Source organism: Micromonospora sp. RTBAU3-60, from assembly GCF_054963695.1.
Genome location: NZ_JBUEGB010000012.1, coordinates 1 through 114,977, shown reverse-complemented (window position 1 = coordinate 114,977; position 114,977 = coordinate 1). Strand labels below are relative to the sequence as shown.

101 protein-coding genes and 1 tRNA gene (1 of these 102 running past the window's edge) are annotated in these 114,977 nt (G+C 72.9%); 44 read left to right on the top strand and 58 right to left on the bottom strand.

What is annotated here, in order from left to right; translation table 11 throughout:
• Positions 1-1,302 carry the 3' portion of a GuaB1 family IMP dehydrogenase-related protein gene (locus ACY34I_RS14605; protein WP_462755580.1) on the top strand. Its footprint begins 138 nt before the window's first position, so the window shows 1,302 of its 1,440 coding nt (coding positions 139-1,440); the start codon falls outside the window, past its left edge; its stop codon occupies positions 1,300-1,302.
• Between the two features lie 58 nt (positions 1,303-1,360).
• Here the strand turns inward: ACY34I_RS14605 and ACY34I_RS14600 are convergent, their stop codons facing one another.
• On the bottom strand, positions 1,361-1,915 hold the full coding sequence (locus tag ACY34I_RS14600; RefSeq protein ID WP_462755579.1) for a TetR/AcrR family transcriptional regulator: 555 nt from the start codon (positions 1,913-1,915) through the stop codon (positions 1,361-1,363).
• A gap of 92 nt (positions 1,916-2,007) precedes the next feature.
• Here ACY34I_RS14600 and ACY34I_RS14595 point away from each other — a divergent pair, with 92 nt between their 5' ends.
• The 3 genes from ACY34I_RS14595 (at position 2,008) to ACY34I_RS14585 (ending at position 6,483) form a co-directional block, all read left to right on the top strand.
• Positions 2,008-2,529: a MarR family winged helix-turn-helix transcriptional regulator gene (locus tag ACY34I_RS14595; RefSeq protein ID WP_462755649.1), complete on the top strand. Its 522-nt coding sequence runs from the start codon at positions 2,008-2,010 to the stop codon at positions 2,527-2,529.
• On the top strand, positions 2,523-4,256 hold the full coding sequence (locus ACY34I_RS14590) for an ABC transporter ATP-binding protein (protein ID WP_462755578.1): 1,734 nt from the start codon (positions 2,523-2,525) through the stop codon (positions 4,254-4,256). Before ACY34I_RS14595 ends, ACY34I_RS14590 begins: the two co-directional genes overlap by 7 nt.
• A gap of 301 nt (positions 4,257-4,557) precedes the next feature.
• A complete protein-coding gene (locus tag ACY34I_RS14585; RefSeq protein WP_462755648.1) occupies positions 4,558-6,483 on the top strand; it encodes an ABC transporter ATP-binding protein in 1,926 nt (641 codons plus the stop codon).
• A gap of 65 nt (positions 6,484-6,548) precedes the next feature.
• On the opposite strand, the gene thrS is transcribed toward ACY34I_RS14585, so the two are convergent.
• On the bottom strand, positions 6,549-7,781 hold the full coding sequence (gene thrS, locus ACY34I_RS14580) for a threonine--tRNA ligase (RefSeq protein ID WP_462755647.1): 1,233 nt from the start codon (positions 7,779-7,781) through the stop codon (positions 6,549-6,551).
• 562 nt (positions 7,782-8,343) lie between these two features.
• Here thrS and ACY34I_RS14575 point away from each other — a divergent pair.
• Both ACY34I_RS14575 and ACY34I_RS14570 read left to right on the top strand, forming a co-directional pair.
• Complete coding sequence (locus ACY34I_RS14575; protein ID WP_264998433.1) at positions 8,344-8,982, top strand: DedA family protein; 639 nt, start codon at positions 8,344-8,346, stop codon at positions 8,980-8,982.
• A gap of 143 nt (positions 8,983-9,125) precedes the next feature.
• A complete protein-coding gene (locus tag ACY34I_RS14570) occupies positions 9,126-9,881 on the top strand; it encodes a DUF998 domain-containing protein (RefSeq protein WP_462755577.1) in 756 nt (251 codons plus the stop codon).
• Positions 9,882-9,912: 31 nt separating this feature from the next.
• On the opposite strand, the gene ACY34I_RS14565 is transcribed toward ACY34I_RS14570, so the two are convergent.
• Entirely contained in the window at positions 9,913-11,316 is a 1,404-nt protein-coding gene (locus ACY34I_RS14565) for an NAD(P)H-quinone dehydrogenase (RefSeq protein WP_462755576.1), read from the bottom strand.
• A gap of 106 nt (positions 11,317-11,422) precedes the next feature.
• Here ACY34I_RS14565 and ACY34I_RS14560 point away from each other — a divergent pair, with 106 nt between their 5' ends.
• On the top strand, positions 11,423-11,878 hold the full coding sequence (locus tag ACY34I_RS14560; RefSeq protein ID WP_148798639.1) for a gamma-glutamylcyclotransferase: 456 nt from the start codon (positions 11,423-11,425) through the stop codon (positions 11,876-11,878).
• Positions 11,879-11,952: 74 nt separating this feature from the next.
• Here ACY34I_RS14560 and ACY34I_RS14555 read toward each other — a convergent pair whose 3' ends face one another.
• Genes ACY34I_RS14555 through ACY34I_RS14540 form a run of 4 tightly spaced genes read right to left on the bottom strand, consistent with a single transcriptional unit; the run spans position 11,953 to position 15,317 of the window.
• A complete protein-coding gene (locus tag ACY34I_RS14555; RefSeq protein WP_462755575.1) occupies positions 11,953-12,915 on the bottom strand; it encodes a GNAT family N-acetyltransferase in 963 nt (320 codons plus the stop codon).
• A 41-nt stretch (positions 12,916-12,956) separates the two neighbouring features.
• On the bottom strand, positions 12,957-13,697 hold the full coding sequence (locus ACY34I_RS14550) for an SCO6745 family protein (RefSeq protein WP_462755574.1): 741 nt from the start codon (positions 13,695-13,697) through the stop codon (positions 12,957-12,959).
• A 43-nt stretch (positions 13,698-13,740) separates the two neighbouring features.
• Positions 13,741-14,682: a hypothetical protein gene (locus ACY34I_RS14545; protein WP_462755573.1), complete on the bottom strand. Its 942-nt coding sequence runs from the start codon at positions 14,680-14,682 to the stop codon at positions 13,741-13,743.
• A 5-nt stretch (positions 14,683-14,687) separates the two neighbouring features.
• Entirely contained in the window at positions 14,688-15,317 is a 630-nt protein-coding gene (locus tag ACY34I_RS14540; RefSeq protein WP_148798647.1) for an MBL fold metallo-hydrolase, read from the bottom strand.
• A 200-nt stretch (positions 15,318-15,517) separates the two neighbouring features.
• Here ACY34I_RS14540 and ACY34I_RS14535 point away from each other — a divergent pair, with 200 nt between their 5' ends.
• Entirely contained in the window at positions 15,518-16,516 is a 999-nt protein-coding gene (locus tag ACY34I_RS14535) for a DUF4349 domain-containing protein (protein WP_462755572.1), read from the top strand.
• Here ACY34I_RS14535 and ACY34I_RS14530 read toward each other — a convergent pair.
• Together ACY34I_RS14530 and ACY34I_RS14525 are read right to left on the bottom strand one after the other, a co-directional pair.
• Entirely contained in the window at positions 16,473-17,732 is a 1,260-nt protein-coding gene (locus ACY34I_RS14530) for an amidohydrolase (RefSeq protein WP_462755571.1), read from the bottom strand. The two genes, ACY34I_RS14535 and ACY34I_RS14530, sit on opposite strands and share 44 nt — an antisense overlap.
• A gap of 743 nt (positions 17,733-18,475) precedes the next feature.
• A complete protein-coding gene (locus tag ACY34I_RS14525) occupies positions 18,476-20,059 on the bottom strand; it encodes an acyl-CoA mutase large subunit family protein (RefSeq protein ID WP_148798650.1) in 1,584 nt (527 codons plus the stop codon).
• A 204-nt stretch (positions 20,060-20,263) separates the two neighbouring features.
• Between ACY34I_RS14525 and ACY34I_RS14520 the strand changes: the two genes are divergently transcribed.
• Together ACY34I_RS14520 and ACY34I_RS14515 are read left to right on the top strand one after the other, a co-directional pair.
• Positions 20,264-22,285, top strand: coding sequence for a serine/threonine-protein kinase (locus ACY34I_RS14520; protein WP_462755570.1), 2,022 nt, complete (start codon positions 20,264-20,266; stop codon positions 22,283-22,285).
• A gap of 49 nt (positions 22,286-22,334) precedes the next feature.
• Positions 22,335-24,002, top strand: coding sequence for a phospho-sugar mutase (locus ACY34I_RS14515; protein WP_462755569.1), 1,668 nt, complete (start codon positions 22,335-22,337; stop codon positions 24,000-24,002).
• A gap of 126 nt (positions 24,003-24,128) precedes the next feature.
• Here the strand turns inward: ACY34I_RS14515 and ACY34I_RS14510 are convergent, their stop codons facing one another.
• Together ACY34I_RS14510 and upp are read right to left on the bottom strand one after the other, a co-directional pair.
• Positions 24,129-24,806 (bottom strand): GOLPH3/VPS74 family protein, encoded by a 678-nt coding sequence (locus ACY34I_RS14510; RefSeq protein WP_462755568.1) that lies wholly within the window; start codon positions 24,804-24,806, stop codon positions 24,129-24,131.
• Between the two features lie 157 nt (positions 24,807-24,963).
• Entirely contained in the window at positions 24,964-25,596 is a 633-nt protein-coding gene (upp, locus tag ACY34I_RS14505; RefSeq protein ID WP_148798658.1) for a uracil phosphoribosyltransferase, read from the bottom strand.
• 136 nt (positions 25,597-25,732) lie between these two features.
• On the opposite strand from upp, the gene deoC reads away from it, so the two are divergent.
• The 10 genes from deoC to ACY34I_RS14455 all read left to right on the top strand — a co-directional run bounded on the left by deoC (position 25,733) and on the right by ACY34I_RS14455 (position 37,408).
• Positions 25,733-26,692, top strand: coding sequence for a deoxyribose-phosphate aldolase (deoC, locus tag ACY34I_RS14500; RefSeq protein ID WP_462755567.1), 960 nt, complete (start codon positions 25,733-25,735; stop codon positions 26,690-26,692).
• A gap of 5 nt (positions 26,693-26,697) precedes the next feature.
• Positions 26,698-28,128 (top strand): aldehyde dehydrogenase family protein, encoded by a 1,431-nt coding sequence (locus tag ACY34I_RS14495; protein ID WP_462755566.1) that lies wholly within the window; start codon positions 26,698-26,700, stop codon positions 28,126-28,128.
• Positions 28,121-28,945, top strand: a complete 825-nt coding sequence (locus ACY34I_RS14490; protein WP_462755565.1) for an aldehyde dehydrogenase family protein — start codon at positions 28,121-28,123, stop codon at positions 28,943-28,945. Before ACY34I_RS14495 ends, ACY34I_RS14490 begins: the two co-directional genes overlap by 8 nt.
• 286 nt (positions 28,946-29,231) lie before the next feature.
• On the top strand, positions 29,232-29,663 hold the full coding sequence (locus ACY34I_RS14485) for a BlaI/MecI/CopY family transcriptional regulator (RefSeq protein WP_462755564.1): 432 nt from the start codon (positions 29,232-29,234) through the stop codon (positions 29,661-29,663).
• Between the two features lie 10 nt (positions 29,664-29,673).
• Positions 29,674-30,579, top strand: a complete 906-nt coding sequence (locus tag ACY34I_RS14480) for a M56 family metallopeptidase (RefSeq protein ID WP_462755563.1) — start codon at positions 29,674-29,676, stop codon at positions 30,577-30,579.
• Between the two features lie 100 nt (positions 30,580-30,679).
• Positions 30,680-31,927, top strand: coding sequence for a cytochrome ubiquinol oxidase subunit I (locus ACY34I_RS14475; RefSeq protein ID WP_462755562.1), 1,248 nt, complete (start codon positions 30,680-30,682; stop codon positions 31,925-31,927).
• 11 nt (positions 31,928-31,938) lie between these two features.
• Positions 31,939-32,946: a cytochrome d ubiquinol oxidase subunit II gene (locus ACY34I_RS14470; protein WP_462755561.1), complete on the top strand. Its 1,008-nt coding sequence runs from the start codon at positions 31,939-31,941 to the stop codon at positions 32,944-32,946.
• Positions 32,943-34,619 (top strand): thiol reductant ABC exporter subunit CydD, encoded by a 1,677-nt coding sequence (cydD, locus tag ACY34I_RS14465; RefSeq protein ID WP_462755560.1) that lies wholly within the window; start codon positions 32,943-32,945, stop codon positions 34,617-34,619. Before ACY34I_RS14470 ends, cydD begins: the two co-directional genes overlap by 4 nt.
• Complete coding sequence (gene cydC / locus ACY34I_RS14460; RefSeq protein ID WP_462755559.1) at positions 34,619-36,676, top strand: thiol reductant ABC exporter subunit CydC; 2,058 nt, start codon at positions 34,619-34,621, stop codon at positions 36,674-36,676. Before cydD ends, cydC begins: the two co-directional genes overlap by 1 nt.
• 60 nt (positions 36,677-36,736) lie before the next feature.
• Positions 36,737-37,408, top strand: a complete 672-nt coding sequence (locus tag ACY34I_RS14455; protein WP_462755558.1) for a permease prefix domain 1-containing protein — start codon at positions 36,737-36,739, stop codon at positions 37,406-37,408.
• A 63-nt stretch (positions 37,409-37,471) separates the two neighbouring features.
• Here the strand turns inward: ACY34I_RS14455 and ACY34I_RS14450 are convergent, their stop codons facing one another.
• Complete coding sequence (locus tag ACY34I_RS14450; RefSeq protein WP_148798677.1) at positions 37,472-37,813, bottom strand: PadR family transcriptional regulator; 342 nt, start codon at positions 37,811-37,813, stop codon at positions 37,472-37,474.
• Between the two features lie 149 nt (positions 37,814-37,962).
• Between ACY34I_RS14450 and ACY34I_RS14445 the strand changes: the two genes are divergently transcribed.
• On the top strand, positions 37,963-38,919 hold the full coding sequence (locus ACY34I_RS14445) for a DNA primase (RefSeq protein WP_462755557.1): 957 nt from the start codon (positions 37,963-37,965) through the stop codon (positions 38,917-38,919).
• Between the two features lie 40 nt (positions 38,920-38,959).
• Positions 38,960-41,305 carry a transposase gene (locus ACY34I_RS14440; protein WP_462755556.1) on the top strand — a complete coding sequence of 782 codons (2,346 nt, stop codon included), beginning with the start codon at positions 38,960-38,962 and terminating at the stop codon, positions 41,303-41,305.
• Positions 41,306-41,650: 345 nt separating this feature from the next.
• On the opposite strand, the gene ACY34I_RS14435 is transcribed toward ACY34I_RS14440, so the two are convergent.
• The 4 genes from ACY34I_RS14435 to ACY34I_RS14420 all read right to left on the bottom strand — a co-directional run bounded on the left by ACY34I_RS14435 (position 41,651) and on the right by ACY34I_RS14420 (position 46,637).
• Positions 41,651-42,244, bottom strand: coding sequence for a GTP-binding protein (locus ACY34I_RS14435; RefSeq protein WP_148798684.1), 594 nt, complete (start codon positions 42,242-42,244; stop codon positions 41,651-41,653).
• 1 nt (position 42,245) lies between these two features.
• Positions 42,246-42,623: a DUF742 domain-containing protein gene (locus ACY34I_RS14430; RefSeq protein WP_462755646.1), complete on the bottom strand. Its 378-nt coding sequence runs from the start codon at positions 42,621-42,623 to the stop codon at positions 42,246-42,248.
• A gap of 100 nt (positions 42,624-42,723) precedes the next feature.
• Positions 42,724-43,128: a roadblock/LC7 domain-containing protein gene (locus ACY34I_RS14425; RefSeq protein ID WP_013731521.1), complete on the bottom strand. Its 405-nt coding sequence runs from the start codon at positions 43,126-43,128 to the stop codon at positions 42,724-42,726.
• Entirely contained in the window at positions 43,125-46,637 is a 3,513-nt protein-coding gene (locus ACY34I_RS14420) for a sensor histidine kinase (RefSeq protein WP_462755555.1), read from the bottom strand. The genes ACY34I_RS14425 and ACY34I_RS14420 overlap by 4 nt, the downstream gene beginning before the upstream one ends.
• Before the next feature lie 277 nt (positions 46,638-46,914).
• On the opposite strand from ACY34I_RS14420, the gene ACY34I_RS14415 reads away from it, so the two are divergent.
• Positions 46,915-47,439, top strand: coding sequence for an ATP-binding protein (locus ACY34I_RS14415; RefSeq protein ID WP_462755554.1), 525 nt, complete (start codon positions 46,915-46,917; stop codon positions 47,437-47,439).
• On the opposite strand, the gene ACY34I_RS14410 is transcribed toward ACY34I_RS14415, so the two are convergent.
• Both ACY34I_RS14410 and ACY34I_RS14405 read right to left on the bottom strand, forming a co-directional pair.
• Complete coding sequence (locus ACY34I_RS14410; RefSeq protein ID WP_148798692.1) at positions 47,440-48,516, bottom strand: adenosine deaminase; 1,077 nt, start codon at positions 48,514-48,516, stop codon at positions 47,440-47,442.
• Between the two features lie 51 nt (positions 48,517-48,567).
• Positions 48,568-48,981, bottom strand: coding sequence for a PPOX class F420-dependent oxidoreductase (locus ACY34I_RS14405; RefSeq protein WP_462755553.1), 414 nt, complete (start codon positions 48,979-48,981; stop codon positions 48,568-48,570).
• A gap of 57 nt (positions 48,982-49,038) precedes the next feature.
• Between ACY34I_RS14405 and ACY34I_RS14400 the strand changes: the two genes are divergently transcribed.
• Both ACY34I_RS14400 and ACY34I_RS14395 read left to right on the top strand, forming a co-directional pair.
• On the top strand, positions 49,039-49,515 hold the full coding sequence (locus ACY34I_RS14400) for a MarR family winged helix-turn-helix transcriptional regulator (RefSeq protein ID WP_462755552.1): 477 nt from the start codon (positions 49,039-49,041) through the stop codon (positions 49,513-49,515).
• A gap of 1 nt (position 49,516) precedes the next feature.
• Positions 49,517-50,434, top strand: a complete 918-nt coding sequence (locus ACY34I_RS14395) for a putative RNA methyltransferase (protein WP_462755551.1) — start codon at positions 49,517-49,519, stop codon at positions 50,432-50,434.
• Here ACY34I_RS14395 and ACY34I_RS14390 read toward each other — a convergent pair.
• The 9 genes from ACY34I_RS14390 to ACY34I_RS14350 form a co-directional block, all read right to left on the bottom strand.
• Positions 50,431-51,111 (bottom strand): DUF4272 domain-containing protein, encoded by a 681-nt coding sequence (locus ACY34I_RS14390; protein WP_462755550.1) that lies wholly within the window; start codon positions 51,109-51,111, stop codon positions 50,431-50,433. The two genes, ACY34I_RS14395 and ACY34I_RS14390, sit on opposite strands and share 4 nt — an antisense overlap.
• A gap of 110 nt (positions 51,112-51,221) precedes the next feature.
• Complete coding sequence (locus ACY34I_RS14385; protein ID WP_462755549.1) at positions 51,222-52,502, bottom strand: thymidine phosphorylase; 1,281 nt, start codon at positions 52,500-52,502, stop codon at positions 51,222-51,224.
• 213 nt (positions 52,503-52,715) lie between these two features.
• Positions 52,716-53,423, bottom strand: a complete 708-nt coding sequence (locus tag ACY34I_RS14380) for a cytidine deaminase (protein ID WP_462755548.1) — start codon at positions 53,421-53,423, stop codon at positions 52,716-52,718.
• A gap of 12 nt (positions 53,424-53,435) precedes the next feature.
• On the bottom strand, positions 53,436-54,716 hold the full coding sequence (locus ACY34I_RS14375; RefSeq protein ID WP_462755547.1) for an ABC transporter permease: 1,281 nt from the start codon (positions 54,714-54,716) through the stop codon (positions 53,436-53,438).
• A gap of 2 nt (positions 54,717-54,718) precedes the next feature.
• Positions 54,719-56,077: an ABC transporter permease gene (locus ACY34I_RS14370; RefSeq protein WP_462755546.1), complete on the bottom strand. Its 1,359-nt coding sequence runs from the start codon at positions 56,075-56,077 to the stop codon at positions 54,719-54,721.
• Positions 56,074-57,597 (bottom strand): ABC transporter ATP-binding protein, encoded by a 1,524-nt coding sequence (locus tag ACY34I_RS14365; RefSeq protein WP_462755645.1) that lies wholly within the window; start codon positions 57,595-57,597, stop codon positions 56,074-56,076. Before ACY34I_RS14365 ends, ACY34I_RS14370 begins: the two co-directional genes overlap by 4 nt.
• 261 nt (positions 57,598-57,858) lie before the next feature.
• Positions 57,859-58,929, bottom strand: a complete 1,071-nt coding sequence (locus ACY34I_RS14360; protein ID WP_148798760.1) for a BMP family lipoprotein — start codon at positions 58,927-58,929, stop codon at positions 57,859-57,861.
• 277 nt (positions 58,930-59,206) lie between these two features.
• Positions 59,207-59,548, bottom strand: a complete 342-nt coding sequence (locus ACY34I_RS14355; RefSeq protein ID WP_148798712.1) for a hypothetical protein — start codon at positions 59,546-59,548, stop codon at positions 59,207-59,209.
• A 57-nt stretch (positions 59,549-59,605) separates the two neighbouring features.
• Positions 59,606-60,613, bottom strand: a complete 1,008-nt coding sequence (locus ACY34I_RS14350) for a hypothetical protein (protein ID WP_462755545.1) — start codon at positions 60,611-60,613, stop codon at positions 59,606-59,608.
• A 96-nt stretch (positions 60,614-60,709) separates the two neighbouring features.
• Here ACY34I_RS14350 and ACY34I_RS14345 point away from each other — a divergent pair, with 96 nt between their 5' ends.
• Positions 60,710-61,309 carry a TetR/AcrR family transcriptional regulator gene (locus tag ACY34I_RS14345; protein WP_462755544.1) on the top strand — a complete coding sequence of 200 codons (600 nt, stop codon included), beginning with the start codon at positions 60,710-60,712 and terminating at the stop codon, positions 61,307-61,309.
• A 104-nt stretch (positions 61,310-61,413) separates the two neighbouring features.
• On the opposite strand, the gene ACY34I_RS14340 is transcribed toward ACY34I_RS14345, so the two are convergent.
• The 4 genes from ACY34I_RS14340 to ACY34I_RS14325 all read right to left on the bottom strand — a co-directional run bounded on the left by ACY34I_RS14340 (position 61,414) and on the right by ACY34I_RS14325 (position 67,155).
• The gene (locus ACY34I_RS14340) at positions 61,414-63,225 is read right to left on the bottom strand and encodes a glycoside hydrolase family 13 protein (RefSeq protein WP_462755543.1); all 1,812 of its coding nucleotides are present in this window, start codon (positions 63,223-63,225) and stop codon (positions 61,414-61,416) included.
• A gap of 140 nt (positions 63,226-63,365) precedes the next feature.
• Positions 63,366-64,265 carry a sugar ABC transporter permease gene (locus tag ACY34I_RS14335; protein ID WP_462755542.1) on the bottom strand — a complete coding sequence of 300 codons (900 nt, stop codon included), beginning with the start codon at positions 64,263-64,265 and terminating at the stop codon, positions 63,366-63,368.
• Complete coding sequence (locus tag ACY34I_RS14330) at positions 64,262-65,905, bottom strand: ABC transporter permease subunit (RefSeq protein WP_462755541.1); 1,644 nt, start codon at positions 65,903-65,905, stop codon at positions 64,262-64,264. Before ACY34I_RS14330 ends, ACY34I_RS14335 begins: the two co-directional genes overlap by 4 nt.
• A complete protein-coding gene (locus ACY34I_RS14325) occupies positions 65,905-67,155 on the bottom strand; it encodes a sugar ABC transporter substrate-binding protein (protein WP_462755540.1) in 1,251 nt (416 codons plus the stop codon). The genes ACY34I_RS14330 and ACY34I_RS14325 overlap by 1 nt, the downstream gene beginning before the upstream one ends.
• Before the next feature lie 197 nt (positions 67,156-67,352).
• On the opposite strand from ACY34I_RS14325, the gene ACY34I_RS14320 reads away from it, so the two are divergent.
• The 3 genes from ACY34I_RS14320 (at position 67,353) to ACY34I_RS14310 (ending at position 70,815) form a co-directional block, all read left to right on the top strand.
• Positions 67,353-68,438 carry a LacI family DNA-binding transcriptional regulator gene (locus ACY34I_RS14320; protein WP_462755539.1) on the top strand — a complete coding sequence of 362 codons (1,086 nt, stop codon included), beginning with the start codon at positions 67,353-67,355 and terminating at the stop codon, positions 68,436-68,438.
• Positions 68,439-68,654: 216 nt separating this feature from the next.
• Positions 68,655-70,286 (top strand): glycoside hydrolase family 13 protein, encoded by a 1,632-nt coding sequence (locus ACY34I_RS14315; protein ID WP_462755538.1) that lies wholly within the window; start codon positions 68,655-68,657, stop codon positions 70,284-70,286.
• A 163-nt stretch (positions 70,287-70,449) separates the two neighbouring features.
• On the top strand, positions 70,450-70,815 hold the full coding sequence (locus ACY34I_RS14310; RefSeq protein ID WP_462755537.1) for a VOC family protein: 366 nt from the start codon (positions 70,450-70,452) through the stop codon (positions 70,813-70,815).
• A gap of 6 nt (positions 70,816-70,821) precedes the next feature.
• Here ACY34I_RS14310 and ACY34I_RS14305 read toward each other — a convergent pair whose 3' ends face one another.
• From ACY34I_RS14305 to ACY34I_RS14280, 6 genes are all read right to left on the bottom strand, one after another.
• Positions 70,822-71,265: a hypothetical protein gene (locus tag ACY34I_RS14305; protein ID WP_462755536.1), complete on the bottom strand. Its 444-nt coding sequence runs from the start codon at positions 71,263-71,265 to the stop codon at positions 70,822-70,824.
• Between the two features lie 140 nt (positions 71,266-71,405).
• Entirely contained in the window at positions 71,406-71,774 is a 369-nt protein-coding gene (locus ACY34I_RS14300) for a GntR family transcriptional regulator (RefSeq protein WP_462755535.1), read from the bottom strand.
• Between the two features lies 1 nt (position 71,775).
• On the bottom strand, positions 71,776-72,711 hold the full coding sequence (locus ACY34I_RS14295; RefSeq protein ID WP_462755534.1) for a YhjD/YihY/BrkB family envelope integrity protein: 936 nt from the start codon (positions 72,709-72,711) through the stop codon (positions 71,776-71,778).
• A gap of 53 nt (positions 72,712-72,764) precedes the next feature.
• Entirely contained in the window at positions 72,765-73,310 is a 546-nt protein-coding gene (locus ACY34I_RS14290) for a 2'-5' RNA ligase family protein (RefSeq protein WP_187413599.1), read from the bottom strand.
• A gap of 62 nt (positions 73,311-73,372) precedes the next feature.
• Positions 73,373-74,398 (bottom strand): tryptophan--tRNA ligase, encoded by a 1,026-nt coding sequence (gene trpS, locus ACY34I_RS14285; protein ID WP_462755533.1) that lies wholly within the window; start codon positions 74,396-74,398, stop codon positions 73,373-73,375.
• Between the two features lie 33 nt (positions 74,399-74,431).
• Positions 74,432-75,457, bottom strand: a complete 1,026-nt coding sequence (locus tag ACY34I_RS14280) for a hemolysin family protein (RefSeq protein ID WP_462755532.1) — start codon at positions 75,455-75,457, stop codon at positions 74,432-74,434.
• A 227-nt stretch (positions 75,458-75,684) separates the two neighbouring features.
• Between ACY34I_RS14280 and galE the strand changes: the two genes are divergently transcribed.
• From galE to ACY34I_RS14265, 3 genes are all read left to right on the top strand, one after another.
• Positions 75,685-76,614 carry a UDP-glucose 4-epimerase GalE gene (galE, locus tag ACY34I_RS14275; protein WP_462755644.1) on the top strand — a complete coding sequence of 310 codons (930 nt, stop codon included), beginning with the start codon at positions 75,685-75,687 and terminating at the stop codon, positions 76,612-76,614.
• A complete protein-coding gene (galK, locus tag ACY34I_RS14270) occupies positions 76,611-77,792 on the top strand; it encodes a galactokinase (RefSeq protein WP_462755531.1) in 1,182 nt (393 codons plus the stop codon). Before galE ends, galK begins: the two co-directional genes overlap by 4 nt.
• Before the next feature lie 179 nt (positions 77,793-77,971).
• Complete coding sequence (locus ACY34I_RS14265) at positions 77,972-79,090, top strand: tetratricopeptide repeat protein (protein WP_462755530.1); 1,119 nt, start codon at positions 77,972-77,974, stop codon at positions 79,088-79,090.
• Between the two features lie 215 nt (positions 79,091-79,305).
• Here ACY34I_RS14265 and cysN read toward each other — a convergent pair whose 3' ends face one another.
• From cysN to ACY34I_RS14215, 10 genes are all read right to left on the bottom strand, one after another.
• Positions 79,306-80,634 (bottom strand): sulfate adenylyltransferase subunit CysN, encoded by a 1,329-nt coding sequence (gene cysN, locus ACY34I_RS14260; RefSeq protein WP_462755529.1) that lies wholly within the window; start codon positions 80,632-80,634, stop codon positions 79,306-79,308.
• Entirely contained in the window at positions 80,634-81,545 is a 912-nt protein-coding gene (gene cysD, locus ACY34I_RS14255) for a sulfate adenylyltransferase subunit CysD (RefSeq protein ID WP_462755528.1), read from the bottom strand. Before cysD ends, cysN begins: the two co-directional genes overlap by 1 nt.
• 80 nt (positions 81,546-81,625) lie before the next feature.
• Entirely contained in the window at positions 81,626-82,459 is an 834-nt protein-coding gene (locus ACY34I_RS14250) for an inositol monophosphatase family protein (RefSeq protein WP_462755527.1), read from the bottom strand.
• A 92-nt stretch (positions 82,460-82,551) separates the two neighbouring features.
• On the bottom strand, positions 82,552-83,142 hold the full coding sequence (pth, locus tag ACY34I_RS14245; protein WP_148798749.1) for an aminoacyl-tRNA hydrolase: 591 nt from the start codon (positions 83,140-83,142) through the stop codon (positions 82,552-82,554).
• A 157-nt stretch (positions 83,143-83,299) separates the two neighbouring features.
• A complete protein-coding gene (locus tag ACY34I_RS14240) occupies positions 83,300-83,989 on the bottom strand; it encodes a 50S ribosomal protein L25/general stress protein Ctc (protein WP_462755526.1) in 690 nt (229 codons plus the stop codon).
• A 297-nt stretch (positions 83,990-84,286) separates the two neighbouring features.
• Positions 84,287-85,267: a ribose-phosphate diphosphokinase gene (locus tag ACY34I_RS14235; RefSeq protein ID WP_148798753.1), complete on the bottom strand. Its 981-nt coding sequence runs from the start codon at positions 85,265-85,267 to the stop codon at positions 84,287-84,289.
• 53 nt (positions 85,268-85,320) lie between these two features.
• Positions 85,321-86,847 (bottom strand): bifunctional UDP-N-acetylglucosamine diphosphorylase/glucosamine-1-phosphate N-acetyltransferase GlmU, encoded by a 1,527-nt coding sequence (gene glmU / locus ACY34I_RS14230; RefSeq protein WP_462755525.1) that lies wholly within the window; start codon positions 86,845-86,847, stop codon positions 85,321-85,323.
• Positions 86,848-86,950: 103 nt separating this feature from the next.
• Positions 86,951-87,022, bottom strand: a tRNA-Gln gene (locus ACY34I_RS14225).
• A gap of 8 nt (positions 87,023-87,030) precedes the next feature.
• On the bottom strand, positions 87,031-87,903 hold the full coding sequence (locus ACY34I_RS14220) for a helix-turn-helix domain-containing protein (RefSeq protein ID WP_462755524.1): 873 nt from the start codon (positions 87,901-87,903) through the stop codon (positions 87,031-87,033).
• A 59-nt stretch (positions 87,904-87,962) separates the two neighbouring features.
• Complete coding sequence (locus ACY34I_RS14215; protein WP_462755523.1) at positions 87,963-88,820, bottom strand: helix-turn-helix domain-containing protein; 858 nt, start codon at positions 88,818-88,820, stop codon at positions 87,963-87,965.
• A gap of 121 nt (positions 88,821-88,941) precedes the next feature.
• Between ACY34I_RS14215 and ACY34I_RS14210 the strand changes: the two genes are divergently transcribed.
• Positions 88,942-89,922: an acyl-CoA desaturase gene (locus ACY34I_RS14210; protein WP_462755522.1), complete on the top strand. Its 981-nt coding sequence runs from the start codon at positions 88,942-88,944 to the stop codon at positions 89,920-89,922.
• 189 nt (positions 89,923-90,111) lie between these two features.
• Positions 90,112-90,795: a TetR/AcrR family transcriptional regulator gene (locus ACY34I_RS14205; protein WP_148803815.1), complete on the top strand. Its 684-nt coding sequence runs from the start codon at positions 90,112-90,114 to the stop codon at positions 90,793-90,795.
• 21 nt (positions 90,796-90,816) lie between these two features.
• On the opposite strand, the gene ACY34I_RS14200 is transcribed toward ACY34I_RS14205, so the two are convergent.
• The 6 genes from ACY34I_RS14200 to ACY34I_RS14175 all read right to left on the bottom strand — a co-directional run bounded on the left by ACY34I_RS14200 (position 90,817) and on the right by ACY34I_RS14175 (position 97,049).
• A complete protein-coding gene (locus ACY34I_RS14200) occupies positions 90,817-91,278 on the bottom strand; it encodes a DUF4383 domain-containing protein (protein ID WP_462755521.1) in 462 nt (153 codons plus the stop codon).
• 236 nt (positions 91,279-91,514) lie between these two features.
• The gene (locus tag ACY34I_RS14195) at positions 91,515-91,970 is read right to left on the bottom strand and encodes a DUF4383 domain-containing protein (protein ID WP_462755520.1); all 456 of its coding nucleotides are present in this window, start codon (positions 91,968-91,970) and stop codon (positions 91,515-91,517) included.
• A 94-nt stretch (positions 91,971-92,064) separates the two neighbouring features.
• The gene (locus ACY34I_RS14190) at positions 92,065-93,864 is read right to left on the bottom strand and encodes an ABC-F family ATP-binding cassette domain-containing protein (protein ID WP_462755519.1); all 1,800 of its coding nucleotides are present in this window, start codon (positions 93,862-93,864) and stop codon (positions 92,065-92,067) included.
• A 306-nt stretch (positions 93,865-94,170) separates the two neighbouring features.
• A complete protein-coding gene (locus tag ACY34I_RS14185) occupies positions 94,171-95,124 on the bottom strand; it encodes a 4-(cytidine 5'-diphospho)-2-C-methyl-D-erythritol kinase (protein WP_462755518.1) in 954 nt (317 codons plus the stop codon).
• A gap of 85 nt (positions 95,125-95,209) precedes the next feature.
• Positions 95,210-96,079: a 16S rRNA (adenine(1518)-N(6)/adenine(1519)-N(6))-dimethyltransferase RsmA gene (rsmA, locus tag ACY34I_RS14180; protein ID WP_462755517.1), complete on the bottom strand. Its 870-nt coding sequence runs from the start codon at positions 96,077-96,079 to the stop codon at positions 95,210-95,212.
• 64 nt (positions 96,080-96,143) lie between these two features.
• Positions 96,144-97,049: a TatD family hydrolase gene (locus ACY34I_RS14175; RefSeq protein ID WP_462755516.1), complete on the bottom strand. Its 906-nt coding sequence runs from the start codon at positions 97,047-97,049 to the stop codon at positions 96,144-96,146.
• Positions 97,050-97,208: 159 nt separating this feature from the next.
• Between ACY34I_RS14175 and ACY34I_RS14170 the strand changes: the two genes are divergently transcribed.
• Complete coding sequence (locus tag ACY34I_RS14170; protein WP_462755514.1) at positions 97,209-98,447, top strand: hypothetical protein; 1,239 nt, start codon at positions 97,209-97,211, stop codon at positions 98,445-98,447.
• A 60-nt stretch (positions 98,448-98,507) separates the two neighbouring features.
• A complete protein-coding gene (locus tag ACY34I_RS14165) occupies positions 98,508-99,359 on the top strand; it encodes an alpha/beta fold hydrolase (protein WP_264998479.1) in 852 nt (283 codons plus the stop codon).
• 60 nt (positions 99,360-99,419) lie between these two features.
• Here ACY34I_RS14165 and metG read toward each other — a convergent pair whose 3' ends face one another.
• On the bottom strand, positions 99,420-101,222 hold the full coding sequence (metG, locus tag ACY34I_RS14160; protein ID WP_462755511.1) for a methionine--tRNA ligase: 1,803 nt from the start codon (positions 101,220-101,222) through the stop codon (positions 99,420-99,422).
• A gap of 138 nt (positions 101,223-101,360) precedes the next feature.
• Here metG and ACY34I_RS14155 point away from each other — a divergent pair, with 138 nt between their 5' ends.
• The gene (locus ACY34I_RS14155) at positions 101,361-102,209 is read left to right on the top strand and encodes a hypothetical protein (protein WP_462755509.1); all 849 of its coding nucleotides are present in this window, start codon (positions 101,361-101,363) and stop codon (positions 102,207-102,209) included.
• Positions 102,210-102,266: 57 nt separating this feature from the next.
• Here ACY34I_RS14155 and rsmI read toward each other — a convergent pair whose 3' ends face one another.
• Positions 102,267-103,106 (bottom strand): 16S rRNA (cytidine(1402)-2'-O)-methyltransferase, encoded by an 840-nt coding sequence (rsmI, locus tag ACY34I_RS14150; protein ID WP_462755643.1) that lies wholly within the window; start codon positions 103,104-103,106, stop codon positions 102,267-102,269.
• 92 nt (positions 103,107-103,198) lie between these two features.
• Between rsmI and ACY34I_RS14145 the strand changes: the two genes are divergently transcribed.
• From ACY34I_RS14145 to ACY34I_RS14135, 3 genes are all read left to right on the top strand, one after another.
• A complete protein-coding gene (locus tag ACY34I_RS14145) occupies positions 103,199-104,896 on the top strand; it encodes a dolichyl-phosphate-mannose--protein mannosyltransferase (RefSeq protein WP_462755507.1) in 1,698 nt (565 codons plus the stop codon).
• A gap of 566 nt (positions 104,897-105,462) precedes the next feature.
• The gene (locus tag ACY34I_RS14140) at positions 105,463-106,740 is read left to right on the top strand and encodes a VWA domain-containing protein (RefSeq protein WP_462755505.1); all 1,278 of its coding nucleotides are present in this window, start codon (positions 105,463-105,465) and stop codon (positions 106,738-106,740) included.
• Positions 106,741-106,742: 2 nt separating this feature from the next.
• Complete coding sequence (locus ACY34I_RS14135; protein ID WP_462755503.1) at positions 106,743-107,537, top strand: peptidase; 795 nt, start codon at positions 106,743-106,745, stop codon at positions 107,535-107,537.
• A 54-nt stretch (positions 107,538-107,591) separates the two neighbouring features.
• Here ACY34I_RS14135 and ACY34I_RS14130 read toward each other — a convergent pair whose 3' ends face one another.
• On the bottom strand, positions 107,592-107,861 hold the full coding sequence (locus tag ACY34I_RS14130) for a hypothetical protein (protein WP_462755501.1): 270 nt from the start codon (positions 107,859-107,861) through the stop codon (positions 107,592-107,594).
• Positions 107,862-108,046: 185 nt separating this feature from the next.
• Between ACY34I_RS14130 and ACY34I_RS14125 the strand changes: the two genes are divergently transcribed.
• The 4 genes from ACY34I_RS14125 (at position 108,047) to ACY34I_RS14110 (ending at position 111,943) form a co-directional block, all read left to right on the top strand.
• Entirely contained in the window at positions 108,047-108,703 is a 657-nt protein-coding gene (locus ACY34I_RS14125) for a 4'-phosphopantetheinyl transferase family protein (protein WP_462755499.1), read from the top strand.
• A gap of 78 nt (positions 108,704-108,781) precedes the next feature.
• A complete protein-coding gene (locus ACY34I_RS14120) occupies positions 108,782-109,912 on the top strand; it encodes a DUF4352 domain-containing protein (RefSeq protein WP_462755497.1) in 1,131 nt (376 codons plus the stop codon).
• A 131-nt stretch (positions 109,913-110,043) separates the two neighbouring features.
• The gene (locus ACY34I_RS14115; RefSeq protein WP_462755495.1) at positions 110,044-110,547 is read left to right on the top strand and encodes an RNA polymerase sigma factor; all 504 of its coding nucleotides are present in this window, start codon (positions 110,044-110,046) and stop codon (positions 110,545-110,547) included.
• A complete protein-coding gene (locus ACY34I_RS14110; protein WP_462755493.1) occupies positions 110,540-111,943 on the top strand; it encodes a WD40/YVTN/BNR-like repeat-containing protein in 1,404 nt (467 codons plus the stop codon). Before ACY34I_RS14115 ends, ACY34I_RS14110 begins: the two co-directional genes overlap by 8 nt.
• 126 nt (positions 111,944-112,069) lie before the next feature.
• Here ACY34I_RS14110 and ACY34I_RS14105 read toward each other — a convergent pair whose 3' ends face one another.
• Entirely contained in the window at positions 112,070-113,089 is a 1,020-nt protein-coding gene (locus ACY34I_RS14105) for a PH domain-containing protein (protein ID WP_462755491.1), read from the bottom strand.
• A gap of 66 nt (positions 113,090-113,155) precedes the next feature.
• Positions 113,156-114,977: zinc ribbon domain-containing protein (locus ACY34I_RS14100; protein ID WP_462755489.1), on the bottom strand; the 1,822-nt coding region annotated here is incomplete at its 5' end.

Genomic DNA, 114,977 nt, shown 5'->3' with positions numbered 1-114,977 from the left:
CTGGTGGTGGCGAACATGACGGCGGTCTCCGGCCGGCGGATGGCCGAGACGGTGGCCCGGCGCGGCGCCATCGCGGTGATCCCCCAGGACATCCCGATCGAGGTGGTGGCCAACGTCGTCGCCTGGGTCAAGCAGCGGCACCTGGTGCACGACACGGCGATCACTCTCGGCCCGACCGACACCGTCGGCGACGCGATCCACCTGCTGCCGAAGCGCGCCCACGGCGCGGTGATCGTGGTCGACGAGGCCGGCCGCCCGGTCGGTGTGGTCACCGAGGCGGACACCGTGGGCGTGGACCGGTTCGCCCAGCTCCGGCACGTGATGTCGACCGAGCTGCACACCGTGCCGGCGGACGCGGACCCGCGCACCGGCTTCGACCGGCTCTCTGCGGGCCGGCGCCGGCTGGCCCCGGTGGTGGACGCGGAAGGGCGGCTGGTCGGCGTGCTGACCCGGCCGGGCGCGCTGCGCGCCACGCTCTACAAGCCGGCGGTGGACGACCGGGGGCGGCTGCGGATCGCGGCGGCGGTGGGGATCAACGGCGACGTGACCGGCAAGGCCGCCGCGCTGCTGGAGGCCGGGGTGGACACCCTGGTGGTGGACACCGCGCACGGCCACCAGGAGCGGATGATCTCCGCGCTGCGGGCGGTCCGCAAGCTCGACCCGGCGGTCCCGGTGGCGGCCGGCAACGTGGTCACCGCCGAGGGCGTACGGGACCTGGTCGAGGCGGGCGCCGACATCGTGAAGGTCGGCGTCGGGCCGGGCGCGATGTGCACCACCCGGATGATGACCGGGGTCGGCCGGCCGCAGTTCTCGGCGGTGCTCGACTGCGCTGCGGCGGCCCGCGCCCTGGGCCGGCACGTCTGGGCCGACGGCGGCGTACGGCACCCGCGGGACGTGGCGCTGGCCCTCGCGGCGGGCGCCTCGAACGTGATGGTCGGTTCCTGGTTCGCCGGCACCTACGAGTCCCCCGGCGACCTCTACACGGAAGCGGACGGCCGGCGTTACAAGGAGAGCTTCGGCATGGCGTCGGCCCGCGCGGTCAGCGCCCGGACGGCCGAGGACAGCGCGTACGACCGGGCCCGGAAGGCGATCTTCGAGGAGGGCATCTCCTCGGCCCGGATGTACCTCGACCCGATCAGACCCGGAGTGGAGGACCTGATCGACGAGATCATCTCCGGGGTACGCAGCTCCTTCACCTACGCGGGCGCCCGCAACCTGGAGGAGTTCCACGAGCGGGCCCTGGTCGGCGTGCAGAGCGCCGCCGGCTACACCGAGGGCATGCCGCTGCCGACGAGCTGGTGACCGGTTGGGAGGGGCCCCTTTTTACGCGCAGCGCTAGAAAGGCGCCCCTCCTCGCACCTCACCAGAAGAGGCGGCGGATCACCGACCGGGCGGCCGCCTCCGGGTCCGGGCCAACGCTCGCCGGGAGTGCACCGGCCAGCCAGAGGGTGGCGAAGCCGTGCACGATCGACCAGGCGGCGAGCGCGTCCCGCTCCGGCTCGGCGGACGGCGTGGCCACCGTGGCGACGCCACCGCGCAGCGCCTCCCCGGCCCGGGTACGCGCGGCCACCAGCGCCGGGTCGTCGACGCGGTGGAGATCCGGCGCGAACATCACCTCGAAGTGGGCCCGGTGCGCCACGGCGAAGCGCACGTACGCGACGCCCGCCTCCAGCAGGTCGTCGCCGGCCCGGTCGAGCTCGTCGGCGAGCAGCGCGAAGCCCTCGGCGGCGAGGGCGGTGAGCAGGCCGGTCTTGTCGCCGAAATGGTGGGCGGGCGCGGCGTGCGAGACGCCGGCCCGGCGGGCCAGGTCGCGGAGGCTGAGCGCGGCCGGGCCGGCCTCACCGATCGCCTGGACCGCCGCGTCCAGCAGGGCCCGCCGCAGGTCGCCGTGGTGGTAGGCGCGGGTCGTGGTCACGGTCGGAAGCATATCTTGCCACTGCCAAGATGACGGGTTTCCGAAAATAGTTTGGAGCCTTACGGTCCGGGGGCTAACGTGGCGCCGTGAGCATGGAACCACTCATCCGCTTCCCCGACGCGCTACGCCAGGCGCCGCTCGGTCGGCTGATCTCGATCGCTGGCCGCCTCGCCGAACAGCGGTGGGGGCGCTACCTTGCCGAGCACCACGGGCTCAGCTCGGCGGGGATGCGGGTGCTGTTCATCCTGTCCCGCGCCGGCGACAGCACCCATCGGGAGGTCGCCGAGCGCTGCTTCGTCCGCCCCGCGACGCTCACCGGCATCGTCGACACGCTCGAACGTGACGGCTTCGTCGAGCGCCGCCGGGACGCCGCCGACCGGCGCACGGTACGACTCGCCCTAACCGACAAGGGGCAGGAGCACACCCGAAGGTTGATCGACCTGATCCACAGTGACCGGCCGCTCACTTCGGTCGACGCCGACCCCGCGAAGCGGGAGATAATCCGCGATTTCCTCACTGAACTCATCACCACCATGTCCGAGGGGGACATCGGCCGGTTGAACCCAGGCGAGGAAGAGACCGACGAGACGAGACGAGGACTCCGTCCGTGCTGATCCGCCTGCTCCGTACCCATCTGCGCCCGTACCGGCGGTTGCTGGCCGCGGTGGTGGCGCTCCAGTTCGTCGGCACGATGGCCTCGCTGTACCTGCCGAGCCTCAACGCCGACATCATCGACCGCGGCGTCGCCCTCGGCGACACCGACCAGATCATGCGTACGGGCGGCTGGATGCTGCTCGTCAGCCTGCTCCAGATCGCCTGCTCGATCGCCGCCGTCTACCTCGGCGCGAAGACCGCCATGGGGTTCGGCCGGGACGTCCGGGCCGGCATCTTCCGCCACGTCAACCGCTTCTCCGCCCGCGAGGTGGCCCGGTTCGGGGCGCCCTCGCTGATCACCCGCAACACCAACGACGTGCAGCAGGTGCAGATGCTCGTGCTGCTGAGCTGCACCATGCTGGTCGCCGCGCCGATCATGAGCGTCGGCGGCGTGGTGATGGCGCTCCGCGAGGACGTCGGGCTCTCCTGGTTGATGCTGGTCTGCGTGCCCGTCCTGGCGGTCGCGCTGGGCCTGATCATCCGGCGGATGGTCCCCGGCTTCCGGGAGATGCAGACCCGGATCGACACGGTCAACCGGGTGCTGCGCGAGCAGATCACCGGCATCCGGGTGATCCGGGCCTTCGTCCGCGAGCCCTACGAGACGAAGCGGTTCGGCACCGCGAATGCCGACCTCACCGCGACCGCCCTGCGCGTCGGCCGGCTCCAGGCGCTGATCTTCCCGGTGGTCATGCTGGTGCTCAACGTCTCCAGCGTCGCGGTGCTCTGGTTCGGCGCGGAGCGGGTCGACGCCGGACAGATCCAGGTCGGCGCGCTGACCGCGTTCCTGCAGTACCTGATGCAGATCCTGATGTCGGTCATGATGGCCACCTTCATGCTGATGATGGTGCCGCGCGCGGCGGTGTGCGCCGAGCGGATCGTCGAGGTGCTGGACACCGAGTCGTCGGTGGTGCCGCCGGTCGAGCCGATGCTCGTGGCGACCAGGAGCGCCGAGCTGGAACTCCGCCGCGTCTCCTTCCAGTACCCCGGCGCGAGCGCGCCGGTGCTGCACGACATCTCGTTCCGGGCCAGCCCGGGCCGGACCACGGCCATCATCGGGTCCACCGGCGCCGGCAAGACCACCCTGCTCACGCTGATCCCCCGGCTGGTCGACCCGACCGCCGGCGCGGTGCTGGTCGACGGGGTGGACGTGCGGCTGCTGGAACCGGACGAGGTGTGGCGCCGGATCGGGCTGGTGCCGCAGCGGCCATACCTGTTCACCGGCACGGTCGCCAGCAACCTCCGGTACGGCAACCCGGACGCCACCGACGCCGACCTCTGGGCGGCACTGGAGATCGCCCAGGCCCGGGACTTCGTCGCAGAGATGCCTGGCGGCCTGGACGCAACGATCGCGCAGGGCGGCACGAACGTCTCCGGCGGCCAGCGGCAACGCCTGGCGATCGCCCGGGCGCTGGTCCGCAAGCCGGAGATCTACCTGTTCGACGACTCGTTCTCGGCGCTCGACCTCGGCACCGACGCCCGGCTGCGGGCCGCGCTGAAGCCGGTCACCGCGGACGCGGCGGTCCTGATCGTGGCCCAGCGGGTCTCCACGATCGTCGACGCCGATCAGATCATCGTGCTCGAGGACGGGGGCGTCGTGGGCATGGGACGACACGAGGAACTCCTCCGCACCTGCCCGACCTACGCCGAGATCGTGGCATCCCAGCAGACGGCGGAGGTGACCGCATGAGCGAGCACAGCGAGCGAACAGCGCAACTCAGTCGCCGCGGGGGTCATGGCGGTGCCGAGCGCAGTGAGGTGAAGCCATGAGCGCCGTACCGGGGCAGAAGCCGACCCCTGGCGGGCAGAGCCCCAACGGACAGGGCCCGGCCGGGGCCGCCCCCGGCGGAAAGGGCCCCGGCGCGGGTGCCCCCGCCGGGGCGGGCTTCGGCGGCGGTCCCCCCGGCGGAAAGGGGCCCGGCGGGAAGGGGCCCGGCGGAGCGCCGAACCGGCTGCCGGCGGCCGGGCGACGCGGCGGGGGACCGCCGTGGATGGGCGCTGCCATGCCGGCGGAGAAGTCACTGAACTTCGGTCCGTCCGCCCGGCGGCTGCTGGGCCGCCTCCGGCCGCACCGGCTGCAACTGGCCGCGATCGTCACCCTGGCGGTGGCGAGCGCCGGAGCGAGCGTCATCGGTCCGAAGATCCTCGGCCACGCCACGGACATCATCTTCGGCGGGGTGATCGGGCGGCAGATCCCCGCCAGCCTCACCAAGGAGCAGGCGGTGGCCGCGGCCCGGGCGGCCGGCCACGACACCTACGCCGACATGCTGGCCCGGATGGACCTGGTCCCCGGGATGGGCATCGACTTCACCGCGCTGGGCCGCACACTGGCCCTGGCGCTCGCCCTCTATCTGGGCGCCAGCCTGCTCATGTGGTGGCAGGGCTGGCTGCTCAACGGAGTGGTGCAGCGGACCGTGCTGCGGCTGCGCGCCGAGGTGGAGGAGAAGCTCAACCGGCTGCCGCTGCCCTACTTCGACCGGCAGCCCCGCGGTGAGCTGCTCAGCCGGGTCACCAACGACATCGACAACATCTCGCAGACCCTCTCGCAGACGCTCAGCCAACTGCTCAGCGCGCTGCTGACCGTGGTCGGCGTACTGGCCATGATGTTCTGGATCTCGCCGCTGCTGGCGCTGGTCGCCCTGGTGGCGGTGCCGCTGTCGGTGGTCGTCACCCAGCAGATCGCCAAGCGGTCGCAGCGCCGGTTCATCGCGCAGTGGACGCACACCGGTGAGCTCAACGGCCTGATCGAGGAGGCGTACACCGGCCACGAGCTGGTCAAGGTCTTCGGCCGGCAGCGCGAGGTGCAGGCCGCCTTCGAGGCCAAGAACGAGGAGCTGTTCCAGGCCAGCTTCGGGGCCCAGTTCATCTCCGGGATCATCATGCCGGCGATGATGTTCGTCGGGAACCTCAGCTACGTCGCCATCGCGGTGGTCGGCGGGCTGCGGGTGGCCTCCGGGTCGATGAGCCTCGGCGACGTGCAGGCGTTCATCCAGTACTCGCGGCAGTTCACCCAGCCGCTCACCCAGGTCGCCTCGATGGCCAACCTGCTCCAGTCCGGGGTGGCCTCGGCCGAGCGGGTCTTCGAGGTGCTCGACGCGGAGGAGCAGGTTCCGGACCGCGTCGGACCGCCCCGGGTCACCGGCCGGGTCGAGTTCGAGCACGTCTCCTTCCGGTACGACCCGGACAAGCCGCTGATCGACGACCTGTCGCTGGTCGCCGAGCCCGGACACACGGTCGCCATCGTCGGCCCTACCGGCGCCGGCAAGACCACCCTGGTCAACCTGATCATGCGGTTCTACGAGCTGGACGCCGGCCGGATCACCCTGGACGGGGTGGACATCAGCACGATGCCCCGGAGGGACCTGCGCGGCCGGATCGGCATGGTGCTGCAGGACACCTGGCTCTTCGGCGGCACCATCCGCGACAACATCGCGTACGGGCGGCCGGACGCCACCGAGGAGGAGATCCTGGCGGCGGCCCGGGCCACCTTCGTGGACCGCTTCGTCCGCAGCCTTCCCGACGGGTACGACACCGTCATCGACGAGGAGGGCAGCAATGTCAGCGCCGGCGAGAAGCAGCTCATCACCATCGCCCGGGCGTTCCTCGCCGAGCCGTCGCTGCTGATCCTGGACGAGGCGACCAGCTCGGTGGACACCCGGACCGAGGTGCTGCTCCAGCGCGCCATGGCGGCGCTGCGCTCGGACCGGACCAGCTTCGTCATCGCGCACCGGCTCTCCACCATCCGCGACGCGGACCTGATCCTGATGATGGAGAACGGCCGGATCGTCGAGCAGGGCAGCCACGACCAGCTCCTCGCCGCCGACGGGGCGTACGCCCGGCTGTACCGGTCGCAGTTCAGCGGTGCCGCGGTCGATGACGAGGGGCCGGTCCCGGCCGGCGCGCCGGCCCGGAGCTGACGGTGGACCGGTCAGCCGGCCCGGCTTCGGCCCCCGCCGCGAGGCGGGGGCCGGCCGGGCGGGCGTCAGGCCCCGGGCAGCAGGTCGGCCGAGCGGGCGGCGACCACCCGTCCGACCAGCCCCAGCGCGTCGGCGACCGGCATCGGGTCGAGCCCGCGGCCGTCGCGCAGCCGCAGGGACACCGACCCGCCGGCCGCGTCCCGGGGGCCGATCACCCCGAGGTACGGGACCTTCCGGCGGGCCGCGTCGCGGATCCGGGCGCCCAGCGAGCCGGCATGGTCGACCTCGGCCCGCAGTCCGACCGCCTCCGCCCGGCAGGCCAGGTCGACGGCGGCGTCGGCCTGGCCGTCGTCCACCGGGAGCAGCACCAGCTGGACCGGGGCGTACCAGGCCGGGAAGGCGCCGGCGTGCACCTCGATCAGGTACGCGAAGAGCCGCTCCATGCTGCCGACCAGGCTCCGGTGCACCATCACCGGCCGTTTCCGGCTGCCGTCCGCGTCGGTGTACGACAGGTCGAACCGCTCGGGCTTGTCGAAGTCGAGCTGGATGGTGGAGATGGTCGACTCCCGGCCGGCCGCGTCGACGATCTGGATGTCGATCTTCGGGCCGTAGAAGGCCGCCTCGCCGGGGCCCTCGCTGAACTCCACCCCGTCGAGCGCGGCGCGGAGCAGCTCCTCGGCCCGCGCCCACTGGGCGTCGTCGCCGACGTACTTCTCCCCGGGCCCGCGCAGCGACAGCCGGAACCCGGCCGGCCGGACGCCGAGCGCGGCGTGCGCCTCGCGGATCAGCCGCAGGATCTCGCGTACCTCCTCCCCGACCTGGTCCAGCGCGCAGAAGTTGTGCGCGTCGTTGAGCGAGATGGCGCGGACCCGGGAGAGCCCGCCGAGCACCCCGGAGCGCTCCGCCCGGTACATGCCGCCCAGCTCGGCGACGCGCAGCGGCAGCTCCCGGTAGGAGCGGCCGCGGGCCCGGAAGACCAGCGCGTGGTGCGGGCAGAGCGCCGGCCGGAGCACGAACTCGTCGTCGGCGGACAGCCGCATCGGCGGGAACATGTCGTCGGCGAAGTAGCCGAGATGCCCGGACAGCTCGAACAGCTCCCGTTTGCCCAGCGGCGGCGAGTAGACGTGCCGGTAGCCGGCCCGGCGCTCCAACTCCCGCACGTACTCCTCGACGGCGTGCCGGGCGGCGGCGCCGGCCGGCAGCCAGATGGGCAGCCCGGCACCCGCGAGTGGATCGGAGACGAACAGCTCCAGCTCCCGGCCGAGCCTGCGGTGGTCGATCATGTCGCTCTCCTTGATCGGGTACGACCCGGAGGCGAGCTGGCCCAGAACGCCGCGAGGCCCCGGGGCGGTTCGCCCCGGGGCCTCGTCGACGGATACGTCAGTGCGGCGCGCCGGGGATTCCCGGCGTCGTGGTCACCACCGCGCTGCGCATACGGCGACCGTACGCGCAGCGGGTCGGGTCGCGCACCTGGATTTGGCGCCCGCGCGCAATGGGCGGTGGAGGCGAGGTGCGGCACAGCCCGGCCGACCCATTCCACGCGGGTGCCGCGGGAAGCGGGGGCGGGTCGCCGGCACGGGACCTGCCGGCGACCCGCGACGGCCCGGACGTCGGGAACGGGGGATCCGACGTCGACGCGGCCGCGTCCCGACAACGGTACGCCGGAGACCGGCGATCCGCCGCCCGTGTCCGTGGCGGCCGCCACGCCCGGGAAGCGTCACATTCGGCGGCCCCGGATCGTTGTCCACTGGTGGCCCTGTCGTGTCAGCGGTCACGGCCGGGCCGGCCACCCCACGGTGACGGGGGACACGCCGTCAGGCTCAGTGCGATCGAACGGGGGAATCCGACGAGGTGGCGGTCGTGCCCGAACTCATCTCTGACGTCGCATCGCCGACCTGGGCGTACGCCGTGCTGCTGGGGTTGCTGATCGCCGACGCGTTCGTGCCGATCGTGCCGACCCAGGTCGTCATGATCACCAGCGGCGCGCTGACCGTCTACGGCGGGCTCAGCCTGCCGCTCACCATCACCGTCGGCGCGCTCGGCGTCTTCGCCGGCGACCTCGCCTGCTACCTGCTCGGCCGGACCGCACCGGACCGCCGGGCGCCGCGGCACGCGATGCCCGGCCGGGCTCGCCGGGCCGTCGCCCGGGTCACCCGCGGGCTGCGCGAGCCGGGGCCGCTGGTGATCCTCCTCTGCCGCTTCGTGCCGGGCGGCCGGATGGCGGCCTGCTTCTCGGCCGGGCGCAGCCGCTACCCGTACCGCCTCTTCGTGCTCTACGAGGCCACGGCGGCGACGGGTTGGGCCGCGTACGGCAGTCTGGTCGGGCATCTCGGGGGCCGGGCGCTGACCGAGTCGGCGTGGCGGCTGCTGGTGATCGGCGGGGTGGCGGCGGCGGGGTTCGCGGCGGCCGGCTGGGCGATGAGCGCGATCAGCGCCCGCCACACCCGCACCGAGGTCGAGGCCAAAGTTCGGGTCGGGGCCGAGGTTTCGGCCGACTGATCGGCCCATCGGCGATCTGGCGGTGTCCTGGACACGGGATAGCGCAAAGTCGCCGATGTGCGGGCCTCTAGGGGACGACCCGGGGACGGAAGTGGGTGGCCGTCCCGGATCCATTTGGGACCGGTCCGGCGACAGGCTGAGGCATGCCCGGAAACCGGAGAAGTGCCCTGTTGGCCCTCGGCGGGATCGCCCTGGCGGCGGTGCTCGCCGTACTCGGCCATCTTGAGGTGAACGACGATCTGAGCCCCTGGTCGCTGACCGTCAGCGACTTCGCCGTCTCGAACCGGGGCGGCGTCATCGACATGGCCATGGCGGTGCTCGCCGCCGCGACGGCGGTGCTGATCCCGGTCGTCTGGCGTACCGGATCGGGGTCGGACGCCGCCGGGTCGCGGCCCGGCGGGAAGCGGCGGGCGCCGACCGGCGGCGAGGCGCCCGGCCGAAGGGGGCGGCGGCCGCGGGTGGCCGGGGTGTTGCTGGCCGCCTGGACCGCCGGCCTGGTCACCTCGGCCGTGGTACCCACCAACGAGCCCGGCCTGCCCATGGACACGGCGGCCTACCTGCACCGGTACGCCTCGGTGGTCGCCTTCCTCGCCCTGCCGGTCGCCGGCTGGCTGCTCGCCGGGCACCTGGGCAGCCGGGCCGCCGGCTGGCTGCGCGCGCTCACCCTGGCCAGCCTGCTGCTGGCCGGGGCGATGATCTGGTCCGCCTACCCGGGCGACCGGATGCTGATCGGGCTCGCCGAACGCCTGCTCATCGTCACCGAGGTCGCCCTGCTCAGCGTGGTCGCGGTGGCACTGACCCGCCGACCGGCCGGCCGCGTCGCCGAAACCGCCCCGGAGGCGGCGATGGCACCGACGCCTTCGGCCGCAAGGGAGCTTCAGCTCCTGGCGTCCGAGTGACGGGGCGACGGCGGCCGGTCGGCGCGGCGGGTCACTCCAGTTCGTGCAACATGAGCTGGCGGGCCGCCTCGGTGATCGAGCCCGACAGCGAGGGGTAGATGGTGATGGTCTGGGCCAGCTCGTTGACGGTGAGGTTGTTCTCCACCGCCATGGTGATCGGCAGGATCAGCTCGCTGGCCTTCGGCGCCACCACCACGCCGCCGATCACCTGGCCGCTGGCCGGGCGGCAGAAGAGCTTGACGAAACCGTCGGCGAGGTCGTCCATCTTCGCCCGGGCGTTGCCGGAGAGCGGCAGCATGACCTGGCGCGCCGGGACCTTGCCGGCGTCCACCTCGTTCTGCGAGACGCCGACGGTGGCCAGCTCCGGATCGGTGAAGACGTTCGCGGCGACGGTACGCAGCCGCAGCGGGCGGACCGCCTCGCCGAGCGCGTGCCACATGGCGATCCGGCCCTGCATGGCGGCGACGCTGGCCAGCGGCAGCACCCCGGTGCAGTCGCCGGCGGCGTAGATGCCGGGGACGTTGGTCCGGGAGACCCGGTCGACGGTCACGTAGCCGCCCCGGGCCAGCTCGACGCCGTACTCGGCGAGGCCCAGGTTCGCGGTGTTGGGGACCGAGCCGACCGCGATCAGCGCGTGGGTGCCGGACACCTTACGGCCGTCGGTGAGCTCGACCTCCACGCCGTCGGCGGTCCGGCGGACCGCCTCCGCGCGCGACTTGTTGAGGATGCTCATGCCCCGGTTGCGGAACACCCGCTCGATCGCCAGCGCCGCGTCGGCGTCCTCGTGCGGCATGACCCGGTCCCGGCTGGAGACCAGCGTGACCTCGACGCCCATCGCCAGGTACGCGCTGGCGAACTCGGCGCCGGTCACGCCGGAGCCGACCACGATCAGATGCTCGGGCAGCTCCGGCAGGTCGTAGACCTGGCGCCAGGTCAGGATGCGCTCGCCGTCGGGAACGGCGGTGGGGAGCTGGCGCGGCGTGGCGCCGGTGGCGATCAGGACGGTGGACGCGGCGATCGAGTATTCCTCCGCACCGCCGGCCGGGGTGACGATCACCCGGTGGGTGTGACCGAGCGTGTCCTCGCCCAGCCGGGCGGTGCCGGCGACGAACTCCACCCCCGCCTTGACCAGCTTGGTGTGGATGTCGGCGGACTGGGCCAGGGCGAGCCGCTTCACCCGGTCGTGCACCGCCCGGGCGTCGACGATGACCGCCTCCAGGCCGTCCGAGTGCACCCCGAACTCCTCGGTGTCCCGGTAGCCGGTGACCACCTCGGAGCTGGCGATGAAGGTCTTCGACGGGACGCAGTCGGAGAGCACGCAGGCGCCGCCGGCCCCCTCCGCCTCGACCACGGTGACATCAGCGTCCAGCTGGGCGGCGACCAGCGCCGCCTCGTACCCGGCCGGTCCCCCGCCGATGATCACGATCTGGCTCACAGTGCTCGCCCCTCGTCCGTGCTCACAGTGACTTTCTTCTCCCCATCGCGCTCGACACGCACCGTCGTATTCTCCCCCACCCGCCGACCGGGCTATCGTCATCGCCGTGCGTCTGTACGCCGCTTATGGCTCAAACCTGGACCCCGCCCGCATGCGCGCCTACTGCCCGCATTCGCCGATGGTGGGCACCGGCTGGCTGGAGGGGTGGCGGCTCACCTTCGCGGGCGAGGGCGTCATCGGCTGGGAGGGCTCGGTCAGCACCGTGGTCGAGTCCCCGGGTGATCGGGTCTTCGTGGCGCTCTACGACATCCACCCGTACGACGCCGCGCAGCTCGACGAGATCGAGGGCGTGACCGCCGAGACGTACCGGAAGCTCACCGTCCGCGTCTCCACGCTCGACGGGGACGTGACCGCGTGGGTCTACGTGTTCGACGGCTACGAGGGCGGCCTGCCGACGTCGTGGTACCTGTCGGAGATCGCGAACGCGGCGGAGAAGGCGGGCGCGCCGGACGACTACGTCACCGAGCTGCGGTCCCGCCCCACCGGCACCGCGTCGGCCTAGAGGCTCTCCCACGCGTCCAGTCTCCCCCGGCCGGTCCCCCGGTCAGCCGGCGACCCCGGAGCGCGGGTCGCGTGTCACACACCCGGGGCGGTGACCGTCCGCTCGTACATGTCGGTCCAGCGCACCTCGCTCAGCCCCACCGAACGGTAAAGGGTCACCGGGGTGGTCGGGTTGGCCAGGTCGACACCGAGCCCGGCGGACGCCCGACCCTTCGCGGCGTAGGTGGCGAAGGCCCGGCGCAGCAGCGCCGCGCCCACCCCGCGCCGCCGGTACGCCGGCAGCACCGACAGCGTGCGTACCCAGCCCATGTCGTGCTCCAGCGCCTGGTCGGAGGACTGGAGGGCACCGGCCGGAGCCCCGTCGACCTCGGCGACGAACCACTCGTCCCAGACCTTGCCGTACGACGGCAGCTGCTCCCGCCACGTCTCGAAGCCGAGCGGTTCGTAGTCCGGGGTGTCCCGGAACGCGGTGTCGAAGATCCGGTGGAACAGCCGCAGGTCGGCCTCGTCGCCGGCACGCAGCGGGCGGACGGTCACCCCCGCCGGCGGGGCCGGCTCGGCGGGCAGGTCGGCGAGGGAGCGGGTCATCCGGATGTACCGCTTGACCCGGGTGAAGCCGGCCTCGACCAGCTCGGCCGCCCAGCGGGTCTCCGGGGCGAAGACCGCGCAGCGGACGGTCAACGCGGACAGCCCACGCTCGGCCGCCCGCTCGGCGACCCGGTCGAGCTGCCGGGCCAGCAGCGGGGCCCGCAGGTCCGCGCCACGGTCGGGGTCGACGAGAACTTCGACGAACTCCCGGCCGACCCCGGTCGGGTTGTCCAGGATCGCCCAGGCGACCGCGGTGCCGTCCGGGTCGGTGACCAGCCAGGAGTCCCGGGCCGGGTCGACGAAGGGGGCGGTCAGCGCGGACTCGACGTCCTCGGCGTCGAAGTCCGGGTGACCGATGGCGAAGGTGTCGGCGGCGTGCACCACCTTCAGGATCGCGGGCACGTCGTCGAGCGCGGGGCGGCGGGCGGTCCAACCGGCGGGGAGGCTCACGCCGCCGATCCTGGCAGCCACCCGCCCCGCGCGCCTCTCATTTATCCCCTGCGGAGGTGCAGCCGGGCGGCGGTGAGCAGGTTGAGCAGCTCCGCTCCCTCGCCGGGGGCGAGCGCCCGGAACGCGGTGGCGGCCAGCCGGTCGGTCACGACCTCGGCCCAGAGCCGCCGCCGCACCAGCGGCCCGACCGGCGGGTACGGGGGCGACCAGCCACAGGCGGCGGCCCCCGCCTCCCCCTCCGGCCCGGCCAGCACCGCCTCCAGCGGGGTCATCCCGGCGGCCCGGACCGACAGCAGGTACGCCCCGGCGAAGTGCTCGCGGAGCCGCAGCAGCGCGACGGCCGCCCGGGCGCCGGGCGAGCGATCCGGCACCGGCATGGCCCGCCAGGCTGCGAACAGCGGCATCCCGCTGCCGTCCGCCGCGTCGACCGCGCGTTCCAGCAGGCCGGCCAGGCGGGGCGACTCGGGCGCGTCGCTCAGGTGTTCGACGCCCCACCGGCAGCACTCGGCCAGGTTCGCCTCGGCCACCGCCAGCGGGCGGACCGTACGGGCTGCGGCGTCCCAGCCGTCGGCGACCGCGTCGGGGGCGATGAAGCCGAGCGCGGCGGCGACCGTCTCGGCGCGGACGTCCCCGAGGGCACCGGCCCGGCCGGTGATGTAGAACGCCCAGCCGGAGATGCCGAGCAGCCGGGCGCGACGCAGCGTCGCCGGGCAGCGGGAGAACGCCTCCCCGAGCTCCAGCACCAGCGGCTTGCTGGCGGCGGCGACCTGCTCGGGAGTCATCGGCGGACCACCGCCGTTCGTCCACCGTGGTCACTCATCCCGGTCAGTCTGCCCGCTGGTCGCCCTCGTCGGCATCCCCCTCTTCGGCGTCCAGCGCCTCCATCGCGGCCTCCACCTCCCCGGTACGCCGCCGGGCCGCGGTGAGCGACCGCTCGGCACCCCGCCGGGCCAGCTTGGCCCGGCTCAGCTCCTGCTCGGCGACGGCCCGGCGGCGTTCCAACTCGGCCAGCTCGGTCTCGATCCGGTCCAGGGTCGCGGCGCCGTCGCGTTCGGACCGGGCGGCCTCGGCCAGTTCCGTCTCGGCCCGGTCCTGTTCGCCACGGGCCTTCGACAGCTCGCGTTCCAGCGCGCGGCGGCGTCTGGCCCGTTCGGCCCGGGCCGCCCGTTCGGCGGCCCGTTCGTCGCGCTCCCGGCGGGCCGCGGCCCGCCCGGCCGCCGGCTCCTCCGGTACGGCCGGCTCCTCCACGCCGCCGGTGACCAACCGCAGCTGCGGGCGGGGCACCTCGCCGAAGCCGGCGTAGTGGGTGGCCCGGAGCAGCCGACCGGTCCGGACCTGCTCGGCCACCTCGGTGTCGGAGAGCGCGGCGTTGAGGGTCGCCTCCACCTCGGCCAGCGGGAGTTTCCCGGCCGACGGGGCGCCCGGCTCGGCGGCGGCCAGCTTGCGGGCCTCGTCGACGAGCGCGCCAACCACCGCCCGCCGCTGCGCGGACAGCTCGCGCAGCTTGGCGCCGCGCAGGTCGCGCTGGGCGGTACGGAGGGAATCGGCGAGCTGCGCCAGGTCGGCGACCAGCTCGGGGCGGCGGATGGCGAGCAGGTTGACCAGCCAGGCGGCCACGGTGGGCCGGCGCAGCTTGCCGATCTCCCGGGCGGCCTTCGGGTCGCCCGCCTGGCGTGCCTCGGCCGCCGCGGCGTCCCGCGCCGCGACGAACCGGTCGGGTGGGGTCGCGTAGAGCCGCTGGACCAGCTCGGGGGTGGGTCCGGCCACGGCGTTCAGGCGTCGATCCGGGTGCCCGGTTCGAGACGGCGGTAGTCGGTGTTCGACAGCGCGGCGTACTGCCGGTCGTAGATGTTGAAGCCGGTGTCGTTGAGCAGGCCGTCGTGCAGCGCGTACGCCCGGCGCGGGGCGACCGCCCGGATGAAGTCGACCACCTCGGAGAACTTGTTCCACGGCGCGTGGATCGGGGCGAAGAGGGTGTCCACCTGGACGTCGTCGGGGACCACCAGCGAGTCCCCGGGGTGGTAGACCACGTCGTTGATCAGGAAGCCGAGGTTCTCGATGACCGGGATGTCGGGGTGGATGACGGCGTGCTGGCCGCCGTAGGCACGGATCGCCACACCGGCGGCGGTGAACGACTCGCCCGGCGCGACCACGGTCAGCGCCTCGGCCGCGTCGCCGAGGACCTCGGCGATCGAGGCCGGGCCGTGGATCGGGAACGGACGCCGCTCCAGCGCCCGGGTCACCACCTCGACGTTCACGTGGTCGGGGTGCTGGTGGGTGATCAGCACCGCGTCCGCCCCGTCCAGCGCCTCCGGTTCGCTGTAGACACCGGGGTCGACGACGAGCACACCCCCGTCGTGCTCCACGCGAAGGCAGGAGTGGGCGTACTTGGTGACCTGCATCGTGACTCCTCGATTATCGAATCGTGACGTCCTCAGCGCAGTCTGCCGGAACCGGCGCGATGGTGCGTCGCGTCCGACGTATCGACCCCGTGACGGGGTCGTCGAGATCGGAGCGGGGACATGAGCGAGCGTCAGCGAGCGAATCATCAGCACAGTGCCGTAGTGCCTCATGGCGGCGCCGAGCGCAATGAGGTGACGGCATGAGGCGACGTGAAGGACTCCGCCGGGCCGTACCGCTGGCGGCGGTGGGGCTGGCGGTGATGTTCGCCGTGGGGGCCTGCGGCGCGGACAGTGGGCAGCACGACAGTACGGCGGCGCAGGCGCCGGCCGTCGGCGCGGACCAGGACAGGGCGGGTGCGGGGGCGGGCCGGAACGAGGCGGCACCTGCCCCGGGCGGCTCCGGCGCGACCCAGCCGGACCTGCGGGTCGACCAGCGGTCGATCATCTACACCGGCACGTTGCAGGTCCGGGTGGAGGACGTGGAGAAGGCGGCCCGCGCGGCGACCGACGCGGCGACCGCGGCGGGCGGGTTCGTCGGCGGGGACCAGCGGCACAGCGAGGCGGCGGACGCCCGGGCCGAGCTGACCCTGCGAGTGCCGGCGGACCGGTTCACCGCGGTCATCGACGCGCTGGCCCGGCTCGGCCGGCCGGAGCAGCGCCAGGTACGCACCGAGGACGTCACCGAGGAGACCGTCGACCTGGACGCCCGGATCGCCACCCAGCGGGCCCGGGTGGACAGCGCCCGAAAGCTGCTCGCCCGGGCGACGTCGATCAACGAACTGGTCACCCTGGAGAACGAGGTGGGCCGACGGGAGGCCGACCTGGCGTCGTTGGAGGCGAAGAAGCGCCGGCTCGCCGACCTGACCGCGCTCTCCACCATCACGGTCACCTTCGTCGGGACCGACGCGACGACCGCCGAGGAGGGGCCGGAACTCGGCTTCCTGGTCGGGCTGCGGGGTGGCTGGGACGTCTTCGTCACCACGATGTTCGTACTGCTCACCGTGCTGGGCGCGGTGCTGCCGTTCGCGGTGGTGATCGGCGTACCGGTGGTGCTGCTGGTCCGGGCCGCGCGCCGGCGTCGGGCGCGCCGGGCGCCGCCGGCCGGTCCGGCCCCGACGGTGCCGGGACCGGCCGGTCCGGTGGGTGGTCCGGCGCCTAGCGCGCCGCCGCCAGTGCCCGCAGCGCGGTCTGGACCATGAGGCGTACGCCGACCGGGATGGCGCGCTCGTCCACGTCGAACGAGGCCCGGTGCAGGTCCACGTTGGGCCCGTTCCGGCCGACGCCGAGGCGGGCGAGCGCGCCCGGCACGTGCTCGAGATACCAGGAGAAGTCCTCGCCACCCATGCTCTGCGGGGTCTCCGCGATCCCCTCGGGTCCGAGGGCGGCCGCGGTGGCGGCGGTGAGTACGCCGATGGCGCGGGCGTCGTTGGTGACCGGCGGGCGGCCCCGCAGGTATTCCAGGTCGACCGTGGCGCCGGTGGGGGCGATGACGTCCCGGACGACCTGAGCCACGATCTTCGGGGCCTGATCCCAGGTGTCGCGGTCCATCACCCGCAGCGTGCCGGCGGCGCAGGCCTCGGAGGGGATGACGTTGTAACGGGTGCCGGCCGAGGCGTGGCCGAACACCAGCAGCAGCCCGCTGTTGGCCGCCACCCGCCGGCTGACCAGGGCCGGCACCTCGGTGACCAGCCGGCCCAGCGCGTCGACCAGGTCGACCGTGAGGTGCGGGCGGGCAGTGTGCCCACCCGGGCCGGTGAGCCGGACGGTGACGTTGTCGGCGGCAGCGGTGATCGGGCCCACCCGGAGACCGACCCTGCCGACCGGGAGGTTCGGGTCGCAGTGGACGGCGAAGATCTGCACCACGTCCTCGAGACCACCGGCCTCGATGACCTCGAGCGAGCCGCAGGGCAGGATCTCCTCGGCCGGCTGGAAGATGAGCCGGGCCCGGCCGTCGAGCTGGCCGAGGTCGGCGAGTTGGGCGAGCAACATGCCGACGCCGAGCATCACGGTGGTGTGCACGTCGTGCCCGCAGGCGTGGCAGACGCCGTCCACGGTGGACCGGTACGGCACGTCCTTCGGGTCGGTGAGCGGCAGCGCGTCGATGTCGGCGCGGAGGGCGATCACCGGGCCGTCCGGGCGCCCGTCGATGTCGCAGATGACGCCGTTGCCCTTGGGCAGCAGGCGCGGCTTCAGCCCGGCGAGGGAGAGCTCCCGGTGGATCAGGGCGGCCGTCTCGAACTCCTCGCCGGACAGTTCCGGGTGGGAGTGGATGTGACGGCGGGTGGCGATCAGCCCGGGTACCCGGAGGGCGAGCAGATGGTCGAGCTCGAAGGGCAGGGGCTGGGACCCGGTCGGCGCCTCCGGCCAGGACGCCGCCAGCGGGCTGCCGGCAGGCAGCGTCAACGCACTCGTCACGTCGAATTCTCGATCACTAGAAATGGATGGATCTTCGGGAAGAACAGCAGACAGCCTAGACCGCCGACGGTGACGCTGCGCAACATCTTTCGCGTAGCGGTCGGACCGCGCAGCGTCACGAATGCCCTGGTGGGAAGGCTCGAATATCTGCGGGACAGCAGGTAGATCGCGGTCGAACGCCGTCATCTGCCCCACACCTCCTACAACGCGTAACCGATTCAACGGTCACCAAATCCCGGGCCGTCGTTCCGAATTGTCGCATTAGTCCCGGCAATTAACTGCCGGTCGGACAATTGCGCGACAACAGTCGGCTGTCGGACGACTCCCCACGGTGACATGCCGGTCCACTGTGCGACCGCACAGTCTGTCCGTCCCGTTCACCCGAGCGGGTTACCCGCATTCCGACCGACCACTCCGGCTCGGCGTGTCTGACGCCACGCCGCGACCCGCAGCAGTCGTCCGCACACGCGCGCAAAGGCGGGCCCCACTGCCCCCACGGCTCGCCGGACGGGCCGGGCGACGCCGCCCGGCGGGTCCACTCCGAAGGTGCCGTCGGGCGGGCCGGCATCAGCCCGCCGGCACCTTCGCAGAGCCGTCTCCGCTTCCGCTCACGTGCGGGGAGACCATCGACTGTACGCCGCCACGGGGCTTCGCGGCGATACCCGTACGCCCAGGTCAAGCCGCGGATCGGGCGACACCGACCAGGCCGGGCACCCGCCTCGGGTGCCCGGTCGGAAACCAGGTCAGAACCGATCGCTCGGCCGGTACGTCCCCCACACCTCGCGCAGCGTCCCGCAGACCTCGCCGACGGTGGCCCGGGCGCGCAGCGCCTCCTTCATCGGGTAGAGCACGTTCGCGCTGCCCTCGGCGGCGGCCCGCAGCTCGGCCAGGGCACGCTCGACCGCCCCGGCGTCCCGCTCGGCGCGCAGCTTGGCCAGCCGCTCCGCCTGGGCGACCTCGATCGCCGGGTCCACCCGCAGCGGCTCGTACGGCTCCTCCTCGTCGATCTGGAACCGGTTGAGCCCGACCACCACCCGCTCGCCCGAGTCGATCTCCTGGGCGATCCGGTACGCGGACTGCTCGATCTCCCGCTTCTGGAAGCCCGCCTCGATCGCGTCCACCGCCGAGCCGTGGTCGAAGACCCGCTGCATCAGTTCGTCGGCGGCCGCCTCGATCTCGGCGGTCATCGCCTCCACCACGTACGACCCGGCGAACGGGTCCACGGTGGCGGTCAGGTCGGTCTCGTACGCCAGCACCTGCTGGGTCCGCAGGGCCAGCCGGGCCGCCTTCTCGGTGGGCAGCGCGATGGCCTCGTCGAAGCTGTTGGTGTGCAGCGACTGGGTGCCGCCGAGCACCGCGCCGAGTCCCTGGACGGCCACCCGGACCAGGTTCACCTCGGGCTGCTGGGCGGTGAGCTGGACGCCCGCGGTCTGGGTGTGGAACCGCAGCATCATCGACTTCGGGTTCTTCGCCCCGAACTCGTCGCGCATCAGCCGGGCCCAGAGCCGCCGGGCCGCCCGGAACTTGGCGACCTCCTCCAGCAGGGTGGTGCGGGCGACGAAGAAGAACGACAACCGGGGCGCGAAGTCGTCCACGTCCAGGCCCGCGGCCAGCGCCGCCCGGACGTACTCGACGCCGTTGGCCAGGGTGAACGCGATCTCCTGCGCGGGCGTCGCGCCGGCCTCCGCCATGTGGTAGCCGGAGATGGAGATGGTGTTCCACTTGGGCACCTCGGCTCGGCAGTACGCGAACGTGTCGGCGACCAGGCGCAGCGACGGCTTCGGCGGGAAGATGTACGTCCCCCGGGCGATGTACTCCTTGAGGATGTCGTTCTGGATGGTGCCGTTGAGCGCCCCGCCCGGCACCCCGGACTCCTCGGCGACGAGCTGATAGAGCAGGAGCAGCACCGAGCCGGGCGCGTTGATGGTCATCGAGGTGGAGACCTTGTCCAGCGGGATGCCGTCGAAGAGCTGCCGCATGTCGTCGATGGAGTCGATGGCCACGCCGACCTTGCCCACCTCGCCGTGCGCGATCGGGTCGTCGGAGTCGTACCCCATCTGGGTGGGCAGGTCGAAGGCCACGGAGAGGCCCATGGTGCCGGCGCGCAGCAGCTGGTGGTAGCGCGCGTTGGACTCGGTGGCGGTGCCGAAGCCGGCGTACTGCCGCATGGTCCACGGGCGGGAGGTGTACATCGTGGGGTACACCCCGCGGGTGTACGGGTATTCGCCCGGGGCGCCCAGCCGCTCGGCCAGCTCTCCCGGGAGGTCGTCCGCCGTGTAGACGCCCTTGATCGGGAAACCGGACTCGCTTGACCGCCGTTCGCTCATTACCGGATGGTAGGACGCGGCCGGCGGTCGATGGGTGAGGGATACCGCACACCTGCGCCGGCCTGCTCGACGACAGGTGAGTAGCTGGCCACATACCGTCGAGTAGGTAAACGTCCGCCGCGTCGGGTTTCGCATCGGGCGTCGGAACCAGCAAGATAGGGGGGTTGTGTCCCAGCCCCCTCGATATCCCCCGGTGGCTTTTCTGTGACTCAGATCCCGACGTGGAGCGGCGGACCAGTCAGTCCCCCCACAGGACGCGCGGCACCCGGCACCACCATCGGTGGTCGTTACTCGCTGCGCTCCCCGGTGGGCAACGGCGGCATGGGCACGGTGTGGCGTGCGACCGACACCCTGCTGCGCCGCGATGTGGCGGTCAAGGAGGTGGTGCTCCCGCCGGGGCTGGCACCCAGTGACCGCGACGCGCTGTACGAGCGGACTCTCCGCGAGGCCCGGGCCGCCGCCGCGATCCAGCACCCGGCCGTGGTCCAGGTCTACGACGTGGTCACCGAGGGTGGCCGCCCGTGGATCGTGATGGAGTTGCTGGACGCGCGCAGCCTGGCCGACATGGTGATCGAGGACGGGCCGGTCGCGCCCCGCGTGGTCGCCAAGATCGGCATTGCGCTGCTCGGCGCCCTGGAGGTGGCCCACGCGATCGGCGTGCTGCACCGCGACGTCAAGCCGGCCAACGTGCTGATCTGCACCGACGGCCGGTGCGTGCTGACCGACTTCGGCGTCGCCCGGATGCCCACCGACGTGCAGCTCACCACGCCCGGCATGGTGCTCGGGTCGCCGCACTTCATCTCGCCCGAGAGGGCGATGGGCCAGGAGTTCGGCCCGCCGAGCGACCTCTTCTCGCTCGGCGTCACGCTCTACACCGCCGTGGAGGGCCGTCCCCCGTTCGACAAGGGCGACCCGATCGAGACCATGCACGCGGTGGTCGAGGATCCGCCGGCCACCCCGCAGCGCAGCGGCCCGATGACCGGCGTGCTGATGGGGCTGCTGGAGAAGGACCCGGCCCGCCGGTACGACGTGCACACCGCCCGGCGGATGCTGCGCGAGCTGCTCGCCGGCCCACTGACCAGCAACGCCGTCGCGGTCAACTCGGTCACCGACCCCTACTCCGTGGTGCCGGTGCAGCGGCCGCCGATGCCGCTGCCCGCCGTGCCCGAGCCGAAGCCGACCGGGCAGATCGGCGGCCGGGCGATGATCGCCCCCGGCGAGTCGCTGACCGACCGGCTCGCCGCCCTGCGCAAGGGCGAGCGCCCCGAGCCGACGACGGCCGCGAGCAGCGCGGCGCTGGACGAGACCAGCGCCGACGCCCTGGCCGGACCGCTGCACACCCCCACCGGCGCGATGCCCGTGCCGGGAGCCGCCCCGGAGGCCACCCAGCGGATCTCGCCGGAGGCCACCCAGCGGTTCGGGAGCGCGCACCCCGATGCCACCCAACGGGTCGGCGCGGGCCACCCGGACGCGACCCAGCCGGTGTACGGCCACGTCGTGGACGCCACCCAGCCGGTGTACGGCGGCACCCAGTGGTCGGTGCCCGGCACCGGCCAGCCGTGGGCCACCCCGCCCGCCGCGCCGGCCGTCGGCGGCAAAGCCGGCGGCGTCGGCAAGCAACTCCTCGCCACGGTCAAGGGCTGGCCGCGCAAGGTGCAGCTGGCCGCTGCCGGGGGCGTGGCCGTGCTGCTGCTGATCGGGGTGATCGCCCTCAACAGCGGCGGCGACGAGAAGCCCCCGCCGATCGTGGGCACGCTGCCCACCACCGCTGCGGCCCCACCGGTCGAGATGCAGGGCATCTCGACCAAGGGCATCAGCGTCCAGGTGCCCAAGGGCTGGGAGCGCAAGACCGGCGGCGTCTACGTCGACTACGTCGACCCGCAGGACAGCGGGCGCAAGGTCCGCATCCTGGCGGAGAAGTGGAACGGCACGTCGGCGAGCTGGGCTGAGTCCGCCTCGCGGGGCCTGCGCGGCAACAGCAAGTCCTGCGCCAGGCCCTACAACGAGCTCGCGATGTCGGAGGCGACCCTGGCCGGCAAGCCGGCGGCGGAGTTCGAGTACACCTGCGGTGAGGGCGACTCGATGCGGCACGGCGTGTGGCGCGGCGTGGTGCAGGACGGGAAGGTCTACTCGTTCTACCTGAGCGCCAACGACGCGAAGTTCGCCGAGAGCAAGCCGATCTTCGACGCGATGGCCCAGTCGTTCCAGCTCACCGCAGCCAACTGAGTCGAGGCCGACGGGCAGTGGTGCTCCGCCGCCGTGCTATCAAGAGGCAATGGCGGCGGAAACCACTGATCTTGACGAGCTTCGCGACCGGGCCCAGCGCTGGCTCGACGACGACCCCGACCCGGCCAGCCGGGACGAGCTGCGGGCGGTCCTGGACGGACTGCCGGGCAGCGGCCCCGAGCTGGCCGACCGGTTCGCCGGGCACCTGACATTCGGCACCGCCGGGCTGCGTGGTCCGCTCCGCGCCGGCCCGAACGGGATGAACCTCGCGGTGGTCACCCAGGCCGCCGCCGGGCTGATCGCCTGGCTCGCCGACCAGGGCGGTGAGGGTCCGCTGGTCATCGGGTACGACGCCCGCTACGGCTCGCGGGCGTTCGCCGAGCGCACCGCCCAGGTCGCCACCGGCGCGGGTCGCCGGGCCCTGCTGCTGCCCCGCCCGCTGCCCACCCCGGTGCTGGCGTTCGCGGTGCGGCACCTCGGCGCGGTGGCCGGCGTCATGGTCACCGCCAGTCACAACCCGCCGCAGGACAACGGCTACAAGGTCTACCTCGGCACGCAGCTCGGCGGCGAACTGGGTGCGGGCGCACAGATCGTGCCACCGGCCGACGCCGGCATCGAGGCGGCCATCCGGGCCGTCGGCCCGCTGGCGAAGGTGCCGCTCGGCCCAGCTGGCCAGGTGCTCGGCGACGACCTGGTCGCCGCGTACGTGGAGGGTGCCACCGCGGTGATCGACCCGGCTGGTTGGCGCGACCTGAAGGTGGCGTACACCCCGCTGCACGGGGTGGGCGCCGCGGTGCTGACCGCCGCCTTCACGCGGGCCGGATTCGCGGTGCCGGGCGTGGTGCCCGACCAGGCCGAGCCGGACCCCGACTTCCCGACGGTGAACTTCCCCAACCCGGAGGAGCCGGGCGCGGTGGACCGGCTGGTCGCGCTGGCCCGCGACACGGGCGCGGACCTCGCCATCGCCAACGACCCGGACGCGGACCGCTGCGCCGTCACCGTCCCCGACGGTGCGGGCAACTGGCGGATGCTGCGCGGCGACGAGGTGGGCGCGCTGCTCGCCGACCACCTGATGCGCCGCGGGGTGACCGGCCTGTACGCCACCACCATCGTGTCCTCGTCCCTGCTCCGGGCCATGTGCGCCGCCCGGAGCCTGCCCTACGACGAGACGCTGACCGGGTTCAAGTGGATCGTCCGGGCCGGGGGCGGAAGCGAGCCGCTGGTCTTCGGGTACGAGGAGGCGCTCGGCTACTGCGTCGCGCCGGAGCACGTCCGCGACAAGGACGGCATCACCGCCGCGCTGACCGTCGCCGAACTGGCCGCCGGCCTCAAGGCCCAGGGCCGTACGCTCACCGACCGGCTCGACGAGCTGGCCGCCGAGTTCGGCGTGCACCACACCGACCAGCTGTCGGTCCGAGTGGACGACCTGCGGGAGATCGCCGGGATGATGGCCCGGATCCGGGCGGCCACCCCGGAGACGCTGCTCGGACACCGGGTCACCGAGGCGCAGGACCTGCTCCCCGGCGCGGACGTGGTGATCCTGCGGACCGACGCGGCCCGGGTGGTGATCCGTCCCTCCGGCACCGAGCCGAAGCTCAAGGCGTACCTGGAGGTGGTGGAGCCGGTCGCGAACGGCGACGTCCCCACGGCCCGCACCCGCGCCCAGGCCGCCGTCACCGCCCTCCGCACCGAAATCGCCACCGCCCTCGGCCTCTAACCCACCCGCCCGCCCACCGTGATCATGAAGTTAGCGGCGCTGGAAAAGCTTTCCGCGCCGCTAACTTCATGATCGACCGGGCTGGGCAGGCGGGGCAGGGCAGGTGGGTGGGGCGGGGTGGGTGGGTTAGGGGCGCTTGCCGAGGGCGGCGTCTACGGCCTGGGCCAGGGCGGCGACGACCAGTCCGATGGAGGGGCGGACCACCGAGTCGTCCAGGCTGACGTTGCCGGAGAAGCCGGCGCCGCCGGCGATCTCCTCCAGCCGGCGGCGGGCGTCCCGGGCGTCCTCGCCGGCCAGGCCGAGCGCCGGTTCCATCCGCAGCACCGCCACCAGAGTGGCGAGCGCCGCGGTCCGCTCGTCGGGCACCTGGCCTTCGGTCAGCGCCTCGGCCAGCCGGCGGCGGATGTCCGCCTCCACCGAGGCGTCCGCCACCGGGTACCGGTGCACGTGGATGAAGCCCAGCTCGGTCTCGTCGATGTCTTGGACCACACCCCGCCCGCAGAGGTCGCCGAGGATCCGGTCACGCAGGCCGTGCCGCAGCCGCTGCACCCAGGACGACGGAGTGTGCGGCGTATCGGCGGCGATCCGGGCGAGAACCTCGTCGGCGATCGGCTCGCCGGTCGGGGCCGGGTCGGTCACCGCCAGGGACCCGTCCGCGTACGCGATCCGGCCGGCCAGGGCCAGCTCGACCAGCACAGCGGCAGCCATCCCGAGGTCCAGGCTGATCCGGGGCATGGTCGCCTTGCCGGTTTCGTCGTCGTAGGCGAGGAGCAGCAACTCTTCGGCGAGCGCAACACCAGTCATGGCCCGGAACGGTAGCGGCTTCCCGCACCTCGTGCACGGACTCGCCCCACGCGGCTCGCGCGGTCGACTGATTCACGGAAAGAGGGCCCATTCCGCACCGGATGGGCCCTCTTTCCGGGAATCTGCGCCTCGGTCTGCAGAGCCGGCCGAGGGTTGGTCAGAAGCGGGGCATGCCGCCGAACTGGCGGTCGCCGGCGTCGCCCAGGCCGGGGACGATGAACATCCGGTCGTTGAGGCCCTCGTCGATCGAGGCGGTGACCAGACGCAGCGGCAGGCCGGACCGCTCCAGCCGCTCGATGCCGACCGGCGCGGCGAGCACGCAGAGCACCGTGATGTCGGTGCAGCCGCGGTCGGCGAGCAGCCGGCAGCAGTGCTCCAGCGAGCCGCCGGTGGCCAGCATCGGGTCGAGCACCAGCACCGGCAGGCCGCTCAGGTCGCGGGGCAGCGACTCCATGTAGGCACGCGGCTCGAACGTCTGCTCGTCGCGGGCCAGGCCGACGAAGCCCATGGACGACTCGGGCAGCAGACCGAGGGCGGCGTCGGCCATGCCGAGACCGGCCCGCAGCACCGGCACGAGCAGCGGGGGGTTCGCCAGCCGGGTGCCCTCGGTCGCGGTGACCGGGGTCTGGATCGGGTACTTCTCGACGGGGAAGGAGCGCGCTGCCTCGTACACCAGCATCGTGGTGAGTTCGTGCAGCGCGGCCCGGAACGACGCCGAGTCGGTCCGGGCGTCCCGCATCGCGGTCAGCCGCGCCTGGGCGAGCGGGTGGTCAATGACGTGTACGTCCACGAACGCTCAACCTACCGGTCGGGCCGGCCGCGCACCGCAGGTGCCGGGTGACCAGCGACCCCGCTCACGTGTGGCACTCACGATCGGGCCGTCATGATCAAGATCACACCCGGCGGTGATGCGTACTATTCACGCCATGACGGCGACAGCGACGTCGGCCCGGTCGGACCTCTCCGAGCTGGGACGATCCGAGACCGCTCTGCGGACCTTCCTGCACGGCCTGCCGGGCGTGGATCAGGTCGGCGCGGAGCAGCGGGCAGCACAACTCGGCACCCGCTCCATCAAGACCACGGCCAAGGCCCAGGCGATCGACCTGGCGATCCGGATGGTCGACCTGACCACCCTGGAAGGGGCCGACACCCCCGGCAAGGTGCGGGCGCTCGCCACCAAGGCGCTGCGCCCCGATCCGGCCGACCCGTCCTGCCCGCACGTCGGCGCCGTCTGCGTCTACCCGGCGATGGTCCCGTACGTGGCCGAGGTGCTGCGCGGATCCGGCGTGCACCTGGCCAGCGTGGCGACCGCGTTCCCGTCCGGCCAGGCCCCGCTGGAGGTGAAGCTCGCCGACACCCGGGCCGCCGTCGCGGCCGGCGCCGACGAGATCGACATGGTGATCAACCGGGGCGCGTTCCTGGCCGGCCGCTACCAGGAGGTCTACGACGAGATCGTGGCCACCAAGGAGGCCTGCGGGGACGCCCACCTCAAGGTGATCCTGGAGACCGGCGAGCTGGCCACCTACGACAACGTGCGGCGGGCCTCCTGGCTGGCCATGCTGGCCGGCGGCGACTTCATCAAGACCTCCACCGGCAAGGTGCCGGTCGCGGCCACCCCGCCGGTGACCCTGGTGATGCTGGAGGCGGTCCGCGACTTCCGCGCCGCCACCGGGCGGCAGGTCGGCGTGAAGCCGGCCGGCGGCATCAAGACCAGCAAGGACGCGATCAAGTACCTGGTCATGGTCAACGAGACCGTCGGCCCGGACTGGCTGGACCCGGACTGGTTCCGGTTCGGCGCGTCCAGCCTGCTGAACGACCTGCTGATGCAGCGGACCAAGCTGACGACCGGCGTCTACTCCGGCCCCGACTACTTCACCCTGGACTGAGCGCGATGTTCGAATACGCACCCGCCCCCGAGTCGCGCTCGGTGGTGGACATCAAGCCCTCGTACGGCCTGTTCGTCGACGGCAGGTTCGTCGACCCGGTCGACGGCGGCAGCTTCAAGTCGATCAACCCGGCCTCCGAGGAGGTCCTCGCCGAGGTCGCCGAGGCCGGCAACGAGGACGTGGACCGCGCGGTCCGCGCCGCGCGCAAGGCGTACGAGAAGGTCTGGGGTCCGATGCCGGGCCGCGACCGGGCGAAGTATCTGTTCCGGATCGCCCGGCTGATCCAGGAGCGCTCCCGCGAGCTGGCGGTGCTCGAGTCGCTGGACAACGGTAAGCCGATCAAAGAGTCCCGGGACGTCGACGTCCCGCTGGTCGCCGCGCACTTCTTCTACTACGCGGGCTGGGCCGACAAGCTCAACCACGCGGGCTTCGGGCCGGCCCCGCAGCCGCTCGGGGTGGCCGCCCAGGTAATCCCGTGGAACTTCCCGCTGCTCATGCTGGCCTGGAAGATCGCCCCCGCGCTCGCCGCCGGCAACACGGTGGTGCTGAAGCCGGCGGAGACCACCCCGCTGACCGCGCTGCTCTTCGCCGAGATCTGCCAGCAGGCCGACCTGCCGGCCGGCGTGGTCAACATCGTCACCGGCGCCGGCGACACCGGCCGGACGCTGGTCGAGCACCCGGGCGTGGACAAGGTCGCGTTCACCGGCTCGACCGAGGTCGGCAAGGCCATCGCCCGCGCGGTCGCCGGCACCCGCAAGAAGCTCACCCTCGAACTGGGCGGCAAGGCCGCCAACATCGTCTTCGACGACGCGCCGGTCGACCAGGCCGTCGAGGGGATCGTCAACGGCATCTTCTTCAACCAGGGGCACGTCTGCTGCGCCGGCTCCCGCCTCCTGGTCCAGGAGTCGGTCGCCGACCGGGTGCTGGAGTCGCTGAAGCGCCGGATGGCCCAGCTGCGGGTCGGTGACCCGCTGGACAAGAACACCGACATCGGGGCGATCAACTCGGCCGCCCAGCTGGAGCGGATCCGCGAGCTCTCCGAGGCCGGCGCCGCCGAGGGCGCCGAGCGCTGGTCGCCCGCCTGCGAGCTGCCCGAGCGGGGCTTCTGGTTCGCGCCGACCATCTTCACCGGGGTTACCCAGGCGCACCGGATCGCCCGGGAGGAGATCTTCGGGCCGGTGCTGTCCGTGCTCACCTTCCGCACCCCGGCCGAGGCGGTGGAGAAGGCGAACAACACCCCGTACGGGCTGTCGGCCGGGATCTGGACCGACAAGGGCTCCCGCATCCTGTGGCTGGCCGACCGGCTCCGCGCCGGCGTGGTCTGGGCCAACACGTTCAACAAGTTCGACCCCACCTCGCCGTTCGGCGGCTACAAGGAGTCGGGCTACGGCCGCGAGGGCGGCCGGCACGGGCTGGAGGCGTACCTCAATGTCTGAGCGGGTCGCGGTACGCAAGACGTACAAGCTCTTCATCGGCGGGAAGTTCCCGCGCAGCGAGTCGGGACGGTCGTACATCGTGCAGGACTCCAACGTCGTACTGGCCTCCCGCAAGGACGCACGTGACGCGGTCGTCGCCGCCCGGGCCGCCGTGAAGGGCTGGGCCGGGGCGACCGCGTACAACCGGGGGCAGATCCTCTACCGGGTCGCCGAGATGCTGGAGGGCCGCCGGGAGCAGTTCGTCGCGCTCGGCGTGCCGGCCGCCGAGGTGGACGCGGCGATCGACCGCTGGGTCTGGTACGCCGGTTGGTCCGACAAGCTCCCCCAGGTGTACGGCGGCGCGAACCCGGTGGCCGGGCCGTACTTCAACCTGTCCGCCCCGGAGCCGACCGGCGTGGTGGCGGTGGTGGCCCCCGAGGCGCCGGCGCTGCTCGGCCTGGTCAGTGTGATCGCCCCGGCGATCGTCACCGGCAACACCGTGGTGGTGGCGGCCTCCCCGGCGCAGCCGCTGCCGGCGGTGACCCTGGCCGAGGTGCTGGCCACCTCCGACCTGCCGGGCGGGGTGGTCAACCTCCTCACCGGCCGGATCACCGAGACGGTGCCCACGCTGGCCGCGCACATGGACGTCAACGCGATCGACCTGAGCGGGGTGAGTGACGCCGAACTGGCCGCCGAGATGGAGGTCAAGGCGGCGGAGAACCTGAAGCGGGTGCTCCGGCCGGCGGCGGCCGACCACGACTGGTTCGCCGACCCGGGCGTGGGGCGGATGACTGTGCTGCTGGAGACGAAGACTGTGTGGCATCCGAAGGGTGTCTGAGCTTGGGGGTTTCCGGGGGAGCCCGCCCGCTCCGGGCGGTCAGGCTTGATCCCTCCGCGGGCGGGCTCCCCCGGAAACCCTCGGTGGGCACCGTCCGTCCGGGGGTTCCGGCTCGGTGGCTGATGCCCAGCGTCGAGTCCTCGGTCAGCGGGGTTCCCCTCCTCAAGATCGCACTAGTTCACGGAAAGAGTGGTCTCCGCGTGGCGGATGGCCACTCTTTCCGTGTCTGAGGCCCCTCCTTCCAGGCGGGGCGGAGGGGGTCTACTACGGGGGGTAGGATTGGGGCGTGACTCGGCTGGGTGATCTCGAACGTGCGGTGATGGACGTCCTGTGGGACCTGGTCCCGGGCACGTCGGACGGGGTGACCGTCCGCGAGGTCGCCGACGCCCTGGACGGGCGCGAGCTGGCGTACACGACGGTGATGACCGTGCTCGACCGGCTCGCCGGCAAGGGCATGGTGCAGCGCCAGCGGGAGGGCCGGGCCTGGCGGTACCGGGCCGCGGGCAGCCGGGAGGCGCACATCGCCCAGCTCATGCTCGACGCCCTCGACCTCGGCGGCAGCCGGGACGCCGCGCTGGTGCGCTTCGCCCGCTCGGTGACCGGCACCGAGGCGGAGGTGCTGCGCGCGGCGCTGAGCGCCGAAGCCGGGCTGACGGACCGGGTCGAGGACCCGCGGGCCGGGCAGCCGCCGCTCGCCGACGAGGCGACGGACCGGTAGGGCGGCGGCCGTGGCGTACGCCCTGCACTTCGCCGCGAGCATCCTGGCCTGCTGGCTGACCGCGGAGGTGCTCGCCGCCTCGACGTGGACCTGGCGCGCGCCGCGGGTGGCGATCGTCTGCTGGCAGGCGGTCGGGCTGGCGCTCGGCCTCTCCGCGATGGGCCTGCCGATGGCGCTCGGCCTGGCCGCGTACGACCAGCCGACCGGCAGTGCCCTGGTGGCCCTCGGCACCGACCTGGCGCACGGCACGCTGCCGGCCGGGGTCGGGGCGGTCCACCTCGGCCTGGTCGGGGTGGGCTTCGGCATCGGCGCGGTGCTGCTCACCACGACCGTACGCAGCGTTTACGGCGCGGTCCGGGCGCAGCGCCGGCACCGGGACCTGCTCAGCCTGGTCGCCCGCCGGGACCCCACCGTGCCGGGCGCGCTGGTGCTCGACCACCCGAGCGCGGCCGCGTACTGCCTGCCGGGGGTGAAGCCCCGGGTGGTGGTCAGCGCCGGCACGCTCAGCCTGCTGGACCGGGCCGAGCTGGCGGCGGTGCTGACGCACGAGCGAGCGCACGCCCAGGAGCGGCACGATCTCGTGCTGCTGCCGTTCACCGCGCTCTGCCGGGCGCTGCCCTGGTTCCGGTGGGTGCGCCACGCCCACGAGCGGGTGGCCCTGCTGGTCGAGATGCGCGCCGACGACAAGGCCCGCGAGCTGCACGCCGAGGCACCCCTGGCCGGGGCGTTGCGGCGGTTCGCCGCCGCCGGGCACCGGATCACGCCGGCCGGCGCGCTCGGCCTCGGCGACCGTGACCTCGACGTACGGGTGCAGCGGCTGCTGGTCCCGGACCGGACGCCGCGGCTGCTCGGCGCCACCGCGCTGGCCGTCACCACCACCCTGGCCGCCCTGCCGATCGCCCTCTTCCTGAACTGACCGATACCCGATTCCTCCTCCGATCCGGGCCGGTCGGATAGGTAGGCAAGCTACGTGTAGGCTCGCTATGACAAGCGAGTCAACCCGTGGGAGAACGGCCATGGATCCCCTGCTCCTCGCCCGCCTGCAGTTCGCCACCACCACCTCGATCCACTTCCTCTTCGTGGTGGTCACCCTCGGCCTGGTCACCCTGCTGGTCGCGCTGCAGACCGCCGGCTTCATCACCGGCAAACCGGTGTACGAACGGCTGACCCGCTTCTGGGGCCAGCTCTACGTGATCAACTACGTGCTCGGCATCGCCACCGGCATCGTGATGGAGTTCCAGTTCGGGCTGAACTGGAGCGGCCTGTCGCGCTACGTCGGCAACGTCTTCGGCGCACCGCTGGCCATCGAGACGCTGGTCGCGTTCTTCCTCGAGTCCACGTTCCTCGGCATGTGGATCTTCGGTTGGCACCGGCTGCGCCGCGGCGTCCACCTCGCGCTGCTCTGGGGGGTCGCGCTCACCGCGTACGCCTCCGCGTTCTGGATCATGGTGGCGAACGCCTGGCTCCAGCACCCCGTCGGATACGAGGTCCGCGACGGCATCGCCCACCTCACCGACTTCGGCGCGCTGCTCACCAACCCGACCCTCACCCTCGCCTTCGGGCACGTGGTGTCGGCGAGCCTGGTCACCGGCGGGATGCTGATGGCCGCGGTGAGCGCCTGGCACCTGATCCGGCGCACCCCGGACTTCGCGCTCTTCCGAAAGTCCCTGCGGCTCGGTCTGCTCACCTTCGCGGTCGCCGTGGTCTTCCTGATCGGGTTCGGCTTCGCGCAGTTCGGCCCGGTCGGGGAACTGCAGCCCACCAAGTTCGGCGGCGGCGCCGACCGGGACGCCCTGATCGCCGAGTGGACGGCGAAGTTCGGGCCGGGCGACTACACCCCACCGACCCTGTCCAACGTCGGCCTCGGCTTCATGATCCTGATCGGGATGGCGCTGTTCTTCGGCATCCTCGTGGTGCCGCTGCTCTGGCGGGACTGGATCATCCGGCTGCAGTTCCCGCTCTGGCTGATCCTGCTCGCCGTGCCGCTGCCCTTCGTCGCGGTGATCCTCGGCTGGATCGCCCGCGAGGTGGGGCGCCAGCCCTGGGTGGCGTACGGGCTGCTGCCCACCGGGCAGGCGGTCTCGCCGGTCGGCCCCGGGCTGATGCTCACCTCGCTGATCGGCTTCACCCTGCTGCTCGGCACCCTCGCCGTCACCAACTGGGTGCTGCTGGCCCGGCACGCCGCCCGGGGCGCACACGACCCCGCCCTCGGCCGCCCGCCCGCGCCCGACACCGACACCCACCCCCACCCCGTGTTCGCCTGAGGGAGCCCGCCGTGGAACTCGCCTGGTACGCCCTGCTCGGCCTCTTCTTCGCCACCTACCTCGTCCTCGGCGGCTACGACTACGGCGTCGGCCTGCTGCTCGCCCGGGGTGCCACCCCCGAGGCCCGGCGGGCCGCGCTCAACGCCGTCGGGCCGTTCTTCCTCGGCAACGAGGTGTGGCTGGTCGCCGCCGTCGGCATCCTGTTCGGCGCCTTCCCCACCCTGGAGGGCGAACTGCTCTCCGGCCTCTACCCGGCCGTGCTCGGCGCGCTCGCCGGAGTGGTGCTGGTGACCGCCGGGGTGCAACTGCGCAGCCGGCCGCGCGCCGGGTCGGCCCGGGCCGGCTGGGACCGGGTGATCGTGGCCGGCAGCGTGCTCGCCGCCCTGGGCTGGGGCGCCGTGCTCGGCGGGCTGCTGCAGGGCGTACCGCTGACGGCGGACGGGCACGTCGCCGGCGCGGGCCACCTCTTCACCCCGTTCGTGGCCGCCGTCGCGCTGGCGACGCTGGCGCTGATCGCCGTGCAGGGTGCGACGTTCCTCACCCTCCGGCTGCCCGCCGCCCACGCCCCGGCGGTCGCCCGGCTGGCCCGGGGGCTGGTGCCGGCGGCGCTCATCGCGCTCGCCGCGGCCACCGTGCTGGGCCTGCTCTCCGACCGGGTACGCGCCGCCGTGGCGCGCCCGGCGGTCGCCGTACTGCTGCTGTCGGCGCTGGTCGCGGCGCTGCTGGTGGCCCGCGCGGCGCTCGACCGGGGCCGGGCCGGGGTGGCCTTCGCGGCGACGAGCGCGGCGCTGGCGCTGCCGGTGGCGCTGATCGGAGCCGCCCTCTGGCCCCGGATCCTGGTCTCCACGGTCGACCCGACCGCCTCGCTGACCGTCGCGGACGCCGCGGCCAGCGGTCCGACCCTCTCCCTGCTGGGCTGGCTCGCGCTGCCGCTGCTGCCGGCCCTACTAGGCTTTCAGGCGATGTGCTGGTGGGTGTTCCGGGGACGGACCGACGGCAGGGCACCGGTGTACTGGTGAATCGCCGCCCGTTCGACCCGCGGCTGCTGCGCCGGGTCCCCGCGGCCCGGCGCGACCTCGCCGTGCTCGCGGTGCTGGGCGGGCTGACCGCGCTGCTGGTGGTCGCGCAGGCCACCGCGCTGGCCACGCTGCTGGCGACGGCGATCGACGGGCGACTGCACCGGGCGGCGCTGGCCGGCTTCGGCGCCGCAGTCGCCGCCCGCGCGCTGGTCAGCTGGGCGCAGGGCACGGTGGCCGCCCGGGTGGCGGCCACCGTGAAGGCCGCCCTCCGCGCCGACCTGCTCCGCGCGGTCGGACGGCACGGCCCCACCTGGGTCGCCGGCCAGCGGGCCGGGCAGCTCGCCACCCTCGCCGGGCGCGGCCTGGACGCGCTCGACCCCTACTTCACCGGTTATCTGCCGCAGCTCGTGCTGAGCGTGACCGTGCCGCTGGCCGTGCTGGGCCGGATCGTCCTCGCCGACTGGAGCTCGGCGCTGATCATCGCGCTGACCATCCCGCTCATCCCGGTCTTCGGGGCGCTGCTCGGCTGGCAGGCGCAGGCCGCCACCGAGCGGCAGTGGCGACGGCTGTCACTGCTCGGCGGGCACTTCCTGGACATGGTGGCCGGGCTGCCCACGCTGCGCGCGTTCGGCCGGGCCCGGGCCCAGGTCGACGTGGTCCGCCGGATGGCCGACGGGCACCGGCAGGCCACCATGAAGACGCTGCGCATCGCGTTCCTCTCCGCGCTGGTCCTCGAACTCGTCGCCACCCTGTCGGTGGCGCTGGTCGCGGTGCCGGTGGGCATCCGGCTGCTCGGCGGCGGGATCACCCTCTCCACCGCGCTGCTGGTGCTGCTGCTCACCCCGGAGGCGTACCTGCCGCTGCGGGCCGCGGGCAGCCGGTTCCACGCCAGCATGGAGGGGCTGACCGCGCTGGACGAGGCGCTCACCCTCTCCGCCCCGCCGGCCGCCGCCGCGCCCGCCCGCGCGCCGGTGCCGCCGCCCGGCGGCGACGGCGAGATCCGCTTCGAGGGCGTCACCGTCGCGTACGAGCGGACCACCGCGCTGCGCGACGTCACGCTGACCATCCGGCCCGGCGAGCGGGTCGCGATCATCGGGCCCAGCGGGGCCGGCAAGACCACCCTGCTCGGCCTGCTCCTCGGCTTCGTCACCCCGACCGCCGGCCGGGTCACCGTGGCCGGGGTGGACCTGGCCGACGTCGACCTCGACGCCTGGCGGCGCCAGGTCGCCTGGGTGCCGCAGCGGGCCCACCTGTTCGCCGGGTCGCTGGCCGACAACATCCGCCTCGGCGCCCCGGACGCCGCCGACGCCGCTCTGGCCGGGGCGGTCACCGACGCGGCGCTGGACGAGGTGGTCGCCGGGCTGCCCGAGGGACTGGCCACCCCGCTCGGGGAACGCGGCCACGGCCTGTCCAGCGGGCAGCGGCAGCGGGTGGCGCTGGCCCGGGCGTTCCTGCGGGACGCCCCGCTGGTGCTCCTCGACGAGCCGACCGCCCGGCTGGACACGGCCAGCGAGGCAGTGGTGCTGGCCGCCACCCGGCGACTGGTCGCCGGGCGTACCGCGCTGCTGGTGGCGCACCGGCCCGCGCTGCTGACCGACGCCGACCGCATCCTGCGCGTCGAGGACGGCCGGGTCACCGAGCTGAGCCGGGTGCCGGCCGGGAAGGTCAGCTGATGAGCGGCCCCGACCAGCCCGGCGCCGTGCCCCAACCCGGGCGGCCGGACGACCCGGTTCCCGGGCGGCCCGAGCCGCAGGACGGCCTGGTGGCGGGCAGCACCGAGCAGCCGGGGGTCGTCTCCGGCGGCGACGTGGCGCCCTGGCGACCCGACCAGCCGGTGCGGGCCGTGCCGGGCGGCGTCTCGCGGGACGGCGTGACCCCGGCCGCACGCGACGTCGGCGCGCCGACCGCCGCCGAGGCGAGCGCGCCAGAGCTGTTGCCGGACGGACCCGCCCCGACCGCCGCCGGCACGCCGGCCGCGGCAAGCAGGGGCGGGGCGCGCGCCGAGTGGACCGTGCTGCGGCTGGCCCGGCCGTACCTGGGCCGGCTGGTCGGCGCCGGGCTGCTCGCCGCGGCCACCGAGTTCGCCGGGCTGGCCCTGATGGCCACCGCCACCTGGCTGCTGATGAGCGCCGCCGGCCGGCCGCCGCTGGACCGGTTGACCGTGGCCATCGTCGCGGTCCGCGCCCTCGCCGTCGGCCGGGGCGTGTTCCGCTACACCGAACGGCTCGCCGGGCACGACGCGGTGCTCCGCATGATCACCGACGTCCGGGCCCGGGTGTTCGCCACCCTCGCCGTCCGCCGGGACGCCGCCGCGCAGCGGACCGGGGACGCGTTGAGCCGGCTCGTCTCCGACGTGGAGGCGGTGCAGGACCTGCTGCTGCGGGTGCTCGTACCGGGGTCCGCCGCCGCGCTGGTGAGCCTGCTCGCCGTCGGCAGCGCCGCGCTGATCTCCCTCCCCGCGGCCGGCGTGCTCGCCCTCGGGCTGCTGGTGGCCGGGGTGGCGCTGCCCGCGCTGGCCACCACGCTGACCCGCCGGGCCGCCGATGAGGTGGCCCCGCTGCGCGGGGCACTCGCCGCGGACGCCGTCGACCTGACCCACGGGGCCGCCGACCTGGCCGCGTTCGGCGCGACCGACCGGGCGCTGGCCGCCGCCGAGGGCCGGGCCCGACGCCTCGCCCGGCTGGAGCGCCGGCTGGCCGCGACCGGCTTCGCGGTCGACGCGACCGGGGTCCTGGTCAGTGGGCTCACCGCCGCCGCGGTGGTCGTCGTGGCGTTGCGCGCCGGCGTCGGCGGGGTGCTGGTCGGGGTCCTCGCCGTCGGCACCCTCGCCGCGGTCGAGATCGCCCTCGCCCTGGTCGGCGCCGCCCGGCAGTGGACCCAGCTCCGCACCGGCCTGGCCCGGGTGGCCGCCCTGCTCACCGCCCCCGCAGCGGCCCCCGCCGCCGGTCCGGCGACCGTCACCGGCGACCGGCACGACGTACGATTCGCCGGGGTGACCGTGCGGTACCGCGAGGGGGCGGCGCCCGCGCTCGACGGGGTCGAGCTGGACCTGCCGGCCGGCCGCCGGGTGGCCGTGGTCGGGCCGAGCGGCGCCGGCAAGAGCACCCTGGCGGCCGTGCTCACCGGCGCGGTACGCCCCGCCGCCGGCCGGGTCACCCTGGACGGGGCGGAGGTGTCCGCGTACCCGGCCGAGGAGCTGCCCCGGGCGATCGGCGGCCTGCTCGCCGAGGCGTACGTCTTCCACGCCTCGGTCCGGGAGAACCTGCTGCTGGGCCGGCCGCGGGCGAGCGAGGAGGAGCTGGCCGCCGCCACCCGGGCGGCCGGCCTGCTGGACTGGGTACGCGACCAGCCCGACGGCTGGGACACCGTGGTCGGCGAGCAGGGCGGGCAGCTCTCCGGCGGCCAGCGGCAGCGGCTGGCGCTGGCCCGGGCCCTGCTGGCCGCCCCGGCGGTGCTGGTGCTGGACGAGCCGACCGAGGGTCTCGACCCGGCCGCCGCGGACGCTGTGCTGGCCTCGGCCCTGGCCGCCACGCCGGCCCACCACTCAGTGCTGCTGATCAGCCACCGGCTCAGCGGCCTCGCCGAGCTGGACGAGATCGTGGTGCTCGACGCCGGCCGGGTGGTGCAGCGCGGCCGGCACGACGAACTGGTCGCGCAGCCGGGCTGGTACCGCGACCAGTGGCTGCGCCAGGAGGCGGCGGAGCGGGGCTACCTGGCGCTGGCACCCTGATCGCCCCTTCCGGGAAAACCCCGGACGCGGACCGCGCCGCAGGGTGGCAGGGTGGGACCCATGCGGGGGTACGCGGACGGGCTCGTGGAGGAGCGGCTGCGTGAGCTGGCCGGCCAGTTGCACGGGCCGGCCAGCCTCAAGGCCGACCTGCTGACCGAGGCGCGGCACGCATTGCTGGACGCCGTCGAGGCGTACCGGGAGGACGGCCTGCCCCCGGCGGAGGCCGGGCGGCGCGCGGTGGCCGAGTTCGGCAGCCCCGCCCAGCTCGTGCCCGGCTACCAGGCCGAGCTGGCGGCCGGGGCGCTGCGCCGGCTGGCGCTGCGGGCACTGGCGGTGGCGGTGCTGCTGATGGCCGGGGGCGACCTGACCTGGCGGGGGGCGAGTTGGAGCGACGGACCCCGGCCGCCGGCGGGCTATCTGCTGCTGTCCGCCGCGCTCAACGGGATCTGGGCGCTGATCGCCGGCCTGGCGCTGGCCGGCCTGCTGCTCGGGGTCCTCGCCGCCCGGTACGGGTCGGCCCGCCTCCCCCGGCTGGCGCGGGCGGTGGGCTTCGGGCTGACGGGCGGGCTGGCGCTCGGCGCGGTCGCCGGCAGCGCGGTGTTCGGCTGGTCGGTCGGCCTCTGGGACGCGGCCCTCACCTGGCCGCCGATGATCATCGGCGCGGTGCTGGTGAGCGTCGGCTGGTTCGCGCTCGCCCGGGCGGCGCGCTGCTGGCTGCTGACCACCCGCTGACGCCGAGCCGGCAGCTCGTCCGGCGGGGCGGTCAGGCCGGGGCGCCCGGCGACTCGGCTTCGGTCAGGCCGGGGCGCCCGGCGGCTCGGCTGGGCCGAGGAACCGACCGACCGTGGCGCTGAACTCGCGCCAGCCGGCCCGTTCGCCGGCGAGCGCCCGGCCGCCGGCCTCGGTTAGCTGGTAGGTGCGCCGCTCCCGCCCGTTGACGGTGCTCCACGAGCTGGCCACGTAGCCGGCCCGCTCCAGGCGGCGCAGGGCCGGGTAGATGGTGCCGGTGGGCAGGTCCAGGGTGCCGCCGCTGCGGGCCCGGAGCGCCTCGATGATCGCGTAGCCGTGCAGGGCGCCCTGCTCCAGCACCGCCAGCAGCAGCGCGTCCAGGTGTCCGTGCAGCGCCTGGGCCTTCATGTGTAGCAAGACTACTTGTCCGCCGGTCGAGATGCCACCGGGGTGCGGCTCCCGGTCGCGCCGGGTCGCCCACTAGGGTATGTGCGCAGAGTCACTCGGCGGCCGGAGGCGTCGCCGGGTGGGCAACCCGACAGCACACGGAGGTCAGCGTGGCCCGCCAGTCGCCCCACCGGCCCGACGCCGACGAGCCCGAGCTCGACGACACCACCCCGTCGGCCGCCGAAGACGAGGTCGAGGTCGACCGTCCGGCGGCGGACCGCGCGCTCTGGGACGAGCTGCGGATCGACCCGGTGGAGATCGCCCTGCCCGCCGGCACCGGCTTCACCCTGCGGGCGTACCGGCCGGCGCGGGAGCTGACCCCGACCGACGTCGCCGAGCGCGACCAGGACGATCCGTTCCTGGCCCGGCGCCAGGTCGTCGAGACCGAGGACGACGAGGAGGTGGTGATCCTCGACGAGGAGTTCGCCGCCCTCGCCGCCGAGGAGGACGAGGACGAGGAGCGCGCCAAGGGTCGCCGGCGCGGCACGGCCGAGGCGGCGGACGAGGCCGCCGAGGAGGACGAGGACGCCGACGAGGACGAGGACGCCGACGAGGACGAGGCGGACGAGGACACCGGCGACGAGGAGGTGCCCATCTTCCTCAGCCACCGCGGCAAGCTGCTGCTGTTCAAGTCCCCGGAGTCGCTGGTCAGTTTCATCCGTTCCGGTGCGCCCAACGACCTGTCTCAACTGGACAGCTGGGATGACCTGTCCGAACGGCTGGAACCGGCCGACATCGCCCCGCTGGACGAGGACACCTACGAGCTCGACCTCGTGGTGGAGAACCTCCGCGGCGGCCACGACGCATGGGATCCCACGCTCCTGATCGAGGCCGGCGAGATCGCCCGTGACCTGGCGTACGCGCTGCGGCTACCCGCCGTGCTGGACATGCTCTCCGCAGGCTCGAGTCTGGACGACCTGGACGAGGCGCTGCGGTCGAGCGTCAACGGCGGAATCGGTGGTTTCCTGGGTCGGCGCCGGCTGAAGAAAATCGGGGCACAAACCGCAAGTTTGGGTTGGCGCACCATTGTCGGCAAGATCTCTGCCGTTGTGGACTGGCGCGACTGACCCGGACCGGGGAGCATCAGTCTCTGGCAGAGCAAGACCTGTGTCCCGGGAGGAGGACGACGCCGTGGCGCTCGTGCGCGTGTACTGCGGTCTGGCCTCGGCGGATCCGGCCGACCGGCCGGCTTCGGCCGGATCGACGCTGACGTCCGCTGTGGTCGACGACGCAGGCCGTCTGCTGCATGTCTGCGAGATCGGCGACGACCCCGCTGGCTACGCCCAGCTGGTCGCGCTGCTCGTGGAGCGGTCGGGCGGGCCGAGCGGTGCGGCCATCGCCGCCGACAGTGACGATCACACGGTCACCTCGCTGCTCAGCGCGGCCGGTCGACCGCTGGCGATCGCCGACGACGACTCGGTCGACGACTTCGCCGAGCGCTTCGCCGACGACGACTCGCTGGACGAGATGCAGTCGCCCCCGGCCGAGCGCCGGGCGGTCGGGCTGGCCCGGGCGCTGCAGGCCGGCGCCCTCTCCGCGGTCACCCTGCCGGCCCCCCGCGATCTCGCGGGCTACAAGCAGGTCCTCGCCGCGCACGCCGCGCTGGCCAGCGGGCGGCACTCCGCCGCCGTGGCGCTGCGTGAGGTGCTCCGTGAGCTCTACCCGGCCGCCCTCCGCGCCTACCCGGACCCGGCCGAGCCGGTGTCCCTGGCCGTGCTCGACGCCCTGCCGGAGCCCGGCATGCTGAGCGGCACGGTGGCCCGGGGCCGCGAGGTCGGGGTCGCCGCGGACGCCGTCGCTGCGCACCTCGCCAACGAGGGCGTCGCGGACGCCGACACCATCAACGACGCGGTCACCGCGCTGCGGGTCGCCATCGCCGAGACGCCCCGCCGGGCCGCCGTCAACCGGGCGCTCACCGCCGCCGTCGCGGAGACGGTCCGGCAGGCGGTCTCCGCCGTCCGGGCCTGCGACGCCGGCTGCGCGGCCCTGGTCGGCGCGCTCAGCGCCCGGGTCACCACGCCCGCCCCGGCACCGGGCCGCCGGGCCGCCACCCGACGCGGCGAGCCGGTCGACGAGCGACCCGCCCTCGGCAACACCAGCACCGGCCTGCGGCCGGTCCGACCCGCCGAGCCTGAGCCGGTGGGCCGGCGTGGCCGCCCCGAGCCGGTCTCCGGCCCGGCCGCGCCCGCGACACCCCGGCCGCTCGGCCCGCCGCCGGTCGCCCCGGCACCGGTCGCGCCGCCGCCCGTCGCCCCCGCCCCGGTCACCCCGGCCGCCGCCGCCAGCGGGCGGCCGACGTCCGCGCCGCCGTCGCACACCGAGCCGGCCGGGGCGCCGCTGCCGCAACGGGCGGACGCCCCGACCAACCGGCCGATCTCCGCACCGCCCCCGCCGCCCGGGATCACCCCGATCCCCCCTGCCCAGCGCGGCAAGGTGCCGCCGGCCGAGGCCGGCGAGCCGTTCCGACCGACGCTGACCACGGCGGCGATCAACAGCGCCCGGGCCGAGCGGCAGCGGACCCTCATCCCACCCCGGCCCAAGATCAACCAGGAGCCGCCGACCGGGGGTTTCAGCGCCACCGACCTGAGCGTCCCGGTGCCGACCCCGCGCCCGAACCAGGAGTCCGCTCCCCCGGGCTCGCGGGCCAACTGGCCCCTGGTCAACACGGGCGAAGACCAGGACGACCGCGCCACGGAGGCGCCGGCCGGCTACCCGTACGGCCGGGACGTGGACGCGCCGAGCGATCCGGGCACCAGCCGGGTCACCCCGCCCTGGCTCGCCGACGACCTGCCGCAGGAGCCGCCGATGCTCCGCCTGGTGGAGCCGCCGCCGCTGGCCGACCGGGCGCTGCGGGACGAGTTGGACGCGCCGACCGACCCGGGCCTGGAGGCTCCCTCGCTGCGGCTCGTCGACCGGCCGGAGTCCGCCCGGCCGGGCCGCCCAGCGCCCCGCGCCGACCTGCCCACCCCGCCGGAGCAGCGCCCCGCACCGAAGGAGCACCGGCCCCCGCCGGTGTCCGACGAGGGCGACGGCGACCTGCTGATCTTCGCCCAGGCGAAGTCCGCCTGGTTCGTCGGGCACGGCGACGAGGCCGACCTCGACTGGTCGAGCACCGCGGACACCGGCTGGCAGGCCGCCCAGCAGGCAGCCCGCCCGTCGGTGGGCACGGAGACCAAGGCCGGCCTGCCGAAGCGGGTCCCGCAGGCCAATCTGGTGCCCGGTTCGCCGCTGCGCGACGAGCGCCCACTGCGGATCGTCCGGAACGCGGCCAGCCTCGCCGAGAACACCACGGGCTACTTCCGGGGTTGGCGGCGCGGTCAGGAGATCGGCGGCTTCGCCGTCGGTGGCCGCCCCGGCCGGGAGGCGGCCGGCGGCTGGGACTTCAGCCGTGACACCGGCGACCGCGACGACGAGCGGGAGTACGAGTACCGGTCCGCCGGTTACCGGTCCTGACCGACGCCGCATCCATTTGCGTGCACGGCGGGTTCAGCAGCTTCGGCCCGTACGCCTCGGACTCGGTCCAGCTCCTCGCTGCGGCGGGCGGACGGCGACCAGCACCGACCGTGGACGGCTGCGGACGTGCAGGCAGATGCAGGTGACCGAGGGCATCGCCGGGGCGTACCTTCGCGCCCCGTGGCACGGCGGCAGGGAAGGCGACTCCCTGGGCGTCCACACCCGGACCCAGGGCAGCTGGACCCGGTACTCCTGACGTCGGGATGAGGCCGGCAGCGCCCGACCGCCGATGCTGGACAGTACGAAGCGCCCGGTGACCAGTCACCGGGCGCTTCGGTACAGCGGTCAGGCGGGGGCGGTCGCCCGGGAACGCCGCATGGTCAGCACGTACTCGACCAGCGAGATCAGCACGTGCTTGGTCGACTCCCGGTTGCGGGCGTCGCAGGCCACCACCGGCACGTCGCGGGAGATCGCCAGCGCGTCCCGGACGTCCTGCGGGTCGTGGTACTGCATGCCGTCGAAGCAGTTGATGGCGACCAGGTACGGCAGCCGCCGGTGCTCGAAGAAGTCGATCGCGGCGAAGCAGTCGGCCAGGCGGCGGGTGTCGACCAGGACCACGGCACCGATGGCGCCCCGGACCAGCTCGTCCCACATGAACCAGAACCGCGTCTGACCCGGCGTACCGAACAGGTACAGGATCAGGTCGCGATCGATCGAGATACGACCGAAGTCCATCGCCACCGTGGTCGTCGTCTTGCCCGGCACCTGCCGGGTGTCGTCGACGCCCACGCCGGCGGAGGTCATGATCGCCTCGGTGGTCAGCGGCGTGATCTCCGAGACCGAACCGACCAGCGTCGTCTTGCCGACGCCGAACCCACCGGCAATAACGATCTTCGCCGACGTCACGCGCCCGCTCGGGGCCGGCGGCCGGTGCGACATGTCAGAGCCTGCGAAGTCCACTCAGCACCCTCTCCAGCAGTTCAGTGCCCACCGCGTCGTCCGAGTCGTCCAGGATGGTCGGCTCATGGACCGCGACCAGGCCGTCCGTCGCCATGTCGGCGATGAGCACCCGGGCCACGCCGAGCGGAAGCTGCATCCGCGCCGCGATCTCGGCGAGCGACTGCACGCGTCCGTCACACAGCGCGGCGATGTACTGGTGCTCACGACCCTGGCCGCCATTGCCATTGGCAACGGCCCGGCCGCGCACCGTCGTCTCGACGAGCGCCTCCAGGGCGATCTCGAGTCGGGGACGGGTACGACCACGGGTCACGGCGTATGGACGGACCAACGCGCCGGTCGGCTCGTCACGATCGACCATGTCGCCGCTCACCTCCTTCGTACCCGGCACCGGCTCGCCCCGGTGGAACCCGTCGTTGTCGTAGTTGTTGCCGCTCCTGACCCACCGGTCAGCGCGTCGATCAGCCCATCATCCCCACAGCCGTACGCGGCTGCGGGGTCAGGGCGTCACCCACCCGGTCGACGAGCAGGGCCATCTCGTAGCCGACCTGGCCCACATCACAGCTGCGCGCGGCGAGCACCGCGAACGACGAACCATCCGAGATGGACATCAGGAACAGGAAGCCGTTGTCCATCTCGACGACTGTCTGCAGCACCGCCCCACCCTCGAAGCAGCGCGCCGCGCCCTGGGTCAGGCTGACCAGGCCGGACGCGATCGCCGCGAGCTGGTCGGCGCGGTCCCGCGGAAGGTCACGGGACGAAGCGAGGAGCAGGCCGTCGGCGGAGACCGCGACCGCGTGCGCCACGCCGGGCACCCGGTCGGCGAAGTTGGCGAGCAGCCATCCGAGATCCTGCGTACTAGTCATCCTTGTTGCTCCTTCTGCCCGCTCCCGGCCACTGGGCCTGAGCCAGACTGCGAGGACTGCTGACCGCCCGGAGTGGCCTCCGAGCCGGCCGAGTTGCTGTCGGTCGGGTGGTTACGCCCCCGCTGCACGCCCCGATGGTAGGCCGAGAGCAGACCCCGTACGCCCTCCGGCGTCCGGCGCTGCACCGACGCGCTTGGCTTCTCGATGCCGCCCGGGACGAGCTGCGCCATCGGCACCCGCTTGGGCAGGCCCTTCTGCGTGGTCTCGGCGACCGGGACCTCGGTGGCCGCCGAGGCGGCCCGCCAGCCGTCGTCGGCCGCGGTCTGCCAGCCGCCGGTCTGCTGGGACGCTCGCCGGTTCGGCAGCGCCTCGGCGTAACCGGGACGGAGGCCTCCGTTCGCCGCTCCGTTGTCGTGCGGTGTTCCGCCGGCCATCGGGGTTGGTGCCATCGGCGTGTTACCTGTCGTCCCTGGTGTGGTCTGCTGGACGGCCTGCCCGGCGGTGTCGACCTTCGCGAACTGCTGGGTGGCCGCGCCGTTCGCCCCCGCGGCCGGCGCTGCGGCGGTCTCCTCCGGCCCCGGCTTGCGGGTACGGAACCAGGCCGACTCCAGCTCCCGGAAGATCGGCAGCTCCATCGTCTCGTCCGCGTACCGCTGGCGGTTGGCCGCCGGCTGCGGCGTGGTCGGCCGCGGCGCAGGGGCCGGCGCGGGCTGGCTGAACGCCGGCGGCGCCTCCGACCGGGTGACCCGGGGCAGCTCGGTGGTCATGTCCAGGCCGGCGGCCAGGCGCTCCGGCACCGGCGGGGCGGCGGCCGGGTCCGGCGCGGGAACCGGCGGCCAGGCCGGCGGGGCGCCGACGCTGGGCGCGGGGGTCGGCGGGGCCGGACGCGGCGGCAGCTGGCCGACCGGCGGCACGGAGACCGGCTGGCCCGGGGCGGGCGAGGCCGACACCGGCTGCGCCGAGACCGGCGCGGCCGACACGGGGTGGCCCGAGACCGGCGAGGCCGACACGGGTACGCCGGAGACCGGCGGGAACGGCGGCGCGGAGACCGGCGGGAACGGCGGGCCGGAGACCGGCGGCGGGTTGTACGGCCGCACCTCCGGGCTGCTCGGCAGCTGCCGCGGGATGGGCGGCTGCTGGCCGGTGCTGGCCGGGTCGCCCTCGGCCGGGCTGCGCCGCTGCGGCAGCGGGTCGATCGGCCGGCCGTTCGACGTCCGCGGGGTGAAGCCGTCACCGCCCGCGAGGCCGCTGGCCCCGGTCAGGTCGGACCAGGCCGGCATCGAGCGCGCGCCACCCGGGGTGGCCGGGGTGCCGGCGCCGTTGCGCGGGGCTGGATCGAAGGCCCGGCCGCCGAGCGTCACCTGGTTGCCGGAGGCGCCGGGGCGCGGGGCCGGCGGGGTCTGCGGGCCGTTGTTGAGCGCGGCCACGGCGCCGAACGCGGCGGCCAGGCCGCCGCCCTGCGGGCCGGCCGTGGCGGCCGGAAGGGCGGGCGCCGGCTGACCCCGGCCGGAGAGGGCGCGCGGCACCAGGACCGAGGTGGGCAGCGTGACGTCGGCGACCGTGCCCCGGTCGCCGCCGGGCCGCAGCTCGACCTTGACGCCATGCCGGGAGGCGAGCCGCGCGACCACGACCAGACCCATCATCCGGGAGACCGCCACGTCCACCTGCGGCGGAGTGGCGAGGCGCTCGTTCAGCTCGTGCAGCTGCTCGGCGCTGATGCCGATGCCCCGGTCCTCCACGTAGAGCGAGGCGCGGTCGCCGACGCGGCGGGCCTCCACCATGACGTGGGAGTCCGGCGGGGAGAACGCGGTGGCGTTGTCGAAGAGCTCGGCGACCAGGTGCACCAGGTCGTTGACCGCGTGCGCGGCGACCTCGATGTCCCGGTCGATCACGCCGAACTCGATCCGGGTGTAGTGCTCGACCTCGGACTGGGCGGCGCGCAGCACGTCGATGAGGGCGGCCGGCTCCCGCTGCACGCGGGTGGAGTCGGCACCGGCGAGGACCAGCAGGTTCTCGTCGTTGCGCCGCATCCGGGTGGCGAGGTGGTCGAGCTGGAACAGCTCGGCAAGCCGGTCCGGGTCCTCCTCGCCGCGCTCCAGCCGGTCGAGGTGGCCGATCAGCCGGTCGACCAGGATCTGCGACCGGCGGGCCAGGTTGACGAACATCGTCGCGACGGACGCCCGGAGGGCGGCCTGCTCGGCGGCGGTGCGGACGGCCTCCAGGTGGACCGCGTTGAACGCCTCGGTCACCTGGCCGAACTCGTCCTTGCTGCGGACCGGCAGCGGCTCGGCGATCTGGTTGGCCAGTTGCACCGGGGAGAGCTGCCCGGTGACCTGCGGGTCCCGCAGCCGGGCCACCGCCTGCGGCAGGCCGTACTGGGCCACCGAGAGGGCGCCCTGCCGCAGGTCGCGCAGCGAGCGGGCCATCGAGCGGGCGACCAGGTACGCGAAGATGATGGCCAGCAGCAGCATGCTGAACAGCAGGCCGGTCTCCAGGAACACCTGGGTCTTCGTGGCGGAGCGGAGGCTCTCGGCCTGTCCGACCACGTTGCCGTCGAGCCGCTTCTCCACCGTACGGAGCTGCTTCGCGGTGGCGACCATGGCCGCGTCCCACTGGTCCGTCTTGAATGGGGCCTCCGCCATGCTGTCGCTGGAGTTGGCGCGGACCCAGTTGGTGTATTTGTCCGCCTCGCGCCGGTCCGGTCCGGAGACGGCCTGGTCGTAGAACTCCGAGTCGGCCTCGTTGGCGACCGCCTTGAAGTTCTCGTACGCCTGGGCGTCACCGGTCTCGCTGGCGATGAACTGCTCGCGCAGCGGCGGGGGGTAGCCCCGCTTCAGCGCTTGGTGGACGACCACGCGGCGCTGAGCCAGGAACTCCTTCTGCCGGGCGACCGCCGCGGCGGCGCGCATCCGGTCGCTCAGGTCGTTGTCGCCGGCGAGCGGGGTGGCCGAGTCCCGGATCGCGAGCAGGTTGCTGATCAGCTCGCCGTACGTCTTCTCCGCGTCGCTGATGGTCAGCTTGCCGTTGAGGACCTGGCTCCGGGTGCCCGGCAGGTCGGTGAGGCTCTGGTCGATCTGGTCGAGCAGGCCCTCGAAGTTTCTCGGCAGGTCGCTGATCCCGTTCCGCTCCTGCAGGTAGGGCGTCCTCGCCTGGTCGACCCGCTGGTTGGCCCGGTTGTAGGCCTCCTGGTACTGGGCGTTGCTCTGCGTCTGCTCAGCCTTGGTCTGGCCCTTGGCTCCCAGCCACAGGATGGCGTTGACCCGCTCGTCCTGCAGGGTGTCGACCAGATCACCCGAGCGCCCGATCAGATTGGCCAGGTCGCCCGCCCGGTTGGCATTGTTGAGCGTCTGCACGTGGTCGACCAGACCGCTGGTGCCGACCACGACCGTGGCGATGGTCGGCACGATCATGATCAGACCGAGCTTGGACCAGATCGGCATGTCGCGGAGCCGGCTGGCCGGCCGGCGCAGCCGTGACAGGAAGGAGCCCGTCGTTGGCCGTTTGCTCACGTCACCGCCCTCGCATTACCGCGTCCGGACGTCGCCCGTGGGCAACGCCGAGCGACCGACCCGGCGGGTCGGACCCCCGAGATTCCATCACGCCGCCCGGCAAACGGAAAGCCCAGGTTGTCCGTCGCCGTTGGTGTGATGAGATGTTGATGCAATTTGGCAGCAATCTGTCTGGCCGGAGTCACTCAAGGTAATGGAACACCCTCACCGCGTTGTCCTGCTCGCTGGACCCTCCGGCTCCGGAAAGTCGTACATAGCCCAACGGACCGGACTTCCTGTGCTCTGCTTGGACGACTTCTACAAGGACGGCGATGACCCTACGTTGCCGCGCCGGAACGGACAGGTGGACTGGGAGTCACCCCTGTCCTGGGACGCGGACACGGCGGTGGAAACAATTGCCCGACTGGCCCGGGACGGCAAGGCCGAAGTGCCGGTTTATGCGATCGGCGCGGACCGCAAGGTGGACACCCGGCCATTCGATCTCGCCGGAGCGCCACTTTTCGTGGCCGAAGGGATCTTCGCCGCCGAGATCGTCGCCGAGTGCCGGCGCCGGGGCCTGCTCGCCGGGGCGTACGCGCTGCGCCGGCCGCGGGGGGCGACCTTCGTCCGCCGGCTCACCCGCGACCTCGCCGAGCAGCGCAAGGCACCCCGGGTGCTGATCCAGCGCGGGGTGGCGCTGCTGCGCGCGGAGCCGGCGGTGCTGCGCCGGCAGACCGGCCTGGGCGCCGAGGCGGCCCGGGCCCGCCAGGTGCTGCGCCGGGTGGCCGCGCTGCTCGCCGGCCACCCGCACCAGCACCCCTGATCAGCCGATCAGCTTGGCGTACGCCGGCTTGATCACCTCGTCGATGATCGTCAGCCGCTCGTCGAACGGGATGAACGCGCTCTTCATCGCGTTGATGGTGAACCACTGGAGTTCCTTCCAGCCGTAGCCGAAGGCCTCCACCAGCAGCGCCATCTCCCGGGACATCGAGGTACCGCTCATCAGCCGGTTGTCGGTGTTGACGGTCACCCGGAAGCGCAGGTCGCGCAGCAGCCCGATCGGGTGCTCGGCGATCGACGGCGCCGCCCCGGTCTGCACGTTCGACGACGGGCAGAGTTCCAGCGGGATCCGCTTGTCCCGGACGTACGCGGCCAGCCGGCCCAGCACCGGCGGCGACCCGGGGGTGATGTCGTCGACGATCCGGACGCCGTGCCCGAGCCGGTCGGCGCCGCACCACTGGATCGCCTGCCAGATCGACGGCAGCCCGAACGCCTCCCCGGCGTGGATGGTGAAGTGGAAGTTCTCCCGCTGGAGGTATTCGAAGGCGTCCAGGTGCCGGGTGGGCGGGAAGCCCGCCTCCGCGCCGGCGATGTCGAAGCCGACCACCCCGGCGTCCCGGTGCCGGACCGCCAACTCGGCGATCTCCTGCGAGCGGGCGGCGTGCCGCATCGCGGTCAGCAGCGTGCCGATCCGGATCGGGTGGCCCGCCTCGGCGGCCTGCGCGCTCCCCTCGACGAAGCCGGCCACCACGGCTTCGACCACCTCGTCCAGGGTCAGGTTCCGCTCCAGGTGCTGCTCGGGGGCGAACCGGACCTCGGCGTAGACCACCCCGTCGGCGGCCAGGTCCAGCGCGCACTCGCGGGCCACCCGGCGCAGCGCGGGCGCGGTCTGCATGACCGCCACGGTGTGCGCGAAGGTTTCCAGGTAGCGCTCCAGCGAACCTGAGTTGGCCGCCTCGACGAACCACCGGCCCAGCGCCTCCGGGTCGGTGGTGGGCAGCTCGTGGCCGACCTCGGCGGCCAGCTCGACGATTGTCGCGGGCCGCAGACCGCCGTCCAGGTGATCGTGCAGCAGCGCCTTCGGGACCTTGACGATGTCCTCGTACCGGATTGCGACCATGCACAGACCCTAGTCACCGGCCGCTCGACCTCGGCGCAGGACCGGGCCGGCTCAGGGCCGCCAGCCGTACACCCGCTCGACGGCGAGGCGGAGCACCAGGCGGCCGTCCGCGACCATCGCGGCCCGGTAGTCCGCCCAGTCCGGGTGCTCGCCCCGGATCCGCCGGTAGACCTCCACCAGCTCGTCGACGGTGGCGTCGTCGGTCGCCGCGGCCGGCGGGGTGAGGGTCACCGTCCCTTCGGCAACCGCGTACGCCCCGCCGTCGGCGGTGGTGACGTGGAAGCTGGCCCGGGGGTCGCGCCGCAGGTTGCGCACCTTCGCCCGGTCACCGGTGGTGGAGCAGCGGATCAGCTCCGGCTCGGCCAGGTAGTCGAGGTTCGACAGTTGGGGGCGGCCGTCCCGGCGCAGCGTCACCAGCACCCCGCGCCCCCGTTCCCCGAACAGCTCCCACAGCTTGGTTGACATGTCACCGACCGTAGGGTGGCTTTGATGACGTGTCAACCACTCGGCTAGGCTCGCCGCATGGACGAACCACGCTGGCTGGACGAGCGGGAGGCCCGGGCCTGGCGCGGCTACCGCCGGATGCGCCGGCTGCTCGACCTGACGCTCGCCCGCGAGCTGATGCAGGACGCGGGCCTCTCCGAGCCGGACTACGACGTCCTCTCCGACCTCTCCGAGGCGCCCGAGCAGCGGCTACGGCTCAGCGAACTGGCCGACCGGATGCTCTGGTCCCGCAGCCGGCTCTCCCACCACCTGTCCCGCATGCAGCAGCGCGGCCTGGTCCGCCGCGAGGAGTGCACCTCGGACGGGCGCGGCTCCGTGGTCGTGCTGACCCCGGCCGGCCGGGCCGCCATCGAGGCCGCCGCGCCGGGCCACGTCGCCGCCGTCCGCCGGCACCTGATCGACCTGCTCACCCCGGAGGAGGTCGCCGCCCTGGGCGCGCTGACCCAGCGGGTGGTCGACCGCCTCGCCGGGCGTCCGGCCGCCCCGGCGGCCTGACATGGACCCCCGCATCCTCGACCGGCTGCGCTGCCCGGTCTGCGCCGAGCCGCTCACCGAGACCACCGCCGGCACCACCCGGGCGCTGCGCTGCCCGCGCCGGCACAGCTTCGACTTCGCCCGCCAGGGATACGTGAACCTGCTCGCCGGCCGCACCCCACACACCGGGGACAGCGCCGAGATGGTCGCCGCCCGGGCCGACTTCCTCGCCGCCGCCCACTACGACACCGTCGCCGCCGCGCTCGCCGCCACCGCCGCCGACGTGGTCGACCGGGTACGCGGCACCACGCCTCCTACCCGCCCGGCAGCCACGGACGCGACGCAGAGTGACCCCGGCGCGTCGTACCCCCTGGTGGTGGACGCCGGCGCGGGGACCGGCTGGTACCTCGCCGCGGTGCTGGCGGCGCTGCCCGACGCCGTCGGCCTGGCCCTGGACGTCGCCAAGCCGGCGCTGCGCCGGGCCGCCCGCGCCCACCCGCGCGCCGCGGCGGCACTCGCCGACACCTGGCAGCGGCTCCCGCTGGCCGACGCCTCGGCCGCCGTGCTGCTCAACGTCTTCGCGCCGCGCAACGGCCCGGAGTTCCACCGGGTGCTCCACCCGGCGGGCGCCCTGCTGGTGGTCACCCCCGCCGACGACCACCTGGCCGAACTGGTGGCCGCGCTGGACCTGCTCCGGGTCGACCCGGCCAAGGCGGACCGGGTGGCGGGCAGCCTCGGCGGCCAGTTCACCGAGGAGTCAGCGAGCGTGCACCGGGCCCGGCTCACGCTCACCCGGACCGAGGTGGCCACCCTGGTCGGGATGGGCCCCAGCGCCTGGCACACCGACCCGGCCCGACTCGCCGAACGGATCGCCGCGCTACCCGAGCCAGCGCCGGTGACCCTCGCGGTCCGGCTCGGCGTGCACCGGCCGCGCTCCTAGGTGGAGAGATCGACCTCTTCCCAACCCGGCGGCTCGTCGTGGTACGGCCCGCGCAGCACCACCGCCCACTCCAGCGCCCACCGGCGCTGCCCGATGGCGTGCGAGTCGACCAGCCCGGGCACCGCCCGCCCGGACTGCTCCGTCTCCAGGTACGCCCAGTCCAGGCAGTAGTGCAGGTCGAGCAGGGCGGCGGCGTCGGCCGGGTGTTGCGGGGCGGCCAGGATCCGGGCCCGCCACTGCGAAAAGGTCTCCCCCGCGACAAGGTTGGGCATCCGCTCGACCAGCCGCTCGTCCACCGGCACCGTGGGGTCCAACTCCTTGGCCAACCCGAGCACCCAGGCCAGCGAGAACAGCGCGTCGTGGTGCAGCACGAACGACCGGTGGTCGCCCTTACCGCCCATCACGAACTGCCACTCCGGCGGGGTCACCACGTCGACCAGGTGCGAGTCCAGCAGCCAGCTCGCCGCGGCCTGCGCGGGCATCCCGAAGCACCGGGCCAGGATCACGTGCAGCACCGCGATCCGGGCCTCGATCTCCGCAGTCGTCCGCAGCTCGATCTCGTCGCCCGGTTCCCACACCAACGGGAACTGCGGCGGCGGCAGCGGCAGGCCCAGCCGGGACAGCTCGTCGAGGCTCGCCTCACGGACGGCCCGCGGGTCGGGGGCGGGTACGCGCACGGCTCAGGTCCCTGTCTGCTCGCATCGGCTCATCGCCGGTCGGTCCCCCCTGGCCAGGGAGGATAGCGTCTCGGCGAGGTCAGCACCATGGCCGGAGCCGGCCCGGACGATCAGCCGATCCGATCGATGACCAGTGGCACCACGGCGGGGGCCTCCGGCGCGATGCGGACCGCCCGCTGTGCCTCGGCGAGCGCGGCCGGGATGCGCTCCGCGTGCTCGGCGCGCAGCTCGTACAGGGGATCGCCGGCGCGTACCGGGTCGCCCGGGCGCTTGTGCAGCACCACCCCGGCCGGGATGCTCACCGGGTCCTCCTTGCGGGCCCGGCCGGCACCGAGCCGCCAGGCGGCCACCCCGATCGCGTACGCGTCGACCTCGGCGACGTAGCCCTCCTCGGTGGCGCGGACCACCTCGACCTCGTTGGCCGTCGGCATCGGGGCGTCCGGGTCGCCGCCCTGCGCCCGGATCATCGTCCGCCAGGCGTCCATCGCCCGGCCGTCGCGCAGCGCCGCCGCCGGGTCGGCGTCCGGCAGGCCGGCCGCGTCGAGCATCTCCCGGGCCAGCGCCAGGGTCAGCTCGACCACATCGGCCGGGCCGCCGCCGGCGAGCACCTCGACCGACTCGGTCACCTCGACCGCGTTGCCGACGGTCAGGCCGAGCGGGGTGGACATGTCGGTGAGCAGGGCGACCGTCCGCACGCCGTGCGCCCGGCCCAGCTCCACCATGGTCCGGGCCAGCTCGCGGGCGTCGTCGACGTGCTTCATGAACGCGCCCGAGCCGACCTTCACGTCGAGCACCAGGGCACCGGTCCCCTCGGCGATCTTCTTGCTCATGATCGAGCTAGCGATCAGCGGGATCGCCTCCACGGTCCCGGTGACGTCGCGCAGCGCGTACAGCTTCCGGTCGGCCGGGGCCAGCCCCTCGCCGGCCGCGCAGATGACCGCGCCGACGTCGCGGAGCTGGGCGATGAACTCGTCGTTGCTCAGCGCGGCCCGCCAGCCGGGGATCGACTCCAGCTTGTCGAGCGTCCCGCCGGTGTGGCCGAGGCCCCGGCCGCTCAGCTGCGGCACCGCCGCGCCGCAGGCGGCGACGAGCGGGGTCAGCGGCAGGGTGATCTTGTCGCCGACACCGCCGGTGGAGTGCTTGTCCACGGTTGGCCGGGCCACCGGGGAGAGGTCGAGCCGCTCGCCACTGGCGATCATCGCGGCGGTCCACCGGGCGATCTCCGGCCCGGTCATGCCGCGCAGCAGGATCGCCATGGCCAGCGCGGACATCTGCTCGTCGGCGACCAGCCCCTTGGTGTACGCGTCGACGACCCAGTCGATCTGCCCGTCGCTCAGCACACCCCCGTCCCGCTTGACCCGAATGACATCAACCGCCGTAAAAGCACTCATCAGATGATCTTTCTTATCGTCATGGCGGACACCAAACAACAGACCGCGCCCAACGTGGCATCGGCTGACGGCGACTGACGCGCGTTCCGCGACCACAGCGGGCCGGGGCCGACCGTGACCGGCGGAGGGATCAAGCCTGACCGCCCGGAGCCGGTCACGGTCGGCCCCGGCCCCAAGCCCAGCCAGCGAAAAGCCGCCGCCCCAGCCGCAAGCTCACGCACCCGACCAGCGAGCCGGGATCTCCATGGGCGGCTCACCCTCACCGGCCCAGAAAATGGTGCCGTTAGCGTCCACCACCACCACGCGGGGCGTACGCGCCAGCCCCCAGGTGATCGCCTCCGCCGGATCGTCCCAGGTCGGGCCCTCCTCCAGCACGCCGGTCTCGGCGCCTTCGGTGTCCCCGGCCGACCGCTCCCAGTAGGCCGTCCAGACCTGCTGCCCGGCGGAGAGATCCGGGTGCACGAAGACCGTGCCCCGCCCCCGCCAGGCGGCCAGCCGCTCCGGCACCACCGGCACCGGCATCTCGCCGGTCACCGCCTCCAGGTCCTCGACGCCGAACGCGTGCGGCAGCAGCTCGGTCATGCGCAGCGGGCGGCCCTTCGTCTCGACCAGGCACTCCGGGCCGCCGTTCTCCCAGAGCAGCTGCCGGCACCGGCCGCACGGCATCAGCGGCTCGCCGGTGGCGTCGACGCAGGAGAGGGCGACGATCCGGCCGCCACCGGTGGCGTGCAGCGAGGAGACCACCCCGCACTCGGCGCAGAGGACCACGCCGTACGCGGCGTTCTCCACGTTGCAGCCGACCACCACCCGGCCGTCGTCGACCAGGGCGGCCGCCCCGACCGGGAACTTCGAGTACGGCACGTACGCGTGCCGCATCACCTCGGTGGCGGCGGCGCGCAGCCGCTCCCAGTCGATCTCCACGTCGTGCCTCCGTCAGCCCTTGATGTACGGCTTGCCGTCCGCCGCCGGCGCCCGGACCTTGCCGACCAGGCCGGCCACGGCCAGGATCGTCGCCAGGTAGGGCAGCATCGCCAGGAACTGGCTGGGGATGCTGCTGCCGATCGCGCCGAGATAGGTGGCGAGCTGGTCGGCGAAGCCGAAGAAGAGCGCCGCGAGCAGCGCGCCGGTCGGGCTCCACCGGCCGAAGATCAGCGCGGCCAGGGCGATGAAGCCCTTGCCACCGATCATGTTCTTGGTGAACGAGTAGAGCGCCAGGGTGTACGAGGCACCACCCACGCCGGCCACCAGCCCGGCCATGAGCACGTTGCGGTAGCGCAGCCGCAGCACCTTCACGCCGAGGGTGTCGGCCGCGGTGGGGTGCTCACCCACCGACCGGGTCCGCAGCCCCCACCGGGTACGGAACAGCGCGATGTGGATGACCAGCACCAGCAGCAGGCCGAGGTAGAGGAAGAGGTTGCTGCGGAACAGCGCCGGACCGATCAGCGGGATGTCCTTGAGCAGCGGGATCTCCCAGTTGCCGAACCGGGGGGCGCTGTTGTACTTGGTCGCGTCCGTCTGCATCAGCCGCTCGTAGAGGAAGCCGGTGACGCCGACCGCCAGCAGGTTGAGCACGATGCCCATGACGACCTGGTCGACCAGGTAGCGGATGGCGAAGACGGCGAGCAGCAGAGAGATGAACGCACCGCCGAGCGCGGCGGCGACCAGCCCCACCCAGACGCTGCCGGAGAGGCTGCCGAACAGCGCACCGGAGAAGGCCCCCATCAGCAGTTGGCCCTCGATCGCCACGTTCACCACGCCGGACCGCTCGCACAGCACCCCGGCCAGCGCGCCGAAGATCAGCGGCAGCGCCAGGTAGAAGGTGCCCCGGACGACGTTGACCAGCGGCATGAAGTTGCGGCCGTCGGGGGCGGCGGAAACCTGCCAGCAGAGGAAGCTGAGCACGAAGCCGACCAGGCCGACGCCGAGCAGCACGGTGGACCAGCGCTTGGGCACCCCGGCGAGCAGGGCGGTGCCGGCCGCCGCCGCGACGAGCCCGAACAGGATCGCGCCGACCGTGCCGTTGATCGCCAGGGCGGCGCCGCCCTCGGTCTCGCTGAGCGTGAACCGGGCCTGCTGGCCGGTGGCGAGCGCCCCGAAGAGCGCCACCGCGAGCACGCCCAGCGCCAGCAGGACGGCTCCGGTCTTGCGGGCGCGCGTCCAGAAACCCTCGTCGACCGCGGTGACGGCGACCTCGGGGACAGCCATGGTGGACATGCTTACCAGCCCTTCGCAAGGCTCGTCTGCAACCGGGCCGCGCGGGCCGCCCGGAGCTGGAAGATCGCCTTCACCAGGGCCGGCGCGGCGATGAAGATGACGATGAGCGCCTGGAGCACGGTGACCAGCTCCAGCGAGATCCCGGAGTACGACTGCATCCGGTTGCCGCCGGCCTGGAGCGCGCCGAAGAGCAGCGCGGCCATCAGCACGCCCCACGGCTTCACCCGGCCCAGCAGGGCGACCAGGATGCCGTCGAAGCCGATCTGCGCGATCACCTGCGGGGTGAGCGCGTCCGCGGTCGAGCCGAGCACCATGTTCGAGCCGCCGAGCCCGGCCAGTACGCCGGCGATCACCATCACCAGCACGAACGTCTTGGTGACGCTGATGCCGGCGGTGCGGGCGGCGTCCGGGTTCTCGCCGACAGCGCGCAGCTCGAAGCCGAGCGTCGAGCGGTTCAGCAGCCAGGCCACGAACCAGGTGGCCAGCACCGCGAGCAGGATGCCGGCGTGCACCCGCAGGTTGTCGCCGAGCAGCCGGGGCAGCTGGGCGGAGGCCTCGACCGGCTTGCTGATGGCGTCGGCGCGTCTCGGGTTCTGCACCCCGTTCTGGATGATGATCCAGGACAGGAAGTACACCGCGACGTAGTTGAGCATGATCGTGTTGATCACCTCGTGGGCGCCCGTCCGCGCCTTGAGGATGCCCGGGATGAAGCCCCAGAGGGCGCCGCCGGCCGCGCCGGCGATCAGCGCGACGATCAGGTGCACCCCCGGCGGCAAGGGCAGCGCGAAGCCGGCCACGGCGGCCAGCACCACGCCGATGGTCGCCTGGCCCTGGGCGCCGATGTTGAACAGGCCGCCCCGGAAGGCGAGCGCCACCGACAGGCCGGTGAAGACCAGGGGCGCGGTGTAGGTGAGCGTCTCCGAGATCGGGCTCAGCGCGGCGGTGAAGCCGGACGCCTCCGGGTCGAAGATCGCGCCCTTGAACAGGTTCGCGTACGCCTCGCTGACCACGGTCCAGCTGGAGTTGATCGCGTCCGACGGCCGGGCGGTGATGTAGCCGTAGGTGGCCAGCACCGCCGGGTCGGAGACGATGATCAGCACCGCGCCGACCAGCATCGCCAGCAGCACCGCGAGCACCGTCACGGTGACCGTGTTCGCCGCCCAGAGGTTGTCCAGGAACAGCCGGCCCAGGGAGGGGCGGGGCTCGGCCGCGGGCTCCTTGGTGGCGGTGGCGGTCACCGCGCGCTCGGAGTCGCCGGCGGGCGCGGTCGGGTTCGCCCGCGCCTCGCTCTGCGCCTCCTGCGCCTCGGTCGCCGGCTCCTTGTCCGGGGAGCCCGACACCGGGTTCGGGGGGTTGCTCATGCCTCGTCCTCTTCGACAGGGGCCTCGGGGACGGCCGCACCGGCGGTGCCGTCGGTCGGGTTCGCCGGGGCGGTGTCCGGGGTGATACCCGCCATCAGCAGGCCGATCTCCTCGCGTGGGGTGTCCGGGCCGACGATGCCGATGATCCGGCCGCGATACATCACCGCGATCCGGTCGGCCAGCCCGATCACCTCGTCCAGCTCGCTGGAGACCACCATCACGGCGGTGCCGATGTCCCGCTCGCGGATCACCCGGCTGTGGATGAACTCGATCGAGCCGACGTCCACGCCCCGGGTGGGCTGCGCGGCGATGAAGAGCTTCAGCGGCCGGGACAGCTCCCGGGCCACGATCACCTTCTGCTGGTTGCCGCCGGAGAGCGTGCCCACCGGCGCGTCCGCCGAGGAGGTACGGACGTCGAACTGCTCGATCCGTTCCTTGGCCGACTTCGCGATGGCGTCCGGCTTGAGCGACAGGCCCTTGCCGAAGGGTGGCTGGTCGTAGATGTCCAGCACCAGGTTCTCCGCGACGGAGAACTCCTTGACCAGGCCGTCGACGCTGCGGTCCTCCGGCACGTAGCCGACGCCGGCGCGAAGCACCTTCTTGGTCGACCAGCCGTGCACGGCCTCGCCGTCCAGGGTCACCGTGCCGGCGAGCACCGGCCGCAGGCCCATGATGGCCTCGATCAGCTCGGTCTGGCCGTTGCCCTGCACGCCCGCGATGCCGAGCACCTCACCGGCGCGCACGGTCAGGTCGATGCCGTCGACCGCGCGTACCTGCCGGTCGTCGTCCACCACCAGGCCGGAGACCTCGAGGATCGGCTTGCCCGGGGTGGCTGGCTTCTTGTCGACGGTCAACCGGACGCTGCGGCCCACCATCAGCGCGGCCAGCTCGTCGCGGCTGGCGCTCGGCGAGGCCGTACCCACGGTCTTCCCGCGCCGGATCACGGTGATCCGGTCCGCGATCGCCTTGACCTCGCCCAGCTTGTGGGTGATGAAGACGATCGACTTGCCGGCGGCCTTCAGCGACCGCATGACGGCGAGCAGTTCCTCGGTCTCCTGGGGGGTGAGCACCGCGGTCGGCTCGTCGAGGATCAGCAGGTCCACCTCGCGGGTGAGGGCCTTGACGATCTCCACCCGCTGCTGGATGCCGACCGGCAGGTCCTCGATCACGGCGTCCGGGTCGACCCGCAGGTTGTACCGCTCGGAGACCTCGGCGACCTCGCGCCGGGCCCGCCGCCGGTCCAGGAAGCCGGTGAAGCCGCCCTTGACCTGCTCGGCGCCGAGCATGACGTTCTCCGCCACGGTGAAGACCGGCACCAGCATGAAGTGCTGGTGCACCATGCCGATCCCGGCGGCGATGGCGTCCGACGGGCCCTTCAGCTTCAGCGGCCGGCCGTCGACCAGGATCTCGCCCTCGTCGGGCTGGTAGAGCCCGTAGAGCACGTTCATCAGGGTCGACTTGCCGGCGCCGTTCTCGCCGAGCAGGGCGTGGATCTCTCCAGGCTCCACCGTCAGGTCAATGTGGTCGTTCGCGACCAGATCACCGAACCGTTTGGTGATGCCGCGCAGTTCGAGTCTCAGCGCAACCTCCTGGAGTGCGAGCGATGGTGCAGCGTAGCCGCTGCCGCGCCGGTCACCTGACCGGGCCGGGGGTGGTGCGGACCGGCCGCCCCGGCGGGCGCGGGAGGGATCCCCACGTACGCCGAGGCGGCCGGATCGTCATGCGTGGTGCCCGCCGGCCTCCGCTGCCGATGATCCCATCCGCGGCGGCCGGCGAACGGGTCACTTGGTCGGCTGGGCCTTCGAGGTGACCGTGATGGTGCCGGCGGCGATGTCCGCCTTGATCTTGTCGACCTCGGCCTTCAGGTCCGCTGGGACCTTGCTGTCGAAGTCGTGGTACGGGGCGAGCGACACGCCGTTGTTGGCCAGGGTGCCGACGAAGCCCGGCTTGGCCTGGAGCTTCTCGCCGCCGGCGGCCTTGAGCACGGCGTCCTTGACGGCGTCCTGGATGTTCTTGACGACCGTGGTCACCAGCGCCGGGCAGTTCGGGGTGCTCTTGCAACCGTCGGTGTCGACCCAGATGGCCGAGTACTTGCCACCGGAGGCCTGGGCTGCGGCGGTGGTGCCGAGGCCGGCGCCGCCGGCGACCGGCATGATGATGTCCGCGCCCTGGGCGACCAGCGCGTCGGAGACCTTCTTGCCCTCGTCCTGCTTGGTGAAGTCGTTGGTGAAGGAGCCCTTCTGGGTCGCCTTGTCCCAACCGAGGACCTGGACGTTCTTGCTCTTGGTCTTGTTGTAGTACGCGACGCCGTCGGCGAAGCCGTCCATGAAGATGGTCACCGGCGGGATCGGCAGACCGCCGTAGGTGCCGACCTTGCCGGTCTTGCTCATCCCGGCGGCCAGGTAGCCGGCCTGGAAGGCGGCCTGCGTGGTGTCGAACTGCATCGGGTAGATGTTGTCCACGCCCGGGTTCGAGTCGACGATGCCGAACTGCTGGTTCGGGTTCGCGGTCGCGGCCTTCTTGGTGGCGTCGGCCATCAGGCCGCCGACGGCCAGGATGAAGTCGCACTTCTGGTTGACGAACCCGGTCAGGTTGACCTCGTAGTCCGCCTCGGCCTTCGACGCGACGTACTTGATGTCGATGTTGTCGTTGGCCTTCTTGGCCTCCTGGAGACCGGCCCAGGCGGAGGTGTTGAAGGACTTGTCGTCGATGCCGCCGACGTCCGTGACCATGCAGGCGCTGTACTTCTTGGCACCGCTGCCAGCGCCGTTGTTGTCCTTGGGGGCCTCACCACACGCGGCGGCGCCCAGCACGAGGCCACCCGCCACGAAGGCGGAGGCGACGATCCGCATCCCACGCACAGAGCGCAAGACGACTCCTTCCCATTGCACACCGCGTTGTGCGCGGTGGCAGCCCTTTCGCCGGCCTGCGGTGTGCCCGCCGGCGTCCCACGTTACGGACGGGAGCGTACGCCCGCGCCCACCCACCGGCCGACAATCGTGCACGACTGTTGGGCGTCCGTTACCCCCGTGTAACCGTTGGGTGGGGCAGATCACTTCCCGTGCCGACGGGCCTCCGGAGAGGTGTCACGAACGTCCGTTTTCCCGTGGCGTTCGCGTTGCTGACGGGCTACCGCCAGAAGACCGCCACCGCCGCGTTGGCCAGCGTCAACCCGATGATGGCAAGGAAGTGGCCACGGTTGACCGACTCCCGTTTCCGGGAAAAGAAGACCATGACAAAGATCAGCAGCGCGAGCACCAACTTGGTAACAAGTTTGGCGGGTGCCGGCTCGTGCCCGTCGCGCAGCGGGGCGGACAGACCGATTCCGGTCAGCACCTGGATCACCGAGCCCCAGAGCATGGCCGCGTTGATCCGCAGCCGGCCGCTGGCGTACTGGGCGATCGAGCCGCCGAGCAGCATCGCGAACCCGATCAGATGGACGTAGAGGAGTACCAGCCGAAGAGCTTCCACGCCGCCCATCCTGCCCCACCAACGACGGACTGTAGTAGTCGGCCCGGCCAGCTGCCGTCATACCGTGACCTTGGCCGCCCGCGCTTCCCGGGCCGCGCTGCGCCCGTCGCTCCCGGCACTCCGCCGGCCGAGCAGGACCAGACCGATACCGACCACCGCGTAGCCGGCCAGCACGGCGAGGGACCGGCCGGCGCCCGCGCCGTCGAAGAACGCCGCCGCGCGTAGCAGCGTGCCCCCGGCTCCGACCGGCAGGAACTGCCCGACGGCACCCCACGGCTGGGGCAGCAGTTCCGGCGCGGCGCTGACCGCGGAGAGCGGGTTGCCGACCAGGAAGACCAGCAGCGCACCGAGCCCGATGCCCAGCCTGCCCAGCACCGCCCCGAGGCCGGCCACGGTGCCGGCCGCGGCCAGCGCGAAGAGGCCGATCGCACCCGCCTCGAGCCACGGGTCGCCGTCGAGGACGCCGAGCCAGCCGTGCAGCACCGCCTCGCCGGCCAGGCCGGCGAGGACGGCGTAGGCCACCAGCCCCAGCAGGCGGGCGCCCCGCCGGGCCACCAGGAAGATCAGCAGTGCGCCGGCCAGCATGCTGGTGAGCGCGAACGGCAGGAACCCGGCGGCGAAGCCGGCGCCGCGCGGGTCGTCCGGATCGGCCGGGACGACCTGCACCACCGGCACCGGCCGGCCGCCGGAGAGCTGGGCGGCGGCCTCGGTGAGCAGCGCGGCCACGGTCGGGCTCGCCGCCGGGGCGGTGTGCAGGGCGATCCCGTCCGGACCGGCGACGAAGGCCGCGTACGCCTCGCGGTCGCGCAGCGCGCGGTCGGCCGCCGCCGCGTCCGGCAGCTTGGTCACGTCGAACGCGCCGGGCCGGGCAGCGGCCAGCCGGGCGGTGAGTTCGGCCGTGGCGGGCGCCGGGCCGGCCACGAGGATCGGCAGGTCGCGGGGGGCGAGGTGCGTCGCCGGCGCGGCGAAGAGCGGGACGAGCAACGCCTGCACCGCCACCACGAGGGCGGCCAGCAGGACGGCGAACAGCCACGGTGAGCGGACCCGGGACGGTTGAGCGGACATCTCCGCCTCCTAAAACGAACGTTCATTCTCTTGGAATGAGAGTGCGCCGCGGTCGGCCGTCAGTCAAGAACGAACGTTCGCTTTACAATGTGCTACGTGCCACGCGTATCGGACGAACACCTCGCCGCCCGCCGCCAGCAGATCCTCGACGCGGCCCGGCGGTGCTTCCTGCGCGACGGCTTCCACAACACCTCGATGCAGGACGTGATCCGCGAGGCCGGCCTCTCGGTCGGGGCGGTCTACCGCTACTTCCCCAGCAAGTACGACCTGGTCACCGCGATCGCCCAGTCCGTGATCGGCGGGGCGGACCAGGTCTTCGCCGAGTTGGCCCGCCACGAGCCGCCGCTGCCGGTCACCGAGGCGCTGGACCGGGCCCTGGCCTACGTCGACTCCCAGAGCGGCGAGGACGGCGTGCTGCGGCTGGCCGTCCAGGTGTGGAGCGAGGCACAGCGGGACCGGGCGCTCGCCGAGTTCGTCCGGGCCACGTACGGCCGCTTCCGCAGCCACTTCGTAGCGATCGCCAGGCGGGCGGGCGAGGCCGGCGAGCTGCCCGCGGACGCCGATCCGGAGGCGGTCGGGGCGGCCCTGTTCGGCCTGGTCCCCGGCTACTACATGCAGCGCATCCTGACCGGCTCGCCGGACCGGGTGACCTACCTGGCCGGGGTCCGCGCCCTGCTCGCCGGCCCGGCCGGCTGACCGGTCGCCCTCGGCTTGAACGTGCTCGATCGAGGAAGTAGTGGCCTCCGGCGCACGGCGAGGCCACTACTTCCCGCTTCGAGCGTGATCTTGCGATGGCCCGGTCAGGCGAGGCGCCAGACCTGGAAGGTGGGGCCGTCGGCGGGCAGCGTCACCGTGCCGTCGGCGGCGGGGCGCAGGGCGGGCGCAGCGCCGTACACGTTCTCCCCCGCCCGCAGGCCAGCCAGCCGCACCGGAGCGCCGGCCGCGCGACGGGCCAGCACCAGCACCGTGCCGGTGGGCGCCTCGCGGAGGAAGACGAGAGTGTCGGCGTCCGCGTACGCCCAGCGCAGGCCACCGTGCCGCAGCGCCGGCTCGGCGCGGCGCAGCGCCAGCAGCGACCGGTACGTATCGAACGTGCGCCGGTCCCAGCTCTCCGGCCGGTGCCATGGCATCGGGGTACGCGACCCCTCCCCGTTCGTGCCGGTCAGCCCCAGCTCGTCCCCGGCGAAGACCACCGGGGTGCCCGGCATGGTGGCGAGCAGGCCGGCGGCCACCTCCTGTCGGGCGGCGTCGCCGACCACGGTCCGGATCCGGGCCGAGTCGTGCGAGCCGAGCAGCTGCCACGAGTGCACGTACGACCGCCAGGAGACCAGCGACCGGTAGGCGTTCATGGTGGCCAGCACCGCGCCCGCGTCCCGCCGCCGTACCCCGCCCGGGGTGCCGAGGAAGTTCGGCAGCGGCTCGTCGCCGTGGCGCAGCCAGGACCAGACCGGGTCGGTGAAGCCGACGTAGTTCATGGTGCCGTGCCAGCCGTCCCGGTCCAGGTCGCCGGTGTGGTCGTGGCCGTGCTCGGCCAGCAGCAGCCCGTCGGCCCGGGTCTCGGCCACCACCCGGCGCAGCAGGCGCGCCACCTCGTGGGTGTACGCGTCGGCGCCCCGCCGCCCGGTCATGTTCGCCACGTCCACCCGCCAGCCGTCCAGCCCGTACGGCGGGCGCAGCCAGCGGCGCAGCAGCGAGTCCTCGGCGGTGGCGAAGCGGCGGCGCAGCTCGGGGCTGCCCCAGTTGAGCTTCGGCAGCGACTTGACCCCGTTCCAGGACTCGTAGTCCCCGGTCACCTCGTCGAAGTAGTACAGCTCCCGCTCCGGGGCGGTGACGTCGGACGCGGCGGCGGTGAACCACTGGTGGGCGTCGCCGGTGTGGTTGCTGGTGATGTCGCCGAGCAGCCGCCAGCCCCGGGCGTGCACCGCCTCGGCCAGTCGGGCGAGGGCGGTGTCCCCGCCGAGCAGCGGGTCGACCGTGTCGAAGCTGGACGCGTCGTACCGGTGGTTGGAGCGGGCCGGGAAGATCGGGGTGAGGTAGACGGTGTTGACGCCGAGCCGGTCCAGGTGGTCCAGGTGCTCGGTGACGCCGTCCAGGTCGCCGCCGTAGAACTGGCGCGGCGTCTCCGGCCCGCGCCCGATGACGGGGGTGTCCCAGTCGCAGGGGATCGCCCAGTCCGGCGGGGTCCGGCCGGCGGCCGCGGCGGAGCGGGCGAACCGGTCCGGGAAGATCTGGTAGATCACCGCGTCCCGGGCCCAGGCCGGCGGCGGGGCGTAGCTGACCAGCTTGAAGTCGCCGTGGTCGGGCACGTCGTGGTCGACCAGACCGGCGGCGTTGAGCCAGCGGTGGCCAGCGCGCCCGTCGAGCAGGAAGCGGTAGTTGCTGACCGGGTTGCGGACCTCTACGTCGGCCCGCCACCACACGTCACCGCCCTCGGTGCGGTCGACCACGGCCTCGGCGAACCGGGGCTCGCCGTCGCCGGTGGTCCGGAGGTGCACCTGGCGGACGTCGGCGCCGGCCGGCACCCGGACGAAGACCGGGACGGTCTGCCCCAGCGCGGGTTCCTGCTCCGGCACGTAGGTGGCGGAGCCGTCGTGGTGCGGCTGGAGGGACATGCTGCTGCCTTTCGCGTCGTACCGACGGGGAGAGGGGCGGGCACCCGCCGCGGCCGGTCACCCGACCACGGCGGTCCGCCCGAGAACCGCTCCGGTGTACGTCGACACGACGCCCTTGCCGCAGCGTGAGCCGAGGAGGCTCAGCCTTTGACGGCTCCGGCGGTGAGGCCGGAGACGATGTAGCGCTGGAGCAGTTGGAACACCAGCACCGTCGGGACGGCGGTGAGCAGGGTGCCCGCCGCGAACATCCCGAAGTTGTTGTTGCGCTCGCCGGCGACCAGGCCGAACATGCCGACCGCGAGGGTCTTCGACTCGGTGTTGGTGAGGAACACGTTGGCGATCATGAACTCGTTGATCGTGCCGATGAACGACAGCAACGCGGTCACCGCCAGGATCGGCGCCACCAGCGGCAGCATGATCCGGAAGAAGACCTGGGCGTGCGTGGCGCCGTCCATGGTGGCCGACTCGTCCAGCTCCCGCGGCAGGGTGTCGAAGAAGCCCTTCATCAGCCAGGTGTTCACGCCCAGCGCGCCACCCATGTAGAGCAGGAACAGGCCCCACGGGGTGTTGAAGCCGAGCGCCGGCCACAGATCGGTGACGGTGGTGAAGATCAGGAAGATCGCCACGATGGCCAGGAACTGCGGGAACATCTGGATCAGCAGCAGCGTGAGCAGGCCGACCCGCCGGCCGGCGAAGCGCATCCGGGAGAACGCGTACGCCGCCAATGCGGACAGGAAGATCGACACGAAGCTGGCCGTGCCGGCGATCAGCAGCGAGTTGAGGAACCAGTGGCCGAACGCCGTCTTCTGGAACAGGTTGCTGAAGTTCTCGAACGACGCGCCGGTGGGCACCAGCTCGGTCGAGGAGAGGGTGCCGAGCGGGTTGAGCGCCGCCGAGAGCACGAACAGGATCGGGAAGAGGCTGAACGCCACCGCCAGCACTCCGACCAGGTGCCGCCACCCCACCTGGGCGAACCAGCGGTTGCGCCGCCGGCCGGTGGCGGCGCGGTCGGCCACCGGGGCGTCCGCGACGGTCGTCACGAGTACACCTCCTCCTGCTTGCGGGTACGCCGGAAGCTGATCGCCGACACGGTCGCCACGATCGCGAAGATGAAGATCGAGACCGCGGCGGCCATGCCGAACTCGGCGCCCTGGGCACCGAAGGCCAGCCGGTAGGTGTAGGTGATGAGCAGGTCGGTCGCGCCGTTGGTCGGGTTGTCCGGCGCGAACGGCCCACCCTCGGTGGTCATCCAGATCGCGTTGATGTTGTTGAAGTTGTACGCGAACGACGCGATGAGCAGCGGCGAGAGCGCGACCAGCAGCAGCGGCAGGGTGACCGACCGGAACGACTGCCACGGCGACGCGCCGTCGACCGAGGTGGCCTCGGTCAGCTCCCGGGGGATGGCCTGGAGCGCGCCGGTGGTCACCAGGAACATGTACGGGTAGCCCAGCCAGAGCTGCACCAGCAGCACCGCGGCCCGCGCGGTCCAGGTCTGGCCGAACCAGTCGACCCCGAGGCCGAAGAGGTTGTTGACCAGGCCGAAGTCGGTGTTGAACATGTCCCGCCAGACCAGCAGCATGGCGAACGACGGCATGGCGTACGGCAGGATCAGCACCACCCGGTAGAGGTTGGTGCCGCGCATCCGGGGCGAGTGCAGGGCGAGCGCGATGGCCATGCCGAGCAGGAAGGTGAGCCCGGTGGAGCCGATCGCGAAGGCGAAGTTCCAGAGCAGCGTGCCGAAGAACGGGCCGGAGATGTTCGGGTCGGTCAGCACCCGGCTGAAGTTCTGCAACCCCACGTTGACCTTCCAGCCCTGAGCCAGCCGCTCGCCGTCGGCGGCCACGAAGGAGCCGCTCGCCGCGTCGGCGCGCCAGGTCTTGCCGGTCTCGTTGTCCTTGATGCAGTCGCAGCCCGGGTCGTACGCCCGGACGGCCTTGCCCTCGTAGGCGCGGGTGAGGCCGTTGGAGCGGATGGCACCGTCGGAGGTGGGCACCACCAGGGCCGTGATGGCGTCGCTGCGGCCACTGGCCTGACCGATGTTCAGCACGGTGTAGCCGTCGGCGGCGGTGACCTTGCCGGTGAGGCTGCTGACGCTCACCTGCCCGGCGTCGAGCTTGCGCAGTCCGTTGGCGTCGCCGGCGAAGACCTCCCTGGTCTTCGGGTCGCTGAGCAGGAAGACCAGCGCGCCGGTCTCGGTGTCGCCCTTGGTGGCGATGGAGAGGGCGTACTCGGTGGAGCCCTGGACCTGCTTCACAGAGGAGCTCTGGATGGCGACGATCGCGTCGTCCTTGCTGCCGCGGTGACCGTCGCCGAAGTTGGTGAACGCGGTGCTCGCGGTGTAGAGCACCGGAAAGACCTGGAAGGCGATCAGGAAGAGCGTGCCGGGGACCAGGTACTTCGCCGGGACGTGCGGGCGGCCGAGGTAGAGGTAGAACAGACCGGCGGTGGTGACCGCCAGGATCGCCAGCCCGATCCAGTGCTCGGCCTCGATCAGCGGGAACGCCGCCCAGACCGCGATCCCGGCCACCAGGCCGAGCAGGATCACCTTGACGAGGAGGCCGGTCGCGGTGATCGGCGCGTGGTTCCGCGCGGTACGGGGCGTGCGCGGGAGCCCGCGGCGAACGGGCTCCCGGCCCGGAGCCTGCGTGGCAGGCTCCGGGCCGGACAGCGACGTGCTCATTACTTGATCTGGCCCGCGATGGTCTTGCCGGCCGCGGTGATCGTCTGCGCCGGGTCGGCGCCGCCGATGACGGCGGCCTCCGCCTTGCCGAACGGGTCCCAGATCGCGGCCATGGCCGGGATCGCCGGGAGCACCTGACCGTTCTTGCCGGCCTCCTGGAACTTGGCCAGGTCCGGGTCCTCACCCTTGACCTGGTCGAAGGCGGCGGTGAGCGCCGGCGGGCGCGGCTCGGCCTTGTACAGCGCGACGGCCAGCTCGGGCTTGGTCACGTAGTTGGTGACGAACTCCTGGGCCAGCGCCTTGTTCTTGCCCTTGGCGGCGACGTAGAACGCCTGCACGCCCACGAACGGCTGGGCCTCCTTGCCACCGGCGAAGCCGGGGACCGGGGAGATGTCGTACTTGATGTTGGCCTTCTTGGCGTCGGCGATGGCCCACGGGCCGGAGACCAGGAAGGCGCACTTCTTGCCGGTGAAGGTGGCGATGGAGTTCTCGCCGGTGATCGAGCGCTTGAGCGCGCCCTCGCCCTTCTCGCCGAGCTTCGCGATCTTCTGGAAGGCCGCGATCGACTCCGGCTTGCCCACGCCCAGGTCCTTGGGGTCGTAGTCGCCGTTGGCCGCGGTGCCGAACAGGTAGCCGCCGCCGGAGGTGTACAGCGGGTAGATGTGGTAGGCGTCGCCGTTCTGGCCGGACTGGAGGCAGAGGATCTCGCTGGCCTTCTTCTGGGCCTTGAGCTGCTTGCCGGTGGCGACCAGCTCCTCGATCGTCTTCGGCGCCTCGGGGGCCAGCTCGGTGTTGCGGATCAGCGCGACATTCTCGGTGGCGTAGGGGACGCCGTAGAGCTGGCCGTTGAAGGTCACGGCCTTGACCGCGGTCTCGTTGAACGCGCTCTTCTGCTCGGCGCCGAACTGCACCGGGTCGATGGCGCCGTTCTGGACCAGGTTGCCGATCCAGTCGTGCGCGCCGACGACGACGTCCGGGCCGCTGCCCTGCTGCGAGGCGGTGACGAAGTTGGTCTGCAGGTCCTTGGAGACGGCCTGGACCTCGACGGTCACCCCGTTCTCCTTGCCGAACTCCTCGGCGAACGGCTTGAGGGCCGCGGTCCGCTTGTCGTCGGCCCAGATGACCAGCTTGCCGCCCGCCGCCTTGGCGGACTCCTTGGCGGCCGGCTTGTCGTTGTCACTGCCACCGCAGCCGGAGGCGGCGAGCGCCAGGCCGAGGACAGCGACCACACCCGCGGTACGGATGCGCATCGGTACTCCTGTCGTCATGGCGGCCCGCCGGGGGAAGGACGGCCCGCCAGTGGAAACCTCTGTAATTTCTTGCTGACCGGCGCCGGGTGGTGCGCCGCTGCTCTCCCGTGTTGCGGGGACGTTAGCAAGGCGTTGCAGAGAATGGAAGGGATTGCAGGAGTGTACGCAAGAACTTTCCAGTGAGCTAAAGTGCCGCCATGCGCGCTCGACTGTCCGACATCGCCCAACAGGCCGAAGTCAGCGAGGCCACGGTGTCGCGGGTGCTCAACGACCGCCCCGGAGTGGCCCCGGAGACCCGGCAGGCCGTGCTGACCGCCCTCGACGTGCTCGGGTACGAGCGCCCCGCCCGGCTGCGCAAGCGCAGCGCCGGCCTCGTCGGCCTGGTCGTGCCGGAGCTGGACAACCCGATCTTCCCGGCCTTCGCTCAGATCATCGAGTCCACTCTGGCGCAGAGCGGCTTCACCCCGGTGCTCTGCACCCAGACCCCCGGCGGCGTCACCGAGGACGAGTACGTCGAGATGCTGCTGGACCGGCAGGTGTCCGGGATCGTCTTCGTCTCCGGGCTGCACGCCGACACCGCCGCCAACCACGACCGGTACCGCGCGCTGATCGCCCGGCCGCTGCCGATCGTCATGATCAACGGATACGCGCCCGGCATCGCCGCACCCTTCGTCTCCTGCGACGACGGCGAGGCCACCGAGCTGGCCATCGCCCATCTGGTCGCGCTCGGCCATCGGCGGATCGGCCTGATCACCGGCCCGGACCGCTTCGTGCCGGTGCAGCGCCGGGTAACCCGCTTCCGGACCGCCATGACCCGGCTGGCCGGGGCGACCGAGGCGGAGGTCGGCGAGCTGGCCGAGCTCTCCCTCTTCGGGGTCGAAGGCGGCGAGGCCGCCGCCGGCCGGCTGATCGAGCGCGGGGTGACCGGCATCGTCTGCGGCTCCGACCTGATGGCGCTCGGCGCGATCCGGGCCGCCCGCCAGCGCGGGCTCGCCGTCCCCGCCGACGTCTCCGTGGTCGGCTACGACGACTCTCCGCTGATGGCCTTCACCGACCCGCCGCTGACCACCATGCGCCAGCCGGTCGCCGCCATGGCGGTGGCCGCGGTCCGGGCCCTGGTCGACGAGATCAACGGGCACCCCGCCCCGCACTCCGAATACCTGTTCCGCCCCGAGCTGGTGGTACGCGGCTCCACCGCCGTGGTCCGCCCGGCCGGCGCCGCCCCGGCCAGCGGCCCGGGGCACCAGCGTCCGCCGACCTCCCCCCTCGCCGTCCCGGCCTGACCCCCGCCGGCGCCGCCCGGCCCAGGCGCCGCGTCCTGAAAGGTGGGACAGGCGTGGGCAGGGCAGCACCTCGACCGGGCCGAATGCTGTCATTTCTTGCGCAAGGAATGCTTGACTCTTGCAGCGCTCGGGCGGCATCCTGCTCAGACACTCGCGCAGTCACCCACGCCGCGCGGGGTGTCACCCTCCCGCGCCAGAGAACGGGGATCATCACCGATGACCGCCACCCACCCCACGCCGCTGACCTCCGACGACGACTGGTGGCGATCCGCGGTCGTCTACCAGGTCTACGTCCGCAGCTTCGCCGACGCCAACGGCGACGGCGTGGGCGACCTCCCGGGCATCCGGGAGCGGCTGCCGTACCTGCGCGACCTCGGCGTCGACGCGCTCTGGCTGACACCGTTCTACACCTCGCCCCAGGTCGACGCCGGCTACGACGTGGCCGACTACCGGGACGTGGACCCGCTCTTCGGCACCCTCACCGACTTCGACGCGATGATCACCGACGCGCACGCGCTGGGCCTGCGCATCATCGTGGACCTGGTGCCGAACCACACGTCCAGCGCGCACCCGTGGTTCCAGGCGGCGCTCACGGCCGGTCCGGGCTCGGTGGAGCGCGAGCGCTACCTGTTCGCCGACGGCAAGGGCGAGCAGGGCGAGCTGCCGCCGAACGACTGGGAGAGCATCTTCGGCGGGCCCGCCTGGACCCGGGTCGCCGACGGTCAGTGGTACCTGCACCTGTTCGACCCGGCCCAACCCGACCTGAACTGGCGCCACCCCGAGGTACGCGCGGAGTTCGAGGACGTCCTGCGGTTCTGGCTCGACCGGGGCGTGGACGGCTTCCGGATCGACGTGGCGCACGGGATGATCAAGGCCGAGGGGCTGCCCGACGTCGGCTTCAACTCGATGACCACCGGCCAGCGCCAGTCCGAGCTGCTCGGCAAGGGCCAGCTGCCGTACTTCGACCAGGACGAGGTGCACGACATCTACCGCGCCTGGCGGCCGATCCTCGACAGCTACCCGGGCGGCCGGATGGCGGTGGCCGAGGCGTGGGCGGAGACCCCGCAGCGGCTCGCCCGCTACATCGGCCCGGACGAACTCCACCAGGCGTTCAGCTTCGACTTCCTCGACGCCACCTGGTCGGCCGACTCGTTCCGCAAGGTGATCGACACCGCGCTCGCCGAGTCGACCATCGTCGGGGCACCGACCACCTGGGTGCTTTCCAACCACGACCGGCAGCGGCACGTCACCCGGTACGGCGACGGCGAGGTGGGCCTGCGCCGCGCCCGGGCCGCCGCCCTGCTGATGCTCTCCCTGCCCGGCTGCGCGTACGTCTACCAGGGCGAGGAACTGGGCCTGCCCGAGGTGCTGGACCTCCCCGACGAGCTGCGCCAGGACCCGGCGTTCCTGCGTACCGGCGAGAGCCGGGACGGCTGCCGGGTGCCGATCCCGTGGAGCGGCGAGCTGGCCCCGTACGGTTTCGGGCCGGCGGGCAGCGAGCTGAGCTGGCTGCCGGCGCCGACGACCTGGCGGGCCCTCTCGGTGGCCGCCCAGGCCGGCGTGCCCGGCTCGACGCTGGAGCTCTACCGGACCGCCCTGCGGATCCGGCACGGGCACCCGGCGCTGGCCGGCACCGACGGCATCACCTGGCTGGAGACCGAGCCCGGGGTGCTGGCGTTCCGCCGGACGGCCGGGGACGTCGAGTTCACCTGTGTGGTCAACCTCAGCGGCGCCGAGGTCACGGTCGCCGGCTACGGCCGGCCGACCGTCGCCAGCGCCGACCTCACCGAGCAGGGCGACGGGCACGTCCTGCCGGTGGACGCGGCTGCGTGGTTCGAACGGCGCTGAGCCGGGTAACCCGCCATTGACCTGGTCGTCCGTTGTGCTCCGCGCCGACGGGCGGCTGGGCAACCGACCCCTTGTGGTGGGGGGTGAGGTGGCGCCGGCGCCTCGGGGAGTCCGCTCCCCGAGGCGTCGGTGTCCACCTGGGACCGGTGGGTATCACGAGGTGATGACCGCACACGTGACGCAGTACACCCTCGATGTCACCGACCTCGAACTGATGGCCTCCTTCTGGTCCCGCGCCCTCGGCTACCAGATCCGGCAGGGCGGCGACGGCAGCGCGAAGCTGTGGCCGCCGCCGGACCGGCCCGGCCCGACGGTCTGGTTGCAGGGCAGCGGTACGCCCAAGCGCGGGAAGAACCGGCTGCACCTCGACCTGGTGTCCGACGGGGATCCGCGGGACGAGGTACGCCGGCTGCTCGCGCTCGGCGCCTGCCCGGTCGACGTCGGCCAGTCGGGCGAGGAGGGCTTCGTCGTCCTCGCCGACCCGGAGGGCAACGAGTTCTGCGTACTCGACCACCCACCGCGCCGGTGAGCGCGCTCAGCCCTCCTTGCTGGTGAGCAGCTTGGCGATCCGGGCGAAGCCGGCCCGCACCTCGTCCCGGGTGGGTGGGGCCACCGGCTCGGGCACCGGCTCCTGCTCGGCGGCGAGCTCCAACTCCTCGTCGATGGTGTCCTCGAAGTCGCCGTAGAGGTCGGCCTGGTTGACGCGGGCCGCCTCGTCCTCGGCGGCGAGCTGGGACGCCGCGATCTCGCCGCGGATCTCATCGGCGGTCAGCGCCGGCAGCAACGGCTCGACCACCGCCATCAACTGCTCCTCGGCCACCACCGCCTCGGCCAGGGCGAGCGCGTGCGGCCGCTCGTACGGGCCGCAGACCACCGGCTCCCACTCGTCGGCGTCGCCGAGCGGGCCGAAGGTGATGATCCACGGCAGGCCGAGCATCGGCGAGTCGTCCGGCAGGTCGAGTGTCACGAGTGCGCCCACCGGCCCATCATGGTCGCTCCCGCCCGGCAGATCCGTGCAGATTCACGGAAAGTGTGGTCTCCGCGCGCCGGGAGGCCCCCTTTTCCCGGAAATTGTGCGGACCCTGGCGGGTCACATGGCCCACGCGCTGCTCGGCGGCGTCAGGCCGGGTGGGTGGCGTCGAGGGCGGCGCGGACCAGGGCGAGCGCGCGCTCCGGTGGGACGCCCAGGCGGACCGCCTCGGCGGCGTACTCCGTGGCGGCGCGGTGCAGGCGGTCGAGGGCGTCGTCGCGCCCCGGCGCCACCACGGTCCCGTGCCGCCCCCGGGTCTCCACCAGCCCGGCCCCCTCCAGCTCCCGGTACGCCCGGGCCACGGTGTTCACCGCCAAGCCGAGGTCACCGGCGAGCTGCCGGACCGCGGGCAGCCGGGTGCCGACCGGCAACCGGCCGTCGCCGATCATCCCGGCGAGCTGCCCGCGCACCTGCTCGTACGGGGGCACCGCCGCGGCCGGGTCGATCCGGATCTCCATCTCAGCCCGCCCCTCCCGGCGTACCCGGCTCGGGCACCTCGTCGACCTCCACGTCCACCTCCCGGGCCGCGCCGCCCTCGGCCAGGTCCACCACCCGGCCGTACCGGCTGGTGGCGGCCAGCGCCGCGCCGAAGAGCACCAACTGGTTGAGCAGGTAGAGGTAGAGCAGCAGCCCCACCGCCGTGGCCACCACCGTGTACGCCGGGTTCCGCTCGGTGCGCATGACGTAGTAGCGGCCGACCGTGTTCAGCAGGGTGATGCCGACGGCCACCACCAGCACCACCGGTCGCAGCCGGCGGCGGCTCATCCGCAGCCGGGGCACCGCCACCAGCAGCGCCACCGCCAGCACCGCGTTGACCACCACGCTGAGCAGCGCGCTGACCGTGGTCAGCCCGACCGACCCGGTGCTGCGCAGCAGGAAGCGCAGCAGCGACTCCAGCGCGTCGACGGCGGCCACCGAGACCCCGAGCATCACGAAGACCACCACCAGCACGCCCAGGTCGACCAGGCGGCGGACCACCAGGTTGCCGGGCTGCTGGTTGAGGCCGTACAGCAGGCGCTGCGAGGAGCGGATCGCCTCCACCCAGCCGATCCCGGTGATGACCAGGATGACCAGGCCCACCACCCCGACCGTGTTGCTGCTCTGCGCGATCTGGTCCGGCTTGAGGAATGGCAGGTTCTCCCGAAGGAACTTCGCCGCCGCCCGGCTGACCTCGTCGTTGTCCTCGATGATCGCGCCGAAGACCCAGTAGCCGACCAGGGCCAGCGCGAAAACCGCGAAGAAGCCGTAGTAGGCGATCGCGGCCGCGAGCCGGCCGCCGAGCACCCCGGCGTAGAGCGCCCCGGCCCGCCACAGGTGGTCGAACGCCGGCGACCGGTGCCGGGCCGCGTCGATCCGGCGACCGACCGCGGCCTCGATCGGGCCGAGCACGTTCACCACGTCATCCTCACCGATCCCCCGCCCGACGGCGGGCCGGCCACGCGCTCAGCTCAACCGCCCAACCGGAAGTCGCGGCGGGGCTGCCACCGGGTCGCCCCGCTGTGCGAGAACAGGGTGAACGCCTCGACCTCGAACAACGCCGAGAAGTCGGCCAGGTCCTCGTACACCTTGTCGAGCACCTCGGGCGGCACGTCCTGGGCCACCGTCACATGCGGGTGGTAGGGGAAGCGGGCCTCCCGGTGCAGCTCGGGGGCCGCGTTGATGGCGGCGGCGAGCAGCTCGCACTCGCTGATCCCGGCCGCCACCGCCACGAAGACCACCTGGGTGACCGGGCGGAAGGTGCCGGTGCCACGCAGGTGCAGGGTGAACGGCAGGTGGGTGGCGGCCACCCGGGCCAGGTGCGCCTCGACGGCGGGCAGCGCGCGTACCGGGATCTCGGTCGGCCCGAGCAGGGTGACGTGCGCCGGGACGACCTGGGGATCACCGGCCTCGGCCCGGCGGCGGGTGAGCATCCCGCCCCACGGCTCGGGGATGTCCACCGCGATCCCGATCTGGATGGAATCGTCGGCGTCCGGCGCCCCGTCCCTGCGATCCACGCTCCGCGCCACCCCTCCGGCCACCGACTGCGTCCACCCGTTCCCGTCGCGCCCGGTCGCGGCTATGCGGACCGGACCGGCGGGAAGAAGCCGATCCGGTCGTACACCGTCCGCACCGTCGCCTCGGCGACCACCCGGGCCTTCTCGGCCCCCTGCGCGAGCAGCTTGTCGAGCTGGGTGGGGTCGTCCAGGTAGGTGCGGGTGCGCTCCTGGATCGGGGTGAGGAATTCCCGAACCACCTCGGCGAGGTCCTTCTTCAGGTCGCCGTAGCCCTTGCCGTCGTACGCGGCGACCAGGTCGTCGATGCTCCGGCCGGACAGCGCCGAGTAGATGCTCAGCAGGTTGGCGATGCCCGGCTTGCCCTCGGCGTCGAAGACGATCTCGCGGCCGGTGTCGGTGACCGCGGAGCGGATCTTCTTGGCCGACCGGGCCGGGTCCTCCAGCAGGTCGATGATGCCGGCCGGCGACGAGGACGACTTCGACATCTTGGCCGTCGGGTCCTGCAGGTCGGTGATCTTCGCGGTGTCCTTGACGATGTGCGGCGCGGGCATCATGAAGGTCGGCCCGAACAGGGTGTTGAACCGCTGGGCCAGGTCGCGGGAGAGCTCCAGGTGCTGCCGCTGGTCCTCGCCGACCGGCACCGCGTGCGCCTGGTAGAGCAGGATGTCGGCGGCCATCAGGATCGGGTACGTGAAGAGGCCGACGCTGGCCCGCTCACTGCCCTGCTTCTGCGCCTTGTCCTTGAACTGGGTCATCCGGCTGGCCTCGCCGAAGCCGGTGATGCAGCCGAGCACCCAGGCCAGCTGGGCGTGCTCGGGCACCTGCGACTGGACGAACAGGGTGCTGCGCTCCGGGTCGATGCCGACGGCGAGGAGCTGCGCGGCGGCGATGCGGGAACGCTGCTTGAGCACCTTCGGGTCGTGCCCGGCGGTGATCGCGTGCAGGTCGACCACGCAGTAGAAGGCGTCGTGGCTGTCCTGCAGGGCGACCCAGTGGCGTACCGCGCCCAGATAGTTGCCGAGGTGGAACGAGTCGGCCGTCGGCTGGATGCCGGAGAAGACGCGGGGGCGGGCGGGTACGTCGGACATGCCGGCAATTCTGTCAGCAAGGCCGGGGGTACGTCATGACGGGCCGGCGGGTCGGTGTTCGGCGGCCGTGACCGGGGCCGTGACCTCGCGCCGCTGCTCGGGCAGCCGCGCGGCGGAGACCGCGAGCCGGGACACCCGCCGCCCGTCCAGGGCGAGCACCCGCAGCAGCCAGCCGCCCGGCGGGTCGTCCGGGTCGGGCCCGCCCGGATCGTCCACGGCCGCGGCCACCGGCACCTCGTCCCCGGCCACCGGGAGCCGGCCCAGGGCGGCCATCACGAACCCGCCGACCGTCTCGTACGGCCCGGCGGGCAGCGGCACCCCGGTGCGTTCGGCGAAGTCGGCCAGGTTGAGCCGCCCGTCGACCACGGCGGGCAGACCGGCGTGGGCCGGGTCGGGCGGGCCGTCGTACTCGTCGTGGATCTCCCCGACCAGTTCCTCGACCAGGTCCTCGCAGGTGACGATGCCGGCGGTGCCGCCGTACTCGTCGACCACCACGGCCAGGTGGTGCCCCTCGCGGCGCATCTCGGTGAGCGCGGCCAGCACCCGCTTGCTGCCCGGCAGCCGCTTCACCTCACGGGTCAGCTCACCCACCGTGCCGCAGCGCTCGCGCTCGGGGCGGAGCAGCACGTCCCGCAGGTGCACGAAGCCGACCACGTCGTCGTGCGTGCCGTCGACCACCGGATAGCGGGTGTGCGTCTCGACCCGGACCAGCCGCTCCGCCTCGGCGACGGTGAGCCCGGCGGACAGGAACACCACCTCGGTGCGGGGCACCATCACCTCGCGGACCAGGCGCGCACCGGCCACCAGCACCTCGTCGATGATCCGCCGCTCGTCCGGGTCGAGCACCGTGTTGGCGGCGACCAGGTCGCGCAGTTCGGCCTCGCTGATCCGCTCGCGGCCGGCCGTCGGGCTGGCCCCAAGCAGGTCGGTGACCAGGCGGGTGGCGCCGTCGGCGGCGCGGACCACGAGCCGGGCCACGGTCCGCGCGAGGGGGCCGGGCTCTGGTCGCGGTCGCCCCGGAGGTCGTCGCCGGAGCCCGCGGCCGCCTGCCTCCCGCATGAGATGGATGGTAGACAGCGCACGCCGGGCCCTCCGGGCGATGTTCGGATCTGTTCAATCATGGCGGATAGTGATGGAATGACGGGTGGTCATGCGCAGCCGCGGCACAGTCGGCGGCCTTAGGGTGATCACGGACGGCCGCGGCGGGACGCGGCCAGGCAGGAGGACCCGACGTGAAACTGCTCGTCACCGGCGGCGCCGGCTACATCGGCAGCGTGGTGACCCGGATGCTGCTCGACCACGGCCACGAGGTCACCGTCCTGGACGACCTGCGCACCGGCCACCGGGCCGCCCTCGCCCCCGAGGCGACCCACGTCGACCTGCCGGTCCACGAGGCCGCCCGGGTGCTCACCCCCGACGCCGGCTTCGACGGCGTGCTGCACTTCGCCGCGCTCATCGCCGCCGGCGAGTCGATGGTCAAGCCGGAGCTCTACTGGCAGAACAACACCGTCGGCTCGTTCGCCCTGCTCGACGCGGCACGCGCCGCCCGGGTGCCCCGGCTGGTCTTCTCCTCCACCGCCGCGGTCTACGGCAACCCGACCGAGGTGCCCATCCCGGAGACCGCCGTCAAGGCGCCCACCAACACGTACGGGGCGACCAAGCTGGCCGTCGACATGGCGCTCACCTCCGAGGCGATCGCGCACAACCTGGCCGCGGTCTCGCTGCGCTACTTCAACGTCGCCGGGGCGTACCTGCACGACGGGCAGGCCATCGGCGAACGGCACGACCCGGAGACCCACCTCATCCCGCTCGCCCTCGACGTGGCGGCCGGCCGGCGCGAGAAGCTCCAACTCTTCGGCGACGACTACCCCACCGTCGACGGCACCTGCATCCGCGACTACATCCACGTCGAGGACCTGGCCCGGGCGCACCTGCTGGCCCTGACCGCCGCCGTTCCCGGCCAGCACCTGATCTACAACCTCGGCAACGGCAACGGCTTCACCAACCGCCAGGTGATCGAGGTGGTCCGCGAGGTCACCGGCCACCCCGTACCGGTCGAGGTGGCGCCCCGCCGCGAGGGCGACCCGGCCGAACTGGTCGCCTCCTCCGCACTGGCCCGCGAGGAGCTGGGCTGGGTGCCGCAGAAGCCCACCCTGCACGACATGGTCGGCGACGCCTGGGCCTTCTACCGGGCGCACGTCCTGGGGCAGCGGTGACCACCACCCCCACCGCGCCGCCGACCGACGTCGCCGCCCGCGCCACCGCCGGCTTCCGCCACCGGTACGGCGGGGAGCCGGCCGGCCGGTGGGCGGCACCCGGTCGGGTCAACCTGATCGGCGAGCACACCGACTACAACGAGGGCTTCGTGCTCCCGTTCGCGCTGCCGCTGCGTACCGTGGTCGCCGCGGCACCGCGGGACGACGAACGCTGGACGGTCTGGTCGGAGCTGGACGCCGACCCGGTCGAGTTCGGCCCGGCCGAGGCCGACCAGCCCGGCCGGGTCACCGGCTGGGCGGCCTACGTGGCCGGGGTGGTCTGGGCCCTGCGGGCCGCCGGCCACCGGGTGCCGGGGGCCCGGCTCGCCGTCGCCTCCGACGTGCCGGTCGGCTCCGGGCTCTCCTCGTCGGCGGCCGTCGAGGCGGCGGTGCTGGCCGCTCTGGTCGAGCTGGGCCGGCTGGACCTGCCCGCCGACCGGTGGCCGCGGCTCGCCCAGCGGGCCGAGAACGACTACGTCGGGGCGCCCACCGGGATCATGGACCAGTCCGCCGTGATCCGCGGCCGGGCCGGGCACGCCCTGTTCCTGGACTGCCGCACCGAGGACGTCCAGCAGATCCCGTTCGACCTGCAGGCGGCCAGGCTGGCCATGCTGGTGGTGGACAGCCGAGCCCCGCACCGGCACGCCGACGGGGAGTACGCGGCCCGGCGGAAGTCGTGCGAGCAGGCCGCCGAGACGCTCGGCGTGCCGGCGCTGCGGGACGTGGACGTCGCCGACCTCGACGCGGCGCTGGCGAAGCTGCCCGACGACGAGACCCGGCGTCGGGTCCGGCACGTGGTCACCGAGGACCGGCGGGTGCTCGACACCGTCGCGCTGCTGCGCGCCGGCCGGGTGGGCGACATCGGCCCCCTGCTCACCGCCTCGCACGCCTCGATGCGGGACGACTTCGAGATCACCGTGCCGGAGGTCGACACCGCAGTCGACGCCGCCCTGGCGGCCGGGGCGTACGGCGCCCGGATGACCGGCGGCGGCTTCGGCGGCTGCGTGCTCGCCCTGGTCGACGCCGACCGCGCTCAGGCGGTCGCCGACGCCGTCACCGCCGCGTACGCCGAACGCGGCTTCGCCGCCCCCGGCACCCTGACCGTCCTCCCGGCCGGCGGCGCGGCCCGCCTCGACTGAACCCCGTCGGCCGGCCGTCCTCTCGGGACGATCGGTAGGGTGGGTGGCCGCGCGGAGAACCGGAGGCAGCGTGAGCGCGAGGAGTTCGCGAGCCCCGCAGTCGCGAACCGAGGTGAACCTGTGAGTGCGAGGAGTGAGCCGGTCCTGCGAGCCCCGCAGTCGCGAACCGAGGTGAACCCGTGACCGACACGGGATTCGCCGTCCAGGAACGGGCCCAGGCACTGAGCCAGATCGGCCGGCACGCCGAGGCGGCGCAGTTGCTGCGCGAGGCGCTGGCCGGGCAGCCGGAACACGTCGGGCTGCTGCTGCAACTGGCCCGCTGCCACCGCGAGCTGGGCCAGCTCGCCGAGGCGAACCGGCTGGTGGACCGGGCGCTCGGGCTGAGCAAGGCGCCACAGCACCTGTACGCGGAGAAGGCCCGCATCTTCCTCGCCGCCGACGAACCCGGGTTCGCCGCAGCCGCCGCCCAGCACGCCCTGGAGTTGGCGCCCCGCTCCTGGGAACACCACGGCCTCCTGGCGGAGTCCCTGCTCCGGATGGGCAACCCCAACCGGGTGCTGGCCGCCCGGCGGCACGCCGACACCGCCCTGGAACTCGCCCCCGACAACCCCCAACTGCACGTGCTCGACGCCCGCCTGCACGCCCGGATGGGCCGGCTCCGCGCGGCGCGGGAGGCGTGCGGCCGGGCGCTCGCCGTCGACCCGGCGTACGAGCCGGCGCTGCGGGAGCTGGCGAGGTTCGACGCCGGGCAGGACCGGACCAGCGCCGCGGCCCGCGGCTTCGGCGACGCCCTCGCCGCGAACCCGCGCGCCGCCTGGAACGTGACCGCCCACGAGGTGGCCTCCCTCGCGCTGGGCTGGCGGCTGTTCGACGTCACGGCACTCGCCGCCCTCGCGTACTGGTCGGTGTTCGCGCTCGTCGACCCCGCGCCCGGCGGCGTACGACCGGTGGCGGCCGGAGTGGTCCTGGTGGGCCTCGCCGGCGCGACCGGGTACGCCTGGCGACGGCAGCCGGACCCGGTACGCCGGCAGCTGCGGCGGTGGGCGCGCGCCGCGGCGGCCGTACCCGGCCTGCTGCTCGTCCTGGCGGCGCTCGCTTCCCTGGTGCTCGGCGGCCTGGCCCCGACGGCGGACAGCCCGGCGGCCGGGGTGGCGGCGCTGCTGCTGCTTCCGGTGGCCCCGGTGCTGGCGTTCCGACTGTGGCGACAGCTGCGCCGCCGGGGCGGCATGGCGGTCCACCGCCTCGGCTACACCGCCTGGGCCCGCCTCACCGCCCGCCGTACGGCGACCGGCTCCTGACCGCCCCGCGCCCCGCGCCCCGCGCCCCGCGCCCCGCGCCAAGATCGTGCTCGATCCTGGAAGTAGTGGTCTCCTAATTCGCGGGAGGCCACTACTTCCCTGTTCGAGCGCGACCTCGCTGCCGCCAGATGCAGAGGCCCGCGACCTCGCTGCCGCCAGGTGCGCGAAGGCCCGCGCCGGACAGCGACGCGGGCCTTCTCCGAGCGCGGGCAGGGTCAGCCCGTCTCGACGATCATGCCGGCGCCGACGGTGCGGTTGGTGGCCTCGTCGATGATGACGAAGCCGCCGGTGGTGCGGTTGCGGCGGTACTCGTCGGCGAGCAGCGGGATGGTGGTGCGCAGCCGCACCCGGCCGATCTCGTTGAGCTTCAGCTCGCCGGCCGTCTCATCCCGGTGCAGCGAGTTGATGTCCAGCCGGTAGTGCAGGCCGCGCACGATCGCCCGCGCGGAGCGGGTGGTGTGCTTGATGGCGTACTTGCCGCCGACCTGGAGCGGGCGGGTCTCGTCCATCCAGCAGACCATCGCCTCGATGTCCTGCGCGACGGTGGGGGCGTTGTTCGGTCGGCAGATCATGTCGCCGCGCGAGATGTCGATCTCGTCCGTCAGCCGGACCGTCACCGACATCGGCGGGAACGCCTCGTCCACCGGGCCGTCGGCCGTCTCCACCGACGCGATCCGGCTGGTGAAGCCGGACGGCAGCACCATCACCTCGTCGCCGGCCTTCAGCACGCCGGAGGCCACCTGGCCGGCGTAGCCGCGGTAGTCGGTGACGGTGGTGGACTGCGGCCGGATCACGTACTGCACCGGGAAGCGCACGTCGACCAGGTTGCGGTCGGAGGCGATGTGCACCCGCTCCAGGTGGTGCAGCAACGACGGGCCCTCGTACCAGGGCATGTTCTCCGAGCGGGCGACGATGTTGTCGCCCTTGAGCGCGGAGATCGGCACCACGGTCAGGTCCGGCACATCGAGCTTCGCGGCGAACGCGGTGAACTCGTCGGCGATCCGCTCGAACACCTCCTGCGACCAGTCGACCAGGTCCATCTTGTTGACGCAGAGGACCAGGTGCGGCACCCGCAGCAGCGAGCAGAGGAACGCGTGCCGGCGGGACTGCTCCACCAGGCCCTTGCGCGCGTCCACCAGGATCAGCGCCAGGTCGGCCGTGGAGGCGCCGGTGACCATGTTCCGGGTGTACTGGATGTGCCCCGGAGTGTCGGCGATGATGAACTTTCGCCGCGGCGTGGCGAAGTAGCGGTACGCCACGTCGATGGTGATGCCCTGCTCCCGCTCGGCCCGCAGGCCGTCGGTGAGCAACGCCAGGTTGGTGTATTCGTCGCCCCGGGCCGCGCTGACCGCCTCGACCGCGGCGAGCTGGTCGGTGAAGAGCGACTTCGTGTCGTACAGCAGCCGGCCGATCAGGGTCGACTTGCCGTCGTCGACACTGCCCGCGGTGGCAAACCGCAGCAGGTCCATCTGCCGGGCCTCCGGCCCGGCCCCGGCGGCAGCCTGGGCGTCCGTCGCGTCCGGTGCCAGCGTCTCTGCGCTCATCAGAAGTAGCCCTCCCGCTTGCGGTCCTCCATGGCGGCCTCGCTGACCCGGTCGTCGCCGCGGGTCGCGCCGCGCTCGGTGATCCGGGTGGCGGCCACCTCCTCGATCACCTTCTCCACCGTGTCCGCGTCGGAGCGGACCGCCGCGGTGCAGGAGGCGTCGCCCACGGTCCGGTAGCGCACTCGGGCCTTGAACGACACCTCCCCGGCGCGCGCCCGGAAGAACTCGTTGACCGCGTAGAGCATGCCGTCCCGCTCGATCACCTCACGCTCGTGCGCGTAGTAGATCGACGGCAGCGGGATCCGCTCCCGGGCGATGTAGTGCCAGACGTCCAGCTCGGTCCAGTTGGACAGCGGGAACACCCGGATCGACTCGCCCGGGTGGTGGCGGCCGTTGTAGAGCGCCCACAGCTCCGGACGCTGGTTCTTCGGGTCCCACTGGCCGAACTCGTCGCGGAAGCTGAACACCCGCTCCTTCGCCCGCGCCTTCTCCTCGTCCCGGCGGGCACCGCCGAAGAGCGCGTCGAAGCGGTGCTTCTCCACCGCGTCGAGCAGCACCGGCGTCTGGATCCGGTTGCGCATCCCGTCCGCCGACTCGCGGACCAGGCCCTTGGCCAGAGCCTCGGGCACGCTGGCCACGATCAGCTGCAGACCCAGCTCGGCGACCCGCTGGTCCCGGTATTCCAGGACCTCGGGGAAGTTGTGCCCGGTGTCCACGTGCATCACCGGGAACGGGATGTTGGCCGGGGCGAACGCCTTCTGGGCCAGCCGGAGCATCACGATCGAATCCTTGCCGCCGGAGAAGAGGAGCACCGGGCGCTCCATCTCGGCGACGACCTCACGCATCACGAAGATGCTCTCCGCTTCCAGCGCGTCGAGGTGGGAGACCTGGTACGCGGCGGGGGCCGTCATGACACGAACTCGATTCGCTCGGATCCGCACATCGGGATTCCAGACCTTTCCGGTCGGACTCGTGAAGAAGAACGCTCAGGCTACCCGGAATGCCTCTGCAACGCTGCAAGCAACCGGCTGGCGAGGTCCTTGCGGCAGACCAGCAGGTCGGGCAGGCGCGGGTCGGCCTCGTTGTATTTCAGCGCAGAACCGTCGATCCGGGAAGCGTGCAGCCCGGTGGCCGTCGCCACAGCGACCGGAGCGGCCGAATCCCATTCGTACTGGCCGCCGGCATGGATGTACGCGTCGACCTCACCGGTGACCACAGCGGCGATCTTCGCCCCCGCGGAGCCCATCGGCACGAGATGAGCGCCGATGTCCTCTGCCAGATCGGTCAGAAAAACCGGCGGACGGCTACGACTCGCCGCCAACCGGATGGTCCGTCCGCCGCCCGCTGTCGCCGCCTCCAACGTCATCGGCGGGTACGCCGGCGGGTAGTCCGTGGCCAGCACCCGATGCTGCGCCGGCAACCCCACCGCGCCCGCCACCAGACCGTGCGACGTCGGCGCGTTACGCGCCCAGAGCGCCACGTGCACCGCCCAGTCCGACCGGCCGTCCTCCGAGAACTCGCGGGTGCCGTCCAGCGGGTCGATGATCCACACCCGGTCCGCGTTCAGCCGGGACACCGCCTCGGAACTCACCTCCGCCGTCCAGGCCAGCCGCGAACCCTCGTCCTCCTCCGACAGCACCGCATCGCCCGCGCGCCACTTCGCCAACTCGGTACGGATCAGGTCGTGCGAGACCTTGTCCCCGGCCGACTTCAACGCCCCCGGATCGGCGAAGCCCATCTCCGCGCGCAGGTTCATCAGCGCCTGCCCGGCACGCGCCGCCAACCACCGCGCGAAGGCACCATCGATCATCGGAGGACTAGTCATCTTCTCCCGCTCCCGTCGCAGGCATCCGCCACGTCAGAAAGGCGCAGACTACCGGCCCCGGTCAGCCGGACCCGGCACGCCCCGCCCGGCACTCAGGTGCCGTGGTAGAGGTTCTGCGTCGGCTCCACCCCGCGGGTCACCACCGACTCCACCACGTCCGCCGCCCGGTCCACCAGGAACTCCAGCTCCTTGCGCTCGACCGAGGAGAAGTCCGCGAGCACGAAGTCGGCGGGATCCTGCCGCCCCGGCGGCCGGCCGATGCCGAACCGCACCCGGACGTAGTCCTTCGTGCCCAGCGACTTCGACATCGACCGCAGGCCGTTGTGCCCGCCCTCGCCACCGCCGCACTTCACCCGCACCTGCCCGTACGGGATGTCCAGCTCGTCGTGCACCGCGATCACCCGCCCAGGCGGGATCTTGTGGAACTGCGCCAGCGCGGCCACCGGACCACCGGAGAGATTCATGTACGTCAGCGGCTTCAGCAGCACCAGCTTCGGACCGCCGAACCCCAGCCGCCCCTCGGCGACCTCCGCCACCGCCCGCTTGTGCCGGCCGAACTTCGCGCCCACCCGGCCGGCCAGCAGCTCCGCCACCATGAAGCCGACGTTGTGCCGGTTGCCCGCGTACTCCCGACCGGGGTTGCCCAGGCCGACCACCAGCCACGGCCCCGCCTCGTCCGTCACGCCACGTCCCTTCCGCTCTCCCACCGAACGCCAGCCCGGCGCGTCCGCCGCCACGACCCGGAGCCGTCGCCCGCCAGCCACCACCCGCCGGCCACCCCGATACGCCGACAGGCGCCCCCGGAAACCGGGGACGCCTGTCGCACAGCCTGCGGACCGATCAGGCCTCGGTCTTCTCCTCGGCAGCCGGCTCGCCCTCGGCCGGAACACCCTCCGCAGCCTCGGCGGTCTCCTCGCCGACCTCGGCCTCCGCCTCCTCCTCGGCCTCCTCGACCTCGGGCAGGGTGGCCTCGAGCTGCTCGGCGGTCGGGGCGGCGGTCACCGTGGCGACCGGCAGCTCCGGGTCGGCGGCCAGCTCGACACCGGCCGGCAGCTTGACGTCGGCGGCGGTCACCTGGACACCCGGCACGGCACCCTCGATCGAGGCCTCCAGGTGGTCCGGCACCCGGGTGGCGTCGGCGGTCACCGACAGGGTGTCGTGGTCGTGCACGATCAGGGTCTCCGCGGCGGCCTCACCGGTCAGCTCGACCGGCACCTCCACGGTGACCTTCTCACCGCGACGGACCAGCAGCAGGTCGACGTGCTCGAAGGTGTCCTTGATCGGGTCACGCTGGATCGCCTTCGGCAGCGCCAGCACCTGGGTGCCGTCGCTGACCTCGATCGCGAAGAGCTGGTTCGCACCACCCTTGCGGATCGCGGCGGCGAACTCACGCGCCGGAAGCGCGATGTGCTTCGGCTTCTCGCCGTGGCCGTACAGCACGGCGGGCACCTTGCCGGCCCGGCGGGTACGACGGGCACCACCCTTGCCGAACTCGGTACGGGGCTCGGCGCTGATCTTTACCTCGGACACGGGGAAACTCCTGATGCTTTCGCTGCGGCGGCTTGTCGACTGGCGGTGCTGGGGCGAGGGGCTCGCTGGGGCTCATGCGTCATGAACGACTGCCCGGAGCACCGCGTCGATGACGGCGCCTCCGTGCGGTGCTTTTCAGCGGCCCGCCGGGCACCCTCGCCGTGGCAACCGCACCAGTCTACCCGAGCCGATTCCCAGCTTTCCGGCAGTCCCCATATCACCGCCGGGACGGGCCCGCAGGACAACCGGCACACCGCCGACGGCCGCCCACGACGACCGCCGGGCGGCGGCGAAACGTCAGCTCAGACCACCGAAGAGGGTGGTCACCGACCCGTCGTCGAAGACCTCCCGGATCGCCCGGGCCAGCAGCGGCGCGATCGACAGTACGGTGATCTTGTCGAGCTGCTTCTCCGGCGGCAGCGGCAGCGTGTTGGTCACCACGACCTCGGTGATCGGGCTGTTCTTCAGCCGCTCGGTCGCCGGATCCGACAGCAGCGCGTGGGTCGAGGCGACCACGATCTCCGCCGCGCCAGACTCCTTCAGGATGTCGGCAGCCTTGGTGATCGTGCCACCCGTGTCGATCATGTCGTCGACGACCAGGCAGACCCGACCCTCGACCTCACCCACCACCCGGTTCGCCACCACCTGGTTCGGCTTCAGCGGATCCCGCGTCTTGTGGATGAAGGCCAGCGGGCAGCCACCCAGCCGGTCCGTCCACCGCTCGGCCACCCGCACCCGGCCCGAATCCGGCGCCACCACCGTCATCGGGCGGCCCGCGTACCGGTGCTCCACGTACTCGGCCAGCACGTCCATCGCGAACAGGTGGTCCACCGGGCCGTCGAAGAAGCCCTGGATCTGCGCGGTGTGCAGGTCGACCGTCAGGATCCGGTTCGCGCCCGCCGTCTTCAGCAGGTCGGCCACCAGCCGCGCCGAGATCGGCTCCCGCCCCCGGTGCTTCTTGTCCTGCCGCGAATACGGGTAGTACGGCAGCACCACCGTGATCCGCTTGGCCGAACCACGCTTCAGCGCGTCCACCATGATCAGGGTCTCCATGACCCAGGTGTTGACCCCGTGCGTCACGGACTGCACCACGAAGGCGTCCGAACCGCGCACCGAGTCCTTGTAGCGAACGAAGAGCTCACCGTTGGCGAACTCGTACGAGTCGGTGGGCGTCGGCGCGACGCCGAGCACCTCACCGATCTCCTTGGCCAACTCCGGAAAGCCACGTCCGGAGAAGAGCATCAGGCTCTTGCGGTTTTCGGCGACGATGCTGCCCATGGGCCCGTCTGCTCCCGTTTGTCGGTGGTTCCCGGCGGCGGTGGAGCCGGGGACTATTCGGTTGCAGTATCCCCCGCGTTAACCGGTCCTCCCATGGTCTCCGGCCGCTCGTGGATTCGCTCACCTTCCCTTGCGGCCGAGGCCTCGTCCGACGCACCCTCGCGGGCCCGCTGCGCCGCCTCCGCGGCCGGCGTACCAGCGCGCTTGCGCAGCACCCAGCCCTCCACGTTGCGCTGCTGACCCCGGGCCACCGCCATCGCACCCGGCGGCACGTCCGAGACGACCACCGAACCCGCCGCCGTGTACGCGCCGTCGCCCACCCGCACCGGCGCCACGAACATGTTGTCCGCCCCGGTCCGCGCGTGGTTACCGATCGTCGTGTGGTGCTTGCGCACCCCGTCGTAGTTGACGAAGACCGTCGCGGCGCCGATGTTGCTGTGCTCGCCGATCGTCGCGTCCCCCACGTACGACAGGTGGGGCACCTTCGAGCCCTCGCCGATCGTCACCTTCTTGGTCTCCACGAACGTGCCGACCTTCGCCTTGCGGGCCAGCCGCGACTCCGGCCGCAGGTACGCGTACGGCCCGACGCTGGCCTGCGGACCAACCTCCGCGCCCACCGCGTGGCTGCGCACCACGCTGGCGCCCGCGCCGACCGTGGTGTCGACCAGCGTCGTGTCCGGGCCGACCAGCGCGCCCGCCTCGACCACCGTCGCGCCCTGGAGCTGGGTGTTCTGGTCGATCACCGCGTCCCGCTCCACGGTCACCGTCACGTCGATCCAGGTGGTGTGCGGGTCGAGGATGCTCACCCCGGTGCGCATCCAGCCCTCGTTCACCCGGTCCCGCAGCAGCCGGCGCAGCGCGGCCAACTCGACCCGGTCGTTGCAGCCCAACGTCTCCACGTGGTCGGGGGCGCAGTGCACCGCCACCGGCTCGCCCGCGTCCCGCAGCAGCCCGAAGACGTCGGTCAGGTACTCCTCGCCCTGCTCGTTGTCGGTGGAGAGCTTGCCCAGCGCCTCCCGCAGCCGCGCCACGTCGAACGCGTAGATGCCGGCGTTGATCTCCCGCAGCCCGCGCTGCTCCGGGGTGGCGTCACGCTCCTCGACGATCTGCTCCAGCCGGCCCTCGGCGTCCCGCACGATCCGGCCCAGGCCGGTCGGGTCGGGCACCTCGGCGGCCAGCACGGTCGCCGCCGCGCCGGCGCTCTCGTGCGCCTCGACCAGGGCCGCCACGGTCTCCGGCCGCAGCAGCGGCACGTCGCCGTTGATCACCACGACCGTGCCGGTGACCTCGGGCACGGCGTCCAGCGCGATGCGTACCGCGTGCCCGGTGCCGAGCTGCCGCTCCTGGAGCACCGGGGTGGCCTCCGGGGCGAACTCGGCCAGGTGCGCCCGGACCTGGTCGGCACCGTGCCCGACCACCACCACCGTGCGGTCGGCGCGCAGCGGCGCGGCCGCGGCCAGCACGTGGCCGAGGAGGGTACGGCCGAGCAGCGGGTGCAGCACCTTGGGCAGGGCCGACTTCATCCGCTTGCCCTCACCGGCGGCGAGCACGACAACGGTGCGGAGGTGGGGCTGGGACACGACGTGGCTCCCGTCGGGACGGCGACAGTCTCGCGGCCATGCTAACCAGATCGCGGTGGAAGCCGCCGAATACCCCGACAAGGGGCATCGGCAACCAAACTTGCTCGGCCGCCAGGGTTCGAACCTGAAACACGGGTACCAAAGACCCGGGTGTTGCCAATTACACCACGGCCGAAGGGTCGTTCACAGCTTAGCGCTGGCGTCCAGTCCGAGGTTGCTCGCACCGGGCAGACCTGCCGCGAGGCCCTCCACCGCACCTGCTATCCAGAGATACAGCTCCCGAGACCTCGGCACCCGCACCACCAGGCAGCCGCGGTAGTTCTCACCGACGTTGGTCCGCGACGTTGTCGGATTGTGTCGCTTCAGCGTCGGACGCTGGAAGCAGTCCAGTCCGACCCCGAGTTTTGCAGCCCACCACCGCCCAACAGCCTCGGCGTCCGCGTTCTCATGAATGCTCACGCGATACCGGAGATCCTCCCGAGACCTGCCCATGGCCTCGACGAACCTGATGAACAGTTCCACCAGCCGAGGGTCGCTGTTCGTAAAGGTGAGGTCATAACGAGGATTGTCCGGCTTGCTCTTGGTGCCCTCACTCAAGTAGAGCACCGCGCCGATCAGGAGTGTTTCCCGCAGGTCCGGCGCGCCGGCCCACTCGGCCGCCAGGTCGCGCGCTTCGCGTTCCGCGTCCTCGCGCTGTTCTCGCCGACGCGCACGGCTCAGCATTCGACGCGCGTCAGCGGCCCGTTGCCGCTGATCGGCAACCTTCGACGATGAGTCGAGCGGAAGATGCTTGACCCACTGGTAGGCGGTCGACTTGGCGACCGTCAGCCGCTCGGCGATCTCGTTGACCGTGTGACCGTCGGCTCGCAGCTGCAGCGCCTTCGCATGCAGGTCGTCCTTGGCGTTTCGACGTCGGACGGATGCGGGTGCCGGAACGTCCCGCAACATCGCCTGCACTCGGACCCGACCGAGGCCTAGACGTGAGCAGATCTGACCGACCGACAGTTGCTCCACCGCGCGGAGACGACGGACCTCTGCGGCCAGGGAGTCGGTCATATTCGGCAGGCTAGAACAGCCGTCCGACGAAACTGGCACATGGCAGAGGACCCTCTCAGTCAATCGTCGACTCGTTCTGGTGCAGGCTCCGTGGCGGCGAAGATTTCGGCAACCAGTCCTTCGATCCGCCAGTAGAGCTCGCGACTGCCCGGCACGTTGATCACCAGACAGCCGTGATAGCCGTCACCCGTGTTCCGCCGTAACGTGGCGATCCGGTGCCGTTTGACAGTCGCACGCTTGACGCGGTCGGCAGGTAGCCCGAGTCTCTCCACCCACCATCGGGTCGCCGACTCGGCGTCGGCCGATTCGTGGATGCTCAGCCGGTACGTGGGCACTTCCCGATCGATTCCGCACGCCGCCAGAAAGCGCAGGAAGAGCGAAAGGATCCCGGGGTCGCTGTTGATGAACTGAAGGTGGTCGTCCCGCCGCCAGGGTTTCGACTTGGTGCCCTCACACCAGTAAATGGCCGCGCCAAGCAGCAACAGGTCTCGCTCGTCCAGCGCCCCGACCGCCGCCGCCCCGCGAGCCTGCTCGGCGGCCTGCGCGGCGTCCCGCGCCTCGCGATGCGCCGACCACCGGGCGTCGGTCATCAGCTTCGAGCGGGCCCGGCGCCGCTCCGCCGCCGCGTCGTCCGGATCCAACGGCAGGTGCTTCACCCACTGGTACGCGGTCGACTTCGCCACGCCGAGCTGGTGCGCGATCTCGTTGACCGATCGCCCGTCGGCGCGCAGCCGCACCGCTTCGGCCCGCAGCGCGTCCTTGGCGTTGGGGCGCCGGGTCCAGTCGGGCGGCGGCACGCCGCGCAGCAGTGAGTACGCCCGGTCGCGGCCGATGCCCAGCCGGGCGCATATCGCACGGACGGAGAGCTGCTCCTCGACGCGTAGGCGGCGCGCCTCCTCGGCAAGCGGATCGGTCACGGTCGCAGGTTAGAACGCGCGTACGACAAGGAGGTCCATTCACATCCGAGACTGTCCGCTGCGATCTAGGCCGCCGCTGGTTACGGTGACGTAGGCGTAACCCGTCCCGCTGGGAGGTGCCATGTCGACCGCCCTGACCGGCCCGAACACCGGACCGAAGCCGCTGACCGAGGGCCACCAGTCCCGGGGCATCCTGGTCGCCCTCTGGGCTTTCGTGGTCGTACCGTTCCTGGCCCTGCTCGCCGCCGTACCGATCGCCTGGGGCGGTTGGCTGGGCTGGAGCGATGTGCTGGTGGCCACCTTCTGGTACATGCTGTCCGGGCTCGGCGTCACCGTCGGCTACCACCGTTACTTCACCCACGGCTCGTTCAAGGCGAAACCGTGGCTGCGGGTGGTGCTCGCGGTGGCGGGCTCGTTCGCCGTGCAGGGCGAGGTCATCCAGTGGGTGGCCGACCACCGCCGGCACCACGCCTTCTCCGACCTGGAGGGCGACCCGCACTCGCCGTGGCGATTCGGGGAGAGCGTCGGCGGGCTGACCCGCGGGCTGTTCCACGCGCACGTCGGCTGGCTGTTCAACCGGGAACTGTCCAACCGGGAGCGGTTCGCCCCGGACCTGCTCGCCGATCCGGCCACCCGCCGCGTCGACCGGCTGTTCCCCGTGCTGGTGGCGGTCTCGCTGCTCGGACCGGCCGCGATGGGCGGGCTGCTCACCTGGTCGTGGCAGGGCGCCCTGACCGCGCTCTTCTGGGGCGGGCTGGTCCGGATCGCGCTGCTGCACCACGTCACCTGGGCGATCAACTCGGTCTGCCACGTCTACGGGGAGCGCCCGTTCGCGGTGCGGCAGGGCGATCGGGCGGCGAACTTCTGGCCGCTGGCGCTGCTGTCGTTCGGGGAGAGCTGGCACAACCTGCACCACGCCGACCCGACCAGCGCGCGGCACGGGGTGCTGCGGGGCCAGCTCGACCCGTCGGCGCGGGCGATCTGGCTGTTGGAGAAGGCGGGTGCGGTGTGGGCGGTGCGATGGCCGAAGCCGGAGCGGATCACCGCGAAGTTGGTGGAGCCGGAGCGGATCCGGGCCCGGTCGGCGGGGCGGGAGCGATAACGGGTCGGTCGGGCGCGGGGCAGCCTGGCAGGATGGCCGGGTGACCGACCTTCAGCGCCGCCGACCGGCGGGCCTGCCCGGCGGCCGGATCCGCGGCGGCCGCGACGCCAGGCTGCGGGTCCGGGAGGTGACCACATGAGCGCGCAGCTCCCCCGGCAGGGCGGCACCGAGCGCCGGCGAGGTGACGAGATGACCGAGGTTCCCGGCGACAAGGCCGGTGTGGCCCGGCGGCGGACGGTCCCGGCGAAGTCGTCGTCGCGGGTGCGGATGTCCGCGGCGCAGCGCCGCGAGCAGTTGATCTCGATCGCGCGGCAGATCTTCGCCGAGCGCGGTTTCGATGCCACCTCGATCGAGGAGGTGGCCGCCCGGGCCAAGGTCTCCAAGCCGGTGGTCTACGAGCACTTCGGCGGCAAGGAGGGGCTGTACGCGGTGGTGGTGGACCGGGAGGTCCGCTCGCTGCTGGACCGGATCACCACGGCGTTGACCGCAGGGCATCCGCGGGAGCTGTTGGAGCAGGCGGCGTTGACGCTGCTGACGTACATCGAGGAGGAGACCAGCGGGTTCCGGGTGCTGGTCCGGGAGTCGCCGTTGATGTCGGCGACGGGCAATTTCAGCAGTGTGATGAACGATGTGGCGCACCAGGTGGAGCACATCCTGGGCGCGGAGTTCTCCAGCCGGGGGTACGACCCGAAGCTGGCGGAGCTGTACTCGCAGGCGCTGGTCGGCATGGTGGCGTTGACCGGGCGCTGGTGGTTGGAGGTGCGCAAGCCGCGTAAGGAGACGGTCGCGGCGCACCTGGTGAACCTGGCCTGGAACGGCCTGTCCCACCTGGAGGCGAAGCCCGGTCTGATCACGTCCCGCAAGCCGGGGTGAGCTGGCGGGCCCGTCGCCGCGCTAGGCGACCGAGTGGCGGCGGCGCCGCAATTCATCCTCGGCGTGCTCGGGCGGGCCGACCTTGTCGTAGAGGCCGGTGGCGAGCAGGATCAGCCCGAACAGCATCGACACGATGACGGTCGACATCGAGAAGTTGAGGATGTTCGCCGTGGTCTGCAGTACGGACATCATCACGATGCTGGTGACCAGGAAGACCACCCCGGCGGTCAGGTTCATGTAGTGGCCCAGGTTGGTGCGGCGAGACGCGCCGATCAGCAGGAAGGCGCCGAACAGCACCGAGACGATCGAGAACGCGAGGTTGGTCCGGAGCCCGAGCGCCCAGTGGCTGCCCCGGCCGAAGAGCGACTCGCCGGCGGTCAGGAACACGCCGTACACGCCGAAGACCAGGATGTAGAGACCGATGATCCCGGAGAGGACCCGGTAGAGCGGCCGCGCGGGATGGTTCACCGGGAAGTGCGGCATGGGACCCTCCAGCCAGGTGACCAATTCACGGCTATTGTCACCCGCACTGTCCGACCCTGTCCCCCAAACGCCGAAGGCCCGGCCGAAGCCGGGCCACCAACAAAAGATCTTTCACCACCGGGCAGCAGGGGCGGCACCAGCGGTGACCATCGAGGTTCCGCCGGAGCCCGACCCGCGGAGGGATCAAGCGTGACCGCCCGGAGCGGGTCGGGCTCCGGCGGAAACCAGAGCGCAAATCAGAGCACGAGACGAGCCTTCTCGAAGGCTTCCCGCTCCTCGTCGGTGCCGACCTTGCCGTACATGCCGACCATCAGCAGCACCAGGGCGAGGACCAGCGTCACGATGACGGTGGCGACGCTGAAGTTGAAGATGTTGGCGTCGGTCCGCAGGGACGCCAGCTCGGCCAGGCCGAGGACCATCAGGGCGTACGACAGCCACTGGTTGATCATCACGTCGAGGTTCCGGCCGAGCACGGTGCCGAGCAGGATCAGGGCGCCGAGGACGATCGCGACCAGCGAGAAGCCGAGGTTGGTGCCCTGCCCGAGGGCCGTGGTGTCGTCCTGGGCGAAGAAGTCGTTGCCGACGCTGGCGATGACGCCGAGGACGCCGAAGACGACGAAGTACAGACCAACGAGCCCGCCGATCGCCCGGTAGATCGGCCGCGCGGGGTGGTTGACGGGGGTGTGGGCCATCTCAGCGTCTCCAAGACCGTTTGGATGAGGGGTCGCCTGCGATTGTCCCGTACGCCGGGCTGTGACGCCGCACACCCCCCACCCCGTGTCGGCGTCAGCCGGCCGGCAGCTCCTCGGCGAGGGTCAGCCAGGCCTCCTCGGTGCGTTCCCGCTCGGCCCGCAGCTCCTTCAGCTGGGCGTCCAGCTCGGCGACCTTGGCGTAGTCGGTGGCGTGCGCGGCGAGCTGGGCCAGCAGGTCGGCCTCCTTCTGCTCCAGCTTGGCGACCTGCCGCTCCAGCTTGGCGAGTTCCTTCTTCGCGGTGCGTACCTCGGCGGCCGACAAGCCCTCGCGGGGCGGTGCGGACATGCCCGGGGTGAGGTCGGCGGGGGCCGGGCCGCCACCCGCGGCGGCCCGGGTCAGGTACTCGTCGACGCCGCCGGGCAGGTGCACGAGCCGGCCGTCGCCGAACATCCCGTACGCGACGTCGGCGACCCGCTCGATCAGGTACCGGTCGTGGCTGGCCACCACGATCGTGCCGGGCCAGGAGTCGAGCAGGTCCTCCAGGGCGGCGAGGGTGTCGGTGTCCAGGTCGTTGGTGGGCTCGTCGAGGAGGAGCACGTTGGGCTCCCCGGCGAGCAGGCGGAGCATCTGCAGCCGGCGGCGCTCGCCGCCGGAGAGGTCGCTGACCGGGGTCCAGAGCCGGCGGTCGTCGAAGCCGAAGATCTCGGCGAGCTGGGCCGCGCTGATCTCCCGGTCGCCGAGCTGGACGCGCCGGGCCACCTCCTCGACGGCCTCGAGGACGCGCAGGTGGCCGGGGAGTTCGGCGAGTTCCTGGGAGAGGAAGGCGGGTCGCACGGTCTGCCCGGTGGTGAGGCGCCCGCCGTCGGGGCGGGTGACGTCGGCCAGCATCCGCAGCAGGGTCGTCTTGCCGGCGCCGTTGCGGCCGAGGATGGCGACCCGGTCGCCGGGGCCGACCTGCCAGGTGACGTCGTGCAGGATCTCCTTCGGGCCGGCGTGCAGGGTGACCTGGTCCAGGTCGTACACCTGCTTGCCGAGCCGGGCGGTGGCGAGCCGTTGCAGCGACGTGTTGTCGCGCGGCGGCGGGACGTCGGCGATGAGCGCGTTGGCCGCCTCGATGCGGAACTTCGGCTTGGAGGTCCGGGCGGGCGCGCCGCGGCGCAGCCAGGCGATCTCCTTGCGGAGCAGGTTCTGCCGGCGGGCCTCGGTGGCGGCGGCGACCCGCTGCCGCTCGGCCCGGGCGAGGGTCCACGCGGCGAAGCCGCCCTCGTACGCCCGGACGGTCTGGTCGGCGACCTCCCAGGTGCTGGTGCAGACGGCGTCGAGGAACCACCGGTCGTGGGTGACCACGACGAGGGCGCCCTTGCGGGTGACCAGGTGCCGGGCCAGCCAGTCGACGCCGCCGACGTCGAGGTGGTTGGTGGGCTCGTCGAGGATGAGCAGTTCGGCGTCGCGGACCAGCAGTGCGGCGAGCGCGACGCGGCGGCGCTCGCCGCCGGACATCGGGCCCACGGGCGCGTCGAGGCCGAGGTGCGGCATGCCGAGGCCGTCGAGGATGGCGCGCACGCCGGCGTCGCCGGCCCACTCGTGCTCGGCGCCCATGCTCTCGCCGAGCCACGCGGTGCCGAGGACGACGTCGCGGACGGTGGCCTCGGGGGCGAGGTTCAGGGTCTGCGGCAGCCAGGACACGCGCAGGTCGCGGCGGTGGGTGACGCGGCCGTCGTCGGGTTCCTCGGTGCGGGTGAGCAGCCGCAGCAGGGTGGACTTGCCGGCGCCGTTGAGGCCGACCACGCCGACCCGGTCGGCGTCGTCGAGGCCGAGCGAGACGTCGGTGAGCAGCGGCCCGGCAGCGCCGTACCCCTTGGACACCCGGTCCAGGTTGACGATGTTGGCCACTATCCCACCTTTCATGATCAAGGCGTCCCGGTGCCGGCGGGCACCTAAGGACGCCTGGCCCCTCAGGGTACGCGGGCCGGACGTCGGCCCCGGTGAGGGTCAACGATCCCGGACGCCCGGTTTGTTCCGCCAGGTCGCCGACCTGGCGGTGTCCGGGCCACCGTGACACCGCCACATCGGCGACGCCGAGTCGATCTTGCTCGACCGGTCAGCGGGGCCAGGCCGGGCCGGGCCAGCTCCCTGCCCGACCGGTCAGGCCTGGCCGGGCCAGGCCAGGCCAGAGCGGGCCAGGGCGGCCCCGGCAGGTCAGACGACGCGGGCGCCGGCCACCGGGCCGTGGGCGACGCGGGCCTCCCGGCAGACCCCGGCGGCGGACAGCTCCGCCGCGATCCGCCCGGCGTGGGTCTCGTCCGCGGCCAGGAAGACACAGGTCGGCCCGGAACCGGAGACGATCCCGGCGAGCGCGCCGGCCGCCTCGCCGGCCTTGAGGGTCTCGGTGAGGGCGGGCCGCATGGTGAGCGCGGCGTCCTGGAGGTCGTTGCCGAGGGCGGCGGCGAGCACCCGGGGGTCGCGCTGGCGCAGCGCGGCGAGCAGCGCGTCCGTGCTGCCCAGCGGCGCCCCGGCGGTGCCGGCGTCGCGGAGCCGGTCCAGTTCCCGGTAGGCGGCGGGGGTGGAGAGGCCGCCCTCGGCGATCGCCACCACCCAGTGCCATGAGGTCGGGCGGGCCAGCACCGGGCTGACCGCCTCGCCCCGGCCGGTGCCCAGCGCGGTACCGCCGTGGATCAGGAACGGCACGTCGGAGCCGAGGTCGGCGGCGATGCCGGCCAGCTCGTCGCGGGACAGCCCGGTGCCCCAGAGCGCGTCGCAGGCGACCAGGGTGGCGGCGGCGTCGGCGCTGCCGCCGGCCAGCCCGCCGGCGAGCGGGATCTGCTTACGCAGGTGCAGCCGCGCGTGCGGCGGGACGCCCGCGTATCCGGCGAGGGCGTGGGCGGCCCTGATCACCAGGTTGGAGTCGTCCAGGGCCAGCTCGCCGGCGCCCTCGCCCTCCATGGTGAGGGTGAGGGTGTCGCCGCGGCGGGCGGTCAGCTCGTCGTAGATCGAGATCGCGTGGTAGACGGTGTTCAGCTCGTGGAAACCGTCCCGGCGCAGCGGCCCCACCCCGAGGTGCAGGTTGATCTTTGCGGGCACCCGGACCTTCACCGGCCCGCTGGCCCCGCGCCGCTGCTCGTCCTCGTCGTCCGGTCGCCAGGCCTCGGTCACAGGGCGATGTCCCGTGGGCGCAGGCGGATGTCGAACGGCTTCTCCACGATCAACTCCTCGGCGGGGTCGGGCAACGGCGCCCAGCCTACTGGGCGGCGGCGGGGACCGTCGGGGCCGACGCGGCGATGGCGGCGAACTGCTCCACGGTCAGCGACTCGCCACGGGCGCCCGGGTCGACGCCGGCGGCGGTGAGCGTCGCGGCCGCCCGGTCGGCGCCGCCGGCCCACCCGGCAAGGGCGGCGCGCAGGGTCTTGCGGCGCTGCGCGAACGCCGCGTCGACCACCGCGAAGACCGCCTCCCGGCGGACGTCGGCGCGGGGCGGCTCCCGGCGGGTGAAGGCGACCAGCCCGGAGTCGACGTTCGGCACCGGCCAGAACACGTTCGGCGGGACCTTACCGGCGGCTCGGGCCCGGGCGTACCAGGCGAGCTTGACCGACGGGACGCCGTACACCTTGGAGCCGGGACCGGCGACGAGCCGGTCGGCGACCTCCTTCTGCACCATCACCAGCCCATGCCGCAGGCTGGGCAGTTCGGCGAGCAGGTGCAGCACCACCGGCACGGCGACGTTGTAGGGCAGGTTCGCCACCAGCGCGGTGGGGGCGGGCGCACCGAGGTCGGCGGCGGTGACCCGGAGCGCGTCGGCGGGGTGGACGGTGAGCCGGGCGGCGTCCGGGCCGGCGAACCGGGCGGCGGTCTCCGGCAGCGCGGCGGCCAGCGCCGGGTCGATCTCCACGACGTGCACGTGCGCGGCGACCGGGAGCAGGGCCAGGGTGAGCGAGCCGAGCCCGGGCCCCACCTCGAGCGCCACGTCGTCGGGGGCGAGCCCGGCGGTGGTGACGATCCGGCGGACGGTGTTGGGGTCGTGCACGAAGTTCTGGCCGAGTTTCTTGGTCGGCGTCACGCCGAGACGCGCGGCGAGCTCCCGGATCTCCGCCGGGCCGAGGAGACCGGTCACGCCCCGTAGCGTATGCGCCCGCACCGGCCTGACCGGAGGGGACCCTTCTCCAGGGCTCCTCCGGTCACCACGGGCCGAAGACCCGGTCGCCGGTCGCGGAGATCGCCGCACAGAGCTCGTCGAGGTCAGCCCCGGTGATCGCGGCCAGGGACCGGACGGTGAGCGGGATCAGGTACGACGCGTTCGGCCGCCCCCGGTGCGGCATCGGGGTCAGGTACGGGGCGTCGGTCTCCACCAGCAGCTGGTCGACCGGCGTCACCGCGGCGGCCTCGCGTAGCGACCCGGCGCTGCCGAAGGTGACCGTGCCGGCGAAGCTGAGCAGGTAGCCCCGGCGGACGCAGTCGCGGGCGAAGTCGGCGTCGCCGGAGAAGCAGTGCAGCACCACCGTGTCGGGGGCGCCCTCGTCGTCGAGGATGCGCAGCACATCGGCGTGCGCGTCCCGGTCGTGGATCACCAGCGCCTTGCCGTACCGCTTGGCGATGGCGATGTGCGCGCGGAAGCTCTCCTCCTGGGCGGCCCGCCCCTCGTCCCCGGTACGGAAGAAGTCCATCCCGGTCTCGCCGACGCCGCGTACCCGGTCGCGGGCGGCGAGGGCCTCGATCTCGCGCAGCGCCTCGTCCAGGTCGGCCAGGCGGGGTGCCTCGTTCGGGTGCAGCGCGACGGTGGCCAGCACGGCGCCGTAGCGCTCGGCGACGTCGGCGCCCCAGCGGGACGACTCGACGTCCACGCCGACCTGGACGAGCCGGTTCACGCCGACGCCGGCGGCCACCCCGATCGCCGCGCCGACCGGGTCGTCGGCGGGTCCGCCGGGTACGCCGTACTCGCCGACGGTGATGTCGAGGTGGGTGTGGCTGTCCAGCACGGGACGGGGCAGCGCCTCGGGGGCGGGCGGGAACTCGCCGGCCCGGCGGGCGGCGCGCTGCTTGCGGGTTTCGGTCCGCGCGCTCGGCTGTTCGGTTGGCTCGGTCATCAACCAAAGGATCACACACTGGTCGGGTCCACCCGCCCGCCACCTCGTGTTCACCTCCACTACCCAGGGCGAACCTACCGTCGCGGGGGTGACTGACCGGAGCGAGCGAACCATCGGGCTCAGCAGCGAGCGGACGACCCGTGCACCGGTCGTGACCCCATGAGTGTCACCCCTCGGGCCAGCGGGGACGCGGGCGAGCGGACCGGCCTGCACGTGACGTACGAGGGCCGGGTGCACCCGGCGGAGGAGATCGCCCGGGGCGCGGCGTACGAGCTGTTCAGCGCCGAGGAGGTGCCCGGCTTCGAGTGGGTGCCCCGGCCAGGGGCGGCGTACCCGTGGCGGAAGTTCGTGCACGTCAGCGAGGTGAGCGCGGTGCACGGGGCGGTCGAGCCGACCGAGGAGGCGGACCCGCCGCTGCTGATGCCGGTGCACCGCGCGCACGGCTGGGCGTACCTGCACCAGCTCAGCCAGCAGCCGGCCGCGGCCGGCGACCCGACGCTCGCCGCGGTGCGCGCCTCCGCGGTGATCCGGCCGGGCACCCGGATGGTGAAGGTGCTCTCCGCCCGCCAGCTCGCCGGTTACGTGCGAGGTTGGCTGCCGCATGGCTTCTGCTACCGGGAGCACGACGTGGCGCACCTGCGTACGCCGGCCGGGATGGGGGTGCTGCGCGGCGACGGCGAGGGCGGCGACGTGGCGTACGCGCTGCGCTGGCGGGCCGCCGACCCGGCCGATTACGCGGTGCCGGCCGGATCAGCGTACGAGGGGCTGACCGCGCTGCCGCCGCGGGACCGGCTGGGGCCGCCGGTGCTGGGCACCGGGTTCGTGCCGAGCACCGCCCAGCTCGTCCCGGAGTTCGTCACCCGGGACTTCGCCGACCTGCCGATGCCCGCGAACGCCACCCTGCTCGCCTACCCGGCGGACGGGGTGGAGGTGGTGCTCTACACGTATCAGGCGGAGCAGCGGGGCTGGCTGCGGCTGGTCGGGCGGCAGTGGCGGCACCTGCTCGCCGCGGTGCCCGGGCTCTCCCCCGACCAGGAGTACGTGCCGACGGGTGACGCGCCCCGCTCGACCCAGCTCGTCGGCGCGTACGGGGACAGCGAGTACGAGGCGGTGGCCGACCAACCGGGTGGCTTCCGCGTGCTGGCGATGACCCGGGCGGCCCGGTATCCGGTGGAGTCGGTGGCCCGGCGGCTGCGGTACGCCACCTGGCGCGGGGTGCCCTGCCTGGTGCTGCGGGAGGAGTCGGGCTGGCTGCGGCTGCGGTTGTGCCGCCCGGACCCGGACGCGGTGGTGGCCACCGGGGCGCAGTGCCACGAGCGGGGCGTCTACGAGGCGTGGGCGCCGGGCCCCGAGGTGACCGACGACCGGGTGGTCGACCTGCCGTACCGGACGGCATAACCGCCGACGGCGCGGGAATCCGCCGGGGTCCGTTTGGCACCCCAGCTCAGGAGACCCGAGATGCCCTTCATCACCGTCGGCACGGAGAACTCCGCGCCCATCGACCTGTACTACGAGGACCACGGTTCCGGACAGCCGATCGTGCTCATCCACGGTTTCCCGTTCAACGGGGCGACGTGGGAGAAGGTGACCATCCCGCTGCTGAACGCTGGATACCGGACGATCACCTACGACCGGCGCGGCTTCGGCAACTCCGCCCAACCGACCGCCGGGTACGACTATGACACCTTCGCGGCCGACCTGGACGTGCTGATGACGGAGCTCGACCTGCGCAACGCGATCCTGGTCGGGCACTCCATGGGCACCGGCGAGGTGACCCGCTACCTGGGCACGTACGGGTCCAGCCGGGTGGACCGGGCGGTGCTGCTGGCCCCGCTGGCGCCGATGCTGTTGAAGACCCCGGACAACCCGGAGGGCGTGGACAAGAGCCTCTTCGACGGTTTCCAGCAGGCCATCCTCAACGACCGCTTCGCCTTCCTGACCCAGTTCTGCCAGAACTTCTTCAACTACGACGAGAACAAGGGCAAGTTGGTCAGCGACGAGGCGTTCCGGGCGCACTGGGAGATCGGGGCCCGGGCGTCGGCGAAGGGCACCCACGACTCCGTGACCGCGTGGCAGACCGACTTCCGGGGCGACCTGGGCCGGATCGACGTGCCGGTGCTGATCGTGCAGGGCGACAAGGACGCGGTGCTGCCGTACCCGGCGACCGGGCAACGGTTGCAGCCGATGCTGCCCGGCAGCCAGTTGATCACGCTGCGGGGCGCGCCGCACGGCACCCCGTGGACCAACGCCGCCGAGGTGAACAAGGCGATCATGGAGTTCATCGGCGCGCCGTCGATGGCGCGCGCCTGACCGGCGCGGACGGCGCGGCCCCGGGGAGGTGTCCCCCGGGGCCGCGGTCGTCGGTCGGGCTCAGCCGGCGAGCCGGGCCAGCTCCTCGTCGACGATGGACGGGTCGAGCTTGCGGAACACCGGCTTCGGCGCCGCGAGCGGCCGACCCACCGCCAGGGGTACGGACTCCCAGCGCGCGCCGACCGTGTAGTCGCCGGTCAGCACCGGGTACGCCGGCCCGCCGTCGAGGTCCCGCACCTCCTCGATCACCGGCATCGGCGCGTGCACGCCGGTGCCGCCGAGCAGCTCGTGGATCTTCTGCGCCGAGTGCGGCAGGAACGGGGTGAGCAGCGTGTTGGCGTCGCTGACCACCTGGAGGGCGACGTGCAGGATGGTGCCCATCCGGGGCTTGTCGTCCTCGCCCTTGAGCTTCCAGGGCGCCTGCTCGGAGAGGTATTTGTTCGCCTCGGCGACCACCTTCATCGCCTCGCCGATGGCCTGCTTCTGCCGGTGCTTGGCGATCAGGTCACCGACGACGGTGAAGCCGGCCCGGGCGGTGGCGAGCAGCGCCTCGTCGGCCTCGGTGAGGCCGGCCGGGTCGACCGGCGGGATGGCCCCGAAATTCTTCGCCGCCATCGAGATGGACCGGTTGACCAGGTTGCCCCAGCCGGCGACCAGCTCGTCGTTGTTCCGGCGGAGGAACTCCGACCAGGTGAAGTCGGTGTCGTTGCTCTCCGGGCCGGCGACCGCGATGAAGTAGCGCAGCGCGTCGGCGTCGTACCGCTGCAGGAAGTCCCGGACGTAGATGACGACCTTGCGGGACGAGGAGAACTTGCGCCCCTCCATGGTCAGGTATTCGCTGGAGACCACCTCGGTGGGCAGGTTGAGCCGGCCCAGCTCGCCCGGGTCGCCGTCGCGCGAGCCCTCACCCGAGTAGCCGCCGAGCAGCGCCGGCCAGATCACCGAGTGGAAGACGATGTTGTCCTTGCCCATGAAGTAGTAGCTGCGGGCGTCCTTGCCCTCGCCGTCGGCGGACCACCACTTGCGCCAGGCCTCCGGGTCGCCGGTGCGGCGGGCCCACTCGATGGAGGCGGACAGGTAGCCGATGACCGCGTCGAACCAGACGTAGATGCGCTTGTCGGACCGGTCGCGCCAGCCGTCGAGCGGGATGGGCACGCCCCACTCCAGGTCCCGGGTGATGGCCCGGGGCTGCAGGTCGTCCAGCAGGTTGCGGGAGAACCGGAGCACGTTGGGCCGCCAGCCCTCCCGGGTGTCCAGCCACTGGCGCAGCGCGTCGGCCAGGGCCGGCAGGTCGAGGAAGTAGTGCTCGGTCTCGACGAACTCCGGCGTCTCGCCGTTGATCTTCGACCGGGGATTGATCAGGTCGATCGGGTCGAGCTGGTTGCCGCAATTGTCGCACTGATCGCCGCGGGCGCTGTCGTAGCCGCAGATCGGGCAGGTGCCCTCGATGTAGCGGTCGGGCAGGGTGCGGCCGGTGGACGGGGAGATCGCCCCGGTGGTGACCTTGGGGACGATGTAGCCGTTGCGGTGCAGCCCGAGGAACAGCTCCTGCACCACGGCGTAGTGGTTGCGGGTGGTGGTCCGGGTGAACAGGTCGTACGACAGGCCCAGCGCCCGCAGGTCCTCGGCGATCACCCGGTTGTAGCGGTCGGCCAGCTCGCGCGGGGTGACCCCCTCGGCGTCGGCCTGCACCTGGATCGGGGTGCCGTGCTCGTCGGTGCCGGAGACCATGAGCACGTCGTGGCCGGCCATTCGCATGTACCGGGCGAAGACGTCGGAGGGAACGCCGAATCCGGATACGTGGCCGATGTGGCGCGGGCCGTTGGCGTAGGGCCAGGCGACCGCGGCGAGAACGTGACTCATGAGCAGCAAGCCTAGTGATTGCCCGGGGGCGGCCGCGAACCAATAGGACGCGTCCCACGCATCGACTCCGACACCTCGTCCGATTTGTCGCCGACACACGGCCTGAGCTGCCCGTCCGACCTCGCGTACCGGTGTGAAATGAACGGCGTGACCAGCAGCGGAGCGGTGCCGGAACGGGGCGGACCCGCCCCGGCGCCGGTGGCCGGCGAGGTCGTGGCGACCGGCACGGCGGGATCGGCGCGGGGGGCCTCCGCCGCCCCGCAGCCCCGGCTCGACCCGCCGGCGGAGGTGGAGCCGACCACCGGGGCGCCGGTGGACGCGGTGCCGCGCCGGGTGCCGGTCCGGCAGCGGACGCCTCTGGCCGGTACGCCCGGTGACGGCGGGGCCGGCTGGGCACCGATCGAGGAGGTGCACTGGGACGGCACGCCGCTGCGCGAGGTGCCGACGCCGCGGCCGGACCGGTCGGGGACCCGCCGCCGGTCCCGCCCGACCCAGCCGCGCGACCCGCTGACCGGGCTGGCGGTGCTGCTGACGTTGGGCCTGCTGGCGGCGTTCTTCGCCTGGGTGAGCGCGGGGCCGTTCTGGCTGGCGGTGGGGCACGCCAGCCGGGGGACCGTGGTGATCACCGCCTGCACCGGGAGCGGCCTGACGCAGCGCTGCCGGGGGGTCTTCCTCGCCGACCGGGACCGCTTCGTGGCCCACGGGGTGCGGGTCAGCGGCGTGCCGGCCGAGCGGAAGGCCACCGGCACCGCGCTGCCCGCCCGGATGACCGGGCCGGATGGCGGCACCGCGTACGCGGACGCCGGGGTCGGCCGGCACCTGCGCTGGCTGCTCGGGCTGCTGCTGGTGCTGTGCTGCGGGGCCGGGATCGCCCGGTGGACGGGCGCGAGCCGGCTGGCGGACCCGCGGCACCGCCGCTGGGCGGTGGGCGCTGCCCTGGCCGGCCCGGTGTTGATCGCCGTCGGCTTCCTGGCCGCCGCCTGGTGACACCGGTTGGGAAGGGACGACTCCTGTGGGCCAGGCGTTGACCGGGGGCGCTTCCGGTCAGGTGTGCACGACGGTGTAGACCTCGCGCCGGCGCAGCCCGTACTCGGCGGCGACCTCGGTGACGGCGTCCCGCCGGGACAGCCCGGCCGCCTCCCGCGCGGCCACCGCGGCGCGCAGCGTGTCGTCGTCCGGACGGGTTGCGGCGGCCGGCGGCGCACCCGCTACGACCAGGGTGATCTCGCCGCGCGGCTCGCCCACCGCGGCCCACTCGGCCAGCTCGCCCAGCGGCCGGCGGACCACCTCCTCGTACGTCTTCGTCAGCTCCCGGCAGAGCGCGGCGGGTCGGTCCGGGCCGAACGCGGCGGCCAGGTCGGCCAGCGCGCCGGCGATCCGGTGCGGGGCCTCGAAGAGGACCAGGGTGCGCTCCTCGGCGGCGAGGGCCCGCAGGCGGGACCGGCGGGCGGCCGGCGTGCGGGGCAGGAAACCCTCGAAGCAGAAGCGGTCGCAGGGCAGCCCGGAGAGCGCCAGCGCGGTGGTCACCGCGCTCGGCCCGGGGGCCGCGGTGACCGGGAAGCCCGCGTCGAGGGCGGCCCGGACCAGCCGGTAGCCGGGGTCCGAGACGCTGGGCATGCCGCCGTCGGTGACCAGCGCGACGGTGTAGCCGGCGCCGAGCACGTCGACCAGCTCCGGGGTACGCCGCTCCTCGTTCCCCTCGAAGTAGGAGACGATCCGGCCGGCCACGGTGACCCCGAGGTCCCGGGCCAGCCGGGTGAGCCGCCGGGTGTCCTCGGCGGCCACCACGTCGGCGGTGGCGAGCACCTCGCGGAACCGGGCCGACGCGTCCGCCGGGTTGCCCAGCGGCGCGCCGAGCAGCACCACCCGCCCGACCTCGGACATTTCACCCACGGAGTGCGCTCCTTCATCGACAGCCGTGCCAATCTCGGAGACGACGGGCGCCACCGGGCACCTTCGCAGCCTACGATCGCCGGGTGACGAGTGCCTCGACAGCACAGAGCGCGGACGCCGGACGGGCCGGAGCGGACCGGACGGCCACCGGCCTGCCCATCGCCGATCAGGGCGGGGCGACGGGCGTCCCGGCTGTCGTCCGGCGGCGACTCGCCACCCTCGACGCTCGCCTCGACGGGCACGCCTGGCTGGCCACGGCGATCGTGGTGGCGATCGCGGCGATCCTGCGCCTGGTCGGGCTGAGCGGCCCCAAGGGCAAGATCTTCGACGAGATCTACTACGCCCGGGACGCGTACGGGCTGATCGACAAGGGCGTCGAGTGGAACTACAAGGACAACGGCCCGTCGTACGTGGTGCACCCGCCGCTGGGCAAGTGGCTGATCGGGTTCGGTGAGTGGGCCTTCGGCTACCAGGACGCGGAGACGAAGATCTCCGTGCCGGGGCACCTGACCACCACCGCTCCCGAGTTCGGTTGGCGGATCGCGGCGGCCGTCGCCGGCATCCTGTCGGTGCTGCTGCTGGTCCGGATCGGCCGGCGGATGTTCCGCTCCACCACGCTGGGCTGCGCGGCCGGCCTGCTGCTCGCCCTGGACGGCTTCCACCTGGTGCTCTCCCGCACCGCGCTGCTCGACATCTTCCTGCTGCTGTTCGTGCTGGCCGCGTTCGGCGCGCTGGTGCTGGACCGGGATGCCCGGCGACGCCGGTGGGCCCGAGCCCTGGACGCCGGGCTGGACCCGTCGACCCCGGGGCGGGCCGGCCGGCCGCCGTCCGGCTGGCGCAACTGGCCCTGGTGGCGGCTGGCCGCGGGGGTGCTGCTCGGCTGCGCCTGTGCGGTCAAGTGGAGTGGCGTCTACTTCGTGCCGGCCTTCGCGCTGCTGGTGATCTTCTGGGAGGTCGGCGTCCGCCGTTCGGCCGGGGTACGCCACCCGTGGCGCGACGCCCTGCTGGACGAGCTGCCCTGGCTGCTGCTGGCCGGGGTGTTGATGGTGGCCACCTACGTCGCCACCTGGTCGGGCTGGCTGTTCACCGACGACGGCTACTACCGGCTCGCCAGCCGCTACCCGAACACCCCGGGGCTGAGCGACACCCCGGTGGTCGGGCCGCTGATCAACCTCTGGGAATATCACAAGGCCGCGTACGGCTTCCACACCCAGCTCGACGAGCCGCACAAGTACCAGTCCTGGCCGTGGCAGTGGCTGCTGCTGGGCCGGCCGGTCGCCTTCTACTGGTCCGGCGACGGCAACTGCGGCGCGCCGCAGTGCGCGAGTGAGATCCTGCTGTTGGGCACCCCGCTGCTCTGGTGGTCGTTCCTGCCCGCGCTGGGGGCGCTGGCCTGGTTGGGTCTGGCCCGGCGGGACTGGCGGGCCGGGGCGATCCTGCTCAGCGTGGCCGCCGGCCTGCTGCCCTGGTTCTGGTTCGCGCTGGACGGCCGGACGATGTTCTCCTTCTACGCCGCGCCGGCGCTGCCGTTCCTGGTGCTGGCGGTGACCTACGTGCTGGGGGCGATCGCCTCGCCGGCACCGGCTGCCGCCCCGACCACGGCGGCCCCGCCGAGCGAGCGGGACGTCGCCGACCGCCGGTTGGTGGGCGGAATCATCGCGGGCGCGTACGTGCTGCTGGTCGGACTCTGCTTCGCCTACTTCTACCCGGTCTTCGTGGGCCGGCTGATCACCTACGCGAGTTGGTCCGCCCGGATGTGGCTGGACGGTCGCTGGATCTGACACCCCGGCGGGTGCGGGGCACAAAGAAGCGCGCCCCGATCGCCTGCCACGGGGGAAGCGGGCGATTGGGGCGCGCAGAAGAAGCTTAACCACGCCGGATCACCCGCACAACTGGTCGTCACAGGTCAGATTCCCGACCGACGGACCCCGGCGAGGATGATTCGCCCACGACAGCTAACCCACGGTCATGGCGCGAAGACATTACGAGATCCTTACGGCTTCGTTCCGCGCCGGCCCTTGGTCCCCTGTCCGACCCCGGAGGCCAAGGGGAGCGCTTTCCGGGCTGCGCCGAGACGCGAGGCGGAGATGATCTCCGAAGACTTCCCCCTCTTTGGGCGGGCATGAACACGAAAGCAGCGTTCGCCCCGTTCGGTACCTATTCGGACTCGCAATCCGGATATGCGAATGACGAAATATCTGCCGCCGGGCGACCTCAGAAGTTCGGACATGTCGCCCTATTCGCCTTGATAGCCCCTCCCGGTGGCCGTACACCTTCCGTTCGATGAGCCGGGGGCTGGCCACCACCCGGATGATCATCCAAAGTGGATCTCACTACACTTCGCCCGGTGATCAACAAGAGAGGATCGGCGGCCGTCCTCATTGGACTGCTGGCGGCGACCGCGCTGATCGGTCCGGCGCCCGCCCGGGCCGGCGATGACACCCCCGAAACCCCCGCCGAGCCACCCAAGGTCGAGTTGGTCCTCGACGTCAGCGGCTCGATGCGGGCCCGCGACATCGACGGGCGCAGCCGGATCTCGGTCGCCCAGCAGGCGTTCAACGAGGTCGTGGACGCGCTGCCGGACGAGACCGAGCTCGGCATCCGGGTGCTCGGGGCCACCTACCGGGGCAAGGACAAGAAGCAGGGCTGCCTGGACACCCAGCAGATCGTGCCGGTCGGCCCGGTGGACCGTGCGCAGGCCAAGGCGGCCGTGGCCACGCTCCGGCCGACCGGGTTCACCCCGGTCGGGCTGGCGCTGCGCTCCGCCGCGCAGGACCTGGGCACCGGCAGCACCGCCCGCCGGATCGTGCTGATCACCGACGGCGAGGACACCTGCGCCCCGCCCGACCCCTGTGAGGTGGCCCGCGAGCTGGCCGCCCAGGGCACCAAGCTGGTCGTCGACACCCTCGGCCTGGCCCCCGACGAGAAGGTACGCCGGCAGCTGCTCTGCATCGCCGGGGCGACCGGCGGCACCTACACGGCGGCGCAGAGCGCCGACGAGCTGACCGGCCGGATCAAGCAGCTCGTGGACCGGGCCCGGGACACCTACACCGCCACCCCGACGGTGGTCGGCGGGTCGGCTGAGTGCGGCAACGCCCCGCTGCTCGGGCCGGGCGTCTACGCCGACCGGGAGGCGTTCTCCGAGCACCGCTGGTACCGGGTGCCGGTGCGTCCCGGGCAGGAGCTGCGGGCCTCGGTCAGCGTCGCGCTGGACCGGCCGGTCAACCCCGACTACGGCGTACTGCTGCGGGCCACCGCGGCGGACGGGCGGGAACTCGTCCGGGGCGTCGACGCCGGCAGCGGGCGTACCGACGTGGTCTCCACCGGCCTGCGCTGGTCCGCGGCCGAGGACACCCCCACCCCGAGCCCGAGCGGCACGCAGACCGCCGAGACGGTGTGCCTGGTGGTCAGCAACTCCTTCGCGGCCCGGCCCGGCACCCAGGTCACCCCGGGCATGCCGGTGGAGCTGACTGTGGACGTGGTCGCCGCGTCCCCCGCCCCGGACGGGCCGGACCTCGGCCGGGGCTGGGCCCTGCTGCTCCTGCTCACCCTGGCCGGGCTGGTCACCGGGCTGGTCGCCGGGCTGCTCACCCGCTGGTGGGTGGCCACCTGGAGGGAGAACTGAGGATGCGTACGCTGATCCGCGCCACGGCGGCGCTGGCCGCCGTCGGCTTGACCCTCGCCCCGGCCGCCGCCTCGGCCGCGCCCACGTCATCGCCAGGGGCGGCCACGCCGTCGCCGGGGGCGGCCACGGTCACCAAGGCCGGCACCTCGTTCCTGACCGCCACCGCCATCGCCGCCGGCCAGCCGGTCCAGGTCGGTGCGTCGACCGGCGACCACCTCTACTGGTCGTTCCGGGCGGAGGCCGGGCAGACCCACCACGTCGCCGGCACCGTCTCCTTCCCGAAGGGCCGCACGGGCGCGTCCACCTGGACCGTCGAGGTCTTCGACGGGCTGCGCCGCCGGCAGGCCTGCACGGCCGGCGCGCAGACCCCGACCGCCGACGCGACGGCGACCAGCGTCAGCCTCGGCTGCACGCTGCGCCGGGTCCGGCCCTGGGCCGAGCCGTGGTCCGGCGACCCGCTGCCCGGCACCTACTACGTCCGACTCTCGGTCACCGACGTGCCGGAGCCCGACCTGGGCCTGCCGATCGACGTGGACCTGCTGGTCAGCGTCGACGGCGAGGGCGGTGCGTCCGGCGACGACGGCGAGCTGGCGGCGCCGCTGGTGCCCAACACCCGGGCCGGGACGCTGCTCACCGCCGAGCCGACGCCCGAACCGGTCGCCGAGGAGGAGTTCAACCTCACCGGCTGGCTCCCGGAGGCCGGCTCGCGCTGGGTCTGGACCAGCGCCGGCGGGGTGCTCGCCGCCGTGGCGGGCGTGGTGGGCTTCGCGCTCACCCGGCGGCCCCGCCGGCCCTGACCCGCCACCGGTGGCCGCCGCGAACCCGAGCGCGGCGGCCACCGGGGGCGCCGGTCAAAAGGGACGCGGCTGCCGCGGCACCCAGCCGATGAACCGGTCCTGCAGCGACGACACCGGCGCGGTTCGCAGGTCCTTCGTGGCCGCGGCCAGGCAGGAGCCCAGGTAGACGCTCAACGAGGCGCGGTCCACCTGGTACTCGGCCAACAGCCGGGTCCGCTTGGTGGCGCACGGCCAGTCGTCGCCGCAGGAGCCGCAGGTCCAGTCGGGGGTCACCGGCGCGTGCTCGTCCGGCTGGAATCCCGACGCCTTCGCACCAGGCGCCATCGGCATATCCCTTCAGATATGGACGTTTCACTGTCGACCGTTGCCCCCCAGAATGCCCCTACAGCGTCCCGGGACACTCCGGCGTTACATCGTTGCGGTACGTTGACCGTCCATGGCCGCCGCGCACCTCCCCGATGGCGGGAAACTTCCTCCCCACCTGTGCCAACGCGCGTCGCGGGCGGACGATGCGTGACCTCCTGCCGCCGGTGGTCGCGGTGGCCGTGGCCGGCCCCGACGACTGGTCCGGCAGGCTGCTCCCCGCCGAGTCGGCCTGCCTCAGCGACCGGGCGGTGGAGAGCCGGCGCCGGGACTTCACCGCCGGCCGGATGTGCGCCCGCCGCGCCCTGGCCGGGCTCGGGCTGCCGGCCGTCGCGGTCACCTCGGCATCCGACCGGTCCCCGATCTGGCCGGTCGGCGTGGTCGGCAGCATCACCCACACCCGGGGCTACTGCGCGGCCGCCGCCGCCCGGGCCACCGACGTCCGCTCGGTGGGCATGGACGCCGAGCGCCACCGGGAGCTCAACCCGGGGGTACGCCGGGCGATCTGCCTGGCCGAGGAGGAGGCGGACCTGGCCCGGCTGCCGGCCGGCGTCCCCTGGCCGACCGTGGTGTTCAGCATCAAGGAGACCGTCTACAAGGTCTGGCACCCGGTTGTCGGGACCTGGCTGGACTTCCACGACGCCCGGGTCACGCTCGACCCGGACGCCGGCACGTTCACCGCCCGGATCGCCCCGGCGCGGCTCGCCGCGGCCCCGGTCGCCGATCCGCCGGCGTCGATCACCGGACGGTTCGCCGTGGACGCGGATCTGGTCCGCAGCGCCGCCGTACTGGGACTCCGCTGAGGTCCCGGCGGTCGGCTTGGCGGCGGGCTTGTACCGTCGTCCCGAAACTGAAGAGCTTCGAAGGCGCCAAGGAGCATGGTGAGCCACCCTCAGCCTCCGTTCGGGCCGCAGGACCCGAACCAGCAACCCCCGGAACCGCCGACCCAGGCGTACCCCACTGCGCCGATGCCGCCGGTGCCGGGCAGCCCGTACGCGCCACCGCCCACGCCGGACAGCCCGTGGGCGCAACAGCCGCCGGTCTCCGGGGCCCCGCAGCCGCCGGCCTCGGGGGCGCCGTATCCGCCGCCAGCCGCCCCGCAGCCCCCGACCACGCCGTTCCCGCAGGTCGCCGGCGCACCACAGGCGCCGCAGCCGCCGGCCTCCGGGGCGGACTACCCGCCGCAGCCCCCGGCCTCCGGCGCGGGCTACCCACCGCAGCCGCCGACCTCCGGCGCGGGCTACCCGCCGCAGCCCCCGGCCTCCGGCGCGGGCTACCCGCCGCAGCCCCCGGCCTCCGGGGCGCCGTACCCGCCGGCCGGGGCGTATCAGCCGGGTGAGGCGTACCCGCCGAGCGGCCCGTACCCGCCGGCGCCCGGGCAGCCGTTCGCCGCGCCGCCGGCCAAGAAGTCCAACAAGAACGTCTGGATCATCGTCGGCATCATCGCGGCGGTCCTGCTGCTGCTCTGCTGCGGCGGGGGCATCTTCGCCATCTACAGCGGGGCCAAGAAGGCGCAGGACGCGGTGGAGAGCTTCCCCACCCCGGCGGTGACCTACGGCGACGCGCCCACCAGCGGGACGGACCCGACGCCGGAGGCGGACCAGACCGACGGCGAGACGTTCAACATGAAGCCGGGCGACACGCTGATCATCGAAGACGACGACGGCACCGTCGAGATCACGGTCAGCAACTTCCGGACCAAGACCAAGGCCTGCGAGGCGTACATGCCGGGGCCGAAGAACGGCATGTACCTGATCGCCGACGTGACCGCCGAGGTCACCAAGGGCACCGGCACGATCAACCCGTTCTACTTCAAGTGGATCGGCACGGACGGCAGCGAGGAGAGCGGCGTCGCGGGCGCCTTCTCCGGCTGCGGCAAGCTGCTCGGCTCGGGCAACGACCTGGCGACCGGCAGCAAGCGCACCGGTCAGCTGGTCTTCGACGTCAAGGACAAGAACGGCACCCTGGAGTACGAGCACCGGCTGAAGACGGCCGGTTCCTGGAAGCCCTGAGCCGCGACGCCCCGCACGGGGGCCGGTCCCACCCGGGACCGGCCCCCGTCGGTTTTCCGCCGGAACGGGTGTCACCTGGCGGGTCTCCCAGGAGTCCCTTCCATGACATCCGCCGCTGGCAGGGAGTGCCATTGAACGGAGAACTCGACCTGCGCGACCTCTACGCCGCCACCGCCGGCCGGCTGGTCGCCCAGGTGTACGCGATGACCGGCGACTTCGCCGAAGCGCAGGACGTGGTGCAGGAGGCCTTCGCCAAGGTGCTGGCCCGCCCGAGCCTGCTGCGCCACGTGGACAGCCCGGAAGCCTGGCTCCGCCGGGTGGCCGTGAACGCCGCCCGGTCCCGACACCGCCGGCGGGCCCTCTTCGACCGGATCGCCCGCTCCGGCCGGCTCCGGCCCGCGGAAACCGTACCGCCGGTCTCCCCCGACCGGGTCGCGCTGGTCGCCGCGCTGCAACGGTTGCCGCAGGCCACCCGGGAGGCCGTCGTGCTGCACCACATCGCCGACCTGCCCGTCGCCGAGGTGGCCGCCACCCTCGGCTGCAGCGTGGAGACCGTCAAGACCCGCCTCGTGCGCGGCCGTCGCGCACTCGCCGAGCACCTTCACGACCAGGACAGGGAGAAGAGCCATGTCTGACCCCCACCTGCGGGACGTCGACGTGACCGACCTCGACCTTCCCGGCCTCACCAATGACGTCAACCAGGCGTTCCGGCCCCACTTCGCCGACGTCGAGGCGCGGGCCCGCCGGATCCGGCGTACCCGGGTGCTCGGCGCGACCGCGGTCGCGGTCGGCGTGCTGCTGGCCGGCGGCACGGCGACCGTCGCCACCCGCCATGACGCCGCGCCCACCCCCGCTACCAGGCCCAGCCCGAGCATCGGCCCGTGGACGGCGGATTGGGACGGCTCGTCCCGGACGCCGGCCCCGCAGCCCAGCTACGTCCAGGTCACCCCCGGCCACTACAACGTGGCCGAGCCGGACAAACCGCTGACCGGCATGTTCACCCGGATGATGGTCGGCGACCTGGACCACCTCTACCTGGAGTACCAGGACTGCCAGGACGGCCGGTGCACCCGGATGCTCGCCGCGAGCGCGGACCGGGGCCGCACCTGGCGCAAGCTCCGGATGCCCGAGGGACTGGTCGTCGACCCGAAGTACGGGACCATCGTGGCCGCGCACGGCACGACGCTGGTGGCGCGGGACAACATGCTCGCCCGGGTGCGCGAGCTACCCGAGGAGCAGGGGAAGAAGTTGCTCCTTGAGCCGGACACCTACTGGGTCAGCATCGACGCCGGTGCCACCTGGCGGCGCCCCACGATCCGGACCGCCGACGCCCTTCCCGCCGGCTGGCCGCACCTGAACGCGGGGTTGAGTCCCGGTCTCAAGCCGATGATGGTCGCCTTCGACCCGGCCACCGGTGACATCGCCCTGGCCGCACTGCCACGCGTGGCGCACGAGCAGCCACTGGACCTGCCGGACGGCCTCGGTCTGTGGATCCTCACCGACGAGGCCGAGCCGGTCCCGAGCCCCCTGCCGTCGGGCGGATTCAGGCGGAAGAGTTGGCCGATCGTGATGGTCAGCCGGGACGGTGGGCGTACCTGGGACAAGCGCCGGCTGCCGGAGGAGATCTCCGCCCCGCCACCCGCCGGCTGGGGCTTCCGCAGCGACTGGCTGCACACCGCCGACGGCCGGACCGTCTACGCGCTGGAGAAACTCGACAAGCGGGTACGGGTGCACGTGAGCACCGACGGCGCGGCCACCTGGCGTACCGGAGCCGAGGTCGACCTGGGCGGACCGCTGCTGACGGTGCTGCCGACCAGGGAGGGCTCGCTGATCCTGGCCAGCGACACGGCGACCTGGCGGAGCACCGACCAGGGTGCCAGCTTCACCCGGGTCGGCCCGTCCCTCGGCAGCGGGGCCCACGCCCTCCCCGGCGGCGGCTACGCGATCACGACCAACAACAACGAGTACAGCGTCTGGCTCTCGCCGGACGGGTCGAAGTGGTCGTACGTCGGGCGGCCCGACGTGCCCTGATCGTCAACCACCGCGGGGCCGGGTCCCATCCGGAGGCTGGCGACGACGGTGCCCGTCCGGTCACGTGCCGGGCGGGCACCGCCCCGTCCCGGGGGGAGCCGCCCTCGTCGCCCTGCTCACCGTGGCTCAGCCGGCCGGAATCAGGGCATCACAGTTCGCGGACCGGTACACGCCCTCGTCGCTCTTCGCGCACACCTCGACCCCGTCCACCAGGATCCGGACGGTCCGGGGGCCGGACCAGTGCTCGTCGCGGCTTGCGCTCACCAGGACGAAGTCCACGGGTTGGCGCGGCAGCGCGACCCGCCACGGGAGCCGCTGGGCCGGCAGCACCACCGAGGACGGCTGCGCGGGATCGCGGTAGATGACGTATGCCCTGCCCTGGCCGATCACCTCGTAGACCACGGCAGCGACGCGTACGGGTCGGCTCGGCGCGACCGACGGCGCCGACGGGCCGACGACCGGCGAGGCGACTCCGGTCGGCGTGGGCGCATCGCCCGCCACATCGACGTCCGAACCAGCGGAGGCCGCCGCGGGCGGACGGTCCCGGTACGGCCCGTCGGCCGCCACCAGGCCGCCGACGAGGAGGGCGAGCACCGTCCAGGTCACCGGTCGACGGCGGGGACGGGAACGGGGCCGTCCGGGCTCGGCCACCGCCTGCTCGGCCAGGAAACGCGCGAGCCGCCGGCGGCCGTCCCGGTGCGACAGGTACTCGTCGGCGTCCACCCTGCCGTCGCCCCCGTGCCGGCGCAGCACGGCGATCACCTCTTCCGGCGGCAGTGTGAAGTCGTCGAGGCTGAGCAGCTGGTAGGTGCGGCGGCCGGCCCGCTCCGCACCCCATCGTCGCCGGAGCTTGAAGCCGGGGGCGAGGCGGATCTCCAGGATCGGGCTGGACCAGCTGTCGCCGGCCTTCCGCACGGTCACGGCCTCGACCGCCGCCCAGGGCAGCCTGGTCGTCGCACCGAGGCAGCGCACCGTCAGGCCGGAGCTGTCCACGTCGACGTGGAAGGTCCAGTGGAGCGCGACCAACCCGCAGACTGCCCAGATGAGCAAGCCGATGCCGCCGAGGTAGTAGAACGGCGGCCAGCCCCGGTCGGTGACCTCGGCGAGCCAGCCCGCGAAGACGCAGAGGCCACCCCAGCAGAGCATGCCGAGGTGGAATCGGAGGACCTTCGGGGTGTTCCGATGCAGCGTCCCTGATCAGCTTTGTGATCCTTAGTCGGATTGGGTTTCCGGGATCGTTTCCCACCGTGGTGGGGTCGCGTGGGCGTGGAAGTGGAATCCCGCGCCCAAGGCGGCTCCGCGTGGCTGGTGGCCGGTGGTGGGTGTGCTGATCGTTGTCACGCCCTGGTGTCGGTGGGCTGCGCGGGGCAGCCTCCGGTCCGTTGGTGCGTGTCCCTCCGGACGCTTACCCGCCGAGCCGTGAGGCCGGGTGGGGGAGGGTGCCCCGCGTCGCCTGGGCGCGGGGCGTGATGCCTTGCGCCGGGTGGGACCAGCCTTCGACCGGTCGGCCCGGCGGGTCTTCGTGATGACCGCTGCCGCTTCGAGTTTGTCGACCACGGCGCGGATGACCATGTGCCCGCTGGTCTTGTCGATGACGGTCTTGGCCTGATGGGCCAGGCCGCGGGCGGCGATCCGCCGCCAGGCACCCTGGTCGCGGTCGCCCTGCCACCGGCAGGACTGGTGGGGACAGACAGCCCACTTCCAGCCCGTCACCGTCGGCTTGTCGGGGGCTTTGCGATGCTGCAGCGGAGTCAGGCACTGCGGGCAGTGCTTCGAGGTGTTCCGCGCGGGGACGGTGACCACGGCGATACCGGTCTCGGCGGCGAGGTGCCGCATCCGGTCGACGATCTGCCCGCGCACCTGCTGCGACAGACGGGTATTCAGGGTGGCGCCCATGCCCCGTGCTTCCAACGACCGCAGGTCTTCCACATAGATCACGCTCGCCCGGGCGGCGATCGCCTGGTCCACGGCCCACCTGGCGGCAGCCCACGCGAGCGCGGCGTTCAGATTCTGGCGGCGTGCGGAGACGTGCCGGATCTCGTCACGCAGCACCGCAAGCTTGCCCGCGAGCTGATGCCGCTCGTCACGGCCGGCGAGCCGTTGGTAGTGGTCAGCTTTGCCGTGCAACCGCTCGGACAGCCGCCGGAGGCGGTGCTGTTTGGCGAGGATCCCGACGGCCCGGAACTGACCACCCGCCCCCAACGCGGTGATCCGCCCGCCCTCGTGGAGCCGCAGGGCTCCCGCGCTGAGGAGAGTGTTCAGCCCCCAGTCCACCCCGAGCGCCACCGTGTGACCGGTCCGCCGGACCTTCGGCACAACGTGCGTGTACGCGACATCGGCGCGTACCTGCCTGCCGGTGAGGCGGAGGCTGGGCAGGTGCACCACCGCGCCCGCGGGAACCGTGGGCGGCAGCATGATCGGACAGGCCACCCACGTCCAATCCCGATACGATCGCGGATCCGGACGGGTGGGAAGCTGCAAGCGCAGCAACACCCTCTGAGGGTCGGTGTCGCTGCGTCCGATGCTGGCCTGCTGCCGGTCACACGCGGCCAACAGCAGCATCCGCGCGACCCGTGGGACGCCTTCCAACTCGAACACATCCACCGGCAGACGGCCATTGACGGCAAGGAACCTGGCGGCCTGCCGGGTGCGGGACTTGATGACGCTCGATGGAAGATGCTGCCCGCCAGGGATCGACGCCCGAAGCTGCTCCCACTCCTGCGGGGTGCGTTTACGCGGATCGGCCGGCCACGTCGCCAGCACCCCAGCGGTCAGATCAGCACGCCACGACGCCGAACGCAGAATGCGCCCCGCCTGCTCCTGCGCCATGCGCACGATCCGGTCATTGACCCTCACACCCTCGGCCGCGGTGGCGGTCCAGCCCAAGCGTCGCAGCGCCATCCACGCGTTCGACGGAAGCTTCCGACCGCCGGCGTCCACACCGGAGGCCAACACGTCCACATCCGCGGGATTCCAGCGCTCCGCCAACAGGCCGGAGACCATCCCCGCCACCAGGTCGGCGCACCAGCCGATC

Excerpts from the sequence above, each read along its gene's own strand:
- ACY34I_RS14130 (WP_462755501.1), bottom strand. The coding sequence starts at position 107,861 with ATGGCGCCTGGTGCGAAGGCGTCGGGATTCCAGCCGGACGAGCACGCG.
- ACY34I_RS14410 (WP_148798692.1), bottom strand. The coding sequence starts at position 48,516 with ATGGTCGCAATCCGGTACGAGGACATCGTCAAGGTCCCGAAGGCGCTG.
- ACY34I_RS14495 (WP_462755566.1), top strand. The coding sequence starts at position 26,698 with ATGTTCGAATACGCACCCGCCCCCGAGTCGCGCTCGGTGGTGGACATC.
- ACY34I_RS14220 (WP_462755524.1), bottom strand. The coding sequence starts at position 87,903 with ATGACCGACTCCCTGGCCGCAGAGGTCCGTCGTCTCCGCGCGGTGGAG.
- ACY34I_RS14360 (WP_148798760.1), bottom strand. The coding sequence starts at position 58,929 with ATGCGGATCGTCGCCTCCGCCTTCGTGGCGGGTGGCCTCGTGCTGGGC.
- ACY34I_RS14315 (WP_462755538.1), top strand. The coding sequence starts at position 68,655 with ATGACCGCCACCCACCCCACGCCGCTGACCTCCGACGACGACTGGTGG.
- trpS (WP_462755533.1), bottom strand. The coding sequence starts at position 74,398 with ATGTCCGACGTACCCGCCCGCCCCCGCGTCTTCTCCGGCATCCAGCCG.
- ACY34I_RS14400 (WP_462755552.1), top strand. The coding sequence starts at position 49,039 with ATGGACGAACCACGCTGGCTGGACGAGCGGGAGGCCCGGGCCTGGCGC.
- ACY34I_RS14430 (WP_462755646.1), bottom strand. The coding sequence starts at position 42,623 with ATGGTCGATCGTGACGAGCCGACCGGCGCGTTGGTCCGTCCATACGCC.
- ACY34I_RS14170 (WP_462755514.1), top strand. The coding sequence starts at position 97,209 with ATGAGTGTCACCCCTCGGGCCAGCGGGGACGCGGGCGAGCGGACCGGC.
- ACY34I_RS14195 (WP_462755520.1), bottom strand. The coding sequence starts at position 91,970 with ATGGCCCACACCCCCGTCAACCACCCCGCGCGGCCGATCTACCGGGCG.
- ACY34I_RS14425 (WP_013731521.1), bottom strand. The coding sequence starts at position 43,128 with ATGACTAGTACGCAGGATCTCGGATGGCTGCTCGCCAACTTCGCCGAC.
- ACY34I_RS14595 (WP_462755649.1), top strand. The coding sequence starts at position 2,008 with ATGGAACCACTCATCCGCTTCCCCGACGCGCTACGCCAGGCGCCGCTC.
- rsmI (WP_462755643.1), bottom strand. The coding sequence starts at position 103,106 with ATGTCCGAGGTCGGGCGGGTGGTGCTGCTCGGCGCGCCGCTGGGCAAC.
- ACY34I_RS14310 (WP_462755537.1), top strand. The coding sequence starts at position 70,450 with ATGACCGCACACGTGACGCAGTACACCCTCGATGTCACCGACCTCGAA.
- ACY34I_RS14405 (WP_462755553.1), bottom strand. The coding sequence starts at position 48,981 with ATGTCAACCAAGCTGTGGGAGCTGTTCGGGGAACGGGGGCGCGGGGTG.
- ACY34I_RS14435 (WP_148798684.1), bottom strand. The coding sequence starts at position 42,244 with ATGTCGCACCGGCCGCCGGCCCCGAGCGGGCGCGTGACGTCGGCGAAG.
- ACY34I_RS14200 (WP_462755521.1), bottom strand. The coding sequence starts at position 91,278 with ATGCCGCACTTCCCGGTGAACCATCCCGCGCGGCCGCTCTACCGGGTC.
- ACY34I_RS14510 (WP_462755568.1), bottom strand. The coding sequence starts at position 24,806 with ATGACTGGTGTTGCGCTCGCCGAAGAGTTGCTGCTCCTCGCCTACGAC.
- ACY34I_RS14110 (WP_462755493.1), top strand. The coding sequence starts at position 110,540 with ATGTCTGACCCCCACCTGCGGGACGTCGACGTGACCGACCTCGACCTT.
- ACY34I_RS14135 (WP_462755503.1), top strand. The coding sequence starts at position 106,743 with ATGCGTACGCTGATCCGCGCCACGGCGGCGCTGGCCGCCGTCGGCTTG.
- ACY34I_RS14105 (WP_462755491.1), bottom strand. The coding sequence starts at position 113,089 with ATGCTCTGCTGGGGTGGCCTCTGCGTCTTCGCGGGCTGGCTCGCCGAG.
- ACY34I_RS14550 (WP_462755574.1), bottom strand. The coding sequence starts at position 13,697 with ATGACTCCCGAGCAGGTCGCCGCCGCCAGCAAGCCGCTGGTGCTGGAG.
- ACY34I_RS14340 (WP_462755543.1), bottom strand. The coding sequence starts at position 63,225 with ATGTCCCTCCAGCCGCACCACGACGGCTCCGCCACCTACGTGCCGGAG.
- ACY34I_RS14450 (WP_148798677.1), bottom strand. The coding sequence starts at position 37,813 with ATGAAGGCCCAGGCGCTGCACGGACACCTGGACGCGCTGCTGCTGGCG.
- deoC (WP_462755567.1), top strand. The coding sequence starts at position 25,733 with ATGACGGCGACAGCGACGTCGGCCCGGTCGGACCTCTCCGAGCTGGGA.
- ACY34I_RS14395 (WP_462755551.1), top strand. The coding sequence starts at position 49,517 with ATGGACCCCCGCATCCTCGACCGGCTGCGCTGCCCGGTCTGCGCCGAG.
- ACY34I_RS14385 (WP_462755549.1), bottom strand. The coding sequence starts at position 52,502 with ATGAGTGCTTTTACGGCGGTTGATGTCATTCGGGTCAAGCGGGACGGG.
- ACY34I_RS14300 (WP_462755535.1), bottom strand. The coding sequence starts at position 71,774 with ATGGAGATCCGGATCGACCCGGCCGCGGCGGTGCCCCCGTACGAGCAG.
- ACY34I_RS14155 (WP_462755509.1), top strand. The coding sequence starts at position 101,361 with ATGAACGGCGTGACCAGCAGCGGAGCGGTGCCGGAACGGGGCGGACCC.
- ACY34I_RS14320 (WP_462755539.1), top strand. The coding sequence starts at position 67,353 with ATGCGCGCTCGACTGTCCGACATCGCCCAACAGGCCGAAGTCAGCGAG.
- ACY34I_RS14125 (WP_462755499.1), top strand. The coding sequence starts at position 108,047 with ATGCGTGACCTCCTGCCGCCGGTGGTCGCGGTGGCCGTGGCCGGCCCC.
- ACY34I_RS14350 (WP_462755545.1), bottom strand. The coding sequence starts at position 60,613 with ATGTCCGCTCAACCGTCCCGGGTCCGCTCACCGTGGCTGTTCGCCGTC.
- ACY34I_RS14235 (WP_148798753.1), bottom strand. The coding sequence starts at position 85,267 with ATGGGCAGCATCGTCGCCGAAAACCGCAAGAGCCTGATGCTCTTCTCC.
- ACY34I_RS14210 (WP_462755522.1), top strand. The coding sequence starts at position 88,942 with ATGTCGACCGCCCTGACCGGCCCGAACACCGGACCGAAGCCGCTGACC.
- ACY34I_RS14325 (WP_462755540.1), bottom strand. The coding sequence starts at position 67,155 with ATGCGCATCCGTACCGCGGGTGTGGTCGCTGTCCTCGGCCTGGCGCTC.
- ACY34I_RS14370 (WP_462755546.1), bottom strand. The coding sequence starts at position 56,077 with ATGAGCAACCCCCCGAACCCGGTGTCGGGCTCCCCGGACAAGGAGCCG.
- ACY34I_RS14375 (WP_462755547.1), bottom strand. The coding sequence starts at position 54,716 with ATGTCCACCATGGCTGTCCCCGAGGTCGCCGTCACCGCGGTCGACGAG.
- cysD (WP_462755528.1), bottom strand. The coding sequence starts at position 81,545 with ATGACGGCCCCCGCCGCGTACCAGGTCTCCCACCTCGACGCGCTGGAA.
- ACY34I_RS14585 (WP_462755648.1), top strand. The coding sequence starts at position 4,558 with ATGGGCGCTGCCATGCCGGCGGAGAAGTCACTGAACTTCGGTCCGTCC.
- ACY34I_RS14455 (WP_462755558.1), top strand. The coding sequence starts at position 36,737 with ATGCGGGGGTACGCGGACGGGCTCGTGGAGGAGCGGCTGCGTGAGCTG.
- cydC (WP_462755559.1), top strand. The coding sequence starts at position 34,619 with ATGAGCGGCCCCGACCAGCCCGGCGCCGTGCCCCAACCCGGGCGGCCG.
- ACY34I_RS14330 (WP_462755541.1), bottom strand. The coding sequence starts at position 65,905 with ATGAGCACGTCGCTGTCCGGCCCGGAGCCTGCCACGCAGGCTCCGGGC.
- ACY34I_RS14175 (WP_462755516.1), bottom strand. The coding sequence starts at position 97,049 with ATGACCGAGCCAACCGAACAGCCGAGCGCGCGGACCGAAACCCGCAAG.
- ACY34I_RS14570 (WP_462755577.1), top strand. The coding sequence starts at position 9,126 with ATGCCCGGAAACCGGAGAAGTGCCCTGTTGGCCCTCGGCGGGATCGCC.
- ACY34I_RS14535 (WP_462755572.1), top strand. The coding sequence starts at position 15,518 with ATGAGGCGACGTGAAGGACTCCGCCGGGCCGTACCGCTGGCGGCGGTG.
- ACY34I_RS14490 (WP_462755565.1), top strand. The coding sequence starts at position 28,121 with ATGTCTGAGCGGGTCGCGGTACGCAAGACGTACAAGCTCTTCATCGGC.
- ACY34I_RS14515 (WP_462755569.1), top strand. The coding sequence starts at position 22,335 with ATGGCGGCGGAAACCACTGATCTTGACGAGCTTCGCGACCGGGCCCAG.
- ACY34I_RS14540 (WP_148798647.1), bottom strand. The coding sequence starts at position 15,317 with ATGCAGGTCACCAAGTACGCCCACTCCTGCCTTCGCGTGGAGCACGAC.
- ACY34I_RS14475 (WP_462755562.1), top strand. The coding sequence starts at position 30,680 with ATGGATCCCCTGCTCCTCGCCCGCCTGCAGTTCGCCACCACCACCTCG.
- ACY34I_RS14205 (WP_148803815.1), top strand. The coding sequence starts at position 90,112 with ATGACCGAGGTTCCCGGCGACAAGGCCGGTGTGGCCCGGCGGCGGACG.
- cysN (WP_462755529.1), bottom strand. The coding sequence starts at position 80,634 with ATGAGCGCAGAGACGCTGGCACCGGACGCGACGGACGCCCAGGCTGCC.
- ACY34I_RS14280 (WP_462755532.1), bottom strand. The coding sequence starts at position 75,457 with ATGCGGGAGGCAGGCGGCCGCGGGCTCCGGCGACGACCTCCGGGGCGA.
- galE (WP_462755644.1), top strand. The coding sequence starts at position 75,685 with ATGCTGCTCGACCACGGCCACGAGGTCACCGTCCTGGACGACCTGCGC.
- ACY34I_RS14250 (WP_462755527.1), bottom strand. The coding sequence starts at position 82,459 with ATGACTAGTCCTCCGATGATCGATGGTGCCTTCGCGCGGTGGTTGGCG.
- metG (WP_462755511.1), bottom strand. The coding sequence starts at position 101,222 with ATGAGTCACGTTCTCGCCGCGGTCGCCTGGCCCTACGCCAACGGCCCG.
- ACY34I_RS14165 (WP_264998479.1), top strand. The coding sequence starts at position 98,508 with ATGCCCTTCATCACCGTCGGCACGGAGAACTCCGCGCCCATCGACCTG.
- ACY34I_RS14525 (WP_148798650.1), bottom strand. The coding sequence starts at position 20,059 with ATGAGCGAACGGCGGTCAAGCGAGTCCGGTTTCCCGATCAAGGGCGTC.